This window comes from Pseudomonas sp. TAE6080, assembly GCF_018732265.1.
Taxonomy (GTDB): domain Bacteria; phylum Pseudomonadota; class Gammaproteobacteria; order Pseudomonadales; family Pseudomonadaceae; genus Aquipseudomonas; species Aquipseudomonas brenneri.
The window spans coordinates 114,720-199,436 of record NZ_JAHIDY010000004.1 but is presented as its reverse complement, the minus strand read 5'-3'; the positions used below and the strand labels follow the sequence as shown (position 1 = coordinate 199,436).

Genomic DNA, 84,717 nt, shown 5'->3' with positions numbered 1-84,717 from the left:
CCGGTAGCCCCGCTCTTTTTCAAGAGGGGTGTCAGATTAAGTCGAGACTTCTACAACTGAGCAACGCATGGACCTTATCGCCGAAGGTATTGATGTAGCACTTCGCGTTGGCGCCATTGAACAAGATACGTTGATTGCACGCTATATGATCAGCTATCGACATCAACTCGTTGCCAGTCCAGCCCTGCTTGAGCGCCTGGGCGAACCTCATATACCTGATGACCTGCTCAGGTTTCCTTGTGCAACCTGGTCAAAAGACTCCAGCATGCGCAGCCAGTGGACCCTGGGTAACCAGACTCTCGAACCTGCTGCCATCGTTACGACAAACAACTACCTGCACCTGCGCAACTGCGCACTTAATGGCGACTGTATTACCGAACTCCCCCCCTTTCTGGCGGTACAGGCCATTAAAGAAGGCAGCCTGCGGTCAGTGCTGGACAACTACCCAATGCCAGAAAACCCTGTGCATTTGCTCTATCAGTCTCACCGTCACCCTTCGCGACTGGTGCGCGTCTACCTGGACTTCTGCCAGGAGTATTTGCAGCACTGGTGCCCTTCTTTGGCTAAACCGTCACCCGTCACACACCCACAGGCTGAATCTACAACCCGTGAGCGTGTTGGTTGTTAGACCAGAGTCAGTACTTGCTTGAGGGTCTTGCGCGGTTTTTGTGGCCAGTTTTCAGCCAGTGCATAGCCGACAGCAATCAGCATCACAGGCACCTCGGACGAGGCCAGTTGGAACTCACGGGCAACTCCGGCCGGGTCAAAGCCGATCATCGGGCCTGAAGCCAACCCTTGCCCCTGCGCTGCCAGCATCAAGGTCATTGCACACAGTGATGCCGAGCGAATGGCTTCATCACGCTGGAACACCTCATTGCCTTCGTACATTCCATTGGCCATGGCAACCCAAGTGTCGAAAACCGAACGCTCGATAATGCCTTGTTCAACCGATGGCAGCAGAGCATCCGGCAAGCCTTTGTGTGGGGCCAGCGTTCCGCAGATGATAAAGGTAACGGCCGCATCGGCGATTTTGGGCTGCTCATAAGCAACTTTTTTCAAGCGCTGCTTGGCCTCGGCCGTGCGCACTGCAATCACTTTCCAGTTTTGCGCATTGAATGATGAAGGGGCCAGCGTGGCGAGACGAACCAACTCTTCGATTTGCTCATCCGAGAGCCGACGGCTCGTATCGAACGCATTCGCTGAGATTCGGCTTTCGATCAATTCGCTAACATTTTTCATGACACTTCCCATTGGCTGTTATGACGCGATAGACCCGCAAGCCGCCACGTTAAAGTGATCGCACTTACGGCCAGTCATAATCCACCCCCGAGCGACTCCATGAGAATACTCACCAATGAGATGCGGCCTCCCATGAGTCAGAGGCTCATTCGGGCTTATCGAGCCATTGGCCAGCTTAAATCGCAGACAAACAAAAACGCCGATCATCACTGATCGGCGTTTTTGTTGAATATGGAGCGGGAAACGAGACGTGTACTAGGACAGTAAGTCGTTGTTTCCCAAACACTTTCTTCGTTGGACTGGCCAGCGAAGACCTCAATTGTAGCCTTGTTTTTCGTCCTCGGCAACAAATTCGTCCAAAGAGTTCCACAGACGTCCAAAGAGCTGCACTCAGTACACCAGACCCACGATCGGTACATCGTCGTAGGCGACTGCCTCGAACTCATCATCCACGCCCGGTTGTCTGCCCCGCATCCATCATCGTGAAGACGATCAGGCAGATGGTTCTGGTGATGGCACAGGTCGGATGCTGGGAACGCCTGCACCACAACTCACAAGGACCTTCTGCTCAAGCTCCTTTGAAAGAACGCGCACGCTGGCCACCGCGTTTCCGCACACGATTCTTTGTCGATATATCAGGATGACGGGGCAAGCATGACAGACGCGGGTTTGCTGCGTCCGGCTGGACATTCGACGACGATTGCGGCCCCTTAACGCCTCCTGAGACCGCTGGCATATCAGGTCATACCTAGACGGTTTTGCAGAAACCGTAACTTCTCACGACCCTGATAGCGTGAGCGTCACTGTCGAGCCTACGTCCCGATGCTCGACCTTCTAATCGATGAATTTTTGCACATCGAGCACACGACGACTACCAGTTGCGCGAACTGGTGAGCAGTATTCAAACCACATGACGAAGCGGCCTTCGGTGCCCACTTCCTGCACAGACGACAGGCCGACCATGAGGTCGGTGACAAAGGAGTCGGTCATGTAGTTCTTCTCCTGGAAGGAGACGGAGCATGCACGAGAACAAGAATGATGCACCAACATCAAAGGTGTTCTATCGCCCGATCGAAGCGTCCATCCGCTGGGCCGGGCTGCTGCGATACGAGCAGGTGATCCTGGCTTCGATTTCGTCGCCAAGGCGCCTGCCGCAGTCGTTGGACTGCCCACGTTGCGCCGAGCTGAGACTTTGCACCGAACGTATCTTCGACGGCATCCTCAATGGAGAACTGCCCTTCGGGCAGAACGGCATCACGACGCGCGATTCCACGCTGATCGACTCCCCTGATCTGACGGTGCGCCACGTCGATCTGAAGCGCTGGATGCGCCAACACTATCCCGAGCAACGACCGGGCTTCCTCTTCTCCCGAAGCGAGCGCATCACCCATCCCTTCATCTCGCTGGAAACTGGGCAGGCGATGCTAGTCGAGCGCCTGGCCCTGAAATCCACCTTGGACCAGTACAAACGCCAACTGCATGAGTTGCAGGAAAAGCACGGGGCGCTTCTCAAGCAGATGGCGCCCTCTGCTGGCGCACAGTGCCTGATCAGTGATCGCGCCGAAGCCACCTACCTGAACATTATCGGCAGCATGCTGGACCTGATGCTCGGCCAGTCGCCTTCGGGCGTGCCGTACTCCAGCTTCAAGACGCAGGAGGCGGTGGTCAGTGCATTGGTCGCCCATCACAGCGGCGCCATGGGGATCGCGGAGCGGACGCTAAACGGCAAGTTCGCCACGGCCAGACGCCGGCTGCGTAGCGCGACAGTCTGAGGTTTTCCATCTTGTATGTGCAATCGCGGAGATTGCATTTGCAATGTCTTTTCCCATCCATGTCTATTGAATGGAGGTCACGCCAACAAACGCCACTGAGCGTTCAGGAGTGACCGCCATGTCGCAAACACCTGCACTGCCCGCAAGCGAGCGCCGCATCCTGCGGCTTGATGAAGTCGAAACCAAGTCCGGTTTCAAACGCGCCCACATCTACAACCTGATGCGCAAAGGCTTGTTCCCGAAGGCGCTGCGCCTGGGCGTGCGCGCGGTCGGCTGGGACTCCATCGAGATCGATCAGTGGATCGCCGAGCGCGTCAACAACCGGGCCTGACCCGTTCTCCAGCGGACTTCCCATCCTCACACGGAGAACGCCATGCAGGTCGTATCCATCATTTCAACAAAAGGTGGCGTCGGCAAGACCACCACGGCCGCGAACCTCGGCGGGCTTGCCGCCGACGCGGGGCTGCGTGTGCTACTGCTCGACCTCGACGTGCAGCCCACCTTGTCCTCGTACTACGAGCTAGGTCACCGCGCACCTGGTGGCATCTACGAGTTGCTGGCCTTCAACGAGCGCGACCTCGGGCTGCTTGTGTCCCGCACGATCGTCGCGGGCCTGGACTTGGTGCTCTCCAACGACCACCGAGGCGAGCTGAACACCTTGCTGCTGCACGCGCCGGATGGCCGCCTGCGGTTGCGCCATCTCTTGCCGGTCCTGGCGCCTCTCTATGACCTGGTACTGATCGACACCCAAGGCGCGCGATCGGTGCTGCTGGAGATGGCGGTACTCGCCTCCAACCTCGCGCTGTCGCCCGTGACCCCGGAAATCCTCGCGGCGCGCGAGCTGCGGCGCGGCACCATGCAGTTGCTCGAAGACATTGCGCCCTACCGGCACCTGGGCATCGAGCCTCCACCTCTGCATCTGCTCATCAATCGCGTCCACCCTGTGTCAGCCAATGCACGGCTGATCCAGCAGGCCCTGCGCGATCTTTTCCAGGACCATGCCGGCATCCGCGTGCTGGCCACCGACGTGCCGGCCATCGAGGCGTATCCGCGTGCAGCTACGCGCGGATTGCCAGTGCATCGGGTCGAATACCGCCAGCCGCCGGGCAGAGTCGCCCCCGCCGCGCTCGACACCATGCGCGGCCTCGCAGACGAACTATTTCCGCAATGGCGGCACCGATTTGCCATGGTGTCCGGCCGTCCGCCACACCCTCTTGATGCCGGGAGGTTCCATGGCGAACGCACATGAGCTTGCCCGAGGCCACAAGCGGCTTCGCGCCCTGATCGAGTTCGCGGTTGGCGAAGGTTGGCACGTCAAACGCACGCCTGGCGGCCACCTCAAGTTCACCAAGCCTGGCTGCGCCGCGATCTACACCAGCTCGACGGCCAGTGACCACCGGGCGACCCTGAATGCCCGTGCGCAAATCCGCCGCGCCGAGCGCGAGGCCCGATACCAAGCGCAGGGAGGCGGCCATGGCTGAGATCACCTCCCAGCAGATGGCTGGCAAGCTGCTCGCGGCCGGGTTCGAGCGCAGCGGCCCGTCAGCCTCGACCTTGAGCGACCCGATCGCCGACACACCCATGGTCGTGACCCTAGATCAGTTGCGCCCCTACGACCACGATCCCAGGAAAAAACGCAACCCGGCCTACGAGGAAATCAAGGCGTCCATCCGCGAGCGCGGTCTGGACGCGGCGCCGGCCATCACTCGCCGACCAGGTGAGGACCACTACATCATCCGCAACGGCGGAAATACGCGGCTGGCGATCCTGCGCGAACTATGGTCAGAGACCAAGGACGAGCGGTTTTTCCGTATATCGTGCCTGTTCCGGCCGTGGCCCAGCCGCGGCGAAGTCGTCATGCTGACCGGCCACCTGGCCGAGAATGAATTACGCGGGGGCCTCACGTTCATCGAGCGCGCCCTCGGCGTCGAGAAGGCACGCGAGTTCTACGAGCAAGAAAGCGGCACTACCTTGAGCCAGTCCGAGCTGGCCCGCCGCCTCGCTGCCGATGGCTTCCCGGTACAACAGTCGCACATCAGCCGCATGAACGACGCGGTGCAGTATCTCCTGCCCGCGATCCCCACCGTGCTCTATGGCGGCCTCGGTCGCCATCAGGTCGAACGCCTGTCGGTCATGCGCAAAGCCTGCATGCTCGCGTGGGAGCGCTACGCCAAGGGCCGCTCCCTGGTTCAGGACTTCGACGAATTTTTCCAGGAAGCGCTGTCGCAATTCGACGTCCAGGCCGACGAGTTCTCCGCGCAGCGCGTACAGGACGAGCTGATCGGCCAGATGGCCGAGTTGCTGGGTGTCAATTACGACGTGCTCGCCCTGGACATGACCGAATCCGAAAGCCGGCAGCGCGCCTTGATCAGCGACCCAACGCCGCCCTCGACGCCGCCTGCGTTGCCGGAGCCGGAGTCGGAAACCATCGCGCGCCCAACTGCCAACACCGCGCCACCCACCGCAGGGGCTGCATCGGCAGCGCCGCCTGCAGGCCGACCTGCGCGCGAGAGCGACACGGATACCAGTCAGGCGGGTCCGGCCAGCCCTGCGGCGGGGAGCGATCTGCTTCGGGAGCACATCGTTTCGCCGGCACCGACGACCGAACGGCTCCAGTCCATCCAGCGCATGGTCGCCGATCAGTTGGGCGATGCGCTGCCTCCCGACTTCTCGGCGAGCGTCTTGCAGTCCATCCCCGTGCAGGCTGGCGGGCTCTATCCGATCTCCGATGTCTGGTACATCGATCCCGGCTTGGATACTGCCGAGCGCTTGCGCATCCACATCGCACAGTTCGCCCGCGAAATCGCGAGCGAGGCAGACCTGGACGAGTGCATTGATGACCGTGCAGAGGGTATCGGTTTCGCCTGCCGGGCCCGCACCCAAAGTCCGGCGCCGCTGGGCCGTTCCGTCCTCGCATTGTTGGCGTGCCTGGCCGGTCAGCGGCCCGCCGACGTCGGTCTGCACGACGGGCAAATCGTCATCGACCTGCCGGCATTGCTGCACGGCCAGGGTGATGCGGCCCAGCGATTGAGCGACACCGCGCTGGTCAAGCTGTTCCGGCTGCTGCGGCTGGCCCGGCGCCTGCTCGATCTTGAAGCCGGCGCTGCGGACCTTGGAACGTGAGCGAGGGAGGCCAGCATGTCCGCACCACACCCACTCAACCAGGCCGTCATCGCGCAGGCCCTCTATGACCTGCGCAATGGGCAACTGCGCCGGTGCAAACTGATGGGGTTTGGTGAGGAAGAACTGGACGCCCTCAAGCATCCCGCGCTGATCAGCGTGCTCGCCAACGCCAACGTCTCCTGGTGCTCGGTGACGGTCAACCGCGAAGTGCTCCGGCGACTACTCAAGCAGGCGCAGGACGTGGAGAAGGAAATCGCCACGGTCGATCGCATGCTCAGGCTGGGTGCGAGCACCGAGATGGTCAGTCGGTTCTATGGCCTGACCCACCAAGAGGTGGCGCTTCGCCGCGAAATCCTCGGCCTGCCCAAGCGCAAGGGCCGCCACCCCGTGCTGGACGAGAAACAGGACACGGATCTGTGGCGGCAATGGAAGGCCGTGACCGGCAGCAGGAATGTCGATCTCGAAGACGAAACCTCCATTCTCGACGCCGCCATGGACTTGGCCGAAGGCATGTCGCTGCCTCTGTCGGTGGTCTGGGCCTCGATCAAGAGCTGGGTCGATCAAGGATTGGGTTGAGCCATGGCCGTGGACGACACCGCACCACGCCGTGGCCCCGTCGCACTCGCGGACCTGTTCGACGCCGCCTTGAAAGACCTCGTGCCCAAGCCCAGTGCGCCAGCACCTATGCCTGCGCCGACGCCCGCCACGTCCGGCGATGCCTTCCTCTTCAGCGGCAACCGGCATGAGACCGTGCCGCGGCGACTGTTCCTCGACCGTCGCCTTACGCCGCTGGAGCGCAACGCCTGGCAGGTGTTCCGGCTGATGCTCAACGACGATGGCGTGACAGCCTTCCCGACGTATGAGCAGCTTCGACCCTGGCTGGCATCGATGCCCTGCGCCGGGCAGGCCTCGCATGAAACCGTGGCCCGAGCGTTGACGCTGTTGCGCCTCACCCGATGGTTGAGCCTGGTGCGGCGACGGCGTGACCCCAAGACCGGCCGCATCCTCGGCAACCTCTACGTTCTGCACGATGAACCGCTGACGCCCTTCGAGGCCATGCAGCTCGACGCCGACTACCTGGCACTGGTCAGCCAGTCCCTCGGCCATTCGGCCAAGGCCGTCCAGATGGTCGGCCTGAACACCCTTAAGGAGATCGCGGAAGATCCGCTGCTCTCCGGGCGCACATTGCCGTCGCGGCTGCAGGTTCTGGCAGAACGCCTCGCCAGCCAAGGCATCACGGCCGCCGCAAGTTATCCACAGGAGGACGCCGCCCACGATTCCGAAGAAGGAGTATCGAGCCTTCTTCGGAATGCGGATGACCCATCTTCGGAATCCGAAGCAGGGGCGAAACCCGTGCCAAACGCCTCTCTTCGGAATCCGAAGCAGGCCCGTACAGTACGTAGTAGTCGTATTAATGAAGTACGTACTACCGCGCAGGCGCGCGCGCTGGGCGATCTGCAATGGCCCAAGCGCTTCACGGAACTGAAGGCAGAGCAGCAGACAGGTGCCAGGGTGGCATTGCAGCAGGTTGATGCCGCGCTGAGACAGGCCGTGCTGGACGAATGGGCCACACGATGCAGCAGTCATGGCATACGCAATCCTGCGGGGTATCTGTTCGGCATCATCCAGCGCGCCATCCATGGCGAGTTCAATGCCTGGGCCAAGAAAGACGCGCCATCGGCATCCGTCCCACCAAACGAGCGACCACCACCAGCACCGCCACCTCAGCCGCAGGGTAAGCCAGTGCCGCCAGAAGTCGCCAAGCAGCACATCGAGCGGCTACGCAATCTGCTCGCCAGCAAATGAGTCGGCATGCCAGGCGGTGAAACTAGATGCCCATGGCCGCCAGTAGAGCTATCCCCTGGGGATAGTTCCGCTGCTGGGCACAACGCCAAGCTGTCGCAGGCCTGGGATCGACCATCTGCCGCAGCATCGGCGTTGTCCCCCCTGATCTCGGCGTGCAGCGTTCGTTAGCGCTCCATGGAGCTATCCCCTGGGGATAGCTCGCGCCGCATGCAACCGCCACGCCCTAAACCGGGGCCCGCCGGGATTCGGATTCTTGACTGACTGCCTTCCGCTTCCTGTCGAAGCTGGCCGCTCCTTTTCCAACAACGAGCAGACACCATGGCAACCAATGAACCTCTGCAACTGAATCTCGGCTCCCTGCGCAGTGCGATGTCGCTGACCCTGCACACCCATCACGCTTCCCGCATCTGGCATGGCCGCGCCGCCGCCGAGGGGCGACCGGGCATCGTCGGCCTGAATGGCTATATCGCTCAGATGAACAAGATGCGGCGGGGCTCAGAACAAGACGATCCGTACTCGGACTGGTGGATGCTGCGCATCGAGGACAAGCTCGACCACACCAAGGTCACGCTGCAATCGCTGCGCGAGCAGGTGGACCAGGCGCTGGCGAGTGTGCCGCCGGCGCTCAGCCTGGGCGAAAACCTCAACGTGCAGCCGGTCAAGCTCCCGCTCTTCGTCAACGCGCAGCTCGGCTTTGCCGCGGTCTATCTCCTGGCCGACTACGACGACATCGCCCGCAAGCTGATCCTCGCCCATCACACCGCGCTCATTGACCGCAGCACCTTGGAACGCTGGCTCAACGAGGGCGCACATTCATTGCGCAGCCTGTTCTCGCTGGCCCAGCAGTATCGCTATTCGGGCTGCACACGCGATGACTTCGCGTCGAAGAATGCCGCAGCGCGGGCAGCGCTGGAGAAGTATGGCGAACTGCCGCAGGACGTGCTGGAAGGCACGCGCCGGTCGAAGTTTGCGCCGCCCATCGTGCGCCGTGGCCTGAAGCAGCGCGGCGACGGTCCTGCCGAAGCATCACTGCTCGGCGATGAAACCACCACCGCAGAGTCGCCCGAAGCCGCAGCCGGCGAGGACGAGCCGGCATGAGCGATCCGAACCCACCGACCCGCTACTTCCGAGGCCTGCAACAGGGTGCCTTCATGCGGCTGGAACACGCGGCCTATCTAAAAGGCCTTTTAAAGCCTTTTAAGGGTAAAGGGGACTTCGAGGCCTGGGCCAGCCAGTGCTTCGCCATGCGCGACGAGTTGATTGCCCTGGCACAGCGACAGGTACTGGAGCAGGCATGCGGGCACCCCTTCCACCTGCTGCCCATCGAACTGGCCCAACAGACCACTGGCGCAGGAACCGTCTTCTTGCGCTGGCGCAGACACGACAGGTCGGCCATGGGCGTGGCGCTGTGGCGGGAGCTGGTCGCCAGCAGCAGCACACCCGTCAACCTGCTGGCCGACCTGCACGCGATCGAGCTGCAGCGCATCACGTTGAACATGCAGATCAGCCTGCTGCACACCTTGGGCAGGCAGGCGCAGGAATGCGCCAGCAAGGCGGCCGAGGCGGACGACGCCTACCTGCGCCGGCTCACGCCCATTCCCGCCGCAATGCGCGATCGGTGATTGCGCCGGGCACCCAGCACGCTCCCGGCGCCGACGAGGCACGGGTATTTCAACCACCACGGAGATCACATCATGAGCACGCATTTTTCCGGCGAAGGCAACATCGGTTCGCCACCGGAGTACCGCGAATTCCCCAACGGCAACGACGAACCCAGTCGCCTGCTACGCCTGAACGTCTATTTCGACAACCCTGTGCCGAAGAAGGATGGCACGTTCGAGGACCGGGGCGGCTTCTGGGCGCCGGTGGAAATCTGGCACCGCGACGCCGAGCACTGGAAGGACCTGTACCAGAAAGGCATGCGCGTGCTGGTCGTCGGCCGCATGGAGCGCGAACCCTGGACGGATAACGAGGATCAGCCGCGCGAGACCTGGCAGATCAACGCGCGCAGCGTCGGCATCCTGCCGTACCGCATCGAATCCGTGACCCTCAGCCCGAAGCCGCAAGAGGCAGAGCCCAAGCCCCAGGCCGCGCAGGAACCGGCTGCGCCGAAAGAATCCAAGCGCAGGAAGTGAACCGGCATGGAGGGCGGTCGCACGTCTTCGCCGCCCTCCATGCGCTCGCGAGCTATCCCCAGGGGATAGCTCCACCAACGTCCACCGACTTTCACGCGCTCCCTCATATCGCGGCTCCCGGTCCGCACACCTGCGGCCACGCGCCACCCCCGCACAAGCCATTCCATCCCGTGAAAGCGGTCACCGCCGCATGCGGCTTGTTTGCTGCTGCCCCAGGTGGCGCTCGGCATCCTCGATTCCAGCAACTCCATGAACAACGGGAATCGGGATGGACGGACATGCGGCTGTTCTTGTGCGAGAAGCCCTCCCAGGGCAAAGACATTGGCCGGATTCTCGGTGCCACGCAGCGCGCTGAAGGCTGCCTCAACGGTTCCGGCGTCACCGTCACCTGGTGCATCGGCCATCTCGTAGAAGCCGCAGCGCCCGAAGCCTACGACGAGCAGTTGAAGCGCTGGTCCATCGAGCAGTTGCCCATCATTCCTCAGCACTGGCGGGTCGAGGTCAAACCGAAGACCGCCACGCAGTTCAAGGTCGTCAAGGCGCTTCTGGCTAAGGCGACCCAGCTTGTCATCGCCACAGATGCCGACCGCGAGGGCGAGTTGATCGCCCGCGAGATCATCGACCTGTGCGGCTACCGCGGCCCCATCGAACGGCTGTGGTTGTCGGCGCTCAACGATGCTTCCATCCGCGCGGCACTCGGCAAGCTCCGGCCATCGGCCGAGACGTTGCCGATGTACTACTCGGCGCTGGCACGCTCTCGGGCGGACTGGCTCGTCGGCATGAACCTCAGCCGCTTGTTCACGGTGCTGGGACGACAGGCTGGCTACGACGGCGTGCTGTCGGTCGGCCGCGTCCAGACCCCCACGCTCAAACTGGTCGTGGACCGCGACCGCGAGATCGCCGCCTTCGTGTCCGTGCCGTACTGGGCCATCGACGTGTCCCTGTCCGCTGGTGGCCAGGCTTTCACCGCGCAGTGGGTTCCCCCGAACACATGCACCGACGACGCCGGCCGCTGCCTGCAGCAGCCCATCGCGCAGCACGCCGCGCAGCAGATCCGCGCCGCGGACAGCGCCCAGGTGGTGGCGGTCGAAACCGAGCGCGTGCGGGAAGGCCCGCCGCTGCCGTTCGACCTGGGGACCTTGCAGGAGGTGTGTTCCAGGCAGCTTGGGCTCGATGTGCAGGAGACCTTAGACATTGCTCAGGCCCTATACGAGACGCACAAGGCCACGACGTACCCGCGCTCCGATTCGGGCTACCTGCCCGAAAGCATGTTCGCCGAGGTGCCAACGGTCCTCGACAGCCTGGTCAAGACCGATCCCTTGCTGCGACCGATCATGGACCAGCTCGACCGCACTCAACGCTCACGCGCCTGGAACGACGCGAAGGTGTCTGCTCACCACGGCATCATCCCGACGCTCGAACCGGCGAACCTCTCGACCATGAGTGAGAAAGAACTGGCAGTGTATCGGCTGATCCGGGCGCATTACCTGGCGCAATTCCTTCCTCACCACGAGTTCGACCGCACTGTGGCGAACCTCTCCTGCGGCCAGCAGACGCTGGCGGCCACCGGCAAGCAGGTCGTCGTCAAGGGTTGGCACCTGGTGCTGGCCGAACCGCAATCCGAGGAGGATGGCGACCCTGCGGCGCGCAGCCAGGTACTGCCCGCGCTGCGCGAGGGCCTGGCATGTCAGGTGGCCGACGTCGATCTGAAGGCGCTCAAGACGCTGCCCCCTCGACCCTATACGCAGGGCGAGTTGGTCAAGTCCATGAAGGGCGTCGCCAAACTGGTCTCGGACCCGCGCCTGAAACAGAAGCTCAAGGATACGGTCGGCATCGGCACCGAAGCGACGCGGGCCAACATCATCAGTGGCCTGCTGACGCGGGGCTACCTCGTGAAGAAGGGCCGCGCCATCCGTGCCTCGGATGCGGCCTTCACCCTGATCGACGCGGTGCCCACAGCGATTGCCGACCCAGGGACAACCGCCGTCTGGGAACAGGCGCTGGACATGATCGAAGCTGGACAGCTCACGCTGGACGTATTCATCGGCAAGCAGGCTGCATGGATCTCACAGTTGATCGCGCAGTACGGCAGCACGTCCCTGTCCATCAAGGTTCCCCACGGACCGCCTTGCCCACAGTGCGGCGCACCGACGCGCCAGCGCACCGGCAAGAGCGGCCCATTCTGGTCGTGCAGTCGCTACCCCGACTGCAAAGGCACGCTGCCGGTCGAATCCGGCACGTCCAGGCGTGGTGCCTCGCGCCCGCGCCGCAGCGGCCGCAAAGGCTCCTGACCGACCCCGTTCCCCGTGAGCCGTGCCCGCCATCGGCGGCGCGGCCTGTGTTCCGCACGCCCTGCGGGACGCCCAGCGCGCAACGCCTTCTTGTCCGTGTGCGCGTCCCGCCTGGCCGTCCCCGGCCGCGGGACCTGAAGGTAGCTTCTCCGCGAACCGCCTCCTGCGCGTTCTGCTGATCTGCATTTCTCCCGCCTCTGCGAAGGGTCCCCCGGTGGCTTGCCAAGCTGCGCGAGCCACCCGGAGACCCTTCGTGGTCAGCGGTATTCGGTGCCGGTGCCCGCCGGCGCAAAAACGGGCTCCCTTTGTGCGCGGATGTGCGCCAGACGATGCCGGCGCGAACCACGACATGCGCCGGGTGTGATTGCTGATGAGCAGACGGTTCTAGCGACGACCGGGCCTGCACCAGCCCACGGGTGGTTCTGTCCTCCCGAGCCGAAGGCCGCAGGGCCTTCGGCGCCTTTCTCCTGCCTATCAACGTCCCGGCCCGCCCCGGGCCACACGAACAGGAGACCCGACATGAACCCGCAACCTTGCACCCTTCGCGGTGCGCCCCAGGCCGCGCCACTGCTGTACGGCAGCGTGTGCAGCGGCATCGAGGCCGTGAGCCTCGCATGGCAACCCCTCGGCCTCAAAGCCGCGTGGTTCGCCGAGATCGAGCCGTTCCCGAGCGCCGTGCTCGCCCACCGTTACCCCCATGTGCCCAACCTGGGCGACATGACCGCGATCGCCCGTCAGGTGCGCGCCGGCATCGTGCCGGCGCCCGACATCCTGGTCGGCGGCACGCCGTGCCAGTCGTTCAGCGTTGCCGGCGCGCGCCAGGGGCTGAACGACCCGCGCGGCGCCTTGACCCTTGCCTATGTGGAGCTTGCAAATGCCATCGACCAAACCCGCCACCAAGACCGCCGCCCGCCGGCAACGCTCGTCTGGGAAAACGTCCCCGGCGTCCTCAACGACCGCAGCAATGCCTTCGGGCATTTCCTGGGAGCACTGGCCGGAGAAAGCCGTGCGCTCCAGCCGCCAGGGGAAAAATGGGCGCACGCTGGTTGTGTGTCTGGACCCCGCCGCCGCATCGCCTGGCGCGTGCTCGACGCTCAATATTTCGGTGTCGCCCAACGCCGCAAGCGCGTGTTTCTTGTGGCATGTGGTGGTGATGACCTCGATCCCTCCGAAGTACTTTTTGAGCGCACAGGCCTGCGCGGGGATTCTTCTGCGGGCCGCGCGCCGTGGCAAGAAGCTGCCCGCGCTGCTGGATCGGGTGCTGCTGCAGCAGGCGGATACGCAGGATTCGCTGGACTGAACCAGCCCTACGGCAAGGTCACGACGACGTTCGGATTCAGCGGCGGCATCGGCCCCGTCGATGTTGCGGCATGCCTGATGGCCGCGGGTCCCAAGCACGACATCCGCACCGAGACGTTCATGGTGCAGTCCATCGCCGGCAGCATCGCCCACACCCTCGACACCGCCAACAACGGCAAGGGCAGCAGCGAGGACGGTACGGGAAAGGGCGTGCCGATCATCGCCTTCACCGCCCAGGGCAGCGGCGCGGACGCCACGATCGACCTGACGCCGACGCTGCGTGCCGGCGGGCATCGCAACAGCCATGCGAACGCAGGCGTCGTACCCGCCATCGCCTTCGCGCAGAACAACCGCGGCGAAGTGCGCTTCGAGTCGGGGCATGGACAGGTGTCTTGCACCGTCCTGTCCAACGGCAAGCCGGGCTACGGTGTGCCGATGGTGGCCTGCGTTGCCCTGCGGGGACGGACGCAGGGTCTTGCCGCCGAACTGGGCGGAAGCGTTGCAGCGGCGTTGCGTACCAGCGGCGGCGGCGCAGACAAGCCCCATGTCCTGGCCCCCGACTTCGAGGCACATTTCCGCTACGACTGGAATGAATCCGGTGCAGCGGACTGGTCGCAATGGCGGGTGCGGCGGCTGATGCCCATGGAGTGCGAGCGGCTGCAGGGCATGCCCGACGACTACACGCTGATCCCGTATCGCGGCAAGCCTGCCGCAGACGCTCCGCGCTACAAGGCGATTGGCAACTCCATGGCCGTCCCGTGCATGGCTTGGCTGGGCAACCGGCTGGTGCAGTGCCTGCACAAGACGGACTTGACCGATTCGGATTGATCGACGACGCAGCCTGCCGGCCGCGCCATTCTCTCCCTGCATTGCCGATGTATCGGCAGCAGCCCGCAGCCAGGGTGTCAAGGCTGCCGTGGGTTCCGCCCACGCCACCCACCAGTTCGCTTCGGCATCTCACCGGCGAACGCTGCCCACCGGGGCATCGATGCCTCCTTTCTCCAACCCACGGGATGGTCGCCACGTCCCGTTAGGGGCATGTCGCCACCCGGTCGATTTCAGGATCTCCCATGGAAACCATCACCAAGCAAGACCGCATCACGCTGAAGAACCTCAAGGTGGCCGACTTCGCCAGCGAGGAAACGCTGTGCTTCACCGCGACCATCGTGTTCGACGGCATTCCCATCGCCGAGGCCCGCAACGACGGCCACGGCGGCTCGACGTTCCTCCACGCACTCAACGGCAAGGCGGCGCTGCTGGCGCAGGCCGAAGCCTTCGCCAAGGGCCTGCCGCCTGCGCCGCTCGACCTGGGCCACGAGGGTGAAGACCCTCATTACATCGCCATGACGCTCGACTTCCTGGTCGATGAGCTGGCCGATGCCATGCACGCGGAACGCAAGGTGCGAGCCGCGTTCAACCGCGACATCGGCAACAAGGTGCTGTTCATCAAGGACCGCAAACTGCTGTTCATCAAGGGCATCAAGCTCAAGGCCATCGCCGACCGCAAGTCGTACTTCGCTTCGCTGCGCGCCCGGCAGGCCCAGCCCATCGTCATCCTCGCCGAGCTGCCGCCCGAGCAGGCATTCGACCTGTGGAAGCAGCATGTCCTGGGCGACAAGCCCGACTGACCCAGCACCACCGCACCCTCCTGACAGCCCCGCACTCGACGCGGGGCTTTTCTTTTCTCTGAGCCCATCAATCGGGGCTGTGCCGGATGCGGTTTTCCAACTGACGCAGCACGGCCCTCGCAAGAAGCTGCCCGCATGTTCGCTGATTCGTCAGCACATGCCAGCAGCCAGGGTTCCAGGCTGCCGCGGGTCTCTCCCGCGTCACCCACCAGTCCGCATCGCATCAATTCTGCGGATGAGCGTCCCCGTGACGCTGATGCTTTTTATCAACCGCGTGCGGGAGCTGCCATCCCGTGAGGGACAAGGCCCCGCTTTTCCAAGGAGCCCGTCCATGTCCCAGCAAGCCTCTTTCGGCCAGTTGGCCCTGACCTACTGCGGCAAGTTCCTGCCGCTCGAAGTCTTGCAAAGCGCCGCCGGCCACTACATCGGCACGCGCGATACCGAAGGTCCCGTTTCGCGGGAATCCCGCGAGTACTTCCGCAGCTATGCCGCGGCTCAACGCGCCCTCGAAAGAGGCGGCTGGTCCCAGCTCGCCATTCCCTGATCCAACTGGAGAAATCACATCATGAACCAGCTACTGCCGCGGGAAGTCGTCGATCAGATCATGCGGGAAGAGCAGCATTTCGCTGCCGCGCCCCAAGCCTTCTTCGAGGCCTGGAAGCGCGGTGTCGAGATTGCTGGTCCCGAGTGGTTCGGCGACGGCACCCGTGAAGGCCTGAACCGGGCCAACACCAAGTGGGATTTGCGTCCCGACATGCTGCGGCTCAACGATGCCCTCGGCGTCCTGAGCAGCGGCGAACGCATGTTCCTGTCCGCCATGGTCAGCTTCTACAACGCGCGCGAGGGCGGTGCCATGCTCAAGCGCTGCCACTTCCACGGGCTGTCGGACTTCGACGGTCTCGATCTGGAACGCCGCAAGGTCATCGCCGACCTGCTGGTGAACTACAGCGGTTGGTGAGTCGGTCTCCGGCACGCCACTGTCTTCTCGATCCTCCCGTGAGGGACATGCGCTCATAAGGCCATGTCCCTCAATTTTTCTTCCCCATCGCCCGGCGCCAACGGCCCTGGGCTATTCCCTGCGGATGCCATCGTCCGCAGGGGCTGGCTCCGCTCTTCTCGAAAGGAGCCAGCATGGCAAACAACTACTACGAAGGCACGGGCGTTCTCGTGCTCGACCGCGTTACTCCCGTCATCAAGGCACTGTTCGATGCCTTCGCGCTCGACGAAAACCATCCCGGCAATGGGCAGGCCTACATCGCCCAGATCGCCGAGACCAATGATCCACGCTGGACAGATGTGCTGGACGGTCTGGAAAACCTGGCCACACAACTCGGAATCCCCATGCCCGACGACGAAGAGTTGTCGATTCCGCCTCTGCTTGAACGGCTGGCCGCGCACTTCGGTGCTGACCAGGACGGGGAGCTGGAGAACCTGATAGAGCACCACCACTTCGAGGACAGCGCGGACCTGGAAGCCCTGCTTCTGATCGCTACCCGCTTCGATGATGGCCATAACCTGACCGCCATACAGTTTGAGGGCTGCTGGTATTGCAGCAAGCCAAGGCTATTCGAGTTCGGCGGCAACGGCTGCTACCTGAGCCGCGAGGTCCAGGTCTTCAGAACGTCCTCGCAGGCGCTTCAACTCGGCGATCAACTGCGCAACACCATCCTGGCCGCCGACATCGAAGAGGCCTCAGCGTTGATCGCGCTGGAGGCCGCCAACCTGCTTGCCGGCATCACCGATGAGCAATTTCGCCTAAATGTGCGCCATCGCATCGCCGAACGGCTGGCTCAGACGTCAACGATCAGCGCCGACTGACGCATTTTCCACTTTCAACCCACCGGGTCCAATTCCCGGTGGCGGGGATTGGCTCCATTATTCAAATCTGGAGAGTTCCCATGTCCCTGAAACCCAATCCCTTTCTCCGCGGATACTGGAATCTGAAAATCGTCCGCACGCTGTGCATCAGCTACGAGGATGGAAGCCCGCATGTCTGGCGAATCATCCACCCGAGCCAAAAGCACCTTTCCGACGAGGAAATGATTTCATCCTCGTGCATCGTCACCAGCGATTTCGCCGTAGTCAGGAATGGTCCCGAACCCGTGAGTGCCGAGGTACTGGCCGAATGCGATGCCGGAGAAGGTGTCAGCGGCGAAGGCGTAATCGGCGCCGTGGTCTATGCCATCCATGGCGATGACTTCGACGGCCGCCCCATCCACGTCGGCGACGCCTATTCGGCAGAGGCAGCGCGGGAGGTCGTACAGCGCCTGAGTTTCGAGACCGGCTATTACAGCCGGTGCTGGGAAATCAGCAGCGCGCACATAAGCGAGGAAACCAGCCAATACCTCGCCAACCTGGCAGACCTCGCCACGCCGGAGGCCTTCCTGTTCATCGCGTTCCGGGTTCCGTACAGCCCGGCGATCGGCATCAAGCTGATCTCCACCCCCTGGACGGACAAGAACCTGGACCACGCCGAGGGCATCAGTGCGGAGCAGCTTCGCCAGGAGCACCGAAGCAAGGGTATGCCGGATGACCTGGCGAACGTCATTGAACTGGCTGGCCAGGCCGATGTGCGCATCCTGATTCTCGACGCCGACGCACCCGTGCTGTTGGGCCTGCCGTTGGCCGAATCCTAGCAGCCGCTCGACGCAACATCCTTCCTCTTTGTTCTCCCCCATACCGGCCCGTCTCCCTCCCGGAACCGGGCTGATCCATTTTCATAGGAGCAACCTCATGTTCCCCGACCTCATCTCGCGCACGCCAGACTTCGAGCACCAGCTCGGCGCCTGCGTCAATGCCATGGGCCAGGACGACGCCATCGGCCAGATCCTGGTATTCGAGCGCATGAGCGGCACGCTGCACATGCGCCATATCGCCAGCGCCGACCTGGTGGACACCGACATTGACGACTACGAAATGGTCGTCTTCGACGGTGGCAACACCAGCGGCGATACATGGAAGCATGTCTTCTTCCCACGTCAGCGCGAGCACTACTTCGTGTACGAAGCCTGACCCAACCAAGCCCCTTTCGAGGGGCTTTTTCTTGTCCGCAGCGCAGGAAAGCGGGTGCGACGCTGTGCGATTTCTTGCGGGCAGGCCGCCCATTCCAGAGCCATCCTTGCTCCATGTTCGTCGGCGTTGCCGACACATGCCCTGGCAGCCGAGACCTTCAAGGCTGCAAGTGCGGGAAACCGTGCTGGTCGTTTCTTCCTATGGACGTACCCCGTCCGTTCACGCCACCCACAAGGGACCTCTCCCTTGCGGGCGGGGAATCCCTTGTTCTTCCTCAAGGAGATTCCCATGGACCGTTCCCTCATCAAATCCATGATGCCTTCGCTTGTCGCGGGCCATATGCCTCGCAACGTGCGTACGTTCAAATACCGCGTATTCGATGATCAGCCGCAGTCCTCGACGTTGGGCTTCGCCATCGACCCTCAGCCCTTCAACGGCAAGGTGGTCTCCGCGACCGACGATGCCATCGTCGTCAAGCTCAAGCCTTCCGAGTTCGCCGTGCTCGATCCCAACCTGGTGACCACCGTTCCCAGCGAGGGCGCCAAGGTCCATGTCCAACCCTACGCCCGGCGACGTTTCGACGGGCTGCGCGCGGACACCCCGGAAGTCGTCACCGAGAAGACTTCGGATGGCACGCCTTACACCATCACGAGGCATATCCTTGGCAAAGCACCCGCCAAGCTGCCAATTCCCGAGCCGCAGTGCATGGAGCTGGGCCAACTCATCGAGCAGTTGGAGGAGATGCCCGCGCCCGACGGGTTCCGGTGCATCACCCACATGCTGGTCGATGCAGGTGCCCGCGACTTCGCCTGGGTCGATCCCAAGCCCTCCAAGATCATCGAGACCCCGCCGGCGATCAGCTTCACGGTCTCAACCACCAAGTTCGAGGGTCAGGTGACGATCCTCTACGACCGTGGCGGCGACACCTACGTGGTGGAGCTGCACCGCGACGGTGAGTTGATCGATAGGCACGACGAGGTGTATTTCGACATGCTCGGTGAAGTGCTGGAGCGGCTCATCGACGACGGGCGCTGGCGCCTGATCGGCGTGAGCGTGATCGACGCCAAAGCCTCTCGTCAACGTCAGGCGGTTCCAGCCTGACGCGCCAGACAGGAAGCCTAGCGGCACGACTGATCAGTCCACAGCCTACCGGCGACTGCCCCACAAGCCTTCCATCCGTTTCGGTGGAGGGCTTTTTTCTTCATCCATACAGGAGATTTCAACCATGTCACTGCGATTCAGAGGCTCCGACCTGCGCCCCGTGCTTGCCGAGGCCATCGCCAACCAATGCCGCGTCGCCCTGGCCAAGGACCAGGGCGTGTACTTCCTCGCCGAGCGCGGAGAGCGCCGCCCCGATGGCCGCGTGAAGCTGCTGGCCTATGCCGTCGGCTGCAACCCGGATACCGACCCGTTCGATGACTGGTGGGAACTGGCACGCGCCGAGCTTGGCGGCGACGATTTCGGCGAGTTCTTCGACCCGAAAGACAGCGTTTTCACTCGCATTCTGCAAAGCTCAGATGATCTGGAGCTGTCCGCCACCGCTACGTATCTGTCACTGGCGGCGGTGGAATCGGCGTAGTCCAAAAATGTCCGCATACCCCTTGAAGCCCCCATTTCGGGGGCTTTCTTTTGGGCGGAACTGGGCAGCCTGGAAAAAATGGGAAGCGCCCGGATGCCGATTGATTGCTGTCGCGCGCGCGAGGCCCGGCCATGCTGACCCCATGCCTGCTGACGTTGTCAGCGACATGCCAGGCAACCATCGGTCTTCGAGGTTGCGTCGCAGTTCCCACTGCGTGACCGAGCCAGCTCGCACCGCATCCATCCGCGAGCGGCCACCAGTCTCTGGTGGCGGATGCTTTCGCCTTATCGACCCACCGCGGGGTTACGCACCTTTCCCCGCATGCGTGGGGCTGGTGTGTCTCCGCTTCTTCCCTATGGAGATTCACCATGAACACCACGTCCAACGAGAAATCGTATTTCGACCTCCACACCTCGGGCATCGGCTACATCCAGCGTGTCCGTGAAGTGCCTGTCCGGGGCGGCCGCCGTGCGCAGCCTTTCCTGGCATGCACCGTTGCCGCGCTGGTCGGCCCCGCCAGGGACCCCAGCTACCGCTACTTCGACGTCAAGGTCTCGGGTGCCGAGGCCAAGAACCTCGTCCAGCGCTACATCGGCGTTGACGATCCCAAGCAGCGCCCGCTGGTGCGCTTCCGCCTCGGCGACCTGTGGGGCGATGCGTACATCCGCGACAAGGGCGAGCGCAAGGGTGAAGCCGCCGCGTCCCTCAAGGCGCGACTGCTCAAGGCCGAGCCGCTTGACCGGGCCGAACTGGCTTCCATCAAGCAGCACGAGCTGATCACCCGCGGCATCGGCTACCTCAGCCGTCCGAAGGACGTCACCCCCAAGGATGGCGATCCGTTCCTGTCGTGCTGCGTCGCGGCTCTGGCCGGGCCTGTCGGTGAACCGGACTATCGGTACTTCGACACCATCGTCGCCACCCCTGAAGCCGAGCACCTGGTTCGCCGGTGCGTGCAGGCCATCGAAGGGGACCGCAAGGTGCTGATCGCCTTCAAGTTGAACGACATGAAGATCGATCCGTACATCCGCACCAAGGGTGAGCGCGCCGGGGAGCCGGGAGCGAGCCTGGAATCGACGCTGATCCACATCGGTCTGATCAAGATCGACGGCACCCAGGTCTATCCGACGAGCCAGGCGCAAGCCGAGGCGCCGCAGGCCGAGGACGCACCCGCGCCCGAAGCCGAGGATGCCGCCGACACCGCTGCCGACCAGCCTATCGAGTCCGCCGAGCGCGAGCCCGCAGGTGAAGTCGAAGAGCAGGAGCCGGCATTGGCTGCTTCGTTCTGATCCGGCATGGCCCCTCACGGGGCCTTGCCTTTTTCCTATTCCTCAAGGAGAAGCATCATGGCAGTCACATCGGCACCCGAGAAATCGGCCACGCCCATCATCGTCCCGGGCCAGCTCGCGCTGCGCACCATTCACGGCCGCAACGGAAAGTTCAACGTTGGCAAGCTCGAATGCCAACTCGGCAAGTTCACGATTAAAGACGCGGAGTTGGAGCAATACCCCGAGGGCAAGTACCAAGGGGAATTCGTTCTTCGCTACATCTTCCTCAAAGGCTATCCGATCAGCGACGGCAGCATGCGTTTCGAGATGCGCGCCAACCTGGACGGTATGACACTTTTCGGCATCGACAAGCTGAGCAAGGCCGAAGCACATAGCTTTGCTCCGCAGGAAGTCGATCCGCTCGATGAAGAGCAAGGGACACAGCCTGCGACAACGCCGGCCAAGCCCGCCAAGGCATCCAGGTCCGCCAAACCTGCACCCGTGCAGACGTCCGCGGACCCGCTGGTCGATACCACGCCCTTCGGCGTGGACGCGCCGCCTGCTGCGGCTGCTGCCCCCGGCAGCACCGAGGATGGCGACGCCGCGCTGTTCGGCCTGTTGTGGCCGCTGGGCGAGTCTGTGAAGCTGGATTCGACCATCGACCGCCGCACCCTGCGCGCGCAGATCGCCCGCCTGGGCGAACTGGGCTACGCGCTGGACTTCAAGACGCAGGAGTGGAGCCGCCAGGCCGAACTGCAACCTGCGTGATTGCAGACACCGCATCCGCGGTGTTCTTCATCCACCCGCCGGGGTTCCTTCCCCATGCGGGGGTGGCCTCGGCTTTCTTCTGGAGGTCTCCATCATGTCCATCATCACTTGCGATACACCCCGTTCCGCGCTGGACGAAACCGCGTGGCGCGCCGTTTGCAAGACGGCCGCCGAGCATGCCCAACGTGGTTGCGGCCTGTCCTGGGATCACTGGGTCACGCTTTTCAGCTCGGAGATCGACGCGCAAGCCAGTCGATTGCCGGAAAGCCAGCGCGTTCATGCGCTGGAAATCGCGACCCAGGAATGGGACTACGCAACACCCGCCGAACGGCAGGAAACCCAGGACTGGCTCGCTGAAAACGGCTGCTGTTCGCATGGGATCACGCTGGGTTGCTGCCCGGCCGGTTGCGGTTCCTAGCCCGCACTGCATTCCATCGCCGCACACGCGGCATTCCATCACCCGCTGGGGGTTCTTCCCCACGGGGAGGCCTCTGGCTCTACATTCTTCAGGAGGCCTCTCATGGGCTGGTATTTCTCTCCCCAATCGCGGTCTGAACTGATCGCGGAACTGATCGCACCGCAGGAGACCGAGCGCGCCAGCGTGAAGGTCATCGCCCACACGCTGCGCGGCAACGTCCTCTGGTCCGTCGCGGAAGTGACGGCCAGGGCCGAAGGCGTGCATCGTGATCTCGCACCGGGCCAGTCCCTGCGCTACATCCGCTGCGATCTTCTGGAGCGCAGCGGCAGCCAATGGGGCTACAAGCCCTTGGACGAGTCCATGCACCCGTACTACTACTCGTGCCCGTTGAGCTACCTCGACATGACGCCGGAGCAGTCCGCCGACTGGCGTGCAGGCGTTCGCGCCTACCACGCGCGGCGGCGCACCCCCACGGCATCCACGGCACCCGCCGCGGCGCTGTTGGCCTGAGTCAGGAGGAACCGACATGGACCCGATCCTGGCTGCGCTCCCCGCCTCACTGTTGAAACTCGTTGAAGGCAGTTTGTCCAACGACGAAGTGTCTTCCGACGAGGAAATGCAGGAGTACTTCATCAGCAACGGCCTTACCGAGGAACAGGCGCGGCAGGCGCTGACCTACCGCGACCAGTACCTCAACAACATCTACCTGGACGGCTTCACGCCGATCACCGCGGTGGACGAGGCGCTTCACTTCAACCCGCACACCCGGCAGTTCGAGCCGGACTGAGCGATTTTCTTCCACCCCCTGGGGCAGTACTTGCCCCGGCGGGCGGTGCTGTTCCCGTTCATCCGAGGACACCACCATGCCCGCAAACACTTCTTCCACGCTGTACCGCATCGACGAATGCCCGGACGTGATGGCCGACGCCTGCGTCGGCGATGACCAGGGCAACCTGATCTTCCTGTCCATCTGGGCGCGCGACACCGCCGTCCAGCAGTTCCTCGCTCGCCTGACCCTCGGGCGCGACGAGCAAGGACTGGACCAGTTCCACGTCATCACCGACCAGGGCGGCAGCGTCCCGGTGTTCGTCGGCAACGTCGATCGCCTGGAAAAGCGCATGACCCGCGCCTACCGGCGAACGCTGTTCGGTTCGCTGTCCAACGTGTGGCTGTTCGACCGGCGTTGCGTGAAGCCCGACAAGGCCAACGCCAGCGCGCTGGCATTGCTGCCACGCGACAGCTCCCACCGGCTTGACCGCCTGTGGATGCTGGTGCGGGACACCTGCCCGTTGCCGCTGCTCGACCACTGGCGCGAGACCGTGCTGGAACTGCTGCAAACCCGCGAGATGCTGGCCCGCCTTCCGTTCGCCCTCGGGCCGTTGGAAGGCCATCGGCTCGCCATCGACGTGCCGGCGCTGACCCTGGCGCTGGGTTCCCTGATCCGAAGTGACGTACTCACCGCCTATCCGTATCCGGCCAAGATTTGGACGCCGGAAGCGGTAGCGGCTTGACCCACCTGCGGAGGCACGCCTTGGCGTGCTTCCGCCATTCCTCCCCGCCAACCAGGAGACTTCCATGGCCCTCATGTTCCCGCGGCTTGCCCGCAATTTCGCCAAGAACGGTTACTACCCGACCGACGAACCCACGCTCGAAAGAGCCCTCAACGCACTGATGCCCAGCGACGGGCCGATGTGCATCCTCGATCCCTGCGCCGGCGAAGGCGTGGCGATCGCCGAAGCCGCCCATGCCCTCGGGCGCGAGCAGGCCAAGGCGTTCGCCGTCGAGTTCGACCCGGAGCGGGCACGTCATGCCCGCGGCCTGGTCGATCACTGCCTGCACGCGGACCTGATGGACACGATGGTCTCCAAGCAATCCTTCGGGTTGCTCTGGCTCAACCCGCCGTATGGCGACCTGTCCAAGGACGTCAACGGCAACATCGGCTACCAAGGCCAGGGCCGTGCCCGCCTCGAAAAGCTGTTCTATCAGCGTTCGCTGTCGCTGTTGCAGTACGGCGGCGTGCTGGTCTTCATCGTCCCCGGCTACGTGCTCGACGCGGAGTTGGTCGGTTGGCTGACACGCCACTACACGGACCTGCGCATCTACCGAGCGGTGGAAACGCAATTCAAGCAGGTGGTGATCTTCGGCCGAAGGGTGCGACAGCGTGAACAGGCTCCCGATGGCGTCAAGGCCGTGCGCAATCTGCTGCTGCAGGTTGGGCTTGGCGAAGTCGAAGCCGAGGAGCTGCCGAGCGATTGGCCGTTCCTGCCGTACATCGTCCCCGCCAGTCCGGCCGAGCCGGAGCATTTCTTCCGCGTGACGATGGAGCCCGAGCAGTTCGCCGACGAGGTTGGCAGGCTGCAAGGCCTCTGGCCGTCGCTGGACACGCACCTGGGGGCCGCGCAGCAGTCGCTGCGTCCACCGGCGCGGGCTTTGTCCCACTGGCATCTCGCCCTGGCTCTGGCCGCGGGCGCGATCTCGGGGGTTGTGCGCTCCAAGACCGGGCGCGTGCTCGTCGTCAAAGGTGACACCCACAAGGACAAGACGCTCCAGCGTGAATTCACCGAACGCGAAGACGGCTCGATCGCCGAGACCCGCATCCTCACCGACAAGTTTGTGCCCGTCATCCGCGCGTGGGACATGACGCCTGGCTCCGCGACACGGGGCGAGGTGTTGACCATCCGCTGACTCACCGGACGCGCTGCCGTCCTGCTATTCCCACATCGAAGGAGAAACACCATGTTCGCAAACCCGTTCAAGCGGCCCGCGCCGCAGAAGCAACCGTTGTTCGCACCGGGTACGCTGAAGTTGAGCGAGAAGGTGCATTGGTTGGCACGCAAAGGCCTGATCGACCCCTTGGCCTATGTCCAGCGCCACGTGCGCGGTGACTGGGGCGAGATCGACGAGGCCACCCGCCAAGCCAACAACGTCGCAATCCAACAGGACAACCTAATGATCTCGCAGTTCAGGATCACGCCGGACCTGGCACTGATCGTCAAGACCAGCGAGGACCATGAAACCACGGTGGTCCAGCTATCCGAGGAGCAAGATCTGATTTGACGGCCCCACATCGTCATTCTCATCCACCTGACGGAGCCACTTCACTCCGCCAGGGGTGTCGTGGCTCAATAACCTTTCAAGGAGGAGCCCATGGCATCACATCGCATCGAAACCTACTGCCAGAGGCTGGCGTTCCCCATCGGGGCGCTTATCTTCAGCAAAGGCATTGACCGCCTGGTCCGCTCGGGTCGCCTCGACCCGATCCCGTACTTCAGGCGCCACACCCGTGGTGACTGGGGCGACGTCAACGTCCAGCAATGGCAGGCCAACAGCACCGCGCTTCAATCAGGTGCTTCGCTGGCATCGCACTACGTGATCCACCCGGGGCTGGCCATTCGCATCGTTACCGACGCGGAGCGCCGCGCCACCGTCATCGTTCTGCCGTCCGAGGACTGAGCACGGTTCACCCGCTGGCCATCCAGGCCAGCACCTTCAACCACCTTCGGCCACGCGCCGATTTACTTCCCACCACGGGGCATGCCACTGCCCCACTGGGGGTGGTGCATGCCCCATTTTCTTTGGAGCATCACCATGTCCCTCGATCTCGAAACCAATGCCGCTGAAGCCGCGCCCGTACAGGGCGAACTGCTCGATGCGGAATCTTCCCCTCTGACCCTGAGCCTTCAGGATTTCGTCGGCGAGTTCGGCGACGAACTGCTCGACGCCCTCAACAGCGCTAATCCGCCGGTCTATACCGGCCAACCGCAGGCACATCGCCAGCTCATCGTCGCCAGCCTCAAGCGCAAGCTGTTCCAGGCCCAGGCCGAAGTCGTCCATGCCGCCGCCGAGCTGCTGATTGACCGTGGCGAACATGCCGCGATCGTCAATGGCGAAATGGGCTGCGGCAAGACGACCGTCGGCATCGCCACGGCCGCCGTGCTCAACGCCGAAGGCTACCGCCGCACCTTGGTTCTTTCGCCGCCGCACCTTGTTTACAAGTGGCGGCGCGAGATCCAGGAGACGGTAGCAGGCGCCAAGGTGTGGGTGCTCAACGGCCCCGATACCTTGGTCAAGCTCATCAAGCTACGCGAGCAGTTGGGCGTGCAGCCCACGGGCCAGGAGTTCTTTGTCCTGGGGCGCGTCAGGATGCGGATGGGGTTCCACTGGAAGCCTGTCTTCACTCAGCGGCGTACCCGCCACGGCAACGTGGCAGCGTGCCCGGACTGCGGCACGGTCATCACCGATCTCGACGGCGAGCCGGTCAACCCGGTCGAACTCGAAGCCGAGGAATCCCGCAGGAAGTGCAGCCACTGCGCCGCCCCCCTGTGGACGCTGATCCGCCCGAGAAGCCTGTCCGGCAGCGATCAGTCCTCGGCCGTCCTCAAAGCCTTGAAGCGCATCCCGACCATCGGGGAAGTCACCGCGCAGAAGCTGATGCAGAAGTTCGGCGACGGCTTCCTGGCCTCGATGCTCGGCGACAACATCCATGAGTTCATCAACCTCATGGACGGCAACGGCGAACTGGTGTTCTCCGACCGTCAGGCCACGCGCATGGAACGCGCGATGGCCAACATGGAGTTCGGGTTTGGCGAGGGCGGCTATCAGCCGTCCGAGTTCATCAAGAGATACCTGCCGCAAGGCACGTTCGACCTGCTCATCGCCGACGAGGCACACGAGTACAAGAACGGCGGCAGTGCCCAGGGCCAAGCCATGGGCGTGCTGGCGGCGAAGGCTCGCAAAACCTTGCTGCTGACCGGCACGTTGATGGGCGGCTACGGGGACGACCTGTTCTACCTGCTGTTCCGAGCCCTTCCCGGGCGGATGATCGAAGACGGCTACCGCCCGACCACGAGCGGCAGCATGACCTCGGCCGCGATGGCGTTCATGCGCGATCACGGGGTCTTGAAGGACATCTACTCCGAGAGCGCCGGCACGGCGCACAAGACGGCCAAGGGCACCAAGGTATCGGTGCGCACGGTCAAAGCCCCGGGCTTCGGCCCCAAGGGCGTCTTGCGCTGCATCCTGCCGTTCACGATCTTCCTCAAGCTCAAGGACATCGGCGGCAACGTCCTGCCGCCGTATGACGAAGAGTTCCGCGAAGTCGCGATGGACACGGCGCAAGCCGCGGCCTACCGCGATCTGGCGGGCCGGCTGACCGCGGAGCTGAAACAGGCTCTGGCGCGACGCGATACGACTCTGCTGGGTGTGGTCCTCAACGTGCTGCTGGCCTGGCCGGATTGCTGCTTCCGGTCGGAAACCGTGGTGCATCCGCGCACGCGCAACACCTTGGCGTTCGTCCCGGCTCAGTTCAACGAGTTCGAGATCAGCCCCAAGGAGCGTGAGCTGATCGATATCTGCAAACAGGAGAAGGCGCAGGGCCGCAAGGTCCTCGCCTACACGGTCTATACCGGCACGCGCGACACCACGTCGCGCCTGAAGGTACTGCTGGAGCAGGAAGGTTTCAAGGTGGCGGTGCTGCGCGCGAGCGTGGATGCAAGCCGCCGCGAGGACTGGATTGCCGAGCAACTGGATCGTGGCATCGACGTGCTCATCACCAACCCCGAGTTGGTCAAGACGGGATTGGACCTGTTGGATTTCCCGACAATCGTGTTCATGCAGTCGGGCTACAACGTGTACTCGCTCCAGCAGGCGGCCCGCCGCTCCTGGCGCATCGGGCAGAAGCACCCCGTGCGCGTGATCTATCTCGGCTACGCCGGTTCCTCGCAGATGACATGCCTCGAACTGATGGCCAAGAAGATCATGGTCTCGCAGTCCACCTCGGGCGATGTACCCGAATCGGGGCTGGATGTCCTGAACCAGGATGGTGATTCCGTCGAGGTCGCACTGGCCCGGCAACTGGTCGCCGCCTGATTCCCACGCCACAAGCCGGCCTAGCGCCGCCGGCATTTCTGTTGTTCCCACCTTGCAGCCACGCCCACGTTCTCCGTGGACGTGGCTGCGCTTTTTTCATCCCAAGGAGATTTCCATGAATACCAACACCCAACCGTCCGAAGCCATCGACACCCAACGGAAGCTGGAAGCCGAGATTGCGGATTTCCTGCGGCAGCGCATCGAAGATGGGAACCTCGATGCGGAGGACATCCCTGTGCGCCTGGCACGCTATGGTCTGATGGCCCCCGAGGCGTTCCTCGCCGAAATGCGTGAGCGCATGGGCATCGACGACGAGAAATAAGAGACCCATTTTCACAGGCCCCAACTTGGGGCCTTTCTTTGGTGAAGGCGCTGCCGGCAAATCGGGCGCTGTCTGGTTCGCATTGTTTGCTGCCGCTCGTAGCCCGAGCGGCGATGGTGAGGGCTCGATGTTTCAGGACGCCGAGCTATGTGCCCCTCTCCACCCTGGTTTCACCATCCCGAACGCCGCCTGCTGGCGGGATTTTTCGGCCTGCTTTGGTCGGTGCTGGCCGGTGGCTGCGCGACGACGACTGCGCCGGTCGCGCCCGACACCATCGAGGAAGTCTCGGCCGCGCCCGAACCCGAAGCGCCCGAGTACATCCCGGTCGTGCGCTACGCCCGCTACACGCTGGTCGAACTGGCCCCTACAGCGGCGCAGCGCGACCTGCTGTTGCAGACCATCGACGTGTCGATGCCCGAGGATGCCCGCGCCACGGTCGGCGATGGGCTGCGGCATGTGCTCAAGCGCAGCGGCTACAGCCTGTGCCAAACGGCGCATGCCGTGATCGAGCTGTATGAGCTGCCGCTCCCGGCGGCGCACCTGCATCTCGGTCCCATGACCTTGCGCGATGCGCTGCTCACCCTGGCTGGTCCGGCCTGGGAACTGCACGCGGATGACCGCGCACGACAGATTTGCTTCGAGCGGCCCGGCGACAGCGTGGCCGCCGAACCCATGCCCGAACCGACCGCCGCCGATGCGGTGCAGACCTTCCCGCTGATGCCTTCCACTCCAGGAGGCCAGCCGTGAACGCTCCGCAATCTTCGCGTCGCCCGACCGCCGCCGTGGTGGTGCAAAGCATGCTCTGGCTCTGGCTGCTCGGTCTAAGCGTCATCGTGGCCCTCGGCTACCAGGCGATGAGCGACCAGGCCGACCAGGAACGGCTCGATTCCCGTCTGCAACGCCTCGAAGCGCAGGCGGTGGCCCTGGCCGAGGCCATCGAGACCATCCAGCAGCGTCCGGCCGTCGCAACGGCGGCGGACCTCAAAGACACCCGCCAAATCCTGGAAGCACGCGCTTCCCAGGTTGAGAAAACACTGAGCGGCTACGCAGCCGCCGACGACCTTCAGGCGCTGCGCGCGGAGATCGAGCAGATCAAGACGCGCCAGACCGCCGCGCGTGCAGCAGCCCCCGTCCAGCCGCGCACATCGAGCAAGCCCGCCGCCAAGTCTGAACCGCCGCCATTGCCGTTCCGCATCGTCGGCGCCGAACTGCGCGCCGGCCAGCGCAGCGTGTCCGTCGCGCCGAGCAGTGGGGACTTCACGCCCGACCAGCTTCAGGTGCTGCTGCCCGGTGATGCGGTCGGCCCATGGCGCTTGCAGGCAATCGATGGCAGCGCCGCGGTGTTCCAAGCCGGCGACCAGACCCGTCGCGTGGCGATTCCCTGATCGGAGCACACCACATGAAGCCGTCGATCATCCTTTCCGCACTCCTACTGGCTTCAGTCCAGTGGCCCGCGTGGGCGCAGCAGTCAGCCACGGCTCCCGCTCGCAATGCGCAGAGCCAGGAGCGCCCGCTGGCCGCCCGCGTCCTGGACGACCGAGTAGCAAGCAACTGGGGCCTCCAACCCCAGGAATGGGTGCGTTACCGCGAGCTGATGGATGGGCCGCTGGGAATCTACTCGCCCAACCTGGACCCGCTGTCTGCCCTAGGCATCGAGGCACGGACCGACGAAGAACGGCGGCGCTATGCAGAGCTGCAGGTGCAAATCGAAGCACGCCGCGTCGAGAAGTTGCTCGCCTACCAACGCGCCTACGACGAAGCCTGGCAGCGCCTGAACCCCGGCATGCAGCGCGTGAACCTGCCCGACGACGGGCCGGGCGCCGGCACCGCGCGCGGCAGCGGCCGAATGGCGGTGTTCGTCAAGGACGGCTGCGCGGCCTGTGGGCAGCTCGTGCAGCGCCTGCAATCCTCGGGTGCCGAGTTCGACCTGTATATGGTGGGCAGCCGCCAGGACGATGCACGCATCCGCGACTGGGCCAAGCGCGCGCAGATCGACCCGGCGCGCGTGCGCAGCGGCAGCATTACCCTCAACCACGACGGCGGCCGCTGGCTGTCGCTGGGCCTGCCCGGTGACTTGCCCGCGGCTGTGCGCGAGGTGAACGGCCAATGGCAGCGTCAGCCGTAGCGGCCACCTCCGTCTCGCAGCTCCTGCGCGCACTGGTGCTTGCTACCGGCCTGTGCGCCTGCGCCGTCCATGCCCAGGAGGTTCCACCACCGGCCTACCAACTCGCCGCACAGCGGGCGGGCATCCCCTCGACCGTGCTCTTCGCCGTGGCCTTGCAGGAGAGCGGTGTTCGGCGCAACGGGCGCATCGTCCCGTGGCCGTGGTCCCTCAATGTCGCCGGCCAGTCGCGCCGCTTCGCCACGCGCGCCGACGCCTGCTCGGGCTTGCAACAGGCAATGCGCGCCACGCCCCACACGCGCATCGATGCAGGCCTGGGCCAGATCAACCTCGGTTACCACAAGCACCGCTTCACCAGCGCGTGCGACCTGCTGGACCCCTATCGCAACCTCGCCATCGCCGCTGAGATCCTGAAGGAGCAGCACACGTCCGGCGAAGACTGGCTGTTGGCGATCGGCCGCTACCACCGTCCTGCGGGCGGCGAGCCCGCCGCCCGCTACCGGCGCAGCGTGTCGCGCCATCTCGCGCGTGTGCAGGGCGCACGCCCAAACGCCGCGGTGCTCGCCACGCGCCAGGAGACTTCCCCATGACGAAATCCCATCTGGCCCTGCGGGGCCTGCTTGTGCTGCTGGCGGGTCTGCCGCTGGCATCGCGTGCCGGCGATCCGCTGATCGTGGTCGAAGATCGCGGTGGCACGTCGGCGCTGCCGTACTACGAGGCCCTCAACCTCCAGCCGCGCGCCGATGTCCCGGCCCGGCCGCCCATTCCGACGCCACAGGTTCCCGCCACACCCGCGGACGAGGCAGCGATGCTGCCGGTGCGCAGCACCAAACTCACGCCTGGCACCGTCGCTCGGCGCGTGATCGAAGCGCCCGGCCTGCGGCCGTTCGTGGTCATCGGCGACGACGACGCCTCCCGGGCCTGGTTGCAGCGCCGCGGCGTTGCTTTGCGCGAACGCGGCGCGGTCGGCCTAGTGGTCAATGTCGAGACCGCGCAGGGCCTGGCAGGGCTGCGTGCCCTGGTGCCGGGCGTGCCGCTCGCGCCCGTAGCCGGAGACGACCTGGCCGATCGCCTAGGCCTGCGGCATTACCCGGCGCTGATCACGGCCACCGGCATCGAGCAATGAAGCCATGTCGGGGAAACAGCCGGTCGAGGTTCTGCTACGCCCAGCGGTGGAGCTATACACCGTCGCAGCGTGTGCAGGCGCCGCGTTTCTGTCCCTGGTGGCCCCGTGGTCGCTCGCGCTGAGTCCGGCCATGGGCGTCGGCAGCGCCCTGGCGTTCGGCGCCTACGGCGCGATCCGCTACCGCGACGCTCGCGTCATCCTGCGTTATAGGCGCAACATCCGCCGCCTGCCGCGTTACGTGATGACGAGCAAGGATGTGCCCGTCAGCCAGCAGCGGCTTTTCATCGGGCGCGGATTCCTGTGGGAGCAGAAGCACACCCATAGGCTCATGCAGACATACCGGCCGGAGTTTCGCCGCTACGCGGAGCCGACACCGGCCTATCGCCTGGCGCGTCGGCTGGAGGAACGGCTGGAGTTTGCGCCGTTCCCGCTGTCCCGGCTCTCCGCTCTCACGGGCTGGGACGTTCCGTTCAACCCTGTGCGCCCGCTGCCACCTGTAGGTGGCCTGCCGCGGCTGCATGGCATCGAACCCGACGAGGTGGACGTCAGCCTGCCGCTGGGTGAGCGCGTCGGACATTCGCTGGTGCTGGGCACGACGCGCGTGGGCAAGACGCGGCTGGCCGAGCTGTTTGTGACTCAGGACATCCGTCGCAAGAACGCTGCCGGCGAGCACGAGGTCGTGATCGTTATCGATCCCAAGGGCGACGCGGATCTCCTGAAGCGGATGTACGTCGAAGCCCAGCGCGCAGGCCGTGAAGGCGAGTTCTACATCTTCCACCTCGGTTGGCCGGAAATCAGCGCCCGCTACAACGCGGTAGGACGCTTCGGTCGCATCTCGGAAGTCGCCACCCGTATCGCAGGGCAACTCTCCGGTGAAGGCAACAGCGCGGCCTTCCGGGAGTTCGCGTGGCGCTTCGTCAACATCATTGCCCGCGCTTTGGTGGAACTGGGGCAGCGCCCGGACTACATGCTGATCCAGCGGCACGTCATCAACATCGACGCACTGTTTATCGAGTACGCCCAGCACTACTTCGCCAAGACCGAGCCCAAGGCCTGGGAGGTGATCGTCCAGATCGAGGCCAAGCTCAACGAGAAGAACATCCCGCGCAACATGATCGGGCGCGAGAAGCGCGTGGTCGCGCTGGAGCAGTACCTTTCCCAGGCGCGCAACTACGACCCGGTGCTCGACGGCTTGCGCTCGGCAGTTCGGTACGACAAGACCTACTTCGACAAGATCGTCGCATCGTTGCTGCCGCTGCTGGAAAAGCTCACCAGCGGCAAGATCGCCCAGCTCCTGGCCCCGAATTACTCCGACCTGACCGACCCGCGCCCGATCTTCGATTGGATGCAAGTCATCAGGAAGCGCGCCATCGTCTATGTGGGACTGGACGCGCTGTCCGACGCCGAGGTTGCCGCAGCGGTCGGCAACTCCATGTTCTCCGACCTGGTTTCGGTCGCGGGCCATATCTACAAGCACGGGATCGACGATGGCCTGCCGGGCGCATCCGCTGGCACGCGCGTGCCGATCAATGTCCATGCGGACGAATTCAATGAACTCATGGGTGACGAATTCGTGCCCCTGATCAACAAGGGCGGCGGTGCCGGGCTACAGGTCACGGCGTACACACAGACCCTCTCGGATATCGAGGCCCGCATCGGCAACCGCGCGAAAGCTGGCCAGGTGATCGGCAACTTCAACAACCTGTTCATGCTGCGCGTGCGCGAGACGGCCACCGCCGAACTGCTGACGCGGCAGTTGCCGAAGGTCGAGGTCTATACCACCACCATCGTCTCCGGGGCGACCGATAGCTCGGACATCCGTGGCGCGACGGATTTCACGTCGAACACCCAGGACCGCATCAGCATGTCCAGCGTGCCGATGATCGAGCCATCGCACGTAGTCGGCCTGCCAAAAGGCCAGTGCTTCGCGCTGCTGCAAGGCGGCCAGCTTTGGAAGGTTCGCATGCCGCTGCCGACACCAGACCCGGATGAAGTGATGCCGGCGGATCTGCAGCAACTGGCCGGATACATGCGCCAGAGCTACAGCGAGGCCACGCAGTGGTGGGATTTCACCAGCTCCCCTGCCTTGCAGGATGCGGCCTTGCCCGATGACCTGCTGGACGATGCTGCTCCAGCCGAGCCTGCTGCGGTGGCCACCGACACCGACCACAGTACCGACGAGGCCGCGCCATGAAGGACGCCGCCTCGACCGCGCAGCGGGAGCAGAACCAGCGCCAGGGTCTGATCGTCGGCACCATCACCTTGCCATTTCGCCTGCTCGGGGTATTGATTGGCTCGCTGCTGTTCTCGATCGTGGTGGAGTGCGTCGGCATGCACCTGTTCTGGAAGGATCAGGGCTGGCGCCATTCCCAGCAGATGTTGCAGTACGAGCTTGGGCACCTGTCCAGCCACTTCACGCGCAGCGTGGTCGTGCAGGAGCCAGGGCGCACGGCGCACGAGTTGGTGGATACAGGCTACGAATGGGTGTTCGTTCGCTCGGGGCTGCTGGCGCGCATGAGCCAGACCGCCGAGCGCGTCCGCGCGCCCAGCCACGAGCAGGCGCGCAACTTCCGCTACTACATCAGCCAAGTCTATGTCTGGGCCGAGAGCTACCTCATCGCCGCAGCCTTCACGACGCTGACCTTCCTAGTGCGCCTGCTGGTCCTGGTGCTCACGCTGCCACTGATCTTCACGGCCGCCTTCGTCGGTCTGATTGACGGTCTGGTGCGACGCGACGTGCGCAGGTTCGGCGCGGGCCGCGAATCCGGGTTCATCTACCACCGTGCAAAAGCCAGCCTCATGCCGCTGGCCGTGCTGCCGTGGATCACGTACCTGGCGCTGCCGATCTCGGTGCATCCATTGCTGATCCTGTTGCCGAGCGCCGCCTTGCTGGGACTGGCCGTGAGCCTGACTGCGGGCAGCTTCAAGAAGTACCTCTAGCAGATCAATCCGGTCATCTGCAGGTTCCTATTGTTTGCGGCCTGAAACAGCCCCGATCTCCACGATCTAGCCATTGCTGATCACACAGGAATGGCGCGATGTTGGCTCCGATCTGGCTGCGCGCCGCGCATCGCGGCGTGCCCACTTTTCTCGTGACGGCCCTTGTACTGGGTCAGTCCTCGATGGCGTTGGCCGAGTCCCCGGCGCAGCGTCAGGAGTTGGTCGCAGCGCTGCGCCAGCTCGACGCGCTGGAGCGCACCGTCGCCGACAGCGCTACGCATGCCCCCATCCAGCCGGGCGAGCGCTACCACTTCGATTACCCGAGGCTGCTGGCTGACCTGGCGCGCGTGCGCGCCGGCATCCAGGCCCATCTCACACCGTCGCGCGCCCAGCCGCGCGACGCCTCCGAACTGATCGGCGACTACCGCACGGAGCGGGTCGTCCCGCCATCACCGCCGACGACCACGGAGGGCAAGCCATGAACGGCGCCCAGGTCTCGGCATTTCAAGCCAACAGCGGCATCGCGCCTTCAGCGATGGCGACCGTCCTGGTCGGCGTCGTGTTCGCGGTCCTGCTCGTCTGGGGCGTCTGGGCCATGCGAACGGCCTACGTGGGGTGGTCCGAAAGCCGCCTCAACCAGCGCCAGTTCCTCGGCGTCTGCATCCGATTCGTCGCGATGTACCTCGTCCTGACTTTCTTCCTCCTCTCCTGACCTGAAAGGCATGACCATGCAAAACTGCATCCTCACTTCCCGTCTTGCCCAGCGCGCCACCGTGGCCCTGGGCACCGCAGCGCTGCCCGCCCTGTCGTTCGCGCAGGGTCTGCCGCAGTTGGAGAACCCGACCCGCGGCACAGGCAACGGCATCATGGAAACGATCCGCAACTACGGCTACGACATCATCATGCTCGTGGCTCTGCTGGTGGTGGCGTCCATGTTCATCGGCGTGTGCTACCACGCCTACGGGACCTACGCGGAAATCCACACAGGCCGCAAGACGTGGGGCCAGTTCGGCCTCACGGTCGCCATCGGCGCCGTCTTGCTCGTGATCGGCATCTGGCTGCTCACCGAAGCCACCGGCATCCTGTAAGCGAGGCCGGTATGTCCGAGCAGCAGCACGTCCGTGCGGACGGGACGGTCACGTTCCTTCCGCACCGGCTCAATCGACATCCCGTTGTGGTGCGCGGTCTCACCGCCGACGAGTTGTGGATCTGCTGCGGCCTGTCCGGCGCCGCCGGTCTGCTGGTCGGCGCACCGCTGTCGTGGGTGTTCCGCACGATCGCGCTAGCACCCACGTTCGTCGTCCTGGGCGTGGCCTTCGGCGTGTTCATCGGCGGCGGCATTCTTCGCCGCCTCAAGCGCGGGCGTCCCGACACCTGGCTGTATCGGCAACTGCAATGGCGCATTGCCACACGCCATCCGCTGATGGCGGGCTGGGTAGGCGGCCATGTGCTGATCTCGCGCTCCGGCTTCTGGACCACCCGAAGGAGCGCACGATGAGCCGCTTCAAGAACGAGATCACCCACCTGCAGGCGCACATCAAGACGCTTCGCCTGGGTGCTGGCGCCCTGATCATCGTCGCCCTGGTCATGGGTGGCGGCTGGTGGAGCGCTCCCCGCGATCTGACCATCCACGTTCCGCCTGACCTGCGCTCCGGCAGTACCAGGAAGTGGTGGGAAGTGCCGCCCGAATCGGTCTATGCGTTCACGTTCTACGTGTTCCAGACGCTCAACCGCTGGCCGACGAATGGCGAAGAGGACTACGCGCGCAACCTCCACACGCTCTCGCCGTACCTCACCCCATCCTGCCAGGCCTTCCTGCGCGCGGACTACGACTACCGCCGCAGCACGGGCGAGTTGCGCCAGCGCGTGCGCGGCATCTACGAAATCCCCGGCCGCGGCTACGGCGACGACCCCACGGCCCGCGTGCGCGTGGTTTCCGACCGCGACTGGGTAGTGACGCTGGACATCACCGCCGACGAGTACTACGGCGCCGAGCAAGTCAAGCGCGCTCTGGTGCGCTATCCCGTGAAGGTCACGCGGGTGGACGTCGATCCTGCCCGCAACCCGTTCGGCCTGGCGCTCGACTGCTATGAGGGCGCGCCCCAGCGCATCAGCACGCCGGAGCCGACGCGCCCGGCGTCTGGTGGCCTGTCTCCGCAAGCGCCCCAAGGAGAAACCCCATGAAGCATCCTGTACTCACGCTGCTGGGGCTGTTGGCCGTGGCCGCGGCTCCTGCTGTCCAGGCGGTGGAGATCCTGCGCTGGGAACGTATGCCGTTGGCGGTGCCGCTGAAGGTCGGCCAGGAGCGTATCGTGTTCATCGACCGCAACGTCCGCGTGGGCGTACCCTCGGGCGTCGGCGAGCGCCTACGGGTGCAGAGCGCGGGCGGCGCGGTGTACCTGCGCGCCAGCGAGCCGATCGAGCCCACGCGGCTGCAATTGCAGGACGCCGACACGGGCGCGCTGATCCTGCTGGACATTGCGGCGGAGCCAGCCAAGGACGGCGAAGCCGAGCTGGAACCAGTGCGCATCGTCGAGGGCAACAGCACCCCGGCGCGCTATGGCGATCAGCCCGGCGATGACAACGAAGCTCCGGCGCGCGCCCAGGACCAGGCAGGTGCGCGGGCGGCGCGACGCGAGACCCCGGTGCCGGTTGTCCTGACGCGCTTCGCCGCGCAGAACCTCTACGCTCCGCTGCGCACTGTGGAGCCGTTGCCCGGCGTCATGCGGGTGAACCTGCGTCGTGACCTCGACCTCGGCACGCTGATGCCGACGCTGCCCGTGCGCGCGGTCGCGCTCGCGTCGTGGCGTCTGGAAGACCAGTGGGTCACTGCCGTGCGACTGACCAACAACAGCAGCGGCTGGATCACTCTCGATCCGCGCATCCTGCAAGGCGATTTCCTCACCGCCACCTTCCAACACGAGGCACTTGGCCCGCGTGGCACGCCCGAGGACACGACCGTCCTGTACCTGGTGACGCGCGGGCGCGGCCTGGCGCAATCGCTGCTACCGGCGATCAACCGCTTCGACCCGGCCGTGCATCTCCCGCAACCGGAAGACCGCAAGGAGGCCCGCCATGCGCAGTAATGGACTCCTGAAGTGGCTGATGGTCCCGGTTGCCTTGCTGGTGCTGTTCGTTGCCATCCGGCTGTTCTCGGGTGGCAGCAGTTCGGCGCCACCGGCCGCGGATGCCGGTGCCAAGCTCACGCCAGCGGAAATGAAGGCGTTGGGCATCGAGGGCGATACCCCGCGCGACACCGTGGCGACGCTCGTTGCCCAAGTGAAGCAGTTGCGCACCGAGCTTCAGACCGCGCTCTCGGACAACAAATCCCAGCGCGAAGAAAACCAGCGACTGCGCCAGCGCGAGAACTCCATTGATCAGCGCATCAATTCGGCCCTCGACTCCGAGCGTACCAACCTGCGTCGCGACCAAGAGCAGGCAGCCAGCGCGCGCCAGCAGACCGAAGGGTTGCTTGCCGACCTGCAGCGGCGTCTGGACAGTATCGGCGGACGTGGCGGCGGCCATGCCGACCTGCCGGTGGGTCTGGGGCTGCGCGACGGCGACGAGGCCGGCATGGAAGGCGGCGTGCGATGGGTCGAACCCGACGATGCGAGGAAGGCCGAGGGGCGGAACAGCAGTCGTGGCACGGGTAGCGGCATGAGCTTCCCGACGAGCTTCGGCCCCGCGCAGAGCACGTTGGAAACCACGGCGGAAACCGTGGCGAACGCGGGCGCACGCGCAGCAGGCGTCAAGAGCGCCAAGGCGGTCTATACCGTACCGACCAATTCGACGCTGATGGGGTCGGTGGCGATGACGGCGCTGATCGGCCGCGTGCCGATCGACGGAACCGTTAACGATCCATACCCCTTCAAGGTGTTGGTCGGACCGGACAACCTGACCGCCAATGGCATCGACATTCCCGACGTGGCCGGTGCCGTGTTCAGCGGCACCGCATCGGGAGATTGGACGCTCTCGTGCGTGCGCGGCCAGGTGCGCAGCATCACCTTCGTCTTCCACGACGGCACGATCCGCACCATCCCCGAAGACCGCGACGGCAACCAGCAGAACAACCAGCAGCGAGACGGCCTGGGCTGGATCAGCGACCCATACGGCATTCCCTGCGTCAGCGGGGAGCGGCGCAGCAACGCCCAGCAGTACCTCGGCTCGCAAGCCCTGATTACCGCCGCCGGTGCCGGCGTCGCTTCGCTGATCGACAGCGACAGCGGCCAGATGTCCTACGTCGGCGCCGACGGCTCCATCGGGAGCGTCGGCATCTCGGGCAATGAAGCCGTGGGCCGCATCCTGGCCGGTGGCGTGCGCGACATGGCCGACTGGGTGAACAAGCTATACGGCCAGGCCTTCGCCGCCGTCTATGTCCAGCCCGGCGCGAAGGTCGCCGTCCACCTCGAAAAGCCGCTTGCCATCGACTTCGATCCCGAAGGCCGCAAGGTCGATCACCGCGCAGGAGAAAGCCATGCTCTCGAACTTGAATAAGGGCCTGGCGCTGGCCCTCGCCGTCGCGGTGCTCGGCGGCTGTGCCACCAGCAAGGAAAAGCTGCTCCCGCACGGCGACAGCACGATGATGGACATCTGGCAGCAGAACGCCGGCGACGGCAGCGGTGGCGCCGGCCAGGTGGCGCGCAGGCAATTGCTCGATGCACGCCAGAGCCTGCGCCGGCCGCTGACCGAGGCCGACGTGGAGGCCGCGCCCGCCGAACAGATGCGCTACACGCGCACGGCGCGAAACGAGGTCTATCGCCAGTTCCACCGCCTCCCGAACCCCGATCTTGTCATGTATGTGTACCCGCACCTGGCGGGTACCGACCCCGTGCCTGTTCCGGGCTACACGACAGTCTTCCCCCTGTACCAGCGCGTGCAGTACGCCATGCCGGGCGAGCGCGTGGAGGACTACTGATGCGCTGGAAACTCCCTTGGCCGAAGCTGGCTGCATCCGATGGTGGCAATGACGAGCAGCCGGACGGCTGGCAGCGCCACGTCGAGGCGTTGCGCCAAGCCGGCATCGCCGAACCCGGAGCGACGATCCAGGGCCGCAAGCCGGCGACCGTGGCGGACGAGCAGGCGCTGTACGACGTCGCGCAGTCGTTCGCGGAGCTGCTGCCGTGGGTGGAGTTCCTGCCGCCGTCGAAGTCCATGCTGCTGGAGGACGGGCAATCGGTCGCAGCCTTCTACGAGCTGGTCCCGCTGGGCACCGAAGGTCGGGAGCCTGGCTGGCTCGCGCATGCCCGCGATGCGCTCGAAAACGCGCTCCAGGATTCGTTCGATGAGCTGGACGAGAACCCCTGGGTGCTCCAGCTCTACGCCCAGGACGAACCCAGCTTCGACCAGTACATGCAGACCCTGCGCAACTACGTGCAGCCGCGCGCTCGCGGCACAGCCTTCACCGAGTTCTATCTTCGCTTCTTCGGCCACCACCTGCGCGCGGTGGCCAAGCCCGGCGGCCTGTTCGAGGACACGGTGGTCACGCGGTTGCGCTGGCGCGGCCAGACGCGGCGCGTGCGCATGGTGGTCTATCGCCGGGCCACCGGCCAGGCGAACCGCCGTGGCCAGACACCCGAGCAAATGCTGAACATCGTCTGCGATCGCCTTTGCGGCGGCCTGGCGAACGCCGGCATCCAGGCCCGGCGCATGGTCGCGGCCGATGTTCACGACTGGTTGCTGCGGTGGTTCAACCCACGCCCAACGATGCTCGGGCCAAGCGCTGAGAATCGAGAGCGCTTCTATGCGCTGGCCCGCTATCCCGACGAGGTGGAGGAAGGCGAGATCGAGCTGGCGAGTGGTCGGGATTTCAGCCAACGGCTGTTCTTCGGTCAGCCTCGCTCCGATGCCGGGCACGGTACCTGGTACTTCGACGGCATGCCGCACCGTGTGCTGGTCACCGACCGACTACGCATGCCGCCCGGTACGGGACACCTGACTGGCGAAACCCGCAAGGGCGATGCGATCAACACGCTTTTCGATCAGATGCCCGAAGACACCACGATGTGTCTGACCATGGTGGCGACGCCCCAGGACATCCTCGAATCGCACCTGAATCACCTGGCGAAGAAGGCTGTCGGCGAAACACTGGCATCGGAGCAGACGCTCAAGGATGTGCAGGAGGCGCGCTCGCTCATCGGCAGCGCGCACAAGCTCTACCGCGGCACGCTGGCCTTCTATCTGCGCGGGCGCGACGAAGCCGAGCTTGACAGGCGCGGCCTGGACCTCGCCAACGTGATGCTCAACGCGGGGTTGCAGCCCGTGCGCGAGGACGATGAAGTTGCGCCGCTCAACAGCTACCTGCGCTGGCTACCGTGCTGCTACAACCCTGCGCAGGATCGGCGGAACTGGTTCACCCAACTGATGTTCGCCCAGCATGTGGCGAATCTCTCGCCGGCGTGGGGACGCAGCCAGGGTACGGGCCATCCGGGCAACACGTTCTTCAACCGCGGTGGCGGGCCGATCACGTTTGATCCGCTGAACCGCTTGGACAGGCAGATGAACGCCCATCTGTTCCTATTCGGCCCCACCGGCTCGGGCAAGAGCGCAACGCTCAACAACCTCTTGAATCAGGTCACGGCCATCTACCGGCCGCGGCTGTTCATCGTGGAAGCCGGCAACAGCTTCGGCTTGTTCAGCGACTTCGCCAAGCGCCTGGGTCTGACCGTAAACCGGGTCAAGCTGGCTCCTGGCTCAGGCATCAGCCTGGCGCCGTTCGCCGACGCTCGCCGGCTGATCGAAACGCCCAGCAACGTGCAGACGCTTGATGCCGATGCACTGGATGAAGAATTGCCAGCCGATTCCTCGGTCATGGAGGAGGACGAGCAGCGCGACGTGCTGGGTGAACTGGAGATCACGGCACGGCTGATGATCACAGGCGGCGAGGACAAGGAAGAAGCCCGGATGACGCGGGCCGATCGCTCGCTGATCCGCCAGTGCATCCTCGATGCCGCCGAACACTGCGTGGCCGAGAAACGCACGGTGCTCACGCGCGACGTGCGCAACGCGCTGCGCACGCGCGGCCAGGACCCGACGCTGCCCGAGATGCGGCGCGTGCGGCTGCTGGAGATGGCGGACGCGATGGACATGTTCTGCCAAGGCACGGACGGCGAGATGTTCGATCGCGATGGCACGCCGTGGCCCGAGGCCGACATCACGCTGGTGGATCTCGCGACCTATGCCCGGGAGGGCTACAACGCGCAGCTCTCCATCGCCTACATCAGCCTGATCAGCACGGTGAACAACATCGCCGAGCGCGACCAGTACCTGGGCCGTCCGATCATCAATGTGACCGACGAAGGCCACATCATCACGAAGAACCCGCTGCTCGCGCCCTACGTTGTAAAAATTACAAAAATGTGGCGCAAGCTAGGGGCCTGGTTCTGGCTGGCTACACAAAATATCGACGATCTGCCGCGTGCCGCGGAGCCCATGCTCAACATGATTGAGTGGTGGATCTGCCTGTCGATGCCGCCCGATGAGGTCGAGAAGATTGCACGCTTCCGCGAACTCTCGCCCGCGCAGAAAGCGCTGATGCTCTCGGCGCGCAAAGAAGCGGGCAAGTTCACCGAGGGCGTCATCCTTTCCAAGAGCATGGAAGTGCTGTTCCGTGCCGTGCCGCCCAGCCTGTACTTGGCGTTGGCGCAGACCGAACCCGAAGAGAAGGCCGAGCGCTACCAGCTCATGCAGCACTACGGCTGCACCGAACTGGAAGCGGCCTTCAAGGTGGCCGAGAAGATCGACCAGGCGCGCGGCATCGAGTCGCCGGCCTTGGAACTGTCGTAAGACGGAGAACGCCATGGAACAGAAACGTCCTTCCATTCCGATGCAGGTCCAGGCGTTCCGCCGCCGCAACGGGCGGCCCCGCTGGCCCTGGGCATTGGTTGCTGTGCTGGTCGCGCTGCTGCTGATCTGGCTTGTGCCGAGGTCGCCCGGCGAATCCCCGCCGCAGCCGCCCACGCCGGTCAGCATGGCACCGGTGGCCGGGCCGCCCTGGCTAATGGGCAACCCCAAAGGCCGTTTCACGCTGACGCTCTATGCCGACCTGGAGTGCCCGTTCTGCCGGGAATATTTTCCGCAGCTCAAACGGTGGGTGGGCACCAACGCCGACGTGGCGCTGCAATGGCACCACCAGCCGCTAGCCGCGCACGAGCCGGCCGCGTCGGCCGAGGCACGTCTGGCCGAATGCGCAGCCGAAGCTGGCGGGCATGCCGCGTTCTGGCAGGCGGTCGAATGGGTCTATGCCCACACGCGCAGCGACGGCCTGGGCTTGCCGGATGGCTTGCGCTACCCCGAATCGACGCCAGCCATCGAGCAGTGCATGTCAAGCGAAAGGTCCAGTGCCGCTATCCGCGCCCAGGCCGCGGAAGCCACCAAGAGCGGCGTTACCGCCACACCGTCACTGCGTCTGCTTGATCGCGAGACGGGCCAGGCCATCCTGCTGCAGGGACCAATCGAGGGCGACGCCTTGTTGTCTGCCATGGACATGCTGACGGCTGACGGTCCGACCGGCACACCCACATCCGAAATGCCTGCCGACGTCGTCGGCGACATGCCCAGGTAGCCCCGGTCTTCAAGGCTACGGCGCAGTCCGCTGCGCTGACCGCAACCCGTTCGCCTCGCATCCTGGTCGCGAACGATCGCCGCTGCCGCGGTGATGGATGCACCTTGTTCGTTCCCTAGGAGGGCTGGCCCTCCTAGGGCGCGCGCCCTCCGATCTCACCGTCTGGAGGTTCGCCATGTCTTTTGTCGTCAACGACTCCTGCCCGGAGTCGCTTTCCGTCACCGCTGCCCAACACGAGGACTGGATCATCCAGCAAGCCATCGTGCTGCTGGAGAGGCGGGTTTTCAAAGCTGGACCGTGCCTCAGCCGACCGGCCGCTGTGCGGGACTATCTGCGCGTGAAACTGGTCGCTGAACCCAACGAGATATTCGCCGCTGTGTTCCTGGACAGCATGCACCAGGTGCTGGCCTACGAGCCATTGTTCAGGGGCACGATCAACTCGACTTCTGTTTATCCACGTGTCGTCGTACAGCGTGTGCTGGAGTTGAACGCCGCCGCGGTGGTCTTCGCGCACCAGCACCCCTCGGGCATCTCCGAGCCGTCGAGCGCGGATCGTGTGCTGACCCAGCAACTGCAGGCCGCGCTGGCGCTCATCGATGTACGGGTACTGGATCACATCATCGTAGGCCAAGGTTCCCCGTTCTCCTTTGCGGAGTCAGGCCTGCTGTAACGGTCGCATTGCTTCATTGATCCCCGCGGAGGCTTCGGCCTCCGTTTTTTTATGGCGCGGGACAAGCAGGTATGCGGGCAGCCCGCGATGCGCATTGTTTGTTGGGGTGGCATCGGGTTCGCGTTTGACTATGGCCCTGATCAACTTTCGGGGCACGCGACATGCCGGCATCCTTTTCCACGTTCGCGTCGGGCTGGCGAACCCTTGGTCTCGTCGTGGCGCTGCCGGCGTCCCTGGCCGTGTTCAGCCCCGTCGCCTTCGCAGCCGACGTACTGGTCGTCACCGACAGCCACCACCCGGTCAAGACCATGGGCGGCGAGCGGCTGATCGAGCTGGACGAAGCCCGCCGGATTGAAGCGGAGCTTTCTGCGGAACTGCCCGCCGCCCCCGAACAGGCGGCGGCCACCGTCAAGCGTCGGCTGAGCCAAGGCGGCGCCGACCTACAGCGCCGCATCGCTTCCGCATACCAGGGCGTCACCGACGCATGGAGCCTGGGCATCACCAGCATCCCGGCTGTCGTGGTGGATCAGCGCTACGTGGTCTATGGCGAGCCGGATGTGGCCCGCGCTGTCGCGCGCATCGAGCAGCGTCGGAGGACCCAGCCATGACGCGACCATTCGACCTGATGCGCCGCATGCGGGCCGGCGTGGCTTCCTTGCTGCTGCTCAGCGCCACGGGTAGCTACGCCTTGAACACCACCGCCATCGTTGCCTCGGTGGCCTCGCCCGATTGCTTGGAGTACCGGGTGGTAGGTATCTGCTACTGGCTCTACTGCACCTGGGGAGGATGCACGGTGCGCACCTCTGTCAAGGTGCGCCACTACATCCCCGATGCGGTCGTCTCCAGCTACAGCAACACGGGCGAGAACCCGTGGGTCGAAGTCCGGGCGATGAGTACGGCCAATCCGTCCGCCCAAGCGGGGGGCGATGGAACGACGAACGAGGATCACGAAAACAATCTTGCGAAATTCAAGAACGCCGACGTGATCGGCCATCCCGGCGTCGAGGTGTTCAACCAGTTTGTTTCGTCCTCGGGCTACTTCTGCGAGGGCGCAGGAACGGCATTCATGCCGTATCTGCTCAGCACCTTGGACACGCTTGCCTGGCGCTACAACGTGCCCGAGATGGCCTACCCGGAGGCATTGATTCCCGGCATGCGCGAGGTCGGCGCACGCACCACGATGAACCTTTGGGGCAACGTGTATCCCCGCGGCGGCTTCCTGCACCAGACCGACGACCACAAATCGGGGGCCGTGGTGGCCCAGCGTGCGGGAGATATCGTCACTCGCCGGGGGCAGTTGCACGTGTACCAGCCGCTGCTTGCCAACGCCCGCGATGGCTACTGGCCCGCCGGCGCGCTGATGGAGGGTGATGCCTCGACTGGCAAGTGGCAGGAACTCACGCCCGTCCTGTCCTCGTCTTGCACGGTTTTCCCACGCACCGGCTTCCTGACCCAGGCCCAGCAAGGCGACTACGCCTGGGCACTGTGGCGGCCGTATGCCTGCTGCGAACGCCGTGGACAGGTGTTCCTTGGAAGCGTTGATTTCCTTTGAGGTGCCGCGATGAAGCGTTTCGACTCTATGCAGTTCTCCCCTCCGGCTCGTGGCAAGAGGATCTGTTTGGCGCTCACCGGCGCGTTGGTTCTGGCAAGCGGCGTGGCCTGGGGCCAACTGGGCTACCAGACCAGCGGCAACGTCATCGGCGATGACGTCATGTACTCCATCGGCGGCGGCAGCGCCGTTTCGATGGGTCGCGCAGCCGGCATGCGCTCGCTCGGCGTGGGTGTCGGCTGGAACAGCAATCTGATCTGCGGTGACATGAGCATCCAGACCACGTTGAAAAATCAGCTCAACGGCGTGACCAATGGCTTTCAGCAGATCATGTCCTCGGTGATCCAGAGTGCTACGAGTGCTGTGGCCTCCCTGCCGGCGTTGATCATCCAACGGGCTGATCCGGGCCTCTACAACCTGCTCACCAACGGCGTTCTGCAAGCGCGGCTGGATTTCGACCGCTCGAAGCTGACGTGCCGCGCCATGGCCGAAAAGATGGCCGAAACGGCCGGCGGCCAGCTCGGCTGGAGCCAGATGGCAGAGGGGTTGGCACTGCGCGATGCTGTTTCGAGCACGGATGCCGTCTCGGCCGTCGAGCAAGCCGAGACGCGCCGTGGCAACGACGGCGTGCCTTGGGTCGGGGGAAGCAATGCCGGCGGCTCCGGTCAGCCCGCGATCAAGGTGGTCGGCGACGTCACCCGCGCGGGCTACAACCTGGTCAATGGCCGCGGTGTGACCGACACATCGGCAATCGCACCGGCAAGTTGCGCGAGCCTGTCGTGCCAGACCTGGACCACGCCGCAAGCGGCCGTCGAGTGGGCGACGCGGGTGCTCGGCGAGAAGGAGCAGCGCACCTGCGACGCCTGCACCAAGACGGAGACGGTGCCCGGCGTCGGGCTGACGCCGCTGATCCAGGATGAGTACGATGCCAAGCTGCAGGCGCTCCAGGACCTGGTCTCCAAGGCGAAGAACACGACGCCCGAAAACCTGCGCGAGGCCGGCAGCGCGTCGCTGCCCATCACACGCGGAGTGATCGAGGCACTGCGCGACGAGCCGGACCAGCACCTGCTGTCGCAGCGCCTGGCGTCCGAGGTTGCGCTGGCGTCGGTGCTGGAGAAAGCGCTACTGCTGCAACGCACGCTGCTGACCGGCAAGAAAGAGCCCAACGTGGCGGCCAACCAGCTCGCCGTGGAAGCTGTGAACCACGAGAGCGACACGCTCGATCGCGAGATCCGCAACCTCAAGACCGAGCTGGAGCTGCGCCGGGAGCTGGCAAACAATTCGCCCATGGCGATCATCCAGCGCCACGGCACGCGCGCGGCGGGCTCGCGTGGGATCTACGAAGGCGATCCGGTGCCTGACCGCCTCGATCAGTTGCAGAAGGGCAATCCGGGAGGCCGGCCATGAGCCCGATGCGTGCGGCCTGGCTGCGCCCGCGCTGGCTGTTCAGCCGGCGCGCAGCAAAGGCGCTGCTGTGGACGGTGGTACTCGCGGCCGTCGCCGTGTGCGCCAACATCGTTGGCATCTACCTCGTCGGAAGCGTCGCAGGCTGGGAGCGTTGGCTGGCGGCAGCAGCGGGCTACTTCCTGGTCTGGCGGCTGTGCCTGTACGGCGCGACGGCCTACGGCTGGGTCTGGATGCGTCGCCGACTGCTGGCGCGCGAGGACGACGCGCAAGCGCGGCGCCGCCTGGTGCGCAGCGAGATCGCCGGCGTCGTTGCCATCGTGGCGCTTGAAGCCAGCCTGTTGATGCAGGGCTGAGGGGAGATCCGAGCCATGACGCTTTTCGCGACCGACTACCTGGAGTACTACCTGACCCTGGTTTCCTGGATCGTCAACAACGGCATCTGGGCGGTACTGGTATCCAGCGGGGTATTCGCACTGCCCTTCGTGGCGATCATCGTGCAGGAATGGCTCAAGGCCCGTGGGGAGGGTGCAGACGAAGGCAATAAGGGCGTGCTCTCGGCCGCACGCATTGAGAACCGGGTGTTCGTCGCCATCGTGGTCGTGATGTTCGCCGGCATCCCCTTCATCGACGTGGACCTCAACACCATTCAGTACGACAGCTCGCGCTCGGCTCAATGCCAGGTCAGCGTGCCGCAGCCCACGGATACCGGCTGGTCCCAGTCCTTCAGCACCATCAACAACCAGAGTGCCAAGGTGCCGGTCTGGTGGGCATTCATGCACGCGCTCTCGCGCGCCGTCACCAGTGCCTCGGTGGCAGCGATCCCGTGCGGAACAGACCTGCGACAGATGCGCATGGAGATCGACGCTACCCGCATCAACGACCCGGTGCTGGCTCAGGAAGTGGCCGATTTCACACACGACTGCTACGGGCCAGCACGCGCTAAATTGTTCATGGCGCGACCGGAGCTGGACGAAGCTCAAATGAACGACGTGACATGGATCGGTTCGAGGTTTTTCACGGACACCGGCGGCTACTACGACAGCTACCGCTCCAGCACGGCGCGCGAGTCATGGCCCTATGACGACACTCGCGACGCAGGGCTTGCGCAGGTGGCCAGTGGCGGCGGCTACCCGACTTGCAGGCAGTGGTGGGCCGATGGCAGCAACGGCCTGCGAGCACGGCTGCTGAGCCAGGTGGACCCCAGCCTGTTGAATCGCTTGGCGGGCTGGGCCGGGTTCCTCAGCCGTACCGAGGTGGACGATTCGGTGGTCCGTACCATCGCGTCACCGCGACAGCAGAAGCTCAACCAGGGTTCGGTCTATACCGACTACGGCGGCCAGATCGACAAGACCCTGCCGAACATCGTGACGCGGGCCACGGGGGACGTAGGAATGGCGGTCGGGGCACTTGCCGCATTCCCTGCCATGGACGTGGTGCGCCAGGCGCTGCCCATGGTGCTTGCCTTGCTCAAGATGGCGCTGGTCATCTGCATCCCGCTCGTGCTGGTCGTCGGCACCTATGACCTGAAGACGGTCGTCACCGTCAGCGTCGTGCAGTTCGCGCTGTTCTTCACCGATTTCTGGTTCCAACTCGCTCGCTGGATCGACAGCACCATCCTCGATGCGCTCTATGGGTGGGGCTTCGGCTGGAACCGGCCGCACACTAACTTCGATCCGCTGGTGGGGTTGAACAATGCCTTTGGCGACCTGCTCCTGATGTTCGTCATGGGCACGATGTTCCTGGTCTTGCCGGGTTTTTGGCTTGCGAGCCTTACTTGGGTTGGGATTCGGGCTGGACACGTCATCCAAGGGCTTTCGGATGGCAGCAAGAGTGCCGGCCAAGCAGGCGGTAAGGGCGCTGGGGCCCTTACCGGAGGTAAGCTGAAGTAGCGCGGCGCCGGTCAGTCGTCGGTGTACAACTCGTGCGACGTATCGTTGTACAGGTTGGGATCGTAGCCCGGCGTCTTGCGCAGTTCGGTGAGGTCGGTGAAAGGCCACTCGTCTTCATCCGAGGTATTGGCAGCAGCAGCCCATCCCGCCACCACGACTCCCAACAACACGAGTGCGAACCAGAAGGCGACGTAGAGCAGCGCGCCCAGCACAGCCAGCTTGACCGCCCACAGCAGCACTGTGGCACCAACCGAAGGCACCCCTTTGACCATCAACCAATTCGATACCCGCCGTTCGCCACGCGCATAGGCACGCCATACACGGCCAAATGCGCGGCCGATACGTTCTGCGGTGCTGGTACGAGTTGTGGTGTTCATGGTCGTCTCCTGCTACTGAGGGATGTCTATTCCAGGGTGCTCCACTTCATTCCGTTTCAGGCTTCAATGTGTTTTCTCGCTGCTTCAGGACGCTTCGTCATCCGGTTCCACCGGGCCCGGGTCGGGTTCCACGCCGATGCGGTAGGTGGCAACGAAACGCGGCCAATCCACATGGTCAACCAGATCGATGTCCTCGATGACGCTGACCTTCGCTCCCGCACGCTCGAACAGGGCGATGCTCTTGGCGGGATAGTTGTTGCGCGACGGATAGAGCACTCCGTCGAACAGAGGTTGGCCGTCGTCGCCGACCATCGCATGCACCTGAGCGGACACCTGCTGCGTGTGCGTGTAGTCGCGGCTGGCCAACTGCTCCAGGTTCAGGCCAAAGTAGCCCGCCATGACGCTCGGTGCCGTGAGATCGGCCAGAAGCACGTCGGCCACCACCCCTACAGCGCGCACCATCCTGCCCTGGACTTCTTTCAATGCGATCGAGCGCTTCGCGTCATCAAGCCACTGATGCTTGTGAAACACCGACTCCATCAACGCCGTGGGCAGGTCGCGCCCCAGGTAGAGCACGCCGTAGGCTCGGGCCGGGTCGTCGTAGCGATTGGTGCTGCTGCGACCATAGTACAGCGGGCTGCCCCGATAGACGACGCGGCTCACATGCTGGAGCAGTTCACCGGCATCGATCAGAAAAGAAGGCAGCTCGTGGTTCATGGCAGTCTCGCTTCAATGCACCTGAACGCCCAGCACGTTAAACACGGCCTCGGCCACGGCGTCGATCGTGCCATGCGTCACCGCATCCACCGGCGAGCGACCGCCCAAGCCTTCGAGCGGTTCGGACAGTGCGCGGTAGATCGTCCAGTGATCGATACCCTCGACCTCCTGAAGCACGGTTTGGGTCAACTGCTGCTTTACCGGGTCGAGCTGCCAGTCGGGCAGCTTCTGACCGCGCGGCCCCACGTTCAGCGCCAGCAGCCGACGCGCGAGGATGTCCTTGTAGATCTGCTGGCGCGACTTGTCCGCCAGCTTGGCGAACTCCGCGGGCGGCAGGTTGTGCGGCTGGTTGAAGGTTTCCAGTAGCACCGCACGGCCTCGCTGGACGTCGGTTTCATTCGGTGCCCAGCGCGTGTCGGCGCGCAGCGCGGCCGCCTTGCGTGCAAGGGCCTGCCCAACGGTCTCCCCCTGCAAGTTGGCGGGCAGTGTTACCGCTTCCACGCGCTCGTGGACGAACGCCTGCAACTCGGCCGCGAAAGCCGTGGCATCCCGGATTTCGACGGTATCCGCGAAGCGGCGTACATCTTCCACCGTGACGCGCGGCAGACGGTCGGCAATGAATTCAATGGCAGTGGGCATGGTCATCTCCCAAGTAGGTTTGAGACAGGTTTCACTCTAGTCGCCTTTGTCGCGTTTGTCAACTTTGACGCCTAGAAAGCAACCTACCCGGCGGAAGCAGCGCCTTCGCAGCATAGACCGAGGCCAGCGCCTGGTCGCCGTCCAATGCATTCGAGCGGGTTCCACATTGACGGTGGAGCCGCGATCCAGGCCCCGCTATACCGAAACGGTTAAAGGCCAAAGGGTCGAAATGGCAAGGGAATGGGGTGCAAGGGGAAAGGCCCTACCTCGAAAAGGCCAAAAGGCCTCCCGGTCGGCCCGTCATTAGGACACCTCACATGCTCTCCCTGTTCCAGCGAAAACGGCCCCCGGTCGCTGCCGCACCGACGCCATCACCCGTCACCGACCTCCCGAAAGGGCTGCTGCGTCCTGAGTCGGCCGCATCGCTGCTGGCCACCCCACGCCGGCAGAAGCTGCTGGAGCACATCTGGCAGCGCACGTCGCTCTCACACCGGCAATTCGTCACCCTGTACCGCACGCCCCTGGAACGCTACGCCGAACTGGTCCAAGCCTTTCCGGCCTCCGAAGCGCATCACCATGCCTATCCGGGCGGCATGCTCGACCACGGCCTGGAGATCGTGGCCTACAGCCTGAAACTGCGGCAGTCCCATCTGCTGCCCATCGGTGCCAGTCCCGAAGACCAGGCGGCGCAGTCCGAAGCCTGGACCGCCGCCGTCGCCTATGCTGCGCTGCTCCACGATATTGGCAAGATCGCCGTCGATCTACACGTCGAACTGGCCGACGGCAGTACTTGGCATCCGTGGCATGGCCCGCTGCACCAGGCGTACCGATTTCGCTACCGTGACGACCGCGAATACCGCCTGCACAGCGCCGCAACAGGCTTGCTCTATCGCCAACTGCTCGACCGCCACGTCCTGGACTGGCTCAGCGACTATCCGGCTCTCTGGGCACCGCTGCTCTATGTGCTGGCCGGTCAGTACGAACATGCCGGTGTACTGGGGGAACTCGTCGTGCAAGCAGACCGGGCGTCGGTGGCCCAGGAGCTGGGCGGCGATCCGGCGCGCGCCATGGCCGCGCCTAAGCACGCACTGCAACGCAAGCTGCTGGACGGGTTGCGCTACCTGCTCAAGGAACAGTTGAAGCTGAACCAGCCGGAAGCCTCCGATGGCTGGCTCACCGAGGATGGTTTGTGGCTGGTGAGCAAGACGGTCTCGGACAAACTGCGCGCACACCTCCTGTCTCAGGGGATCGATGGCATTCCTGCGAACAACACCGCCGTGTTCAACGTGCTGCAGGACCACGGCATGCTCCAGCCCACCTCGGACGGCAAAGCGGTCTGGCGCGCGACCGTCACCAGCACGACCGGCTGGTCCCATTCGTTCACCCTGTTGCGTCTCGCTCCCGCGCTGATCTGGGAGTCTGGCGAGCGACCAGCACCTTTCGCAGGCACGGTAGAGATCGACGCGACGCCCGCAGAAAACGACGCCAGCATGTCGGCTCCCGTGCCAACCGTCTCGGTGAACCCAGCGCAGGGAGGTCAAGAGCCTCCAATTTGGGAGGACGACAGCACCACCATCGTTTCACCGCCCGCGGCCCAGCCCGTGCCCGACGTCATGGAGGACTTGCTCGCGATGGTGGGCTTAGGTGAGTCGGCCGGCGTTGGACAGGATGCCGAAGAGTTCCTCCACCCTCCCGCGCCAGCAACAGCCGCGACGTCCATTCCATCACCTGTACCCGCGCCTACGCCTGGGTCATCGGCAACGAAGCCATCCACGGAACAGTTCATGGTTTGGCTGAAGCAGGGAATCACCTCACGACGGCTCATCATCAACGACGCGAAGGCGCTCGTGCATACGGTGAATGACACGGCCTACCTGGTCAGCCCGGGTGTGTTCCAACGCTATGCGCAGGAGCATCCCGAAGTGGCCGCGCTCGCCAAGCAGGAGAATCAACAGGATTGGCAGTGGGTGCAGAAGCGCTTCGAGAAGCTGCAGCTACATCGCAAGCACCCCAATGGCCTGAACATTTGGACCTGTGAAGTCACGGGCCCGAGGAAGTCCCGCCGACTGCATGGCTACCTCCTTGAAGATGGGTCCTTGGCATTCCCCGAAATACCGCCCAACAATCCCTATCTTGCTCTGACTCAGGAAGGATGACGCGATTCGGGCATTGATCGCCACCGTCGTTTGGCGACGATCAATACCCCGCGAAAGCTGGCAACATTTGGCGAACTGAGCTACTCGGCCCGCGCCAACTCCTGCGCAAGGAACGGAGCGGTTCGGCTGCCAGACGTTCGGGCCACCTGCTGAGGGGAGCCCGCCACCACGATGCTGCCGCCGGCAGCGCCTGCACCAGGCCCCACGTCGATCACCCAATCGGCCTGAGCCACCGCGCGCATATCGTGCTCGATCATCACCACGGTGTTGCCGGCATCGACCAGGCGCTGCAACTGCACCAGCAGCCGGTCGGCATCGGACGCATGCAGCCCGGTGGTTGGCTCGTCGAGCACGTACAGGCTTCGGCCGCGCTGGCTGCGCTGAAGCTCGGTCGCCAGCTTGATGCGCTGCGCCTCGCCACCGGAAAGTTCCGTGGCCGGTTGCCCCAGGCGCAGATAGCCCAATCCGATATCGCGCAGCAATTGCAGGGGCCGGGCCACGGCGTCTTCACCCGCAAAGAATTCGCTGGCTTCGTCCACGGTCATCTGCAGCACCTCGGCGATGTTGCGCCCGTTCCATTGCACCTTCAGCGTGGCCTCGTTGTAGCGTGCGCCATGGCACGTCGGACACGGGGCGTACACGCTGGGCATGAACAGCAACTCCACACTGACGAAGCCCTCGCCCTCGCAGGTCTCGCAACGCCCCTTAGCCACGTTGAACGAGAAGCGCCCGGCGTCATAGCGGCGGCGTCGCGCATCGGGCGTGGCGGCGAACAGCTTGCGCACGTGGTCGAACAGGCCGGTGTAGGTGGCCAGGTTGGACCGGGGCGTGCGCCCGATCGGCTTCTGGTCCACCTGCACCAGGCGCTGTATGGCGTCCACGTCGCCCGCCAGATGACCGCCAGTCGCTTCGATCACTGCCGGCCCTTCGCTGGTGGCGCTTTCGGCCGCGTCGTCCTCGGGCTCGTGGCCCAGGTGCAGTAGCACCAGCTCCGGCAGCGCCTGCGCGACGAGGCTGGACTTGCCCGAGCCGGAGATGCCGGTGACGGCCGTCAGCACGCCCAGCGGAATGCGTGCGTCCACGCCATGCAGGTTGTGACGATGGATGCCCTGCAGCTCCAGCCAGCCGGTCGCTTCGCGTGCCCGGCTTCCCGGCGCGGCGATTTCGTCGAACAGATAGCGGGCGGTGCGCGATTCGGCAATCTTGCGCAGGCCGTCCGGCTCGCCGCTGTAGAGCACGCGGCCGCCACGCTCCCCGGCATCCGGCCCCACATCCACCAGCCATTGCGCGCGGCGCATCAGGTCCAGGTCGTGCTCGACCACGAACACCGAGTTGCCCGCGTCACGCAGCCGGTCGAGCGCGTCGTACAGCGCCTGGCTGTCGGAGGGGTGCAACCCCGCCGAGGGCTCGTCGAGCACGTACACAACACCGAACAGCAGGGAACTCAATTGCGTGGCCAGCCGCAGGCGCTGCAACTCGCCGGCCGAAAGCGTCGGCGTGGCCCGGTCCAGCGTCAGGTAACCCAGGCCCAGCCCACGCAGTTGACGCAGGCGCGCCATCACACCGCCGGCCAGGCGCTGCGCGGCGAGGCGCTTTTCTTCCGACAGCGCGGAGGTGCGGCGCACGTCGGGCGATACCGCATGGACGGCACGGCCGGAGGCCGCGCGTTCGGCACGGTCGCGTCGGGTCGCTTCCTTGTCCGTAGCCGCCCCCGCTGCATGGGCGCGGAAATCGCCCTGGGCAATGGGTTCGAGCAAGGCCGCCAACTGGTCCAGCGGCATCTGCATGAACGCGCCGATGTCCACGCCGGCGAAGGTGACCGACAGCGCCTCGGGCTTGAGCCGCTTGCCGTGGCAGGTGGGGCACGGCTTGCCCTCCATGAACCGGGACACGCGCTTTCTCATCAGTGCGCTTTGGGTATTGGCAAAGGTGTGCAGCACATACCGCCGGGCGCCGGTGAAGGTGCCCATGTAGCTCGGCTCCATCTTGCGCTTGAGCGCCGTGCGGGTCTCGGCGGGCGTGAAGCCGGCGTACACCGGCACTGTCGGTGTTTCCTCGGTGAACAGAATCCAGTCGCGGTCCTTCTTCGGCAGGTCCTTCCACGGTCGGTCAACGTCGTAGCCCATGCTGACCAGGATGTCGCGCAGGTTCTGGCCTTGCCAGGCGGGGGGCCAGGAGGCGATCGCCCGCTCGCGGATGCTCAGGGAGGGATCGGGCACCATGATGGCCTCGGTCACCTCGTACACATGGCCCAGGCCGTGGCAGGTCGGGCACGCTCCCTGCGGCGTGTTGGGCGAAAAATCCTCGGCGTACAGCATCGGCTGGTTGGCTGGGTAGGCGCCGGCGCGCGAATACATCATCCGCACCAGGCTGGACAGGGTGGTCACACTGCCCACGGAGGAACGCGCGTTGCTGGAGCCCCGCTGCTGTTGCAACGCCACCGCCGGCGGCAGGCCGTCGATCGCATCGACGTCCGGCACGCCGGCCTGGTCGATCAGGCGCCGCGCATAGGGGGCCACCGACTCGAAGTAGCGCCGCTGCGCCTCGGCGTAGATGGTGCCGAAGGCCAGCGAGGACTTGCCGGAGCCGGAAACGCCGGAGAACACCACCAGCGCGTTACGCGGGATGGAAACGTCCACCTCTTTGAGGTTGTTCTCGCGCGCGCCGCGCACTTCCACCATGCCGCTGGCCGCAGCGGTACAAGAGGATTCACCGAAAGAATTGTTTGGCATGTTCTTATCCTGTAGTTCGTCCCGCTCAGGACGGGACTTCCTGAGTTCGGGGGCCGCGGCGACTGGCTTCGAGCGCCGCGGTGACAGTGCGGGCGTCGTAGCTGCCGCGCAGACGACGACCCTCGACGAAGAACGTCGGCGTGGCGTGCGCACCGCTGGCGACGGCACTGGCGAGGTCGCGCTCGACACGCTCGATCACCGCGGTGCTGTCGAGATCCGCGATGAACCGTTCGACGTCGAGCCCAAGCTCGGCGGCGTAGCCGATCAGATGCTCGCGCTCCAGCGCATGCTGACGGGTGAACACGAAGTCCAGCCACGGCCAGAACATCCCCTGGTTCGCCGCTGCCTCGGACGCCCGCGCGGCAATCGGCCCGTGCGGGTGGTGCGGCAGATGGCGCACCACATACCGCAGGTCGTCCCCGAAGTGGGCGCGCAGATCGTCCCACGAACCGGTGGCGTGCGCACAGTACGCGCACTCGAAGTCCACGTACTCGACGAGTGTGAGCTGGGCGTCCTCCGGCCCGCGGATGTGATCGATCTCCGGATCGACCGGTGGCTCAAGCACCATCGGCAGGTCAGCGGTCTTCTCACCCCACCGCTGGGCGGCGACCTTGAAGATCAGCCACCCGAGCAACGTGGCGAACACCATCGACACGAGCACGCCGACCGTCGCCTGGCGGCCCAAGTCGGAGGTCGTGCCGAACGCGAGCCCGATGATCAGCAGCGACACGGTGAACCCGATCCCGGACAGTGCCGCACCACCGAACACGCTGCCCACCCCGACGCCCTCGGGCAGCCGGCCCAGGCCGAGACGGACGGCGATGAGAGTGATGAGCCCGATGCCCAGGAGCTTGCCGAGCACGAGCCCTGCGATGACGCCCCACGTGACTGGCGAGCCGAAGGCCTCGGCGAGCAGCCCGCCACGCACGTCCACTCCGGCGTTCGCCAAGGCGAACACCGGCACGATCAGCAGCGCCGTCGGCAGCCGCAGGAACTCGTGCAATCGCTCGTTCACCGAGATACCCCGGGACAGCCCGCAGTCCACCGCGCGGGCCGATGCGGCACTCGGAGACTGCCAGAAGTCGCGGAACAGTTGTTTTGCCGCGACGACCTTGTGACGTTGCGTCGCGTAGGCGGGGATCAGCAGCCCCGCGGCCATCCCGGCGAGAGAGGCATGGATGCCGGAGTACACGGTTGCGAGCCACAGCACGATCACGATCAGCACATACGGCATTGCCCGCCACTGGCGGGTGCGCCCTAGCCGCCACAACGCAACGAGACTGGCGAGGGCGATCAACAACGGGACGATCCGAATCTCATCGCTATAGACGATGCCGATGATGGACACGGCGAGGAAGTCATCGACCACGGTCAGGGTGAGCAGGAACACGCGCAACTGACCGGATAGCCGCGGGCCGACGATCGCCAGGGTGCCCAGCATGAATGCCGTATCGGTGCCGACCACCGCCCCCCACCCGTGCAGGCCCTCACTTCCGGCCAGCCCCACGATCAGGACATACACCAGCGCGGGAAGCACGACACCCGCGACCCCCGCGATCAGAGCGAGACGGGCACGGCTGCGATCCCGGAGCGATCCGTGGGCGAACTCCTGACGCACCTCCAGGCCGATCAGGAAGAAGAAGACCACCATCAGGCCGTCGTTGACCCAGTGATGCAGGTCCATGTGCAGGCCCAGCGGCCCGAAGTCAAACCCGACGTCCAGGTGCCACAACTCGAAATAGGCATCGGATAGCGGCGAGTTCGCCCACGCCAGCGCCACGACCGTGACGATCACCAGCAGCACCGCAGCACCAGACTCCGTGCGCAGATAGCGGGCAACGCGTCCCCGGCTGATCTTCGCCGAGGATGCACCGAAAGAAGTGGCTGACATGTTCTTATCCTGTTCCTGTAGTTCGTGAAGTCGCGATGAGCCGGTTTCGGAGACGACCAGTCAGGCGTCCGCCTCTGGCAGCGTCCCATCATCCAGCGAGCGCAGCCAAGTAAGCCTTTCTCCCAGCCTGCGCTCAACACCTCTGTCCGTTGGCTGATACCAGCCCGGCCGCGCCACGCCCTCGGGAAAGTAGCTTTGCCCAGCGGCATAGCCGTTGGGCTCGTCATGGGCGTAGCGGTAGCCTTCGTGATACCCCATCTGCTGCATCAGCTTCGTCGGCGCATTGCGAAGATGGAGAGGCACAGGCAGGGAGCCGTTGTTCTTGACGAAGGCCTTCGCCTTGTTCCAGGCGGCATAGGCAGCGTTCGACTTGGGGGCGGCAGCAAGGTAGGTCGCCGCGTGGGCAATCGGTATTTCGCCTTCGGGGGAACCCAGCCTCTCATAAGCCAGCGCGGCATTGAGCGCCAGTTGCAGCGCCTGCGGGTCGGCATTGCCGATGTCTTCGCTGGCCACCACGATCATGCGGCGCGTCACCTGGCTGACGTCGCCGCTGCCGTCGAGGATGCGGGCCAGCCAGTACAGGGCCGCGTCGGGGTCGGAGCCCCGCAGCGACTTGTGGAAGGCGGAGAGCTGCCAGTAGAACTCGTCGCCGCCCTTGTCGAACCTGCGCAGTGATGGGCTGGTGGACAGTTTGGCAAACTCGCCATCGACCACGGCCTTGCCCGCGCCCGACGCAGCATTCGTCACCTGCTCAAGCAGATTGAGGAAGCGCCTGCCATCGCCATCGGCAAAGCCCTTGAGCAGATCCAGCGCGTCCGCGTCCAACGTGACGCCCTGGAGATGCGGCAGTGCGCGTTCGTAGAGCTGGTTCAGTTCGTCGCCGGACAGCGGTTCGAGGGTATAGACCTGCGCGCGCGAGAGCAGCGCGGAATTGACCGCCAGCCCCGGATGCTCGGTCGTCCCCCCCACCAGGGTCAGGAGCCCCGACTCGACATGGGGCAGTAGGGCATCCTGCTGCGCCTTGTTGAAGCGATGGATCTCATCGACGAAAAGCACCGTCGATCGACCATGGTTGTCCAGTTCTGCCTGGGCCTCGTCGATGGCTTGCCGGATGTCCTTCACCCCGGCAAGCACGGCCGAGATGGCGATGAATCGGCTGTCGGTCGCACTGGCGGCCAGGCGCCCCAGGGTGGTCTTGCCCACGCCTGGCGGCCCCCAGAGGATGAACGAGTGCAACTTGCCCGCCTCGAACGCGAGACGAAGCGGCTTGCCGGGGCCGAGCAAGTGCCGTTGCCCGACGAATTCATCCAGCGTCTTGGGCCGCAGGAGTTCGGCCAAGGGAGGCTTGGGCTTTGTCGTGAATAGATCGGTCAAGTTCCTCTCCCTGGCATTTCTGATAGTTGACGTTCCGATAACGTTGGCACCTCAATCCAGGGAGCCGGATTTGTCCAACGCCGCGGGCTCTTTGTCGCTAATCGCATGCATGATGATGCGAGAGCCGCGGTAGCCGATGCTGTGGTTCCATACCCAGCTCAAAGCGACGCTGAGACGATTTCGCGTACCGATCAGAAAGTAGATGTGCGCCAGCTTCCAGATCCACCACGCAAAGGCACCACGCAGCTTCACCCGCCCCATGTCAATCACCGCCAGGCTGCGGCCGATGGTGGCCAGGTTCCCCTGATGCCGGTATTTGAAAGGTCCGTCAGCGGGCTTGCCCTTCAAACGCCGTCCAATGAGGTTGGCGACGTACTTCCCTTGCTGTTTGGCGGCCGGGGCGATGCCCGGCACGGGCTTCCCATCGGCCATGGTGCACGAGGCTGTATCGCCGATGGCGAAGACCTCCGGCCGACCGGCCACCGTCAGGTCAGGGCCAACGACCACCCGACCCGCACGATCAGACGCAGCGCCCAGCCAGCGAGCCGCGGGAGACGCCTGGACTCCGGCGGCCCAGACGATGGTCTTGGCCGAAAGGGGCTTGCCACCGTACACCACGCCATCGGCCGAGCATTCGGTGACCGGCGTACCCAGCACGACCTCGACGCCGAGCTTTTCGAGCGCCTGGCGCGTATAGGCCGAAAGATCCTCTGGAAAGACGGACAACAGACGCGGGCCAGCCTCGATCAGTACAACCCGCGACGTGCTCGGGTCGATCGAGCGAAAGTCACGCGCCAGCGTGTCTCGTGCAAGCTCGGCGATGGTTCCGGCCAATTCAACCCCGGTGGGACCACCACCGATGATGACGAACGTCTGCAGCGCGGCACGCTGCTGAGGATCGCTCGTGCGCTCAGCCTCCTCGAAAGCCGCGAGGATTCGGCCCCGAATGGTCGTGGCATCTTCCAGCGTCTTCAACCCCGGCGCGAAAGCCCCCCATTCGTCGTGTCCGAAGTAGGCATGGGTAGCGCCTGTCGCGAGCACGAGCGTGTCGTAGGTTTGCCGCAATCCATTGTTGAGAATGACCTGACGCGCGTCCTGGTCGATACCTTCCACTTCCGCCATCAAGGTGTTCACTTCCGGGCGATTTCGGAAGAGATAGCGAATAGGCCAGGCGATCTCGGATGTCGAAAGTGACGCCCCTGCAACCTGGTAAAGCAAGGGTTGGAACAGGTGATGATTGCGCCGATCGATGATCGTCACATCGACCTCGGCACCAGCAAGCTGGTTGGCAACCTCGATCCCGCCGAAGCCCGCTCCGATAATGACGACGTGATGTCGGTTTTTGGAGGTCTTTGTCATGACCTGATCTCCTCTCTCTCAGCGTTTCAGCGCCGATGCGTGGTGTGCCATATGCTCGCCAATGAAACTGGCAATGAAGTAGTAGCTGTGGTCGTAGCCTGGGCGCAGATTCAACGTGAGCGGGTGCCCCGTCTCGTCGCAGGCCTTGCGCAGCAGGTCGGGCTGAAGCTGGCTCTCCAGGAACTCGTCGCCCAAGCCCTGGTCCACCAGCAACGGCAAACGCTCCTGCACGGTGCGAATCAGCTCCACGGTGTCGTACTGTTTCCACACCTCCCGATCGCTGCCCAGGTACGCCTCGAAGGCCTTGTGCCCCCAGGGAACCTGGGTGGGGGCGACGATGGGCGAGAAGGCCGAGACGCTTCGATAACGGCCCGGGTTGCGCAGGGCGATGACCAGAGCACCGTGTCCTCCCATGGAATGGCCGCTGATGCTCCGCTCCGCTGTCACGGGAAAGTGGGCCTCGATCAGCGCCGGCAGTTCCTGCACGACGTAGTCGTACATCCGATGATTCGCAGCCCAGGGTTCCTGTGTGGCATTGACGTAGAACCCCGCGCCCTGTCCGAGGTCATAGGCAGGATCGTCGGCAACGCCTTCGCCGCGAGCGCTGCTATCGGGCGCGACGACGGCAATGCCATGTTCGGCCGCGTAGCGCTGGACGGCGGACTTGGTGATGAAGTTCTGCTCGGTGCAGGTCAGGCCCGAAAGCCAGTACAGCACCGGCACTTTGCCGTGCTGCGCCTGCGGAGGCAGATAGACGCCGACCTTCATCGTGCAACCGAGCGTCGTCGATTCATGCTGATAAACGTCCTGCCAACCATCAAAGCTGGCGTGATGTTCGATGCGTTCCATGTAGTTCTCCTATGTTCAAAGGAACGGCGCAGCTCTCGCGCGCCAAGACGGCAGCTCGTCAGGAAGATTTCTCTTCCGCCACCGTGTCGCCGTGGGCATGCCTGATCCTGCGCACGATCCACCAGATCGTCAGCATCACCGCAGGCACCAGAACCGCCATCACCGGCGCCACGCTGTCGTGAACCATCGGAATGCCCTTGAGCAAGTAGCCGAGAAGACTCACGACGTAATAAGAAATTGCCGCGACCGACAGGCCTTCGACGGTCTGCTGAAGGCGCAATTGCATCTTGGCCCGGTTGTTCATCGACGCCAGCAGATCGCGGTTCTGGCGTTCAAGCTCAACGTCGATCCAGGAACGCAGCAACGCGATGGCCCGGGTCAGCTTGTCTGAGAGCTTGGCCTGGCGCTCCTTTACGGATTGGCATGTCCGCATGGCTGGAGCGATGCGGCGCTGCAGGAAATCCGCCCAGGTGCAGTACCCGGATACGGCCTCTTCCGAAAGCGCTGCCAGCCTTTCCTCGACGATCTCGTAGTAGGCACGGCTGGCACCGAAGCGATAGAGATTCGCCGCAACTCCAGCTTCCAGCTCGGCAGCCAGGCCGGTCAATTCGGACAGCAGCACGTCGCTGTCGCGCCGTTCCACCAAGCTCGTACACATCTCGTCGGTGATCGCCGCAAGGCGCGACTCCATGCGTCGCAGCTCCGACGTCATCGATCGTGTCAACGGCAGGGACAGCAACGCCAAGGTACGGTAGGTCTCGATCTCCAGCAGACGTTGAGCCAGCGCACCCGCCCGCGCCGGGGTCAAATCGCGGGCCAGGACGAGGATCTGCGTCAGGCCATCCTCATCCTGTCGGAAGTCGGTCAGAATGGCGGCAGAGCCGTTCTCCACCAGCGAGTAGCACAGGCTGGCAGGATCGAAGCGATCGGCCTCCTTCTCCGTTTCCGGCGTCCACGGAAGAAGTCTCAAACGGATGCCGGATACGACCGGGCCGGGAGGCACAAATCCATGCCTGAACGGGTTTTCGCCGCACGGCTCTCCCGTCTCGGAATCCAGCGAAGCGCACCAGAGATACGTCGAGAACTCGGTGTGCTTTTCACAGTGCAGGTCTCCTTCGTCCCATGTCACGCCGTGAAGCGGCGTAGCATGGTCGGGTTCGGCAACGCCGAAGCGATGAGACAACTCGCTCATCGCCATCTGATCCTTGGCCTGGTCGCCTTCGGTCATGAAAGCGAGCTGCAATATGCCGCGCGGGGCCTGAATCAACAGATGCGGGCGCGCATGCACTTCACCCACGGCGGCAGCACGATCGGTGTAGGCCGGCATGCCGTACACGGTGGCGGTCGGGGTGGGTTGTACGGTCGTCGTATTTATGTTGGCCGGCTCTTTCATAACGACCTCATTTCTTCTTGGTTGAAAAACACGCTTCAAAGCAAATGCCCGCAGCCATGCGTTTCGCACATGGCTGCGGGCCGATCTTCATGAGCAGACACCGCTCTACACGGTCCGTCTAATAGGCTCGCCGTGTAGAGGCTTGTGCTGGCCCTTTCAGAACGCCCTCAGCTTCCTAGCTTTCAGACGAAGGTGTACGAGCAGACCTTGTTGCCCGCCGGATCACGCAGGTAGGCCGCATAGGCACCCGGCAGGTGGCCACGCGGGCCAGGCTGGCCCTCGTCGGTGCCGCCTGCGGCAAGGCCGGCGGCGTGGAAGGCATCCACTTCGGCGGGAGTGGCGGCCGCAAAGCCGACCGTCACGCCGTTGCTCGAAGGCGCTTCACCATTGCCCGGACGGGCGATGATGAAAGCCGGCTTTTCGCGACCGAAAAGCACCCATCCGTTGCCGAAAGGACCGAGGTTCTTGATGCCGAGAGCACCCAGGGCGGCGTCGTAGAACGCGGCCGACTTCTGGACGTCGGCGGCGCCGATGAAGACGTGCGAGAAGATGCCGTCGCCGGAAATGACAGGAGTGGACATGGTTAGTTTCCTTGATGGTTGGTGTTGAATGGATAGTGGGTGATCAGTAGTGGATCACCGTGCGAATCGACTTGCCTTCATGCATCAGGTCGAAGGCGTGGTTGATCTCGTCGAGACCCATGGTGTGGGTGACGAACGGGGCGAGATCGATCTCGCCTTTCATTGCGTCTTCCACCATGCCCGGAAGTTGGGTACGCCCCTTGACCCCGCCGAAAGCAGAGCCCTTCCAAGTCCGGCCGGTGACCAACTGGAACGGACGGGTCGAGATTTCCTTGCCGGCACCGGCGACACCGATGACGATCGACTGGCCCCAGCCACGATGGGCAGCTTCCAGAGCCGAACGCATCACGTTGACGTTGCCGATGCACTCGAAGGTGTGATCGACACCCCAGCCGGTCATCTCGATGAGAACCTCGTGAATCGGCTTGTCGAAGTCCTTCGGATTGAGGCATTCGGTCGCGCCGAAGGTACGAGCCAGCTCGAACTTCGCCGGATTGGTATCGATGGCGATGATGCGGCCCGCTTTGGCCTGGCGTGCACCCTGAATCGCGGCGAGACCGATGCCGCCGAGGCCGAAGATGGCCACCGAGTCGCCCGGCTGCACTTTGGCCGTGTTGTGCACGGCGCCGATGCCGGTGGTCACGCCGCAGCCCAGCAGGCAGACGTGCTCGGGATTGGCGTCCGGGTTGATCTTGGCCAGCGAGACTTCGGCGACGACCGTGTATTCGCTGAAGGTCGAGCAGCCCATGTAGTGGTAAAGCGGCTGACCGTTGTACGAGAAGCGAGTCGTACCATCGGGCATCAGCCCCTTACCCTGGGTTGCACGAACCGCGACACACAGGTTGGTCTTGCCGGACTTGCAGAACAGGCACTCGCCGCACTCGGCGGTATAGAGGGGAATGACGTGATCGCCAGGCTTCACGCTGGTCACACCTTCACCCACCTCCACGACGATACCCGCACCTTCATGACCCAGCACGACCGGGAAGAGACCTTCGGGGTCGTCGCCCGACAGGGTGAAGGCGTCGGTATGGCAAACGCCGGTGTTCGTGATCTTGATGAGCACCTCGCCCTTGCGCGGCGGCTCGACGTCGATCTCGACGATTTCCAGCGGCTTTCCTGGCCCGAAGGCAACTGCTGCACGTGATTTCATGATGTCGCTTCCTTTACTAGCTAACTAAATTTGCCCTCACCGAGGGCACCCTGGTGCCTCTACCGCAGATAGGAGCGGACGATAGAGATGGTCTCGTCAATGGACTTGTTCTGCGAATCGCTCCTGATTTCGCTACTGGGAAACTCTTCCCGCAGATAGCTCTCCAGAACCGTTGCCATCAATCCGTTGACTGCCCCACGAACGGCCGCAAGCTGCTGAAGAATTGCAGGACATTCCGCACCTGCATCAAGCGCTTGCTCAAGAGTCGCTACCTGACCTTTGATGCGCCTGATGCGCGTCAGTGCTTGCTTCTTTTCTTCCGGGCTGTGTGGCATCGAACACCTCTCTACTTGGGTACACCGCCGCATTATACAATACTCCCCCATAGTATATGCGGCCGAACTTCGCCACAAAATCTGTGCTCTTCGAGCACGCTTACAGGCTAGTACAGATTTGTTCCCAAGAAGCGCAAAACATTCAAATTAATGAATATTTCTTGCATGTATCGACAGCATCGGGGCAAGTTCAAAACTGGTCAAACTGGAAAAATCTATGCGCAGATAGACGTGGCCTATCTAAGCCGACTCATCGAACTGAAGCTAACAAGATGAGACCGGCTAGGCGACCTGACGACCCGAATACCGAGCCTTCCGCAGTGCAGGCAACATCTGGCCGTCCCAGTCACGATCGACCGCAACCTGGGCCTGTTCCTGGTTTCGTTCGAGTGCTTCAACGTCAAGATCACCGATCGCCCATGTCTGCGTGCCGCAAGTCGTCGCGAGAATGCCATCATCCGGGAATCCACGATCCATTGGTGCATAGATCGTGGCCTCGCCAGTGTTCGTGTCCAACGCCGGACTCCAGTCAGCAGCTCCGGTCGTCACGGCCTGCGCGATGAACATTCGGTTCTCCAGCGCCCGCGCCATGCAGCCCACACGGACCCGGGTTGCACCTGCTTGGGTGTCGGTACAGCTCGGGACCAGCAGCAGGCGCACTCCCGCCTCTCTCTGGGCTCGCACGGGCAATGGAAACTCACTGTCATAGCAAACAGCGATGCCGGCACGCACACCGTTCAGGTCGAACACCTTGAGTTCGTCGCCACCTTCGATGACGCCGGTGTCCTTCTCGAACCCCGTCAACTGCAGTTTGTCCTGGTAGTCGCGTGTACCGTCAGGCGCAAACCACCAAGCTCGGTTGCGGTAGCGGTCCAAACCAACCTGGGTCAAAAACGTACCGGCCTGAATGGTCATGCACAACTCGCGCGACAGGTCGGCATACAGTGCCAGCCAAGCAGGCTGCAAGGCCTGCAGCGCGGCCAGAGAGGCGTTGAAATCACGGCGGATGCTAGGCTTGAACGTTGCAGCCAGTTCGAGGGATAGATACTCGGGCAACACGGCCAGTTCCGCTCCGCCACGGCGCGCCTCCTCCAGAACCAGTCGCTGCCGCGCAGCAAATGCCTCGAAGTCCGTCGGCTTACCCACTGCATATTTCGCAACTGCTACTTTCACTTCGCGTTCTCCAGAGAGTGCAGCCACATCGTGAGCGTCTGCTCGGTTTCGGTCGGCTCACCCACCTCCTTCCAGGGCAGCGTAACCTTCATGTCCGACTGTCGCACGTAGCCACGACGGGTCCAGAAGGCATCATTACTGCGGTAGTTGGAAGGACGCCGGGGATCGTCGTCTGCTCGATCCACCGACGCGAACGATGTCCACTGCATGCCGCCCAACGAACGGGCATGCGCTTCGCGTTCGTCAAAGAAGCGATGGCCCAGGCCAAGGCCCCGAAAGGCTGGGAGCAGGACTGATTCGCCGCAGTAAAACACTGCCTCCATCGGGATTCCTCGATCGGCGAACGGTACCTGGAAGGCCGGCTCCGTATCGCCGAGCGGCAACCCCGTGGACGCACCCACAACCACGTCATCAGCGAGCACGAGCACCAACAGGCTGTCTGCCGAACGGGCGTACATGGAAAGGTAGTGCTTCTCGTATTCGATGTCGCCCTCGTACAGGTATGGAAAGCTGCGGAAGACCTTCGCCCGCAGATGTGCCACGGTGTCGAACCATTCGGCAATGTCCGGCCCACGACGAACCAGCACCTGCACGTCGCTGGTCATTTCAGGCGTCCCCTCCGACCTGTGCGATCCAGTCGCCGAGGTTGTAGTAGTTGGTGACACGAGCGATCTTGCCATCGCGGATCTCGAAGAACGCGCCACCCGGCAGCACGTAGCGCTGGCCCTGGGCGTCCGGCAGCCCGTCGTCCGTCACCTTGTATTCGCCATGCACCACGTACTCCGCGCCTGCGCGCAGGCCGTCGGCGCTGACCATCACCACGATCCCGCGGAGTTGCTCGCCATAGCAGCGGTCCATGCGCTGCAGGAAGGCGCGGAAGGCTTCGCGACCGACCTCACGAGCGCCCTGGTTCAAATCGTGCGCGACGTCATCGGTCAACATTGACAGCATGGCCTCGCGGTCACCGCGGTTGAAGGCGTCGTAGTAGGCAGTGATGAGAGTCGCAGCGTTCATTCGCGTTCCTTGTTGGGTTGTTCGGAGCGGAGCATTCCGGGGTGCTGTCAGTCTGGGCAACCGCGCCTCCCTTGTATATGGAATTGTTGCGATTTTATAATTCCACCATCTGGAACAATTAACGAGCGGCGAAACCGACCATGAGGCGTGCGTCATGAACAAGGAAATGGAACTACTGCGCATCTTTCGGGTGGCGGCCGAAAGCAGCAGTTTTCGCGATGCAGCCGTCCGGCTGGGGACTTCTCCGCAAGGTGTCACCCGTGCCATCCAGCAACTGGAGCAACACTACGGCGAGGTGTTGTTTCATCGAAGCACGCGCCAGGTGCGCATCACCGCCTTCGGCGAAGGGCTGTTAGACCAGGTGCGCCCGGCATTGGAGCGGTTCGAGGATCTGTGGCGAACGCCTGGCTCCGACCAGCAGGCATCCCTGTCCGGTACGGTTCGCATCACCGCACCGCACAGCTTGGGCACCAGAGCGGTGCTGCCGGCACTGGAGCGCGTGGCCGCGCGTCATCCCGACATCACGCTGGATGTGCGCCTGTCCGATCGCATCAGCAATACGGTTGACGAAGGGATTGACGTCGGAATCAGGGTCGGATTCATGCGTGATAGCCGCTTCGTCGCACGCAAGGCAGCCGACATGAAACTTCCGATCGTTGCCGCTCCGCGCCTGATCAAGAAAGTGGGCGTACCTGAAAACATCGATGCGCTAAGCAGCCTGCCAGCTACCGTGGCCTTGGATATCAATACCGGCCGTCCCTGGCCTTGGCACTTCAAGGCGGGACGCCAGTGGACACCTGCCGCACCCACTCTCGTCGCCGACAATGCCGACATGGAAATGGGAGCGGCGCTGGCCGGGATCGCGTTCGCGCAACTGGCGGACTACATGGCCGCCCCCTACATTGCCAGCGGGAAGCTCGTGCGAGTGTTGGAGAGCGAAGAACCTCCGGCATGGGGGTTGTACGTCTATCGGCCTCAGCGTGGCCCCATTCCGGGAAGGGTTCGAGCGGTATTTGATGAAATGCTGGTCGCCGTTGGATCGTTGCCAGCTTTGCGCTGACACGTCGCAAGACACTGAAAGGCACACGCCCTGGAAAGCGGGGCACTGAGCCTTGGCGGCTCGCCCCTCCGGTTGAATGATGAGCCGACCGTCTGCCCGCTTGCGCCAGGTGCAGATCGGTCGGCCATGCAACCCTATGCCGGCAAACGATTAGATGTAAATGAATTGCCGGTACAAACCATCCAACTGACGACGAATATCTTCGACGCGCTGCTCGTCACCGGTATCGGTAAATTCGAGTAGCTGCTGTTCCTTGGCAGTGATCTGATCGCAAAGGTCGGACAAATTCTCGCAGAAAGCCTCGGAGTGAACGGTGGGCTCCTCCGTATTCGTCTCTTCTCCTGCTAGTTTTCGCACAGACGAGGCCGGAGAAATCCCATTTTCCTCGTTAAAGGCAATTTGAAGCTGCCTGCGCCTATTGGTTTCATCGATCGCCTGTTTCATCGCCGGAGTCACCGCGTCGGCGTACAAGATCGCCTTGCCGTTTTCATTCCGAGCGACTCGACCTATCATCTGAATGAGAGCATGGGCCGAACGCAAGAATCCTGCACGGTCTGCATCGAGAATAGCAACCAATGATGCCTCTGGAATATCCAGCCCTTCGCGCAAAAGACTAATCCCAATCAAAACATCGAACTCTCCTGCGCGCAGGCCATTGATGATCTCAACACGATCCTCCGCTTTTATGTCCGAATGCATGTAGCGCGCTCGAATCCCGTTGTCCGTCAAGAAATCCGTTAGCTCTTCTGCACTGACCTTCGTCAGCGTAGTCACGAGCACGCGATTTTTCTTCTTCACGCACTTCGATATTTCGGCAAGCAGGTCATCTATGTATCCGTCCGCTTTCCGCACCTCAACCTTGGGATCAAGCAGTCCCGTTGGTCTGATAACTTGTTCGACAACCCTGTCTTTCGACACCCTCAGCTCGTAGTCTCCCGGAGTAGCGGAAACAAAGATGGTCTGAGGCTTGACCTTCTCAAATTCACCAAAGTTCAACGGGCGATTGTTCTTAGACGAAGGCAAGCGGAACCCGTAATCTATCAACGTCTCCTTGCGCGCCTGATCCCCCCGGTACATTGCGGATATCTGTGGCACCATGACGTGGGATTCATCGACGAACAGAAGCCCATCTTTCGGCAGGTAATCCAGCAATGTGATCGGAGGCGAGGCCGGGTCCCGTTCGCTGAAGTAGCAGGAATAATTTTCCATGCCCGAACAATAGCCTACCTCGCGCATCATCTCCACGTCATGCGTGATCCGCTCGTACAGCCTGTTTGCCTCGACCAAGCGATTATTCCTGTTCAGCTCGGCAACCCGCTCTTCCATATCAGCGAGTATCTTCTTGGACGCGGAATCTATTTTATTCGTGGGCGGTGCAAAAAGCGTCTTTGGCGAAACCAAGTAATGGTCAATTGCCCCAAGCGTTTTACCTGTAACAGGGTCTAGCCATTGAACAGACGCAACAGAGTCATCCAGCAGTTCCACCCGAACTGCCCTATGCTCGGAATCAGCAGGAAAGATATCGATCACATCACCTTGAGCGCGAAACGTTGCACGTTTGAGAGTGCGCTCAGTGCGATCATATTGCAGCAGAGCCAAACGACGAATCAGCTCTCTCTGGTTTAGTTTGACCCCAGGGGACAGAGCGATCTGCAACGCTCGGTACGCATCCGGGTCACCCAGGCCGTAGATTGAAGACACCGAAGCGACGACGATCACATCGCGGCGCTCAATCAAGGATTTGGTCGTGGACAGGCGTAGGCGCTCAAGGTGATCGTTGATGGCCGAGTCCTTTGGAATGAAACGATCGGTGCCCGGCATATAAATCTCGGGCTGAAAATAATCGTAGTAGGAAACGAAGTACTCGACAGCATTCTCAGGAAAGAAGTGCTTCATTTCACCATAAAGCTGCGCGGTCAATGTCTTGTTAGGAGCCAAGATCAACGTGGGCCGCTTCAGACGATGAATCACATTGGCCATCGTAAAGGTCTTACCAGAGCCGGTGATACCCTTCAGCGTCTGGTGTGTCGCACCTTCTTCTATGTCCGATAGCAGGCGCGCTATCGCCTCTGGCTGGTCCCCCGCCGGCGTATAGCTGGAGTGCAGAATGAACGTACCGGTTGACATTAGATATCTCCTAATTGAGCTACTTCAATTTGTCCTGATGTATCGGCTATTTCGGAAGACCTATAGCAGTACCAAACTGGGGTGTAAATGACGGCGATCCTGCCACGCCCCACCTGGGCGTAGGCGTCGCCAACATGATAGCCCAACACACGGGCGGGCTTCCCAGTGCATATCCGCCGAGCGCCACGACGTCAGCCAGCGGCCCGTCTGCCAATGCACCTGGAGCTACTCGCCTCGTTCAGCGCCGACATCGAGTCGTGGCGGGCGAGATTGCTCTGTACGCCCCATGTGTGGCGGCGGCTCCCGCCGATGCGCGCCTTTGCCTCTCTCAGCCATCAAGACGAGACGCCGGAGGCGTGGAGCTACGTCACCTGCTAAAGATGCACGATCTCAACATTCGGCCATTTGCCTGCAAGGTACTCGGCCACTAGCCTCCGATGGCAGTGATGGGGCTTGTCTTCGCTGCAAAGCAGGCAACTGTTATCAATCTTTTCTTTATCGATTGACTCAATCTTTCGGGACGACATTAAATCCAGAAACTTCCTCGCGTAGATATCCCAATCTCCCCCTTTTATTTTATATGCCTCGAACATGTCCTTGGTTGGAGCAAGTGCTGGCAGGTGCTCATATTCCATCCCACACAACGCCTCGGAAAAATACCGAAGATCCTCGCGCTTTGCGAAGCCGGCCAATTGCGAAACATTATTCAGACGAACATCGACTAGGCGTTTGGCACCAGAATCACCTAATTTGGTGAAGAAGGATCGCGCGGAGGTCTTAGTGAATCCAATCGTGAATATCTTCATCTGCCTTACTCCACTCGTTCCTTCATCCATAAATGGCTGTTATTGATCTGCCGCCAGGTACGCCCGTCAATCGCAGCCAAGGAAACGCCGGGGGCATGGCGTACTAGCTACTCCACAACGGCCACGGCAGGCTCCATTCTCTGGCCGCTTCAACGACTCGCGGCCACGACCCGAGCAGCTCAAGAGCTTAGCACCGCCTTTTGCGGTTGCGTGCTTCACCACTCCCGCTTCTTCCCTTCCAGAACGCGCCAACTGCTAAGCTACATGAGGACGACTCGCCCTACAGCGCGAAGCACCTGTGTTCGCGCTATTGGCTGTCCCGTGCGTTGTGGTGCTGGCCGCCGATGACGAGCCGAGCCTACTGAATGGGCACTGCGCACAACAGCCTTTCATGCGTGCCACCTGCGTGATCAAGGTTGAACGCAGATCGAAGCGTGCACAGGTTTTTTCATAAAAGTATAAAATTCAATCAACTCTATCAGAAGAAAATCTATGATCGTAAGAAACTTTGAATACTTGCTTGCTTTGCACCGTGAAGGCCATTTTGGCAACGCGGCAAAAAGCTGCAATGTTTCTCAGCCGACACTCTCCGCGGGCATCAAGCAATTGGAGGAAGACATGGGTGTCGAGATCGTGCGTCATGGCCGACGCTACGACGGGCTCACTTCTGAAGGAATGCGCGTACTGTCTTGGGCTCAGCAGATGTATGACGACTGCAAAGGACTGGAGCGAGAAATCTCCGCACTACGGCGGGGTATAGAGGGGAAATTCCGGCTAGGGATACTCCCAGGAACTGCCGGCGTAGCACCCACATTAAGCATCGCCCTTGCCGAAAAAACACCTTTACTTCAACAATCAATTCTGGTCTCCGGCGCTTCTTCCCTGCTGCAGGCGATTCGAGAAAACAATCTGGATATCGCACTCATGCATTTGGAGGATATTCCAGGGGAAGACTTCGATACTCACCTTCTGTACCGTGAACGCATTTTCCTTTTTCACGCCGCTAGAACACAGCAACCCCGAAGCACAACGTGGGACCATGTTCTTAATAGACAACTGTGCCTGCTGAACTCGGCAGTACCTGAATCCATTCAAGATAGACTGACGCAATGTACCGCACAGACTATTCGCACTGATTCAATTGACGTGCTATCGGCACACGTGGCGACAGGAAAATATTCGGCAGTTCTTCCGCAATCTCTCGCCGGCCAACTCGCACACATTCCGAATCTCCACGCAATCGGTATCAGTGGACCAATGTCACACTCAAATGTCGGATTCGTTGCTGGGAAAAATGCGTTCGAGGCACCGTCATCGCACGCATTGCTCGAAATGGTGCACACCCCAGAACTGGCCGCCGCTCTTCAATCCGTTATATCGATCCATCGTCGGTTCCAGCCCAAAGCAGACTCATCCCAAAGCCCCTTGAAATAGCGAGTCTCGAAGAGCAACGCTGTATTGCTTCAACCAGGCAAAGATGGCAGGCACGCCGTGTGCGCCGCTAACAGGCGCCACGTGCTGAGCAACCCATCGAAGGCCACCAGGTCTAGGGGCAACACGGGCGACAGGAGTACCTGCTGCATGCGGCCTCCTCATGTCTCGCTGGGTCAAGCTGACTATTCCTAGATCAAGCTAGGAGGCGCGATGTAGTGATGATCGTTGTCCTCTCCCAGCTAGGAGACGAGCACGGCTCGACGAGCCCGTGTAGATAGATCGTGTCTATCTGCACATAGATTATTCCAGTTTGACCACTTCTGAGCTTGATCCGATGCTGTCAAGACCGCAGAAGGAGACGCGGCCAACGGCTAGGCAGTACCACGATCGTTCTTCTTGACAGCGGTAAGTCTCGTTTCCCACTTCGATTTAGAAGATGGAAACATTAACGCACAGAGGTGACGAAATGACTCCGACCGGTAACCGAATCGTGACTTTCGAGAAGCCCTTGGAAATGAAGGTCAACACCTTCAAATTTCCAGAGCTGATAACCCCTCAAGGGAAAAGTGCACCCCACGGCGCTATCCTCAAAATAGTTACCACAAATATCTGTGGCAGCGACCTTCACATTTATCGCGGTTCGTTTGCTGTTCCCAAGGGAATGACCATGGGCCATGAAATGACCGGCGAAGTGATCGAAGTGGGATCAGACGTCGAAGTCGTGAAGAAGGGCGACATCGTTTCCGTCCCCTTCAATGTGGGTTGTGGGCGTTGCTACAACTGCAAGCATATGCGCTCCGATGTATGCGAGAACACCAACCCCGAAATCGACTGCGGAGCCTACGGGTTCAACCTCGGTGGCTGGACGGGGGGCCAAGGTGATTATCTCTTCGTACCGTATGCGGATTTCAATCTCCTGCGCTTTCCTGACAAGGATGCCGCCATGGAAAAGATCCGCGACCTGACCCTTCTCTCTGACGTACTACCCACAGCTTTCCATGGGTTCGCTGGCCCTGATTGGCCAGCCGCACCGGCCTACGTCGTCGGCGAAAACATCCTGATCTTCGGTGCCGGGCCGGTCGGCAGAGCGGGTGCCGCCTGCGCCAGACTTCTGGGTGCAGGCGCCATCATCGTTGCCGATTACATTCAAGAGCGGCTGGACCTTCTCAAGCCACACGGCGTGGAAACCATCAACCTTTCCGACGGCGTGCCGATCGAGGAACATCTCGAACGCATTACCGGGCACAGGGAGGTGGATCGCGTCATCGACTATGTTGGTGTGGACTGCCGCGGGTTTGGCGCGGAGGCTGACAAGATCGTGGAGAGCGCTGTTACCAACGCAATGCTCAAATATGTCCGCTTCGGCGGAATGACCAGCACGGTCGGTGTGTACTGCGCAAACCCGATCTCGAAAGACCCGAAAGCCAAGAAAGGCCATATGGATCTGGAATGGTCCAACGCCTGGATCAAGTCGCCGCGAATGTCGGCTGGTCAATCCCCGACGGCCAATTACAACCACGCGTTAATGCGGGCGATACTGAACGATCGCATGCCTTACCTTTCGCCGATGATGAACACTAAGTTCATCAAGCTCGAAGACGCGCCCGCCGCGTACAAAGAGTTCGACGCGGGTTCTGCATACAAGTACGTCATCGACCCGCATGGTTCAGTGCGGCAGTAAGTATCCGGCGCGGGCTACGCATCAGGATGTCTCACACTTTCTGGTGAGAGACATTCTGGCTCCTCTAGTCTCCGGCCAGCAACTGAAGCCGGCGAATATTTTCGCCGGCATTTGTCTGCTGCCCCAAGGCGTTGTGATTTTGACGGGGTGCTTGCCTTGGCTCGGGCCAGGAGCAGAACCTCAGCAATCCGCAGGTGATGATCAACCGCAGGCGTGTTCGAGCGCCTGGTTCGCAATCGGTCAAGGGTCGGACGGAGAAGATGCGCGGCATCCATTGATGTGCGTGGCTGAACATAGCCTTCGCCTGATCCTGACCACCCCACGGACTTGATCAGTCTCGCCTGGTGTTGTGCCGGCCTCGGGCCATCGCACGATCAGCCCAGCCCTGGCTCATTTAGCCAGAAGTTTCCAAAGACGTGGCCGAACTCGCCGCCGCCGAAATGGCAGTCACTTCTATAGGGAGATAGCACAGTGTTGGATAAGTCGGAACGGGAGGGTGGCCTATGGAGCTGCGCCATCTTCGCTGCTTCGTAGTTCTTGCTGAGGAGCTACATTTCACGCGGGCGGCTGAGCGCTTGCATATCGAACAACCACCGCTATCACGAGCCATCAAGGAACTTGAGGACGAGTTGGGCGTAGTGCTCTTCGACCGAAACCGACGAGGAACAGTTCTGACGGCGGCGGGTGCGGTCTTCTTGCAAGATGTACGCCGTCTATTCACTGTGCTGGAACAGGCTCGTGAAAATGCCAAGGCTGTGGCATCGGGCTTGCGCGGTAGCCTGCGCATCGCAGTATCAGATGGAGCTATCGATCCACGACTGTCGGCATTTCTGGCTCGTTGTCGCGCCGAGGAGCCGGAGATCGAAATACGCTTGTCAGAAGTGCCTCTGGCAGAGCAAGTGCGCGGTTTGCGCTCGGGCGACTTCATGATCGGGTTCGCGCACACGGCCGATGTCGGCGACGGTATCGCTGCCGAGGCAATCTGGCACGACCCGCTGGTGATTGCTGTGCCAGCTCGGCACTCATTGCTCACCTACAAGGAGGTGCCACTTCAAGAACTCCAAGGCCATCCACTTGTCCTGTGCGACCCGCAGGTATGCGAGGGTTATTGCCGCGAACTCAAGCGGCTGCTCAACACGTTGGAGCACAAGCTGAATGTTGTCGAGGAAGTATCCTCACTGGACATGATGCTCACCTTGGTCGGCGCCGGCTACGGCATCGGCTTCATGACGGCGACCAAGATTCCCATCTCTCAACGGCCGGATGTGGTGATCCGCCCCTTGGCGATGGATTCTGCCGTGATCACGACCTACCTGCTTCGGCCCGACGGCAGCAATTTATCGGCTTCGGTAGAGCGATTTGTCGTTCGCCTACGCGACTCATCGGACGGTTGACGGAGCCTGGCAAGCCAGACACTCAGGGATCGGTGTCGGCACGCAGATTGCGTTCGGTCGCCGTCATCAGGTCAGCCGCGCTTATTCCGAGTGCCGTAGAAATTTTCAGTATGAGCGGAAGCGTGGGCACGTGCTCACCACGCTCGATCTTACCCATGTGAGAACGCGAAATGCTTGCCCGAGATGCGAACTCGTCTTGCGCGACTCCTTGAGCGACGCGCGCAGCGCGCACGGCCTGTCCGAAGGCTAACGCCGACTCGGATTCATACGTCGATGTGCCAGAAGGACGGCCTGGCTGAATTGTTGATTTCTGCATTAGCAGAAGCGTCAAACAATCTGCCACAATTAACCACGTTAAAGATAACGACGTTAAACTTCACTCTTTACTGCGACGCTGGTTTGCCTTTCTGGACAGATCGCTTATTGGGGGCCCTCATGCATGACGCCACCAGCCAGTTTTCCCATTTCAGGCTTGCTATCGCACCTGGAGTGCCATCCTCTTGCCTCATAACGCTTCTTGCCCTTCAGCGCGCAGAGGAGCCTGAAGTCACCATCGCGTTCTTTGAGACCTCGGGCGACGACCTGATGACGGGCCTTGAGGAAGGCCGCTACGACGCCGGAATCTCGCTTCGGAACGCTGGTGCTCCAGCCGTGAAAAGCCAGCCGCTCTGGGTCGAGAACGTGGCCGTTGCAATGCCGCTGGGGTCCCCCTTACTTGCCCAGGCGAAGATCACGCTTGCCGAGCTTCTGGACTATCCGGTGTTTCGCTGGCCGGCGGAGGCATGCCTACTGCTCGATCAGCGACTGTCTTCCCTTCCGTTGAGCCAACAGAGCGTGCAGCATGTGACTTCGTTCGAGATGATGGCGCTTTGGGTCACCGCTGGCTACGGTGTGGGGCTCTCGGCGCAATCGCGCATGGAGCGTGCCCATGCGTGGGGGATCACTATGCGACCGCTTTCAGACGGCCCCTACGAGATCGTGACATACCTGCAGCGGCCCCACGGACGAGCCAATGCTGTTTCTGAGCGGTTCGAGCACAGGGCAATGCTGGTTGCCAGGGATAGGGCGGCTTGCTCGAATATCCCATAGCCCGCTCTCGCCGAGGCTGCGTTCGGGTAATTACCGCGGCACGCACCTGTTAGCGCGCCAGTGATAGCGCTTCCATCTTTGGCAATATGATGAATTAACATGGTCTTTGGAGGCACGAATGGTTGGAAGTGGTTGGGACCGAGTACCAATTGACTCGCAAAGCATCGATGCGCCGCTGTCGCGCGCGGCGGTGTTTCTCACGTTGACGGTCGCCGAGGGCCACGAGGCCCTTCAGGCGGTCGCCGGCATCTTGGACGGGCTGGACGACCTGATCAAAACGGTGGGCTTCCGCGATCTCAACGGCCGGCTGTCGTGCATCACTGCGCTGGGATCGGCGCTATGGGACCGTTTCCAGACCGGGAAGCGCCCGAAGGAACTACGGCCCTTCGTGCCCATCGAGGGTGCCAAGCACACCGCGCCTGCCACGCCCGGCGACCTGTTCTTTCACATCCGTGCCGAACGTGAGGATCTCTGTTTTGAATTCGAGCGCCTGCTGCTGGACCAACTGGGCAGCAGCGTGACGGTGGCCGACGAGGTGGTCGGTTTTCGCTACTTCGACTCCCGCGACCTGCTTGGCTTTGTCGATGGCACGGCCAACCCGACCGGGCACGACATCGGCGCCTCGACGCTGGTCGGCAGTGAAGATCAGGCGTTCGCCGGCGGTAGCTACTTGGTGGTGCAGAAGTATCTGCACCAAATGCAGCCGTGGGCTCGGCTCGCCAAGGACGAGCAAGAGCGGATCATCGGCCGGGAGATCGTCAGCAATGTCGAATTGCCCGACGCGACGAGCGGCCAGAAATCGCACAAGACCCTCGCCACAATCGTGGACGACGACGGCACCGAGCACGACATCCTGCGCGACAACATGCCCTTCGGCCGCCCCGGCCAGGGCGAATATGGCACCTACTTCATCGGCTACTCCAGGCATCTGTGGGTGACGCAGAAGATGCTGGAGCGCATGTTCCTCGGCGATCCGCCAGGCATGCACGACCGCCTGCTCGATTTCTCGACGGCGCACACCGGCGCCGTGTTCTTCGCTCCCGCACCGCGCACGCTGAGCGAACTCGTGGAGGCGGTGCAAGCGTAATGCAGGGGCCACAAGGCCCCTGCAAGGTTTGAGAGCCCTATGCTCCGTCTAGAACTACTGCGCTATCCACCAGCCGACGAACGCTTTGCCGCACATCCTCGGGGATGGGGTAAGGGGCAATGGCCTCGGGCATATCCGCATGGTGCTGGTAGTCGCCCATGATGACCCGGATGATCGCCGGCACGTTGGTCGGCGTGACCGCATCAATGGCCGCGCGGTCCCCCAGGTCAGGGTGCGGCTGGGTCAGCATGCGGTACAGATCCCACGAATCCGCGTGCAGGCACTGGTTCATGAGCACCTGGGCCAGCTTGTGCTTGAGCGGCACCAGTTGCCAATCGGGAACACGCTGCCCCCGATTACCCAAACTGATGGACAGCAACTTGCCCGCTTTCAGTTCGCGGTTGATCTGGTCCTTGGACTTTCCAGCCAGCTTGCCGAACAGCGGGACCGGCAAGCTGCTTGGAGACTCGTAGATGGTCAGCATTTCCTCGCGCTCGCGCTGGATCGCGGACACTTCCGGCTCTGGGGCATGCGTCGGAGGCGGCGGCACCTGAGACAGCCGCTGGAACGTGATCCCGCCGCTGCTCGGGGTTACGACAATAGGCGTGGCCACGACGGGCGGGACGCCGGGAGGAGTGGGCTCGGCCATCGTGAGGGTCGCATCCATCGTTTCCTCCACTTCTGCCATTGCCGGCACCCCGTCGATACGGATGGTCAGGTGCGCGCTCGCGGCTTCCACTTCGCCCTGTTCGAGCAGGTCGAGCCGATCGGCCCAGTCCTGCATCATCCGACGGCGCGGCTCAACGTACTTGGCGTGGTTGTAGGACGAACTCACCTTATTGGGGTCGGAATGGGAAAGCTGCGCGTCCACCCAAATCTTCGGGTAGCCAATCTCGTTGAGCGCCGTCGAGATGGTGCCGCGGATGCCGTGGCCGGTCAGGCGCCCCTCATAGCCCATGAGCTGCACGGCCTTGTTGAGGGTGTTCTCGCTGATGCGCTTCTTGAGTTCGCTGCGGTGTGACAGCAGGTACCTCTGCGCCGGCCGCATCACCCCCAGAAGATAGCGCACGATCTCGATGGCCTGCAGGGATAGCGGCACGATATAGGGGGGCACATCCTGCGGCCGCTTCCCTGCCTTGCGCATTTCATCCTGGAGCTGCTTGACGATCTGCGGCGGGATGATCCACAAGCCCCTGTCGAGGTCGAACTGTTCGGGTTCGGCCAACCGCAGTTCGCCGGTGCGCACCCCGGTCAGGAACAGCAGCCGGACGCCAAGCTGGGTCTGCCAGCCACGGGGGTTGTAGAGCCGGAGCTTCTGGAGGAACTCGGGCATCTCGGGCAGGTGCAAGTAGGGGTTGTGGGCTACCGGGGGCTTGGGTTCGGCTACCACGTCCAGGTCTGCGGCCGGGTTGACCTCCAGCCCCTCGGCGATGACCAGGGCATAACGGAACATCTGGTTGAACCAGGTGCGGACCTTTTCCGCAGTAGTGAACGCCTTGCGCTTCTCGATCGCCGCCAGGACGCCCAGAAGCTGAGGGCGGCGAATGTCATAGATCGACATCTTCCCCAGAGTGGGCAGCACGTCTTTGTTAAAGATGCGCAGGATCTGGGAAAGCGTGCTCTGACGGCCTTCCTTGAGTTCCTTACGGCGATGCTCGACCCAAGCATCGAAGACGGTCTTGAAGGTGTATTCGCCCGCCAGCTTGGCCGCGTGCCGTTTCTGGTCGCGCTCGACCTGGGGATCGATCCCCCTGGCAAGCAGGGCCTGGGCCTTGTCTCGCTCGGTCCGGGCTTCACGCAGGCTGAGGGCAGGATAGCCGCCCAGGCACAGGCGCTTTTGCTTGCCCAGCCAGTAGTAGCGGAATTGCCATGACTTGCCGCCTGCGGCTGAGACCATCAGGCCCAGGCAGTCGTTGTCGGAGAGGGTGTAGCGTTTTCCGGTGGTCTTCGCCTGCCGGACGGTCAGATCAGAGAGCGCCATTTCGAGACTCCTAAGTAATGACTTAGGCCCTATGCTCGTCATGGTTCCCGCTCAGCCCCAGCAACTATCCGGTAGCCGCCCCACCCGTATTCTTGTGCCTTATTTGGTCACTCAAAAACGGTAGCTGTGGGTGGATTTCCGTGGCACTCGCTGGAATGAAAAAAGGAGCCGAAGCTCCTTTTTTCAATGACCTACAGACCCCAGTAGAAGTCTGTGGATCAAAATTTGGAGCGGGAAACGAGACTCGAACTCGCGACCCCGACCTTGGCAAGGTCGTGCTCTACCAACTGAGCTATTCCCGCAAATGGCGTCCCCTAGGGGACTCGAACCCCTGTTACCGCCGTGAAAGGGCGGTGTCCTAGGCCACTAGACGAAGGGGACACGCTAACTGAAACACATGGTGTGTATTCCAGTGCCCAGAGGCCTTGTCCGAAGACTTGGTCCTGGTTTCACTCAGTGCCGCCCGAAAGCCACACTGTTTAAAAATGGAGCGGGAAACGAGACTCGAACTCGCGACCCCGACCTTGGCAAGGTCGTGCTCTACCAACTGAGCTATTCCCGCAATGGCGTCCCCTAGGGGACTCGAACCCCTGTTACCGCCGTGAAAGGGCGGTGTCCTAGGCCACTAGACGAAGGGGACACACGTACAACATTCACTCCCTACCGCGTTTCGCTGTGTGCTTTACGCTGTAAGTGGCGCGCATTCTATGGATGGATTGAAAGGTCGTCAACCCCCAAGGATAAATTTATTTAAATCAATGACTTCGCCCTGCTTTACAAGCACCGCCAGGGTTTCTCGCTGTCCAGGCTTTGACGCCTATATTCTGGCGCCCGACAAGACGTTATAGTCCCCGCCGGCAAATGATGGCAATGTGCATCTACTCAGACAAAGCCTATCTATATAGAGGAAAGCACTGACTCATCTCGTCGAAGAGTCCTATCCGCCGCATGCGCCAATCACTACACTTCAACGCACATCCCATAAAGAGGTCACACCGGTGACACCACTCATGATCACCCTGCTGGTAATAGCCGGGATCGTAATACTGATCGCCATTGGCTACATGAACCATGTGGTGGAAAACAACAAACTGGAAAAGGCCCGGGCCCAGATTGAACTCAACGACCGGCTGCGGCGCTGCGGAGAGATCACCGAGACGTTCCCCGGTCAATTGATGACACCGCAGCTCAAACTGCTGCTGACCCGCCTGGAACTGAACGTCAACCAACGTATGCTCCACCTCAACAAATCCAGCGCAACCATCAAGGCGCGTATTGCCGAACTGGAAGCACTGGTTGGCCAGGGCGAATCGATTCCGGTGAACAACCCGCCGGGGCCGATCCAGACCGAAGCCAAGGCCAAGGATGTGCGCTTCTTATTGGAAGCGCTGCACGGTCAAGTCACCCGTGCCGCCCAGGACGGCTTTTTGCCGACTAATGAGGCCAAGCACTGGATCCGTGAAATCCGCCACCTGCTGGTGCTGCTGCATATCGAGTTTTTCAACAATCTGGGCCAGCACGCCCTGCAACAGGCACAACCCGGCCAGGCACGCCTGGCGTTCGAACGCGGCGTGCAGTACCTGCGCAAGCAGCCTGAACCGGCGACCTACAGCCAGCACTTGCAACTTTTGGAGAAACAATTGGCACGCGCCAACTCCATGGTGCTGACCAACAGCCAGCAAACCGCAGAAGAGGTCAATGAGCTGACCGAAGGCTTGAAAGCCGATGACGCGGATGCCGAATGGAAAAAGAAAGTCATCTACGATTGATCCCTCCTGCACTGGACTGACGGGTGCATTTTCTGCATCCGTTGCCATCATTCTGCACCTATCGCCGCCCCTGTAATTCGCGTAGAAAAGAGCGCTTCTTTTAACGAACGAGGCCCGCTATGCCTATTGTCGTCATTGATGATCAACCCTTGCACTACGTGGACCAAGGCTGCGGCCCGGTGGTCCTGCTTGGGCAGAGCTACCTGTGGGACCACCAGATGTGGGCGCCGCAGATCGAAGCCCTGTCACAACACTACCGGGTGATTGTTCCCGAGTTGTGGGGCCACGGTAAATCAGGGCCACTGCCATCCCAGACCCGCTCCATGAACGATCTGGCGCGCCAGATGCTGTCACTGCTGGACCATCTGAACATCGCCAAGGTCAACCTGGTCGGTTTATCGGTAGGCGGCATGTGGAGCGCCCCGCTGGCGCTACTGGCACCCGAGCGGCTCAACAGCCTGGTGCTGATGGACACTTACCTGGGCGCAGAGCCCGACGCGACCCGCGAAAAATACTTCGCCCTGCTCAATGCAATCGAGGCCGCTGGCGCTATCCCCGAGCCGCTGCTGGATATCATCGTGCCGATCTTCTTTCGTCCCGGCATCGACCCCACCTGCGCGCTGTATCAGGACTTCCGTCAGTCCCTGCGCGAATTCCCCAGGGAGCGCCTACTCGACAGCATTGTTCCCCTCGGCCGCCTGATCTTCGGTCGCGAGGATGCGCTGGAAGGGTTGTGCCGCCTGCCTGCCGACACCACGCTGGTGATGTGCGGCAACGAGGACCAGCCGCGCCCACCTGCAGAAACCAAGGAAATGGCCGGACTGATCGGCTGCCCATGGGTGTTGATCCCGGACGCCGGGCATATCTCCAGCAGGGAAAACCCCGAGTTCGTCAACGGGGCGCTGCTGACCTTCCTGGCCACTCACACCTGATCACAGGCGAAAGTGCCCCACCATGCCCTTGAGCTGCGCGCCCAACTGCGCCAGCTCGACACTCGATGCAGCGTTGCCCTGCATGCTCAGCGCCGATTGATCGGCACTCGTGCGAATGCTGGTGACGCTACGGTTGATCTCTTCGGCCACCGAACTCTGCTGCTCGGCCGCCGCCGCGATCTGTTGGTTCATCTGCTGAATCTGCGAGACCGCCACCGCAATGCTGCCCAAGGCGCTTTCGGTTTCCAGGGCATCGCTGACGGCCAGCTTCACCAACTCGCCGCTGTGCTGGATATCCCGCACTGAAGACTGCGCAGCACTGCGCAAGGTGCTGACCAGACGTTCGATTTCCTCCGTCGATTGCTGGGTGCGCCTGGCCAATGCGCGCACTTCATCGGCGACCACCGCGAAACCTCGCCCCTGCTCGCCAGCGCGTGCCGCCTCGATGGCCGCGTTGAGCGCCAGCAGGTTGGTCTGCTCGGCGACGCTTTTGATCACCTCCAACACGCTGCCGATGTTCTGGATCTCGGCACTCAGGCTCTCGATGCTGGTGCTGGCGGATGTCGCCGAACTGGCCAGCAACTCGATGCGCTGCAAGCTCTGGCGTACCACCTGCTGGCCGCTGTCGACTTTATCGTCGGCGGTCTGTGCCGCTTGCGCGGCCTGCTCGGCATTGCGAGCCACATCGTGCACCGTGGCGGCCATCTGGTTCATGGCGGTGGCGACTTGCTCAGTCTCTTCTTTCTGGCTGCTGACTTCGATATTCGTCTGCTCGGTCACGCTGGACAGCGACTGGGCCGAGCTGGCCAACTGCTCAATCCCAGCCTGCAACCCGCTGACCATGCTGCTCAGCCCACCGCCCATCTGCTGCATCGCCTGCATCAATTGGCCCATCTCGTCCTGTCGGCTCACCTCCATGCGCCCGCTGAGATCCCCTGCGGCAATCTGCCGGGCCACGGCAATCACGCTGCGCAGCGGCATGACGATCAAGCGGGTAATCACCCAGGCCGCAATCACCCCCACCAACAAGGCCAGGGCCGATGAAACAATGATCAGCAAGCTGCTCTTGACCAACTGCGCCTGCATCGACTGGTCCTGCGCCGCATAGGCCTGGTTGACCTGTGACACCACCTGCGCCGCCCGTTCATGCAACTGCTGGTAGACGATTTTCTCCTGGGCCAGCAGGCCGGTGTATTCGGTGAGTTTTTCGCTGAAGGCGCCGATATGCCCAACCACCTCATTGAGCACGGTCTGATAGCCAGGGTCCTTGACCAGGGTCTTCAGTTGCTCGGCCTGGGCCAGGGCCTGGTCAGCCTGCTCGATGCGGCCTTGCCCGGCACTGTCCTCATCACCCTTGCGGCTTTGATCCAGGCGCACCCGCGCTTCATTCATGGCTTGCAACATCAGGCGCGAGACCTGCCCCACCTGCCCGGCCTGCTCGATAAACTCGCCGCCCTCCCTGCCCTGGCTTTCCTTGAGGCCATAGGCCCCGTCGTCGGCCAGGCCGGCCTGCAAGACATCAAGGTTATTGGCGACGCTGGACACCGACCAACTGGCCATTTCCAGTGCCAGTTCCTTGGCCTGGGTCAGCTCGACAAACTCGTCAAACGCCTTGCGATAGGCACCCAACGCCTGCTCGACCTCGGTCATGTCGAGTGCCAGGGCTTCGGCCACCAGGCTGTCGACCCGTTCATGCAGGGTCTCGACCGACTTGGCATCGGTGCGCAACGCATACTCCTGCTCGATCAAGCGCACGTTCAGCAGCCCCTGATTGAGCGAGGACATACCCTTGAGCCCCACAAAACGCTGGCCAACGCTTTGCAGGGACCACACGCCAATCGCCGCCACCAAGGCAGTCAACAGCAAGACCAGGGCAAAGCCCAGCGCCAGTTTCCGGGCCAGCCCAAGGTTGGCAAATCGTCGTTGCACGGCCGAAATCATTACGCTTAACCCTCTTGGCGTGGCGAATCCCGGCAGGCCGGGTTTGCATGCAACGAGATTCGCAACGACACCCCCCGGAGCACAAGTCATTGCCAGCACAATAATGGCAAAAAGCTACATACCCGTCGTTTTCAGAATGGTGGAGGTCGATCCAGCAGGCCCCATGGCCTTGAACAACGCCAAGGCCCGATGATCACAGGCGTAGGCCACATTGATCCGTAGCCAGTCAGCATGCTCGCCAGTCGGGCTGAACAGCTCCCCGGAAGACAGCAAGACCCCAAGCTGTCGGGCCCGTGCGTGCAACCTTGAGCCACCCCCTGGCCCTGGGCGCGCCCAAACAAACATGCCACCCGCTGGCACTGCAAAGACTTCCCACTCTTCGTCCTCCAGCACCTGCAAGGTCTTCGCCATCTCCGCGCTCAACCGTCGGCGCAGGCGCTGCACCCATTTACGGTAGGTGCCGTTGGCCAAGAGGCTGGCCACCATGGCTTCGGCGAAGCGTGAGGTGCCCATGCCCGTCAAGGTCTTGAGCTTGAGCACCTGGCTGATAAGCGCCGTGCTGGCGGTCAGATAGCCGACCCGCAGGGCGCTGCTCAGGGTCTTGGAAAAGCTTGAAACATAGATGACCCGATCATCATGGGCCAGCGCCGCCAGCCGGATACAGGAAGCGTGTTGCAGGTCGCCATAGACATCTTCCTCGACAATCAGGAAGTCGTGGGCGCTGGCCAAGTGCAACAGGCGCTCGGCCACCCCGCGTGAAAGGCTGGTGCCCGTCGGGTTGTGGTAGAGGCTGTTGATGAACAGGCACTTGGGGTGGTGGCTGACCAAAAGCGTTTCCAGGGTTTGAATATCCGGGCCGCTGCGGGTCCTGGGGACCTCCAGCAA

86 protein-coding genes, 4 tRNA genes and 2 pseudogenes (1 of these 92 cut by a window edge) are annotated in these 84,717 nt (G+C 63.0%); 64 read left to right on the top strand and 28 right to left on the bottom strand.

The genetic code is table 11. The features are described from left to right. Nucleotides 1-55: 55 nt before the first annotated feature. A pseudogene (locus KL786_RS05630) lies at nucleotides 56-628 on the top strand (substrate binding domain-containing protein); the annotation flags it as partial. Here the strand turns inward: KL786_RS05630 and KL786_RS05625 are convergent. Together KL786_RS05625 and KL786_RS05620 are read right to left on the bottom strand one after the other, a co-directional pair. Then, entirely contained in the window at nucleotides 625-1,239 is a 615-nt protein-coding gene (locus KL786_RS05625; protein ID WP_090412759.1) for a nitroreductase family protein, read from the bottom strand. The pseudogene KL786_RS05630 and the gene KL786_RS05625 sit on opposite strands and share 4 nt — an antisense overlap. Nucleotides 1,240-2,073: 834 nt before the next feature. Then, nucleotides 2,074-2,229, bottom strand: a complete 156-nt coding sequence (locus KL786_RS05620; protein WP_019726331.1) for a hypothetical protein — start codon at nucleotides 2,227-2,229, stop codon at nucleotides 2,074-2,076. Nucleotides 2,230-2,258: 29 nt separating this feature from the next. Here KL786_RS05620 and KL786_RS05615 point away from each other — a divergent pair, with 29 nt between their 5' ends. The 54 genes from KL786_RS05615 to KL786_RS05350 all read left to right on the top strand — a co-directional run bounded on the left by KL786_RS05615 (nucleotide 2,259) and on the right by KL786_RS05350 (nucleotide 48,788). Then, the gene (locus KL786_RS05615) at nucleotides 2,259-3,011 is read left to right on the top strand and encodes a hypothetical protein (protein WP_019726332.1); all 753 of its coding nucleotides are present in this window, start codon (nucleotides 2,259-2,261) and stop codon (nucleotides 3,009-3,011) included. Nucleotides 3,012-3,129: 118 nt separating this feature from the next. Then, nucleotides 3,130-3,342 carry an AlpA family transcriptional regulator gene (locus tag KL786_RS05610; RefSeq protein WP_009459729.1) on the top strand — a complete coding sequence of 71 codons (213 nt, stop codon included), beginning with the start codon at nucleotides 3,130-3,132 and terminating at the stop codon, nucleotides 3,340-3,342. 42 nt (nucleotides 3,343-3,384) lie between these two features. Further along, nucleotides 3,385-4,260 (top strand): ParA family protein, encoded by an 876-nt coding sequence (locus tag KL786_RS05605; protein WP_009459727.1) that lies wholly within the window; start codon nucleotides 3,385-3,387, stop codon nucleotides 4,258-4,260. After that, nucleotides 4,244-4,492, top strand: coding sequence for a hypothetical protein (locus KL786_RS05600; RefSeq protein ID WP_019726333.1), 249 nt, complete (start codon nucleotides 4,244-4,246; stop codon nucleotides 4,490-4,492). The genes KL786_RS05605 and KL786_RS05600 overlap by 17 nt, the downstream gene beginning before the upstream one ends. After that, nucleotides 4,485-6,134, top strand: coding sequence for a ParB family protein (locus KL786_RS05595; RefSeq protein ID WP_009459725.1), 1,650 nt, complete (start codon nucleotides 4,485-4,487; stop codon nucleotides 6,132-6,134). The genes KL786_RS05600 and KL786_RS05595 overlap by 8 nt, the downstream gene beginning before the upstream one ends. 15 nt (nucleotides 6,135-6,149) lie before the next feature. Beyond that, nucleotides 6,150-6,710 carry a DUF2857 domain-containing protein gene (locus tag KL786_RS05590; protein ID WP_009459723.1) on the top strand — a complete coding sequence of 187 codons (561 nt, stop codon included), beginning with the start codon at nucleotides 6,150-6,152 and terminating at the stop codon, nucleotides 6,708-6,710. 3 nt (nucleotides 6,711-6,713) lie between these two features. Continuing rightward, a complete protein-coding gene (locus KL786_RS05585; RefSeq protein ID WP_009459721.1) occupies nucleotides 6,714-7,940 on the top strand; it encodes an STY4528 family pathogenicity island replication protein in 1,227 nt (408 codons plus the stop codon). 318 nt (nucleotides 7,941-8,258) lie between these two features. Further along, nucleotides 8,259-9,038: a PFL_4669 family integrating conjugative element protein gene (locus KL786_RS05580; protein WP_009459719.1), complete on the top strand. Its 780-nt coding sequence runs from the start codon at nucleotides 8,259-8,261 to the stop codon at nucleotides 9,036-9,038. Then, entirely contained in the window at nucleotides 9,035-9,562 is a 528-nt protein-coding gene (locus KL786_RS05575) for a DUF3158 family protein (protein WP_009459718.1), read from the top strand. The genes KL786_RS05580 and KL786_RS05575 overlap by 4 nt, the downstream gene beginning before the upstream one ends. A gap of 72 nt (nucleotides 9,563-9,634) precedes the next feature. Then, complete coding sequence (locus KL786_RS05570) at nucleotides 9,635-10,075, top strand: single-stranded DNA-binding protein (protein WP_019726334.1); 441 nt, start codon at nucleotides 9,635-9,637, stop codon at nucleotides 10,073-10,075. Nucleotides 10,076-10,353: 278 nt separating this feature from the next. Then, on the top strand, nucleotides 10,354-12,366 hold the full coding sequence (locus tag KL786_RS05565; protein WP_009459717.1) for a DNA topoisomerase III: 2,013 nt from the start codon (nucleotides 10,354-10,356) through the stop codon (nucleotides 12,364-12,366). A gap of 519 nt (nucleotides 12,367-12,885) precedes the next feature. Further along, complete coding sequence (locus tag KL786_RS05560; protein ID WP_009459716.1) at nucleotides 12,886-14,493, top strand: DNA cytosine methyltransferase; 1,608 nt, start codon at nucleotides 12,886-12,888, stop codon at nucleotides 14,491-14,493. 242 nt (nucleotides 14,494-14,735) lie between these two features. Next, nucleotides 14,736-15,293, top strand: coding sequence for a hypothetical protein (locus KL786_RS05555; protein WP_009459715.1), 558 nt, complete (start codon nucleotides 14,736-14,738; stop codon nucleotides 15,291-15,293). Nucleotides 15,294-15,624: 331 nt separating this feature from the next. After that, the gene (locus KL786_RS05550) at nucleotides 15,625-15,837 is read left to right on the top strand and encodes a hypothetical protein (protein ID WP_003290186.1); all 213 of its coding nucleotides are present in this window, start codon (nucleotides 15,625-15,627) and stop codon (nucleotides 15,835-15,837) included. Nucleotides 15,838-15,858: 21 nt separating this feature from the next. Next, nucleotides 15,859-16,251: a hypothetical protein gene (locus KL786_RS05545; RefSeq protein ID WP_009459709.1), complete on the top strand. Its 393-nt coding sequence runs from the start codon at nucleotides 15,859-15,861 to the stop codon at nucleotides 16,249-16,251. Between the two features lie 173 nt (nucleotides 16,252-16,424). Beyond that, nucleotides 16,425-17,111, top strand: a complete 687-nt coding sequence (locus tag KL786_RS05540) for a hypothetical protein (protein ID WP_009459708.1) — start codon at nucleotides 16,425-16,427, stop codon at nucleotides 17,109-17,111. A gap of 80 nt (nucleotides 17,112-17,191) precedes the next feature. After that, nucleotides 17,192-17,929, top strand: coding sequence for a DUF5983 family protein (locus KL786_RS05535; RefSeq protein ID WP_009459707.1), 738 nt, complete (start codon nucleotides 17,192-17,194; stop codon nucleotides 17,927-17,929). A gap of 97 nt (nucleotides 17,930-18,026) precedes the next feature. After that, the gene (locus tag KL786_RS05530) at nucleotides 18,027-18,305 is read left to right on the top strand and encodes a hypothetical protein (protein WP_009459701.1); all 279 of its coding nucleotides are present in this window, start codon (nucleotides 18,027-18,029) and stop codon (nucleotides 18,303-18,305) included. Nucleotides 18,306-18,593: 288 nt separating this feature from the next. Further along, a complete protein-coding gene (locus KL786_RS05525; protein WP_215516978.1) occupies nucleotides 18,594-19,406 on the top strand; it encodes a GTPase in 813 nt (270 codons plus the stop codon). A 124-nt stretch (nucleotides 19,407-19,530) separates the two neighbouring features. Further along, entirely contained in the window at nucleotides 19,531-19,884 is a 354-nt protein-coding gene (locus KL786_RS05520; RefSeq protein WP_009459699.1) for a DUF3085 domain-containing protein, read from the top strand. A gap of 368 nt (nucleotides 19,885-20,252) precedes the next feature. Then, nucleotides 20,253-21,170: a DUF3577 domain-containing protein gene (locus KL786_RS05515; RefSeq protein ID WP_009459698.1), complete on the top strand. Its 918-nt coding sequence runs from the start codon at nucleotides 20,253-20,255 to the stop codon at nucleotides 21,168-21,170. Nucleotides 21,171-21,227: 57 nt separating this feature from the next. Beyond that, nucleotides 21,228-21,917: a DUF3275 family protein gene (locus KL786_RS05510; RefSeq protein ID WP_009459697.1), complete on the top strand. Its 690-nt coding sequence runs from the start codon at nucleotides 21,228-21,230 to the stop codon at nucleotides 21,915-21,917. 94 nt (nucleotides 21,918-22,011) lie between these two features. Beyond that, the gene (locus tag KL786_RS05505; RefSeq protein ID WP_009459695.1) at nucleotides 22,012-22,335 is read left to right on the top strand and encodes a hypothetical protein; all 324 of its coding nucleotides are present in this window, start codon (nucleotides 22,012-22,014) and stop codon (nucleotides 22,333-22,335) included. Between the two features lie 102 nt (nucleotides 22,336-22,437). Then, a complete protein-coding gene (locus KL786_RS05500) occupies nucleotides 22,438-22,845 on the top strand; it encodes a hypothetical protein (protein WP_009459693.1) in 408 nt (135 codons plus the stop codon). Nucleotides 22,846-22,861: 16 nt separating this feature from the next. Continuing rightward, a complete protein-coding gene (locus KL786_RS05495) occupies nucleotides 22,862-23,122 on the top strand; it encodes a hypothetical protein (protein ID WP_009459691.1) in 261 nt (86 codons plus the stop codon). 76 nt (nucleotides 23,123-23,198) lie between these two features. Further along, nucleotides 23,199-23,846: a hypothetical protein gene (locus KL786_RS05490; RefSeq protein ID WP_019726336.1), complete on the top strand. Its 648-nt coding sequence runs from the start codon at nucleotides 23,199-23,201 to the stop codon at nucleotides 23,844-23,846. 25 nt (nucleotides 23,847-23,871) lie between these two features. Beyond that, nucleotides 23,872-25,020 carry a DUF6094 domain-containing protein gene (locus KL786_RS05485; protein ID WP_219805742.1) on the top strand — a complete coding sequence of 383 codons (1,149 nt, stop codon included), beginning with the start codon at nucleotides 23,872-23,874 and terminating at the stop codon, nucleotides 25,018-25,020. Between the two features lie 51 nt (nucleotides 25,021-25,071). After that, nucleotides 25,072-25,392: a hypothetical protein gene (locus tag KL786_RS05480; protein ID WP_009459687.1), complete on the top strand. Its 321-nt coding sequence runs from the start codon at nucleotides 25,072-25,074 to the stop codon at nucleotides 25,390-25,392. A 90-nt stretch (nucleotides 25,393-25,482) separates the two neighbouring features. After that, nucleotides 25,483-25,788 carry a hypothetical protein gene (locus KL786_RS05475; RefSeq protein WP_009459685.1) on the top strand — a complete coding sequence of 102 codons (306 nt, stop codon included), beginning with the start codon at nucleotides 25,483-25,485 and terminating at the stop codon, nucleotides 25,786-25,788. A gap of 135 nt (nucleotides 25,789-25,923) precedes the next feature. Next, nucleotides 25,924-28,203, top strand: a complete 2,280-nt coding sequence (locus KL786_RS05470; RefSeq protein ID WP_019726337.1) for a helicase-related protein — start codon at nucleotides 25,924-25,926, stop codon at nucleotides 28,201-28,203. Nucleotides 28,204-28,318: 115 nt separating this feature from the next. Next, entirely contained in the window at nucleotides 28,319-28,525 is a 207-nt protein-coding gene (locus KL786_RS05465) for a hypothetical protein (protein ID WP_009459683.1), read from the top strand. A gap of 147 nt (nucleotides 28,526-28,672) precedes the next feature. Beyond that, the gene (gene pilL2, locus KL786_RS05460) at nucleotides 28,673-29,272 is read left to right on the top strand and encodes a PFGI-1 class ICE element type IV pilus protein PilL2 (protein WP_009459682.1); all 600 of its coding nucleotides are present in this window, start codon (nucleotides 28,673-28,675) and stop codon (nucleotides 29,270-29,272) included. Then, nucleotides 29,269-29,910, top strand: coding sequence for a hypothetical protein (locus tag KL786_RS05455; RefSeq protein ID WP_009459681.1), 642 nt, complete (start codon nucleotides 29,269-29,271; stop codon nucleotides 29,908-29,910). The genes pilL2 and KL786_RS05455 overlap by 4 nt, the downstream gene beginning before the upstream one ends. A 14-nt stretch (nucleotides 29,911-29,924) precedes the next feature. Further along, nucleotides 29,925-30,650, top strand: a complete 726-nt coding sequence (locus KL786_RS05450; RefSeq protein WP_009459680.1) for a TIGR03759 family integrating conjugative element protein — start codon at nucleotides 29,925-29,927, stop codon at nucleotides 30,648-30,650. Beyond that, complete coding sequence (locus KL786_RS05445; RefSeq protein ID WP_009459679.1) at nucleotides 30,632-31,237, top strand: transglycosylase SLT domain-containing protein; 606 nt, start codon at nucleotides 30,632-30,634, stop codon at nucleotides 31,235-31,237. The genes KL786_RS05450 and KL786_RS05445 overlap by 19 nt, the downstream gene beginning before the upstream one ends. After that, nucleotides 31,234-31,773 carry an integrating conjugative element protein gene (locus tag KL786_RS05440; protein ID WP_009459678.1) on the top strand — a complete coding sequence of 180 codons (540 nt, stop codon included), beginning with the start codon at nucleotides 31,234-31,236 and terminating at the stop codon, nucleotides 31,771-31,773. Before KL786_RS05445 ends, KL786_RS05440 begins: the two co-directional genes overlap by 4 nt. 4 nt (nucleotides 31,774-31,777) lie before the next feature. Continuing rightward, nucleotides 31,778-33,967 carry a type IV conjugative transfer system coupling protein TraD gene (traD, locus tag KL786_RS05435; RefSeq protein WP_009459677.1) on the top strand — a complete coding sequence of 730 codons (2,190 nt, stop codon included), beginning with the start codon at nucleotides 31,778-31,780 and terminating at the stop codon, nucleotides 33,965-33,967. After that, complete coding sequence (locus KL786_RS05430) at nucleotides 33,964-34,713, top strand: TIGR03747 family integrating conjugative element membrane protein (protein ID WP_009459676.1); 750 nt, start codon at nucleotides 33,964-33,966, stop codon at nucleotides 34,711-34,713. Before traD ends, KL786_RS05430 begins: the two co-directional genes overlap by 4 nt. A 98-nt stretch (nucleotides 34,714-34,811) precedes the next feature. Then, nucleotides 34,812-35,195 carry an integrative conjugative element protein, RAQPRD family gene (locus KL786_RS05425; protein ID WP_009459674.1) on the top strand — a complete coding sequence of 128 codons (384 nt, stop codon included), beginning with the start codon at nucleotides 34,812-34,814 and terminating at the stop codon, nucleotides 35,193-35,195. Continuing rightward, complete coding sequence (locus KL786_RS05420) at nucleotides 35,192-35,425, top strand: TIGR03758 family integrating conjugative element protein (protein WP_009459672.1); 234 nt, start codon at nucleotides 35,192-35,194, stop codon at nucleotides 35,423-35,425. Before KL786_RS05425 ends, KL786_RS05420 begins: the two co-directional genes overlap by 4 nt. A 16-nt stretch (nucleotides 35,426-35,441) precedes the next feature. Further along, the gene (locus tag KL786_RS05415; RefSeq protein WP_009459670.1) at nucleotides 35,442-35,801 is read left to right on the top strand and encodes a TIGR03745 family integrating conjugative element membrane protein; all 360 of its coding nucleotides are present in this window, start codon (nucleotides 35,442-35,444) and stop codon (nucleotides 35,799-35,801) included. Nucleotides 35,802-35,812: 11 nt separating this feature from the next. Next, nucleotides 35,813-36,211, top strand: coding sequence for a TIGR03750 family conjugal transfer protein (locus KL786_RS05410; protein WP_009459668.1), 399 nt, complete (start codon nucleotides 35,813-35,815; stop codon nucleotides 36,209-36,211). After that, nucleotides 36,208-36,897: a PFL_4703 family integrating conjugative element protein gene (locus KL786_RS05405; RefSeq protein ID WP_009459666.1), complete on the top strand. Its 690-nt coding sequence runs from the start codon at nucleotides 36,208-36,210 to the stop codon at nucleotides 36,895-36,897. Before KL786_RS05410 ends, KL786_RS05405 begins: the two co-directional genes overlap by 4 nt. Further along, nucleotides 36,894-37,799, top strand: coding sequence for a TIGR03749 family integrating conjugative element protein (locus tag KL786_RS05400; RefSeq protein WP_009459665.1), 906 nt, complete (start codon nucleotides 36,894-36,896; stop codon nucleotides 37,797-37,799). The genes KL786_RS05405 and KL786_RS05400 overlap by 4 nt, the downstream gene beginning before the upstream one ends. After that, a complete protein-coding gene (locus tag KL786_RS05395; RefSeq protein ID WP_009459664.1) occupies nucleotides 37,789-39,207 on the top strand; it encodes a TIGR03752 family integrating conjugative element protein in 1,419 nt (472 codons plus the stop codon). Before KL786_RS05400 ends, KL786_RS05395 begins: the two co-directional genes overlap by 11 nt. Beyond that, a complete protein-coding gene (locus KL786_RS05390) occupies nucleotides 39,188-39,628 on the top strand; it encodes a TIGR03751 family conjugal transfer lipoprotein (protein WP_009459662.1) in 441 nt (146 codons plus the stop codon). The genes KL786_RS05395 and KL786_RS05390 overlap by 20 nt, the downstream gene beginning before the upstream one ends. After that, the gene (locus tag KL786_RS05385; RefSeq protein ID WP_019726341.1) at nucleotides 39,628-42,495 is read left to right on the top strand and encodes a conjugative transfer ATPase; all 2,868 of its coding nucleotides are present in this window, start codon (nucleotides 39,628-39,630) and stop codon (nucleotides 42,493-42,495) included. The genes KL786_RS05390 and KL786_RS05385 overlap by 1 nt, the downstream gene beginning before the upstream one ends. A gap of 13 nt (nucleotides 42,496-42,508) precedes the next feature. Continuing rightward, on the top strand, nucleotides 42,509-43,273 hold the full coding sequence (locus KL786_RS05380) for a DsbA family protein (RefSeq protein ID WP_009459652.1): 765 nt from the start codon (nucleotides 42,509-42,511) through the stop codon (nucleotides 43,271-43,273). A gap of 175 nt (nucleotides 43,274-43,448) precedes the next feature. Continuing rightward, nucleotides 43,449-43,943: a RadC family protein gene (gene radC, locus KL786_RS05375; RefSeq protein ID WP_009459650.1), complete on the top strand. Its 495-nt coding sequence runs from the start codon at nucleotides 43,449-43,451 to the stop codon at nucleotides 43,941-43,943. A gap of 161 nt (nucleotides 43,944-44,104) precedes the next feature. After that, nucleotides 44,105-44,551 (top strand): TIGR03757 family integrating conjugative element protein, encoded by a 447-nt coding sequence (locus tag KL786_RS05370; RefSeq protein WP_009459649.1) that lies wholly within the window; start codon nucleotides 44,105-44,107, stop codon nucleotides 44,549-44,551. Beyond that, complete coding sequence (locus tag KL786_RS05365; RefSeq protein WP_019726343.1) at nucleotides 44,548-45,495, top strand: TIGR03756 family integrating conjugative element protein; 948 nt, start codon at nucleotides 44,548-44,550, stop codon at nucleotides 45,493-45,495. Before KL786_RS05370 ends, KL786_RS05365 begins: the two co-directional genes overlap by 4 nt. Nucleotides 45,496-45,522: 27 nt before the next feature. Continuing rightward, nucleotides 45,523-46,899, top strand: coding sequence for an integrating conjugative element protein (locus tag KL786_RS05360; RefSeq protein ID WP_425311487.1), 1,377 nt, complete (start codon nucleotides 45,523-45,525; stop codon nucleotides 46,897-46,899). After that, nucleotides 46,896-47,252, top strand: a complete 357-nt coding sequence (locus tag KL786_RS05355; RefSeq protein ID WP_009459645.1) for a hypothetical protein — start codon at nucleotides 46,896-46,898, stop codon at nucleotides 47,250-47,252. The genes KL786_RS05360 and KL786_RS05355 overlap by 4 nt, the downstream gene beginning before the upstream one ends. Nucleotides 47,253-47,267: 15 nt before the next feature. Then, nucleotides 47,268-48,788, top strand: coding sequence for a conjugal transfer protein TraG N-terminal domain-containing protein (locus KL786_RS05350; protein ID WP_019726345.1), 1,521 nt, complete (start codon nucleotides 47,268-47,270; stop codon nucleotides 48,786-48,788). Nucleotides 48,789-48,799: 11 nt separating this feature from the next. Here KL786_RS05350 and KL786_RS05345 read toward each other — a convergent pair whose 3' ends face one another. The 3 genes from KL786_RS05345 to KL786_RS05335 form a co-directional block, all read right to left on the bottom strand. Further along, a complete protein-coding gene (locus KL786_RS05345) occupies nucleotides 48,800-49,165 on the bottom strand; it encodes a DUF3742 family protein (RefSeq protein ID WP_009459638.1) in 366 nt (121 codons plus the stop codon). Between the two features lie 84 nt (nucleotides 49,166-49,249). Then, nucleotides 49,250-49,882: an RES family NAD+ phosphorylase gene (locus KL786_RS05340; RefSeq protein WP_009459636.1), complete on the bottom strand. Its 633-nt coding sequence runs from the start codon at nucleotides 49,880-49,882 to the stop codon at nucleotides 49,250-49,252. 12 nt (nucleotides 49,883-49,894) lie between these two features. Next, a complete protein-coding gene (locus KL786_RS05335) occupies nucleotides 49,895-50,521 on the bottom strand; it encodes a hypothetical protein (RefSeq protein WP_009459635.1) in 627 nt (208 codons plus the stop codon). A 317-nt stretch (nucleotides 50,522-50,838) separates the two neighbouring features. Here KL786_RS05335 and mobH point away from each other — a divergent pair, with 317 nt between their 5' ends. Continuing rightward, on the top strand, nucleotides 50,839-52,677 hold the full coding sequence (gene mobH / locus KL786_RS05330; RefSeq protein WP_019726349.1) for a MobH family relaxase: 1,839 nt from the start codon (nucleotides 50,839-50,841) through the stop codon (nucleotides 52,675-52,677). Between the two features lie 80 nt (nucleotides 52,678-52,757). Here the strand turns inward: mobH and KL786_RS05325 are convergent, their stop codons facing one another. The 12 genes from KL786_RS05325 to KL786_RS05270 all read right to left on the bottom strand — a co-directional run bounded on the left by KL786_RS05325 (nucleotide 52,758) and on the right by KL786_RS05270 (nucleotide 66,531). Continuing rightward, entirely contained in the window at nucleotides 52,758-55,409 is a 2,652-nt protein-coding gene (locus KL786_RS05325; RefSeq protein ID WP_019726350.1) for an excinuclease ABC subunit UvrA, read from the bottom strand. Between the two features lie 25 nt (nucleotides 55,410-55,434). Continuing rightward, the gene (gene nhaA, locus KL786_RS05320) at nucleotides 55,435-57,300 is read right to left on the bottom strand and encodes a Na+/H+ antiporter NhaA (RefSeq protein ID WP_019726351.1); all 1,866 of its coding nucleotides are present in this window, start codon (nucleotides 57,298-57,300) and stop codon (nucleotides 55,435-55,437) included. Between the two features lie 60 nt (nucleotides 57,301-57,360). Further along, complete coding sequence (locus KL786_RS05315; RefSeq protein ID WP_009459628.1) at nucleotides 57,361-58,674, bottom strand: replication-associated recombination protein A; 1,314 nt, start codon at nucleotides 58,672-58,674, stop codon at nucleotides 57,361-57,363. Nucleotides 58,675-58,725: 51 nt separating this feature from the next. Further along, nucleotides 58,726-60,033, bottom strand: a complete 1,308-nt coding sequence (locus KL786_RS05310) for an NAD(P)/FAD-dependent oxidoreductase (RefSeq protein WP_019726352.1) — start codon at nucleotides 60,031-60,033, stop codon at nucleotides 58,726-58,728. An 18-nt stretch (nucleotides 60,034-60,051) separates the two neighbouring features. Beyond that, the gene (fghA, locus tag KL786_RS05305; protein ID WP_007182551.1) at nucleotides 60,052-60,882 is read right to left on the bottom strand and encodes an S-formylglutathione hydrolase; all 831 of its coding nucleotides are present in this window, start codon (nucleotides 60,880-60,882) and stop codon (nucleotides 60,052-60,054) included. A gap of 58 nt (nucleotides 60,883-60,940) precedes the next feature. Next, complete coding sequence (locus KL786_RS05300) at nucleotides 60,941-62,275, bottom strand: DUF3422 family protein (protein ID WP_019726353.1); 1,335 nt, start codon at nucleotides 62,273-62,275, stop codon at nucleotides 60,941-60,943. A gap of 182 nt (nucleotides 62,276-62,457) precedes the next feature. Further along, a complete protein-coding gene (locus KL786_RS05295) occupies nucleotides 62,458-62,856 on the bottom strand; it encodes a VOC family protein (RefSeq protein ID WP_009459624.1) in 399 nt (132 codons plus the stop codon). Nucleotides 62,857-62,899: 43 nt separating this feature from the next. Further along, a complete protein-coding gene (locus KL786_RS05290; RefSeq protein WP_011871467.1) occupies nucleotides 62,900-64,009 on the bottom strand; it encodes an S-(hydroxymethyl)glutathione dehydrogenase/class III alcohol dehydrogenase in 1,110 nt (369 codons plus the stop codon). A 59-nt stretch (nucleotides 64,010-64,068) separates the two neighbouring features. Then, the gene (gene frmR, locus KL786_RS05285) at nucleotides 64,069-64,344 is read right to left on the bottom strand and encodes a formaldehyde-responsive transcriptional repressor FrmR (RefSeq protein ID WP_007182548.1); all 276 of its coding nucleotides are present in this window, start codon (nucleotides 64,342-64,344) and stop codon (nucleotides 64,069-64,071) included. A 282-nt stretch (nucleotides 64,345-64,626) separates the two neighbouring features. Next, complete coding sequence (locus KL786_RS05280; RefSeq protein ID WP_009459621.1) at nucleotides 64,627-65,517, bottom strand: carbon-nitrogen hydrolase family protein; 891 nt, start codon at nucleotides 65,515-65,517, stop codon at nucleotides 64,627-64,629. Continuing rightward, nucleotides 65,514-66,122: a GNAT family acetyltransferase gene (locus KL786_RS05275; protein WP_009459619.1), complete on the bottom strand. Its 609-nt coding sequence runs from the start codon at nucleotides 66,120-66,122 to the stop codon at nucleotides 65,514-65,516. Before KL786_RS05275 ends, KL786_RS05280 begins: the two co-directional genes overlap by 4 nt. A gap of 1 nt (nucleotide 66,123) precedes the next feature. Next, on the bottom strand, nucleotides 66,124-66,531 hold the full coding sequence (locus tag KL786_RS05270) for a ketosteroid isomerase-related protein (protein WP_009459611.1): 408 nt from the start codon (nucleotides 66,529-66,531) through the stop codon (nucleotides 66,124-66,126). Nucleotides 66,532-66,685: 154 nt separating this feature from the next. On the opposite strand from KL786_RS05270, the gene KL786_RS05265 reads away from it, so the two are divergent. Further along, nucleotides 66,686-67,591 carry a LysR family transcriptional regulator gene (locus KL786_RS05265; RefSeq protein ID WP_009459605.1) on the top strand — a complete coding sequence of 302 codons (906 nt, stop codon included), beginning with the start codon at nucleotides 66,686-66,688 and terminating at the stop codon, nucleotides 67,589-67,591. 150 nt (nucleotides 67,592-67,741) lie between these two features. Here KL786_RS05265 and uvrB read toward each other — a convergent pair whose 3' ends face one another. After that, nucleotides 67,742-69,718 (bottom strand): excinuclease ABC subunit UvrB, encoded by a 1,977-nt coding sequence (gene uvrB, locus KL786_RS05260; RefSeq protein ID WP_033946201.1) that lies wholly within the window; start codon nucleotides 69,716-69,718, stop codon nucleotides 67,742-67,744. A 374-nt stretch (nucleotides 69,719-70,092) separates the two neighbouring features. Further along, nucleotides 70,093-70,524, bottom strand: coding sequence for a DUF488 domain-containing protein (locus KL786_RS05255; protein WP_009459601.1), 432 nt, complete (start codon nucleotides 70,522-70,524; stop codon nucleotides 70,093-70,095). 492 nt (nucleotides 70,525-71,016) lie between these two features. Here KL786_RS05255 and KL786_RS05250 point away from each other — a divergent pair, with 492 nt between their 5' ends. The 3 genes from KL786_RS05250 (at nucleotide 71,017) to KL786_RS05240 (ending at nucleotide 75,033) form a co-directional block, all read left to right on the top strand. Further along, a complete protein-coding gene (locus tag KL786_RS05250) occupies nucleotides 71,017-71,958 on the top strand; it encodes a LysR family transcriptional regulator (RefSeq protein WP_009459599.1) in 942 nt (313 codons plus the stop codon). 466 nt (nucleotides 71,959-72,424) lie between these two features. Continuing rightward, nucleotides 72,425-73,639 carry a glutathione-independent formaldehyde dehydrogenase gene (locus KL786_RS05245; RefSeq protein ID WP_009459598.1) on the top strand — a complete coding sequence of 405 codons (1,215 nt, stop codon included), beginning with the start codon at nucleotides 72,425-72,427 and terminating at the stop codon, nucleotides 73,637-73,639. Between the two features lie 503 nt (nucleotides 73,640-74,142). Continuing rightward, complete coding sequence (locus KL786_RS05240; RefSeq protein ID WP_019726376.1) at nucleotides 74,143-75,033, top strand: LysR family transcriptional regulator; 891 nt, start codon at nucleotides 74,143-74,145, stop codon at nucleotides 75,031-75,033. Between the two features lie 22 nt (nucleotides 75,034-75,055). On the opposite strand, the gene KL786_RS05235 is transcribed toward KL786_RS05240, so the two are convergent. Further along, nucleotides 75,056-75,349: a helix-turn-helix domain-containing protein gene (locus KL786_RS05235; protein ID WP_009459591.1), complete on the bottom strand. Its 294-nt coding sequence runs from the start codon at nucleotides 75,347-75,349 to the stop codon at nucleotides 75,056-75,058. Here KL786_RS05235 and KL786_RS05230 point away from each other — a divergent pair. Beyond that, nucleotides 75,307-76,122 (top strand): substrate-binding domain-containing protein, encoded by an 816-nt coding sequence (locus tag KL786_RS05230; protein ID WP_023095485.1) that lies wholly within the window; start codon nucleotides 75,307-75,309, stop codon nucleotides 76,120-76,122. The two genes, KL786_RS05235 and KL786_RS05230, sit on opposite strands and share 43 nt — an antisense overlap. 118 nt (nucleotides 76,123-76,240) lie before the next feature. Beyond that, nucleotides 76,241-77,209 carry a Dyp-type peroxidase gene (locus KL786_RS05225; RefSeq protein ID WP_009459580.1) on the top strand — a complete coding sequence of 323 codons (969 nt, stop codon included), beginning with the start codon at nucleotides 76,241-76,243 and terminating at the stop codon, nucleotides 77,207-77,209. Nucleotides 77,210-77,246: 37 nt separating this feature from the next. On the opposite strand, the gene KL786_RS05220 is transcribed toward KL786_RS05225, so the two are convergent. The 5 genes from KL786_RS05220 to KL786_RS05200 all read right to left on the bottom strand — a co-directional run bounded on the left by KL786_RS05220 (nucleotide 77,247) and on the right by KL786_RS05200 (nucleotide 79,830). Further along, nucleotides 77,247-79,190, bottom strand: a complete 1,944-nt coding sequence (locus tag KL786_RS05220; RefSeq protein WP_009459572.1) for a tyrosine-type recombinase/integrase — start codon at nucleotides 79,188-79,190, stop codon at nucleotides 77,247-77,249. Between the two features lie 226 nt (nucleotides 79,191-79,416). Further along, nucleotides 79,417-79,492: transfer RNA gene (locus KL786_RS05215), tRNA-Gly, on the bottom strand. 3 nt (nucleotides 79,493-79,495) lie between these two features. Next, a tRNA-Glu gene (locus KL786_RS05210) sits at nucleotides 79,496-79,571 on the bottom strand. Between the two features lie 105 nt (nucleotides 79,572-79,676). After that, nucleotides 79,677-79,752, bottom strand: a tRNA-Gly gene (locus KL786_RS05205). Between the two features lie 2 nt (nucleotides 79,753-79,754). Then, nucleotides 79,755-79,830: transfer RNA gene (locus KL786_RS05200), tRNA-Glu, on the bottom strand. A 358-nt stretch (nucleotides 79,831-80,188) separates the two neighbouring features. On the opposite strand from KL786_RS05200, the gene KL786_RS05195 reads away from it, so the two are divergent. Next, complete coding sequence (locus KL786_RS05195; RefSeq protein ID WP_076964840.1) at nucleotides 80,189-80,959, top strand: hypothetical protein; 771 nt, start codon at nucleotides 80,189-80,191, stop codon at nucleotides 80,957-80,959. Between the two features lie 119 nt (nucleotides 80,960-81,078). Beyond that, nucleotides 81,079-81,891: an alpha/beta fold hydrolase gene (locus KL786_RS05190; protein WP_215516977.1), complete on the top strand. Its 813-nt coding sequence runs from the start codon at nucleotides 81,079-81,081 to the stop codon at nucleotides 81,889-81,891. Here KL786_RS05190 and KL786_RS30055 read toward each other — a convergent pair whose 3' ends face one another. From KL786_RS30055 to KL786_RS05180, 3 genes and pseudogenes are all read right to left on the bottom strand, one after another. Next, the gene (locus KL786_RS30055) at nucleotides 81,892-82,734 is read right to left on the bottom strand and encodes a methyl-accepting chemotaxis protein (RefSeq protein WP_502937844.1); all 843 of its coding nucleotides are present in this window, start codon (nucleotides 82,732-82,734) and stop codon (nucleotides 81,892-81,894) included. 18 nt (nucleotides 82,735-82,752) lie between these two features. Next, nucleotides 82,753-82,977 (bottom strand): annotated as a pseudogene (locus KL786_RS30050) (HAMP domain-containing protein); the annotation flags it as partial. Nucleotides 82,978-83,946: 969 nt separating this feature from the next. Continuing rightward, nucleotides 83,947-84,717, bottom strand: partial view of an aminotransferase-like domain-containing protein gene (locus tag KL786_RS05180; RefSeq protein WP_215516975.1) — the 3' portion only. It continues 654 nt past the right edge of the window; the window shows 771 of its 1,425 coding nt (coding positions 655-1,425); the start codon falls outside the window, past its right edge; it ends in the stop codon at nucleotides 83,947-83,949.

Excerpts from the sequence above, each read along its gene's own strand:
- KL786_RS05515 (WP_009459698.1), top strand. The coding sequence starts at position 20,253 with ATGAACACCACGTCCAACGAGAAATCGTATTTCGACCTCCACACCTCG.
- KL786_RS05325 (WP_019726350.1), bottom strand. The coding sequence starts at position 55,409 with ATGCCAAACAATTCTTTCGGTGAATCCTCTTGTACCGCTGCGGCCAGC.
- KL786_RS05255 (WP_009459601.1), bottom strand. The coding sequence starts at position 70,524 with ATGAAGATATTCACGATTGGATTCACTAAGACCTCCGCGCGATCCTTC.
- KL786_RS05620 (WP_019726331.1), bottom strand. The coding sequence starts at position 2,229 with ATGACCGACTCCTTTGTCACCGACCTCATGGTCGGCCTGTCGTCTGTG.
- KL786_RS05445 (WP_009459679.1), top strand. The coding sequence starts at position 30,632 with ATGGCAGCGTCAGCCGTAGCGGCCACCTCCGTCTCGCAGCTCCTGCGC.
- KL786_RS05410 (WP_009459668.1), top strand. The coding sequence starts at position 35,813 with ATGTCCGAGCAGCAGCACGTCCGTGCGGACGGGACGGTCACGTTCCTT.
- KL786_RS05580 (WP_009459719.1), top strand. The coding sequence starts at position 8,259 with ATGGCAACCAATGAACCTCTGCAACTGAATCTCGGCTCCCTGCGCAGT.
- KL786_RS05420 (WP_009459672.1), top strand. The coding sequence starts at position 35,192 with ATGAACGGCGCCCAGGTCTCGGCATTTCAAGCCAACAGCGGCATCGCG.
- KL786_RS05380 (WP_009459652.1), top strand. The coding sequence starts at position 42,509 with ATGGAACAGAAACGTCCTTCCATTCCGATGCAGGTCCAGGCGTTCCGC.
- KL786_RS05575 (WP_009459718.1), top strand. The coding sequence starts at position 9,035 with ATGAGCGATCCGAACCCACCGACCCGCTACTTCCGAGGCCTGCAACAG.
- KL786_RS05425 (WP_009459674.1), top strand. The coding sequence starts at position 34,812 with ATGTTGGCTCCGATCTGGCTGCGCGCCGCGCATCGCGGCGTGCCCACT.
- KL786_RS05520 (WP_009459699.1), top strand. The coding sequence starts at position 19,531 with ATGTCACTGCGATTCAGAGGCTCCGACCTGCGCCCCGTGCTTGCCGAG.
- KL786_RS05190 (WP_215516977.1), top strand. The coding sequence starts at position 81,079 with ATGCCTATTGTCGTCATTGATGATCAACCCTTGCACTACGTGGACCAA.
- KL786_RS05240 (WP_019726376.1), top strand. The coding sequence starts at position 74,143 with ATGGAGCTGCGCCATCTTCGCTGCTTCGTAGTTCTTGCTGAGGAGCTA.
- KL786_RS05605 (WP_009459727.1), top strand. The coding sequence starts at position 3,385 with ATGCAGGTCGTATCCATCATTTCAACAAAAGGTGGCGTCGGCAAGACC.
- KL786_RS05510 (WP_009459697.1), top strand. The coding sequence starts at position 21,228 with ATGGCAGTCACATCGGCACCCGAGAAATCGGCCACGCCCATCATCGTC.
- KL786_RS05235 (WP_009459591.1), bottom strand. The coding sequence starts at position 75,349 with ATGCAGAAATCAACAATTCAGCCAGGCCGTCCTTCTGGCACATCGACG.
- KL786_RS05530 (WP_009459701.1), top strand. The coding sequence starts at position 18,027 with ATGTTCCCCGACCTCATCTCGCGCACGCCAGACTTCGAGCACCAGCTC.
- KL786_RS05250 (WP_009459599.1), top strand. The coding sequence starts at position 71,017 with ATGATCGTAAGAAACTTTGAATACTTGCTTGCTTTGCACCGTGAAGGC.
- nhaA (WP_019726351.1), bottom strand. The coding sequence starts at position 57,300 with ATGTCAGCCACTTCTTTCGGTGCATCCTCGGCGAAGATCAGCCGGGGA.
- KL786_RS05220 (WP_009459572.1), bottom strand. The coding sequence starts at position 79,190 with ATGGCGCTCTCTGATCTGACCGTCCGGCAGGCGAAGACCACCGGAAAA.
- KL786_RS05505 (WP_009459695.1), top strand. The coding sequence starts at position 22,012 with ATGTCCATCATCACTTGCGATACACCCCGTTCCGCGCTGGACGAAACC.
- KL786_RS05290 (WP_011871467.1), bottom strand. The coding sequence starts at position 64,009 with ATGAAATCACGTGCAGCAGTTGCCTTCGGGCCAGGAAAGCCGCTGGAA.
- fghA (WP_007182551.1), bottom strand. The coding sequence starts at position 60,882 with ATGGAACGCATCGAACATCACGCCAGCTTTGATGGTTGGCAGGACGTT.
- KL786_RS05550 (WP_003290186.1), top strand. The coding sequence starts at position 15,625 with ATGTCCCAGCAAGCCTCTTTCGGCCAGTTGGCCCTGACCTACTGCGGC.
- KL786_RS05440 (WP_009459678.1), top strand. The coding sequence starts at position 31,234 with ATGACGAAATCCCATCTGGCCCTGCGGGGCCTGCTTGTGCTGCTGGCG.
- KL786_RS05615 (WP_019726332.1), top strand. The coding sequence starts at position 2,259 with ATGCACGAGAACAAGAATGATGCACCAACATCAAAGGTGTTCTATCGC.
- KL786_RS05310 (WP_019726352.1), bottom strand. The coding sequence starts at position 60,033 with ATGACAAAGACCTCCAAAAACCGACATCACGTCGTCATTATCGGAGCG.
- KL786_RS05365 (WP_019726343.1), top strand. The coding sequence starts at position 44,548 with ATGACGCGACCATTCGACCTGATGCGCCGCATGCGGGCCGGCGTGGCT.
- KL786_RS05480 (WP_009459687.1), top strand. The coding sequence starts at position 25,072 with ATGTTCGCAAACCCGTTCAAGCGGCCCGCGCCGCAGAAGCAACCGTTG.
- KL786_RS05555 (WP_009459715.1), top strand. The coding sequence starts at position 14,736 with ATGGAAACCATCACCAAGCAAGACCGCATCACGCTGAAGAACCTCAAG.
- KL786_RS05590 (WP_009459723.1), top strand. The coding sequence starts at position 6,150 with ATGTCCGCACCACACCCACTCAACCAGGCCGTCATCGCGCAGGCCCTC.
- KL786_RS05265 (WP_009459605.1), top strand. The coding sequence starts at position 66,686 with ATGAACAAGGAAATGGAACTACTGCGCATCTTTCGGGTGGCGGCCGAA.
- traD (WP_009459677.1), top strand. The coding sequence starts at position 31,778 with ATGTCGGGGAAACAGCCGGTCGAGGTTCTGCTACGCCCAGCGGTGGAG.
- mobH (WP_019726349.1), top strand. The coding sequence starts at position 50,839 with ATGCTCTCCCTGTTCCAGCGAAAACGGCCCCCGGTCGCTGCCGCACCG.
- KL786_RS05560 (WP_009459716.1), top strand. The coding sequence starts at position 12,886 with ATGAACCCGCAACCTTGCACCCTTCGCGGTGCGCCCCAGGCCGCGCCA.
- KL786_RS05405 (WP_009459666.1), top strand. The coding sequence starts at position 36,208 with ATGAGCCGCTTCAAGAACGAGATCACCCACCTGCAGGCGCACATCAAG.
- KL786_RS05370 (WP_009459649.1), top strand. The coding sequence starts at position 44,105 with ATGCCGGCATCCTTTTCCACGTTCGCGTCGGGCTGGCGAACCCTTGGT.
- KL786_RS05625 (WP_090412759.1), bottom strand. The coding sequence starts at position 1,239 with ATGAAAAATGTTAGCGAATTGATCGAAAGCCGAATCTCAGCGAATGCG.
- KL786_RS05230 (WP_023095485.1), top strand. The coding sequence starts at position 75,307 with ATGTGCCAGAAGGACGGCCTGGCTGAATTGTTGATTTCTGCATTAGCA.
- KL786_RS05475 (WP_009459685.1), top strand. The coding sequence starts at position 25,483 with ATGGCATCACATCGCATCGAAACCTACTGCCAGAGGCTGGCGTTCCCC.
- KL786_RS05350 (WP_019726345.1), top strand. The coding sequence starts at position 47,268 with ATGACGCTTTTCGCGACCGACTACCTGGAGTACTACCTGACCCTGGTT.
- KL786_RS05570 (WP_019726334.1), top strand. The coding sequence starts at position 9,635 with ATGAGCACGCATTTTTCCGGCGAAGGCAACATCGGTTCGCCACCGGAG.
- KL786_RS05565 (WP_009459717.1), top strand. The coding sequence starts at position 10,354 with ATGCGGCTGTTCTTGTGCGAGAAGCCCTCCCAGGGCAAAGACATTGGC.
- KL786_RS05600 (WP_019726333.1), top strand. The coding sequence starts at position 4,244 with ATGGCGAACGCACATGAGCTTGCCCGAGGCCACAAGCGGCTTCGCGCC.
- KL786_RS05390 (WP_009459662.1), top strand. The coding sequence starts at position 39,188 with ATGCTCTCGAACTTGAATAAGGGCCTGGCGCTGGCCCTCGCCGTCGCG.
- KL786_RS05430 (WP_009459676.1), top strand. The coding sequence starts at position 33,964 with ATGAAGGACGCCGCCTCGACCGCGCAGCGGGAGCAGAACCAGCGCCAG.
- frmR (WP_007182548.1), bottom strand. The coding sequence starts at position 64,344 with ATGCCACACAGCCCGGAAGAAAAGAAGCAAGCACTGACGCGCATCAGG.
- KL786_RS05540 (WP_009459708.1), top strand. The coding sequence starts at position 16,425 with ATGGCAAACAACTACTACGAAGGCACGGGCGTTCTCGTGCTCGACCGC.
- uvrB (WP_033946201.1), bottom strand. The coding sequence starts at position 69,718 with ATGTCAACCGGTACGTTCATTCTGCACTCCAGCTATACGCCGGCGGGG.
- KL786_RS05270 (WP_009459611.1), bottom strand. The coding sequence starts at position 66,531 with ATGAACGCTGCGACTCTCATCACTGCCTACTACGACGCCTTCAACCGC.
- KL786_RS05400 (WP_009459665.1), top strand. The coding sequence starts at position 36,894 with ATGAAGCATCCTGTACTCACGCTGCTGGGGCTGTTGGCCGTGGCCGCG.
- KL786_RS05495 (WP_009459691.1), top strand. The coding sequence starts at position 22,862 with ATGGACCCGATCCTGGCTGCGCTCCCCGCCTCACTGTTGAAACTCGTT.
- KL786_RS05545 (WP_009459709.1), top strand. The coding sequence starts at position 15,859 with ATGAACCAGCTACTGCCGCGGGAAGTCGTCGATCAGATCATGCGGGAA.
- KL786_RS05360 (WP_425311487.1), top strand. The coding sequence starts at position 45,523 with ATGCAGTTCTCCCCTCCGGCTCGTGGCAAGAGGATCTGTTTGGCGCTC.
- KL786_RS05585 (WP_009459721.1), top strand. The coding sequence starts at position 6,714 with ATGGCCGTGGACGACACCGCACCACGCCGTGGCCCCGTCGCACTCGCG.
- KL786_RS05470 (WP_019726337.1), top strand. The coding sequence starts at position 25,924 with ATGTCCCTCGATCTCGAAACCAATGCCGCTGAAGCCGCGCCCGTACAG.
- KL786_RS05415 (WP_009459670.1), top strand. The coding sequence starts at position 35,442 with ATGCAAAACTGCATCCTCACTTCCCGTCTTGCCCAGCGCGCCACCGTG.
- KL786_RS05610 (WP_009459729.1), top strand. The coding sequence starts at position 3,130 with ATGTCGCAAACACCTGCACTGCCCGCAAGCGAGCGCCGCATCCTGCGG.
- KL786_RS05385 (WP_019726341.1), top strand. The coding sequence starts at position 39,628 with ATGCGCTGGAAACTCCCTTGGCCGAAGCTGGCTGCATCCGATGGTGGC.
- KL786_RS30055 (WP_502937844.1), bottom strand. The coding sequence starts at position 82,734 with ATGGTCAGCGGGTTGCAGGCTGGGATTGAGCAGTTGGCCAGCTCGGCC.
- KL786_RS05295 (WP_009459624.1), bottom strand. The coding sequence starts at position 62,856 with ATGTCCACTCCTGTCATTTCCGGCGACGGCATCTTCTCGCACGTCTTC.
- KL786_RS05275 (WP_009459619.1), bottom strand. The coding sequence starts at position 66,122 with ATGACCAGCGACGTGCAGGTGCTGGTTCGTCGTGGGCCGGACATTGCC.
- KL786_RS05300 (WP_019726353.1), bottom strand. The coding sequence starts at position 62,275 with ATGAAAGAGCCGGCCAACATAAATACGACGACCGTACAACCCACCCCG.
- KL786_RS05245 (WP_009459598.1), top strand. The coding sequence starts at position 72,425 with ATGACTCCGACCGGTAACCGAATCGTGACTTTCGAGAAGCCCTTGGAA.
- KL786_RS05490 (WP_019726336.1), top strand. The coding sequence starts at position 23,199 with ATGCCCGCAAACACTTCTTCCACGCTGTACCGCATCGACGAATGCCCG.
- KL786_RS05595 (WP_009459725.1), top strand. The coding sequence starts at position 4,485 with ATGGCTGAGATCACCTCCCAGCAGATGGCTGGCAAGCTGCTCGCGGCC.
- KL786_RS05340 (WP_009459636.1), bottom strand. The coding sequence starts at position 49,882 with ATGAACCACGAGCTGCCTTCTTTTCTGATCGATGCCGGTGAACTGCTC.
- KL786_RS05450 (WP_009459680.1), top strand. The coding sequence starts at position 29,925 with ATGAAGCCGTCGATCATCCTTTCCGCACTCCTACTGGCTTCAGTCCAG.
- radC (WP_009459650.1), top strand. The coding sequence starts at position 43,449 with ATGTCTTTTGTCGTCAACGACTCCTGCCCGGAGTCGCTTTCCGTCACC.
- KL786_RS05335 (WP_009459635.1), bottom strand. The coding sequence starts at position 50,521 with ATGCCCACTGCCATTGAATTCATTGCCGACCGTCTGCCGCGCGTCACG.
- KL786_RS05395 (WP_009459664.1), top strand. The coding sequence starts at position 37,789 with ATGCGCAGTAATGGACTCCTGAAGTGGCTGATGGTCCCGGTTGCCTTG.
- pilL2 (WP_009459682.1), top strand. The coding sequence starts at position 28,673 with ATGTGCCCCTCTCCACCCTGGTTTCACCATCCCGAACGCCGCCTGCTG.
- KL786_RS05465 (WP_009459683.1), top strand. The coding sequence starts at position 28,319 with ATGAATACCAACACCCAACCGTCCGAAGCCATCGACACCCAACGGAAG.
- KL786_RS05225 (WP_009459580.1), top strand. The coding sequence starts at position 76,241 with ATGGTTGGAAGTGGTTGGGACCGAGTACCAATTGACTCGCAAAGCATC.
- KL786_RS05355 (WP_009459645.1), top strand. The coding sequence starts at position 46,896 with ATGAGCCCGATGCGTGCGGCCTGGCTGCGCCCGCGCTGGCTGTTCAGC.
- KL786_RS05535 (WP_009459707.1), top strand. The coding sequence starts at position 17,192 with ATGTCCCTGAAACCCAATCCCTTTCTCCGCGGATACTGGAATCTGAAA.
- KL786_RS05500 (WP_009459693.1), top strand. The coding sequence starts at position 22,438 with ATGGGCTGGTATTTCTCTCCCCAATCGCGGTCTGAACTGATCGCGGAA.
- KL786_RS05525 (WP_215516978.1), top strand. The coding sequence starts at position 18,594 with ATGGACCGTTCCCTCATCAAATCCATGATGCCTTCGCTTGTCGCGGGC.
- KL786_RS05345 (WP_009459638.1), bottom strand. The coding sequence starts at position 49,165 with ATGAACACCACAACTCGTACCAGCACCGCAGAACGTATCGGCCGCGCA.